The sequence below is a fragment of the Fervidobacterium sp. 2310opik-2 genome (genome assembly GCF_011057735.1).
Lineage (GTDB): Bacteria > Thermotogota > Thermotogae > Thermotogales > Fervidobacteriaceae > Fervidobacterium > Fervidobacterium nodosum.
This window is the reverse complement of the sequence record NZ_LNGG01000002.1, coordinates 1-83,739: the sequence shown is the minus strand read 5'-3', so window position 1 is coordinate 83,739 and position 83,739 is coordinate 1. Positions and strand designations below refer to the sequence as shown.

General features: G+C 34.3%; 75 protein-coding genes. 33 read left to right on the top strand and 42 right to left on the bottom strand.

The features are described from left to right. Positions 1–199: 199 nt before the first annotated feature. Positions 200–781 carry a lysine exporter LysO family protein gene (locus tag AS161_RS01210; protein ID WP_164541492.1) on the bottom strand — a complete coding sequence of 194 codons (582 nt, stop codon included), beginning with the start codon at positions 779–781 and terminating at the stop codon, positions 200–202. After that, the gene (locus tag AS161_RS01205; protein ID WP_241241300.1) at positions 778–1,053 is read right to left on the bottom strand and encodes a LysO family transporter; all 276 of its coding nucleotides are present in this window, start codon (positions 1,051–1,053) and stop codon (positions 778–780) included. Before AS161_RS01205 ends, AS161_RS01210 begins: the two co-directional genes overlap by 4 nt. A 184-nt stretch (positions 1,054–1,237) precedes the next feature. Between AS161_RS01205 and AS161_RS01200 the strand changes: the two genes are divergently transcribed. Next, positions 1,238–2,398 (top strand): putative DNA modification/repair radical SAM protein, encoded by a 1,161-nt coding sequence (locus AS161_RS01200; RefSeq protein ID WP_011994350.1) that lies wholly within the window; start codon positions 1,238–1,240, stop codon positions 2,396–2,398. Positions 2,399–2,481: 83 nt separating this feature from the next. Here AS161_RS01200 and asnS read toward each other — a convergent pair whose 3' ends face one another. Then, entirely contained in the window at positions 2,482–3,780 is a 1,299-nt protein-coding gene (asnS, locus tag AS161_RS01195) for an asparagine--tRNA ligase (RefSeq protein WP_164541490.1), read from the bottom strand. Positions 3,781–3,939: 159 nt separating this feature from the next. Between asnS and AS161_RS01190 the strand changes: the two genes are divergently transcribed. The 3 genes from AS161_RS01190 (at position 3,940) to glpX (ending at position 6,308) form a co-directional block, all read left to right on the top strand. After that, positions 3,940–4,470, top strand: a complete 531-nt coding sequence (locus tag AS161_RS01190; RefSeq protein WP_164541489.1) for an NlpC/P60 family protein — start codon at positions 3,940–3,942, stop codon at positions 4,468–4,470. Between the two features lie 31 nt (positions 4,471–4,501). Next, on the top strand, positions 4,502–5,095 hold the full coding sequence (locus tag AS161_RS01185; protein ID WP_011994353.1) for a hypothetical protein: 594 nt from the start codon (positions 4,502–4,504) through the stop codon (positions 5,093–5,095). Between the two features lie 199 nt (positions 5,096–5,294). Further along, a complete protein-coding gene (glpX, locus tag AS161_RS01180; RefSeq protein WP_206518741.1) occupies positions 5,295–6,308 on the top strand; it encodes a class II fructose-bisphosphatase in 1,014 nt (337 codons plus the stop codon). Positions 6,309–6,377: 69 nt separating this feature from the next. Here the strand turns inward: glpX and AS161_RS01175 are convergent, their stop codons facing one another. From AS161_RS01175 to AS161_RS01145, 7 genes are all read right to left on the bottom strand, one after another. After that, positions 6,378–8,654, bottom strand: a complete 2,277-nt coding sequence (locus AS161_RS01175; RefSeq protein WP_164541488.1) for a glycoside hydrolase family 65 protein — start codon at positions 8,652–8,654, stop codon at positions 6,378–6,380. Positions 8,655–8,703: 49 nt separating this feature from the next. Then, entirely contained in the window at positions 8,704–9,354 is a 651-nt protein-coding gene (pgmB, locus tag AS161_RS01170) for a beta-phosphoglucomutase (RefSeq protein WP_164541487.1), read from the bottom strand. Positions 9,355–9,388: 34 nt separating this feature from the next. Then, positions 9,389–10,279 (bottom strand): carbohydrate ABC transporter permease, encoded by an 891-nt coding sequence (locus tag AS161_RS01165; RefSeq protein WP_164541486.1) that lies wholly within the window; start codon positions 10,277–10,279, stop codon positions 9,389–9,391. Between the two features lie 24 nt (positions 10,280–10,303). Then, the gene (locus AS161_RS01160) at positions 10,304–11,482 is read right to left on the bottom strand and encodes a sugar ABC transporter permease (protein ID WP_241241299.1); all 1,179 of its coding nucleotides are present in this window, start codon (positions 11,480–11,482) and stop codon (positions 10,304–10,306) included. Positions 11,483–11,556: 74 nt separating this feature from the next. After that, positions 11,557–12,777, bottom strand: coding sequence for an extracellular solute-binding protein (locus AS161_RS01155; protein ID WP_164541485.1), 1,221 nt, complete (start codon positions 12,775–12,777; stop codon positions 11,557–11,559). A gap of 6 nt (positions 12,778–12,783) precedes the next feature. Continuing rightward, positions 12,784–13,764 (bottom strand): LacI family DNA-binding transcriptional regulator, encoded by a 981-nt coding sequence (locus AS161_RS01150; protein WP_164541484.1) that lies wholly within the window; start codon positions 13,762–13,764, stop codon positions 12,784–12,786. A 643-nt stretch (positions 13,765–14,407) separates the two neighbouring features. Then, complete coding sequence (locus tag AS161_RS01145) at positions 14,408–15,121, bottom strand: hypothetical protein (RefSeq protein WP_164541483.1); 714 nt, start codon at positions 15,119–15,121, stop codon at positions 14,408–14,410. A gap of 561 nt (positions 15,122–15,682) precedes the next feature. On the opposite strand from AS161_RS01145, the gene AS161_RS01140 reads away from it, so the two are divergent. The 10 genes from AS161_RS01140 (at position 15,683) to AS161_RS01095 (ending at position 23,179) form a co-directional block, all read left to right on the top strand. Then, positions 15,683–16,279 carry an N-acetyltransferase gene (locus AS161_RS01140; protein WP_011994354.1) on the top strand — a complete coding sequence of 199 codons (597 nt, stop codon included), beginning with the start codon at positions 15,683–15,685 and terminating at the stop codon, positions 16,277–16,279. A 34-nt stretch (positions 16,280–16,313) separates the two neighbouring features. Then, the gene (gene yqeH / locus AS161_RS01135; protein WP_164541482.1) at positions 16,314–17,444 is read left to right on the top strand and encodes a ribosome biogenesis GTPase YqeH; all 1,131 of its coding nucleotides are present in this window, start codon (positions 16,314–16,316) and stop codon (positions 17,442–17,444) included. Between the two features lie 40 nt (positions 17,445–17,484). After that, the gene (locus AS161_RS01130) at positions 17,485–18,072 is read left to right on the top strand and encodes a phosphate propanoyltransferase (RefSeq protein ID WP_164541481.1); all 588 of its coding nucleotides are present in this window, start codon (positions 17,485–17,487) and stop codon (positions 18,070–18,072) included. A 106-nt stretch (positions 18,073–18,178) separates the two neighbouring features. Next, positions 18,179–18,307 carry a hypothetical protein gene (locus AS161_RS09370; protein ID WP_277601794.1) on the top strand — a complete coding sequence of 43 codons (129 nt, stop codon included), beginning with the start codon at positions 18,179–18,181 and terminating at the stop codon, positions 18,305–18,307. Between the two features lie 49 nt (positions 18,308–18,356). Further along, complete coding sequence (locus AS161_RS09285) at positions 18,357–19,481, top strand: HD-GYP domain-containing protein (RefSeq protein WP_241241298.1); 1,125 nt, start codon at positions 18,357–18,359, stop codon at positions 19,479–19,481. A 38-nt stretch (positions 19,482–19,519) separates the two neighbouring features. Next, complete coding sequence (dnaN, locus tag AS161_RS01115) at positions 19,520–20,623, top strand: DNA polymerase III subunit beta (protein WP_164541479.1); 1,104 nt, start codon at positions 19,520–19,522, stop codon at positions 20,621–20,623. A gap of 26 nt (positions 20,624–20,649) precedes the next feature. Further along, entirely contained in the window at positions 20,650–21,051 is a 402-nt protein-coding gene (locus tag AS161_RS01110) for a type II secretion system protein (RefSeq protein WP_164541478.1), read from the top strand. A 29-nt stretch (positions 21,052–21,080) separates the two neighbouring features. Continuing rightward, the gene (locus AS161_RS01105) at positions 21,081–21,908 is read left to right on the top strand and encodes an ABC transporter ATP-binding protein (protein WP_164541477.1); all 828 of its coding nucleotides are present in this window, start codon (positions 21,081–21,083) and stop codon (positions 21,906–21,908) included. Between the two features lie 14 nt (positions 21,909–21,922). Continuing rightward, positions 21,923–22,459, top strand: a complete 537-nt coding sequence (locus AS161_RS01100; RefSeq protein ID WP_164541476.1) for a GNAT family protein — start codon at positions 21,923–21,925, stop codon at positions 22,457–22,459. 39 nt (positions 22,460–22,498) lie between these two features. Next, positions 22,499–23,179: a zinc metallopeptidase gene (locus AS161_RS01095; protein ID WP_164541475.1), complete on the top strand. Its 681-nt coding sequence runs from the start codon at positions 22,499–22,501 to the stop codon at positions 23,177–23,179. Positions 23,180–23,229: 50 nt separating this feature from the next. Here AS161_RS01095 and AS161_RS01090 read toward each other — a convergent pair whose 3' ends face one another. The 6 genes from AS161_RS01090 to AS161_RS01065 all read right to left on the bottom strand — a co-directional run bounded on the left by AS161_RS01090 (position 23,230) and on the right by AS161_RS01065 (position 31,161). Next, a complete protein-coding gene (locus tag AS161_RS01090; protein ID WP_164541474.1) occupies positions 23,230–23,763 on the bottom strand; it encodes an ATP synthase F0 subunit B in 534 nt (177 codons plus the stop codon). 85 nt (positions 23,764–23,848) lie between these two features. Further along, positions 23,849–25,864, bottom strand: coding sequence for a methyl-accepting chemotaxis protein (locus AS161_RS01085; RefSeq protein WP_164541473.1), 2,016 nt, complete (start codon positions 25,862–25,864; stop codon positions 23,849–23,851). Positions 25,865–25,999: 135 nt separating this feature from the next. Next, complete coding sequence (dnaK, locus tag AS161_RS01080; protein ID WP_164541472.1) at positions 26,000–27,790, bottom strand: molecular chaperone DnaK; 1,791 nt, start codon at positions 27,788–27,790, stop codon at positions 26,000–26,002. A 184-nt stretch (positions 27,791–27,974) separates the two neighbouring features. Continuing rightward, a complete protein-coding gene (locus tag AS161_RS01075) occupies positions 27,975–29,018 on the bottom strand; it encodes an aldose epimerase family protein (protein ID WP_164541471.1) in 1,044 nt (347 codons plus the stop codon). Between the two features lie 33 nt (positions 29,019–29,051). Further along, complete coding sequence (locus AS161_RS01070) at positions 29,052–29,363, bottom strand: ferritin family protein (protein WP_011994368.1); 312 nt, start codon at positions 29,361–29,363, stop codon at positions 29,052–29,054. 37 nt (positions 29,364–29,400) lie between these two features. Next, positions 29,401–31,161 (bottom strand): M3 family oligoendopeptidase, encoded by a 1,761-nt coding sequence (locus tag AS161_RS01065; RefSeq protein WP_164541470.1) that lies wholly within the window; start codon positions 31,159–31,161, stop codon positions 29,401–29,403. A gap of 122 nt (positions 31,162–31,283) precedes the next feature. On the opposite strand from AS161_RS01065, the gene panB reads away from it, so the two are divergent. Then, positions 31,284–32,066: a 3-methyl-2-oxobutanoate hydroxymethyltransferase gene (gene panB, locus AS161_RS01060; RefSeq protein WP_164541498.1), complete on the top strand. Its 783-nt coding sequence runs from the start codon at positions 31,284–31,286 to the stop codon at positions 32,064–32,066. 23 nt (positions 32,067–32,089) lie between these two features. On the opposite strand, the gene AS161_RS01055 is transcribed toward panB, so the two are convergent. From AS161_RS01055 to gatA, 14 genes are all read right to left on the bottom strand, one after another. Continuing rightward, on the bottom strand, positions 32,090–33,097 hold the full coding sequence (locus tag AS161_RS01055; RefSeq protein ID WP_164541469.1) for an AI-2E family transporter: 1,008 nt from the start codon (positions 33,095–33,097) through the stop codon (positions 32,090–32,092). Then, positions 33,081–34,097, bottom strand: a complete 1,017-nt coding sequence (locus tag AS161_RS01050; protein WP_164541468.1) for an asparaginase — start codon at positions 34,095–34,097, stop codon at positions 33,081–33,083. Before AS161_RS01050 ends, AS161_RS01055 begins: the two co-directional genes overlap by 17 nt. A gap of 39 nt (positions 34,098–34,136) precedes the next feature. Continuing rightward, positions 34,137–34,796, bottom strand: a complete 660-nt coding sequence (locus tag AS161_RS01045) for a rhomboid family intramembrane serine protease (protein WP_011994373.1) — start codon at positions 34,794–34,796, stop codon at positions 34,137–34,139. A gap of 30 nt (positions 34,797–34,826) precedes the next feature. Next, complete coding sequence (locus tag AS161_RS01040) at positions 34,827–35,486, bottom strand: YdcF family protein (protein WP_164541467.1); 660 nt, start codon at positions 35,484–35,486, stop codon at positions 34,827–34,829. A 65-nt stretch (positions 35,487–35,551) separates the two neighbouring features. Further along, positions 35,552–35,992 carry a flagellar export protein FliJ gene (gene fliJ, locus AS161_RS01035; protein ID WP_164541466.1) on the bottom strand — a complete coding sequence of 147 codons (441 nt, stop codon included), beginning with the start codon at positions 35,990–35,992 and terminating at the stop codon, positions 35,552–35,554. Positions 35,993–36,016: 24 nt separating this feature from the next. Then, positions 36,017–37,234 (bottom strand): PAS domain-containing protein, encoded by a 1,218-nt coding sequence (locus AS161_RS01030; protein ID WP_164541465.1) that lies wholly within the window; start codon positions 37,232–37,234, stop codon positions 36,017–36,019. Beyond that, on the bottom strand, positions 37,231–40,725 hold the full coding sequence (gene smc / locus AS161_RS01025; protein ID WP_164541464.1) for a chromosome segregation protein SMC: 3,495 nt from the start codon (positions 40,723–40,725) through the stop codon (positions 37,231–37,233). Before smc ends, AS161_RS01030 begins: the two co-directional genes overlap by 4 nt. Next, on the bottom strand, positions 40,715–42,079 hold the full coding sequence (gene murC / locus AS161_RS01020) for a UDP-N-acetylmuramate--L-alanine ligase (RefSeq protein WP_241241297.1): 1,365 nt from the start codon (positions 42,077–42,079) through the stop codon (positions 40,715–40,717). Before murC ends, smc begins: the two co-directional genes overlap by 11 nt. A gap of 38 nt (positions 42,080–42,117) precedes the next feature. Then, positions 42,118–43,146 (bottom strand): UDP-N-acetylglucosamine--N-acetylmuramyl-(pentapeptide) pyrophosphoryl-undecaprenol N-acetylglucosamine transferase, encoded by a 1,029-nt coding sequence (locus AS161_RS01015; protein ID WP_011994379.1) that lies wholly within the window; start codon positions 43,144–43,146, stop codon positions 42,118–42,120. Positions 43,147–43,165: 19 nt separating this feature from the next. Further along, positions 43,166–44,281, bottom strand: coding sequence for an FtsW/RodA/SpoVE family cell cycle protein (locus AS161_RS01010; RefSeq protein WP_011994380.1), 1,116 nt, complete (start codon positions 44,279–44,281; stop codon positions 43,166–43,168). Continuing rightward, positions 44,278–45,399, bottom strand: a complete 1,122-nt coding sequence (gene hemW / locus AS161_RS01005) for a radical SAM family heme chaperone HemW (RefSeq protein ID WP_241241296.1) — start codon at positions 45,397–45,399, stop codon at positions 44,278–44,280. Before hemW ends, AS161_RS01010 begins: the two co-directional genes overlap by 4 nt. Positions 45,400–45,423: 24 nt before the next feature. Beyond that, positions 45,424–46,296 (bottom strand): hypothetical protein, encoded by an 873-nt coding sequence (locus tag AS161_RS01000; RefSeq protein ID WP_241241295.1) that lies wholly within the window; start codon positions 46,294–46,296, stop codon positions 45,424–45,426. Positions 46,297–46,345: 49 nt separating this feature from the next. Further along, positions 46,346–47,785 carry an Asp-tRNA(Asn)/Glu-tRNA(Gln) amidotransferase subunit GatB gene (gene gatB / locus AS161_RS00995; RefSeq protein ID WP_164541462.1) on the bottom strand — a complete coding sequence of 480 codons (1,440 nt, stop codon included), beginning with the start codon at positions 47,783–47,785 and terminating at the stop codon, positions 46,346–46,348. Between the two features lie 50 nt (positions 47,786–47,835). Further along, positions 47,836–49,263: an Asp-tRNA(Asn)/Glu-tRNA(Gln) amidotransferase subunit GatA gene (gene gatA / locus AS161_RS00990; protein WP_164541461.1), complete on the bottom strand. Its 1,428-nt coding sequence runs from the start codon at positions 49,261–49,263 to the stop codon at positions 47,836–47,838. Between the two features lie 92 nt (positions 49,264–49,355). Here gatA and AS161_RS00985 point away from each other — a divergent pair, with 92 nt between their 5' ends. The 9 genes from AS161_RS00985 to AS161_RS00945 are packed head-to-tail and all read left to right on the top strand — an operon-like array spanning position 49,356 to position 59,361. Beyond that, on the top strand, positions 49,356–49,934 hold the full coding sequence (locus AS161_RS00985; protein WP_164541460.1) for a flavin reductase family protein: 579 nt from the start codon (positions 49,356–49,358) through the stop codon (positions 49,932–49,934). Positions 49,935–49,981: 47 nt separating this feature from the next. After that, on the top strand, positions 49,982–50,635 hold the full coding sequence (gene fsa / locus AS161_RS00980) for a fructose-6-phosphate aldolase (RefSeq protein WP_164541459.1): 654 nt from the start codon (positions 49,982–49,984) through the stop codon (positions 50,633–50,635). 32 nt (positions 50,636–50,667) lie between these two features. Continuing rightward, positions 50,668–52,398 carry an aspartate--tRNA ligase gene (aspS, locus tag AS161_RS00975; RefSeq protein WP_164541458.1) on the top strand — a complete coding sequence of 577 codons (1,731 nt, stop codon included), beginning with the start codon at positions 50,668–50,670 and terminating at the stop codon, positions 52,396–52,398. Between the two features lie 33 nt (positions 52,399–52,431). Continuing rightward, positions 52,432–52,761 carry an STAS domain-containing protein gene (locus AS161_RS00970; protein WP_011994388.1) on the top strand — a complete coding sequence of 110 codons (330 nt, stop codon included), beginning with the start codon at positions 52,432–52,434 and terminating at the stop codon, positions 52,759–52,761. Between the two features lie 6 nt (positions 52,762–52,767). Further along, positions 52,768–53,427, top strand: coding sequence for a (d)CMP kinase (gene cmk, locus AS161_RS00965; protein WP_011994389.1), 660 nt, complete (start codon positions 52,768–52,770; stop codon positions 53,425–53,427). Next, a complete protein-coding gene (locus AS161_RS00960) occupies positions 53,424–55,988 on the top strand; it encodes a bifunctional 4-hydroxy-3-methylbut-2-enyl diphosphate reductase/30S ribosomal protein S1 (RefSeq protein WP_164541457.1) in 2,565 nt (854 codons plus the stop codon). The genes cmk and AS161_RS00960 overlap by 4 nt, the downstream gene beginning before the upstream one ends. Next, positions 55,957–57,261 (top strand): ribosome biogenesis GTPase Der, encoded by a 1,305-nt coding sequence (gene der / locus AS161_RS00955; RefSeq protein WP_164541495.1) that lies wholly within the window; start codon positions 55,957–55,959, stop codon positions 57,259–57,261. Before AS161_RS00960 ends, der begins: the two co-directional genes overlap by 32 nt. Before the next feature lie 30 nt (positions 57,262–57,291). Beyond that, positions 57,292–57,615, top strand: coding sequence for a hypothetical protein (locus AS161_RS00950; RefSeq protein ID WP_164541456.1), 324 nt, complete (start codon positions 57,292–57,294; stop codon positions 57,613–57,615). Between the two features lie 21 nt (positions 57,616–57,636). After that, positions 57,637–59,361 carry an HD domain-containing phosphohydrolase gene (locus tag AS161_RS00945; RefSeq protein ID WP_164541455.1) on the top strand — a complete coding sequence of 575 codons (1,725 nt, stop codon included), beginning with the start codon at positions 57,637–57,639 and terminating at the stop codon, positions 59,359–59,361. Positions 59,362–59,410: 49 nt separating this feature from the next. Here the strand turns inward: AS161_RS00945 and AS161_RS00940 are convergent, their stop codons facing one another. After that, a complete protein-coding gene (locus AS161_RS00940) occupies positions 59,411–60,736 on the bottom strand; it encodes a transporter substrate-binding domain-containing protein (RefSeq protein WP_164541454.1) in 1,326 nt (441 codons plus the stop codon). 241 nt (positions 60,737–60,977) lie between these two features. Between AS161_RS00940 and rpsB the strand changes: the two genes are divergently transcribed. Then, positions 60,978–61,757 carry a 30S ribosomal protein S2 gene (gene rpsB, locus AS161_RS00935; RefSeq protein ID WP_011994395.1) on the top strand — a complete coding sequence of 260 codons (780 nt, stop codon included), beginning with the start codon at positions 60,978–60,980 and terminating at the stop codon, positions 61,755–61,757. 55 nt (positions 61,758–61,812) lie between these two features. Here the strand turns inward: rpsB and AS161_RS00930 are convergent, their stop codons facing one another. The 3 genes from AS161_RS00930 to AS161_RS00920 form a co-directional block, all read right to left on the bottom strand. Beyond that, the gene (locus AS161_RS00930; protein ID WP_164541453.1) at positions 61,813–62,700 is read right to left on the bottom strand and encodes a DMT family transporter; all 888 of its coding nucleotides are present in this window, start codon (positions 62,698–62,700) and stop codon (positions 61,813–61,815) included. Positions 62,701–62,850: 150 nt separating this feature from the next. After that, a complete protein-coding gene (locus tag AS161_RS00925) occupies positions 62,851–64,248 on the bottom strand; it encodes an extracellular solute-binding protein (protein ID WP_164541452.1) in 1,398 nt (465 codons plus the stop codon). 120 nt (positions 64,249–64,368) lie between these two features. Further along, positions 64,369–65,484: a carbohydrate binding domain-containing protein gene (locus AS161_RS00920; RefSeq protein ID WP_241241294.1), complete on the bottom strand. Its 1,116-nt coding sequence runs from the start codon at positions 65,482–65,484 to the stop codon at positions 64,369–64,371. Between the two features lie 399 nt (positions 65,485–65,883). Here AS161_RS00920 and hrcA point away from each other — a divergent pair, with 399 nt between their 5' ends. Genes hrcA through AS161_RS00900 form a run of 4 tightly spaced genes read left to right on the top strand, consistent with a single transcriptional unit; the run spans position 65,884 to position 70,001 of the window. Then, positions 65,884–66,906, top strand: a complete 1,023-nt coding sequence (hrcA, locus tag AS161_RS00915) for a heat-inducible transcriptional repressor HrcA (RefSeq protein ID WP_011994399.1) — start codon at positions 65,884–65,886, stop codon at positions 66,904–66,906. A 35-nt stretch (positions 66,907–66,941) separates the two neighbouring features. Further along, complete coding sequence (locus AS161_RS00910) at positions 66,942–67,535, top strand: nucleotide exchange factor GrpE (RefSeq protein WP_164541451.1); 594 nt, start codon at positions 66,942–66,944, stop codon at positions 67,533–67,535. A 52-nt stretch (positions 67,536–67,587) separates the two neighbouring features. Next, positions 67,588–68,715, top strand: a complete 1,128-nt coding sequence (dnaJ, locus tag AS161_RS00905; RefSeq protein WP_011994401.1) for a molecular chaperone DnaJ — start codon at positions 67,588–67,590, stop codon at positions 68,713–68,715. Further along, entirely contained in the window at positions 68,712–70,001 is a 1,290-nt protein-coding gene (locus tag AS161_RS00900) for a hypothetical protein (protein WP_164541450.1), read from the top strand. The genes dnaJ and AS161_RS00900 overlap by 4 nt, the downstream gene beginning before the upstream one ends. 10 nt (positions 70,002–70,011) lie before the next feature. On the opposite strand, the gene AS161_RS00895 is transcribed toward AS161_RS00900, so the two are convergent. Both AS161_RS00895 and AS161_RS00890 read right to left on the bottom strand, forming a co-directional pair. Further along, entirely contained in the window at positions 70,012–70,776 is a 765-nt protein-coding gene (locus AS161_RS00895; protein ID WP_164541449.1) for a LytTR family DNA-binding domain-containing protein, read from the bottom strand. A gap of 15 nt (positions 70,777–70,791) precedes the next feature. Continuing rightward, positions 70,792–71,781 (bottom strand): histidine kinase, encoded by a 990-nt coding sequence (locus tag AS161_RS00890; protein WP_164541448.1) that lies wholly within the window; start codon positions 71,779–71,781, stop codon positions 70,792–70,794. Between the two features lie 143 nt (positions 71,782–71,924). Here AS161_RS00890 and AS161_RS00885 point away from each other — a divergent pair, with 143 nt between their 5' ends. Beyond that, positions 71,925–72,515, top strand: a complete 591-nt coding sequence (locus AS161_RS00885; RefSeq protein WP_011994405.1) for a 4Fe-4S cluster-binding domain-containing protein — start codon at positions 71,925–71,927, stop codon at positions 72,513–72,515. After that, entirely contained in the window at positions 72,499–74,397 is a 1,899-nt protein-coding gene (locus tag AS161_RS00880) for an anaerobic ribonucleoside-triphosphate reductase (RefSeq protein WP_164541493.1), read from the top strand. Before AS161_RS00885 ends, AS161_RS00880 begins: the two co-directional genes overlap by 17 nt. A 75-nt stretch (positions 74,398–74,472) precedes the next feature. Here AS161_RS00880 and mutS read toward each other — a convergent pair whose 3' ends face one another. Next, on the bottom strand, positions 74,473–76,944 hold the full coding sequence (mutS, locus tag AS161_RS00875) for a DNA mismatch repair protein MutS (RefSeq protein WP_164541447.1): 2,472 nt from the start codon (positions 76,942–76,944) through the stop codon (positions 74,473–74,475). A gap of 17 nt (positions 76,945–76,961) precedes the next feature. Then, entirely contained in the window at positions 76,962–77,648 is a 687-nt protein-coding gene (tsaB, locus tag AS161_RS00870; RefSeq protein ID WP_164541446.1) for a tRNA (adenosine(37)-N6)-threonylcarbamoyltransferase complex dimerization subunit type 1 TsaB, read from the bottom strand. A gap of 123 nt (positions 77,649–77,771) precedes the next feature. On the opposite strand from tsaB, the gene AS161_RS00865 reads away from it, so the two are divergent. After that, a complete protein-coding gene (locus AS161_RS00865; protein WP_164541445.1) occupies positions 77,772–79,010 on the top strand; it encodes a glycerate kinase in 1,239 nt (412 codons plus the stop codon). A gap of 351 nt (positions 79,011–79,361) precedes the next feature. Continuing rightward, a complete protein-coding gene (locus AS161_RS00860; RefSeq protein ID WP_164541444.1) occupies positions 79,362–80,615 on the top strand; it encodes a TrpB-like pyridoxal phosphate-dependent enzyme in 1,254 nt (417 codons plus the stop codon). A gap of 50 nt (positions 80,616–80,665) precedes the next feature. Here the strand turns inward: AS161_RS00860 and AS161_RS00855 are convergent, their stop codons facing one another. Genes AS161_RS00855 through AS161_RS00840 form a run of 4 tightly spaced genes read right to left on the bottom strand, consistent with a single transcriptional unit; the run spans position 80,666 to position 83,619 of the window. Next, positions 80,666–81,418 carry an ABC transporter ATP-binding protein gene (locus AS161_RS00855; protein ID WP_164541443.1) on the bottom strand — a complete coding sequence of 251 codons (753 nt, stop codon included), beginning with the start codon at positions 81,416–81,418 and terminating at the stop codon, positions 80,666–80,668. Continuing rightward, a complete protein-coding gene (locus tag AS161_RS00850; RefSeq protein ID WP_164541442.1) occupies positions 81,406–82,272 on the bottom strand; it encodes an ABC transporter ATP-binding protein in 867 nt (288 codons plus the stop codon). Before AS161_RS00850 ends, AS161_RS00855 begins: the two co-directional genes overlap by 13 nt. Further along, positions 82,257–83,036 carry an energy-coupling factor transporter transmembrane component T gene (locus AS161_RS00845; RefSeq protein ID WP_164541441.1) on the bottom strand — a complete coding sequence of 260 codons (780 nt, stop codon included), beginning with the start codon at positions 83,034–83,036 and terminating at the stop codon, positions 82,257–82,259. The genes AS161_RS00850 and AS161_RS00845 overlap by 16 nt, the downstream gene beginning before the upstream one ends. A gap of 7 nt (positions 83,037–83,043) precedes the next feature. After that, positions 83,044–83,619 (bottom strand): ECF transporter S component, encoded by a 576-nt coding sequence (locus AS161_RS00840; RefSeq protein WP_164541440.1) that lies wholly within the window; start codon positions 83,617–83,619, stop codon positions 83,044–83,046. Positions 83,620–83,739 lie beyond the last annotated feature (120 nt).

Genomic DNA, 83,739 nt, shown 5'->3' with positions numbered 1-83,739 from the left:
TTTTTATTTTTTTGTTTTTCTTCCTCTTGCGCTTTGCTTTTTCGCAGCGCGAGTTTCATTCTACACCATCTTTTGTTAACTGTAAAGCCTTCTCGCGTAACAACTATCTACCTTTGTCTGTTACAAATTACATCATCCTTCCTATTACTCAGGCGTTTAATTGTGCTTTGAAGCTTATGAATAAACGAAAAATAAAATTTTACACACCTAAAAGTTTCAGAAAAAGATTAACGAATACGGGTACTAAAATTGAAACTACAAACCCATGGCCAAACGAAATAAGTGCTGTTTCTCTATCGCTATACATAGAAATAATTCCTAATAAGGTATCCATTGATGTAGCACCAGCAACGGATATAGTACCATATCTGCTTTTTTTCAAAGCAAACGGCGAAATGATTATAGCTATCAATTCCCTAAGTACATTCGCAAAGAAAGAAATGCTCCCAATATACGCACTGTATGTACTGGTAATTATAACCGCTGATAAGCTATACCAACCAAAGCCAGATGCCGCAAGAAGTGTTTCAAGCTTTTTCAGTGGTAAAAATAGCGAAAGTATAAATGCGAATATTAGAGTCCCCACTATTGTCGAAATTATTGTCATGAGTATACCTTTTAAAAATCTCTTCTCTATCTTTTCTTTACTTAAATCAAGACCAACTAAAAAAACAAGCGCATAAAGAATTATTTCAACCGCTTTACCGTGCAATTCGAAATGGGCCAGTCTTCCTATAAAAAGACCTGATATAACTGATAAAATTAGGAATAAAGCACTCATTTTTTCCAACCCGCCTTTTCAAAAAGTTTTTCGGAAATGTAACCAAATAAAAAGCTCCCGATACTTCCAAATAAAGCTATAAGTAACGCGTAAAGGAATATCTTATCAATCTTTTTGAAAAGCTCATCATTAGCACCTATCTCAAGACCTAATGAGAACAACAAAAGCATAGTCAAAATTATAACGACTTTGAATTTGCTTATCCATTCAGTTTTGATGAATTTCCCTATAAAGAAACCTGCAAAGAATACTATCAAAACATACCATATCATTTTTCTCACCTTTTTCAGTTATTTTTTGAGCGCTTGTAACTATTCTGGATAGTCAATTTTTTCCCAAATTTTGCCAGTTTCAGTTATTGTACAAAACTAATTAAATTTTATCATTTTTGAACTGTTTTGAAAATATATTTTTTCATGATATAATATATACAAAAGTATACTTGGAGGGGTTGGTATGACGCTTGAAGAAAAATTGAGTATTCTTTCTGCTGCTGCAAAATATGATGTTTCATGCTCTTTTGGGGAAAGAAGAAAAAATTTTGTATATTACAGCGCAGCAAACGGTAAATACATTCCCATACTAAAGATATTACTTTCAAATGCGTGCATATATGACTGTGCGTACTGTATAAACAGAAAATCAAATAACATAAGACGAGCAACGTTTACAGTCGATGAGGTGGTAAAATTAACTCTAGATCTTTACAAAAGGAATTATATAGAAGGTCTTTTTTTGAGTTCGGCAATAATAAGGGACCCAAATTACACTATGGAACAAATGATTAAAGTTGCAAAAAAACTCAAGGAAGAAGAAAAATTTCCTGGATATATCCACTTAAAGATAATTCCTGGCGCAGATGAAAAATTGATTGAAAAAGCAGGAATGTTTGCAGACAGGGTAAGTATAAATGTTGAATTTTTGAAAAAAGAGGCGTTTTTCAATCTCACACCTGAAAAAAAACCGGAAGAAATACAAAGGCCTTTACATATTTCCTCAATTAAATATCTTCAATACGTTGAAGAAAAAAAGAGGCACCCACATGTAAATCCATATTCTCCTCTCGGACAAACAACACAAATAATAGTTGGTGCAACTAACGAATCAGATAAAAAAATAATAGAGTTTTCAAATAAGCTCTATAAAGTGTATAAACTTAAGAGGGTATACTATTCAGGATATGTTGCTATAAATAACGATGAAAGACTTCCTCAAAAGAGCGAAAATCCCTTAAGAGAACATAGACTATACCAAGCAGACTTTCTCATAAGATTTTACAATTACTCTATAGAAGAAATTTTTGATAATTCGGAAAATCTAGACTTAAATATTGATCCGAAAACGCTTTGGGCATTAAAACATCCAGAGCTCTTTCCAATAGATATATCAAGAGCAAAATTTGATGAATTAATAAGGATTCCAGGGATTGGTTTGAAATCTGCCAGAAAAATAATTGAACTAAGAAAGTACGGAACACTTAACCTTGATGCTCTAGAAAAAATAGGAGTTTCGCTAAAAAGAGCTAAAGACTTTATAACTGTTAAAGGTAAAACATTTAAGGATTTAAAAACTTATATGCCTTTGTTTGAATTTTCTCAAAATGAGTACGATTCGTAATTGTTTAATATTTATATTAAAAAAACCCGTTTCTAGTTCGCTACTACTAGAAACGGGGTTAATAAAAATTTGGCTTATAGTTATTAAGGATGGACTCTGTACAACGTTCTTGCAAATGGTATGGCTTCTCTTATGTGTTCTAAACTAGCAATCCATGCAATTGTCCTCTCAACACCAAGACCAAATCCACTGTGAGGAACACTTCCGAACTTTCGTAAGTCTAAGTACCAGTCGTATTTTTCAACAGGCAAATTGTTTTCTTTCAGTCTTTCAACCATAAGATCGTAATCGTGTATACGTTGCGATGCGCCTATAATTTCTCCATAGCCTTCCGGTGCCAATAAGTCATCGCACAACACAACTTCTGGGTTGTTAGGATCAGGTTGCATATAAAATGCTTTTGCTTGCCTTGGATAATGAGTTACAAATAATGGGCTGTCAAATTGTTTTGCCAACACCGTTTCTTCATCTCCTCCAAAATCATCGCCCCATTTTATATCAAAACCTTGCTTCTGAAGGAATTTAACAGCTTCCGTGTAAGTCATCCTTGGGAATGGCTTTTGGACTTTTTCAAGCTTTGATACATCTCTTCCAATTGCGACCAAATCGTCGTATACATTATTTAGAACGTACTGGACTATATAGTAAACAAGATCTTCCTGGAGTTTGACATTATCTTCATGTTCATAGTAAGCGACTTCTGCTTCGTTCATCCAAAATTCGATAAGATGTCTTCGCGTTTTGGACTTTTCTGCCCTGAATGTTGGGCCAAGGTTGAATACTTTACCCAAAGCCATACAAGCAGCCTCAAGATAAAGTTGACCAGTTTGTGTAAGATAAACTTTTCCATAATCGAAGTAATCTACTTCAAACAAATTACCAGCTGTTTCACCTATCGCGCCTGTAAATATAGGCGTATCAACTTGGACAAAATCCCTTTCCCAATAGAATTTCCTTATAGCTTTTATAACCGCATCCCTTATTCTCAGTATGTGGAATTGTCTTTTGGCTCTAAGCCATAGGTGTCTGTGTTCCATCAAGTATTCTATACTGTGATCTGGTTTTTGAATTGGGAAATCCTCAGTCGGTATTTGAACAGGAACAACTTCATTAGCAAGAATCTCAACACCATTAGGTGCTCTTTCATCACTTCTTACCTTACCACGAACAATTAAAGATGATTCTAGTCTAAGTTTATCTGCTTTCTCAAAATTTTCGTCACCAACTGTTGATTTTTCAATTACTACTTGAACAAAGCCCGTTCCATCTCTCATTTCAACAAAAGTAATTTTTCCACTCGATCTTTTCCTTCTAACCCAACCTCTTAGCTCGATATCTTGACCTATATAATTCTTAAGATCCTTGATGTAAACCCATTTCATCTCATCAAACCTCCTTAACCAGCGCGGATTATAAATTAAAAACTAAATTGATTATACCATAATCAGATGACAAAATACACAGGGTTTTTAAAATTTTTGTGATATAATATTTTTTAGTTAAATGCTGAAATATCGAAAAATCAAGGAGGAACAATTTTTATGAGAAGATTTAATGTGATAGCGACTATTAGTCTATTAGTTATATTTACTATATCATCATTTTCTTTCACTACAAGAGAATTAACAAATTCTGAAATTGAGCAAATATTCAATATACTTTCAAAACTGAAAGGTACTCCATATGTCTGGGGTGGAACAAGCGAATCCGGAATAGACTGTAGCGGCCTCATCATATTTCTGCTTAATCAAATTGGTTTTAAAAAAATGATATACAAACAAACACTAGTATACGATGTGACAGCTGATAACTTTTACAAATATAACACCAAACCTATCCAAAACATAAAAGAGCTAAAAAAAGGGGATTTAATATTTTTTGATATGAACGAAGATAGTGTTTTCGACCACGTTGTTATATTCGAAATGATTGACCCATACGGCAACATATGGGTATGGGACGCAGCCGAGATGCCAGATGGTATCCATCAAAATAAAGTCGATAGGCGCCCACTTTCTTTAATTAATGCAAGGAAATATGCTTTTGGAAGAATTATCGTAGCAATTGAATAAAGGCTAATTTGGAATTAAAGGCGATAAAATTATGGAAAAATTATATTACTATGTCAGGCGTATATTTGACAAAGCTATCAATTTCCTTAATTTAATAATCAAAAAGAAGAATCATCGAAAAGTTATAACACTTGCAATTATACATTTCGATGGTATGGATTTGAAAAGGCTTATAAATGAGTTTAGAGCTGAGTTAAAATCGGCAGATATAATCATCGGTAAAAACTTGAAATCAGCCGAATTGAAGAAAAATAGTATCCAATTAAAGGGCAAAAATTTTATTTTTCTAAATAAAGATTCAAAAGAAATGGAAGTATCAGGTCAAATGGTAGATTTTATTGATAACTTTGATGTAAAAAAATTACGCTCGTTTGAAAGACGTGGTGTAAAGGTTGTGACCGTAAATGATAAAAAAACCGCATGGATGATAAGCCAAATGTTCGCTTTTTATTGCGTAGTTCCTTCCGAACCATTCCAAGAGTGTGTGATAACTTCCCCTATCCCTCTCACGCGTAACTCCGACGGATACTATTTTACTAAGATTGCATATAGAAACCAAGTAACTTTAGTAGATTTGAATATCGAAATTCTAAATGATTTTAGAAATCCTCAACAACAAGAGTAACGAGTTGAAAACATTTCCACAAAACCACATAAAAAATGTATAGAAAACTTTCTTATTTTTCAATCCTTTCCTAATACGCCTCTATCTTTTCATTTGCTTTTCATTTTTTCTATTTTATATAAGTATGCTCAACATTGTAACATTTTTATTAATCGTAAATGGGTGGTAAAATTCTTGTATGAACTTTTGCTGGGGGGTGATGAACTTGGAAAAGGAAATAACGTTAGAGCTTGTTAGAGTTACAGAAGCTGCTGCGTTAATGGCAAGTAAATACCTTGGAAGAGGCGATAAAGAGCTTGTAGACCAAGTAGCTTCAGACGCGATGAGAGGAATGCTCGACTATATTGAAATGAGAGGAACGGTTGTTTTAGGTGAAGGCGAGAAAGATAAAGCGCCTATGCTATACATAGGTGAGCAAGTTGGAAGATGGGAAGAAAGTGACCCTGAACTTGATATAGCAGTCGATCCTATAGACGGCACAAGACTTGTAGCATATGGTCTACCAAATGCGATAAGTGTCATTGCTGCAACTGAAAAGGGAGGTATTGAATACTTACCAACATACTACTCTTACAAACTTGCAGTTGGGCCAGAACTTGCTGGTAAACTCGATATTAACGCGTCGATAAGAGAAAACTTAAGAGTCGCCGCTGCGATACTTGGAATGGAGATATCTGAATTAACTTGCGTCGTTTTAAATAGGGACAGACACAGGGAAATTATTGATGAAATTCGAAGAGTCGGCGCAAGGATTAAATTAATAAGTGACGGTGATATTGCGGCGGCTATCGCGACGGCATTACCAGAAAGCAATGTGAATATCTATATTGGTATAGGCGGGTCACCAGAAGCTTTATTGGCTGCTGCCGCTTTGAAATCGCTTGGCGGAGAAATTCAAGTTAAACTTTGGCCCTTAGATGAAGATGAAAAAACAAAATTAATCGAAAAAGGTTATGATTTTGAGAAAGTCTACAAAACAGATGATTTAATAAAATCAGATAACGTTATCTTTGCCGCGACAGGCGTTACCGATGGAGACATGTTAAAAGGTGTAAAATTTTATAAAAATACAGCTATCACCGAATCTATTGTTATGAGATCTAAAACAAGAACTATCAGAAGGATTATCGCTCAGCACAACATGAATTACAAAACGATACCTCTCAAGAGCGCTGGTGAAATAAGATTTCTTAATGGCATGAGAAAACACTGATTGTACTAAACGCTTTAATTGTTATATTCAAAAATAAGGGACAGATTTTTAAATCTGTCCCTTTATTTTTTAAATATTAAATACATTCTTTCCAGCTGTTATTTTTTGCTTTTTCCCGTGTATAATTACTTCAAAATCCCCTGTCGAATTGATTTCCAATACCATGCCATTTCCTTCTTTTCTTATCTCAATATTAATAGCATTCTTTCTGTAATTAATATTGAATTTTAGTTTTTTCCAATGTTCTGGTAACCAAGGATTGAATTCAAGCATGCCTTCACTGTTAAGTGTCATTCCACCAAAACCGTTAACAACACACTGCCATGCCCCTCCGGCTGAAGCCGCATGAAAACCGTTGTTTGTGTTTCCTTGGTTGTCTTCAAGGTCTACCAATACCGTTTTCATAAAATATTTATACGCATTGTGCGTATCTCCAACTTTTAAACCCATTATGGAATACATAGATGGACTAAGTGATGATTTATGCATTGTGCGCTTTTCATAGTATTCATAGTTGATTTTCATCTCTTCTTGGGTAAATTCCTCAGGTAAAACAAGCATAAGCATCACAACATCAGGTTGCTTTATCAACTTTGTTTCACCAAGCTTTGTTAAATCAACCGTTTTTGGCCATTTTGGAAGCCCATTCTCATCCCATTCCGTTATCACGTGTTCTTCTAAATCGAAATATCCCTCAAATTGTTCTATAAGCTTTTCACCTTTTTTCCTTGGTATGTATATCTTTTCCGCTATACCTTTCCAACTTTCAACTTCCTCATCCGTCAAACCAAGGTGTGTTTTTAACCTTTCAAATTTTACAATATCTTTTTCTTTTAACCACTTGTAAAATTCCACAGCTTTTAACATATTCCACTTTGCTAAATAGTTCGTATAAACATTGTTGTTAACGTGTTCGTGAAACTCATCTGGGCCAATAACTCTATTTATTTCATATCTATCATATTTTTCGTTGTATTCTACCCTTGAAGCCCAAAATCTTCCGGTTTCAAGGAGTATCTCAACTCCGTAATCTTTCATGAATTCTTCATCACCGGTAACTACAAAATAATGAATCAAAGCAACCGCAATATCTGCATTTATATGGTATTCCTCATCACCAGTCCATATTCTCACCGGATTTCCTAAATAATCTTCTCCCCACTTTGGGGTTACTTCCGTTCCATCATCCGCAGATTCCCATGGAAATTGTGCACCTTTGTATCCATTCATCTGAGCGTTTCTACGTGCACCAGGCAGTGTGTTATACCTATAGAGTAACAAATTCTTTGCGTATTCTGGTAATGCGTATAGATAGAATGGGAACATAAATATTTCTGTATCCCAAAACACGTGACCTTTGTAACCTTCTCCGTGCAATCCGCGTGCACCTATGCTTACTTTTGGGTTATCCGGCGCGCAGGAATAAAGATGGAATAAATTAAATCGGATCCCTTGCTGAGCAAGCTCATCGTTCTCTATAACTATATCTATTCTGTTCCATACATCTTCCATTATATTAATATGCTTTGTGATTTCATTTTCAAGACCTTCGACTATGAACTTCTCAACTTCGCACCTTACTTCTTTAAATGCATCTTTCGTATCCATTGAAGTATATACACTACCGTACTTTTCTAAAGTAAAACTTTTACCTTCGGTAACAAAAATAGTATAAATCTCTGTGGGGTGAGTTGTGATTTGTCTGTATTTTCTGTATCTCAAAACATTCTCTCCATTCAAATCTTTACCTACAAGAATCGTAGCAAAAGCAATTTCATGTCCTTTGTCGTTTGTCTTAACAATTATTCCAACGCCCGGCTCGATATCTTTAATTTCCTTTACTTTGTAATGCTGAACTTTGTTTAATGGGTCAAGTAATCCATTAAATGTGTTTGTATCGATACAATTCTCAACGATTATCTTTCCAGAAAAATTAACAGGGGTTATAACATACTTTACACCGAATCTGTGAATATTTGCTCTACTAACAAACCTTTTGGACTCAATTGATATGATTTTTTCTGAAACTTTGAATGTATAATTCGAAATAAGAAGACCTCTTTTCATATCCAATTTTCTTTGGTAATCTAAAACATTTCCACTATCAAGGTTTAAAGGCACACCATCTACGTATATTCTAATCGCAAGCGGGTCTGGAAGATTAACAAGTTCTACAACTTGGGCTTCAGATTTATCAAATATTCCAGCAATGTATGTTCCCTTCATCTTATAGTTTGAAAATTCCTCTATTCCTCTTAAGCTCAAATAACCATTGGCAAGTGTAAAGAGAGTTTCATAAACATAATTGTCTGAATGAGAATAGGAATTCCTTACAACATCCCACACCTTCGTATGCCTCCTCTCTGAAAATTTTCTCTAAGTTTTTCTTCAAATCTCAAAAATCAATTAATTCGAGATTTTGACCTTCGAAAGTCTGGATAACTTTATCCGCTTCTTTTAGAATATTAGGGTCACCAACACCAATAACTTTCATCCCAGCCCTTTTCGCAGCTTCTATACCGGCTATGGCATCCTCAAAAACACAGCATTCTTCAGGTGGTATATTCAACTCTTGCGCAGCTTTAAGAAATACCTCAGGATCCGGTTTTGCTTTGGAGATTTTTGTACCATCAATTACAACGTCGAAGAAATCTTTTAAACCTATGCGTTCCAAAATAGTCAAAGTATTTTTACTCGCCGAACCAATAGCTATTTTTATACCATTGTCCTTAAGCAAATTCAAAAACTCTCTCACACCAGGTAGTATCTCTTCTTCTGTCATTTTGCTTATATACTCAACGTACCAATTATTTTTCTTTTCGGCAAGTTCTTCTTTCTTTTTTTCATCATCTATTTTTATATTACCAACAGAGAGTAATATCTCAAGGGAGCGCATACGGCTTACACCTTTGAGTTGTTCGTTATCCTTTTCAGTGAACTCAAACCCAAGCTCATGAGCTAATCTCCTCCAAGCAAGGTAGTGATACTTCGCTGTATCGACTATAACACCATCAAGATCAAAGATGCAAGCTTTTACTTTTGCCATTGCAGAACCTCCTTTTTTTCTCTTATTATTTACTTTACCCTTTAACTGCAACCGCTTTACCAGTTTCAATAAAATACCTTTGGAATGAAAGGAATATTATAAGCATTGGAATGGTCATAAATATAGAAGCTGCCATCATGTATTGCCAGTAAGTGTAATAAGATGTTTTAAAGAAATTCAAACCCAATGTAAGCGTGTACATCTCTTTTCTGCTCATGATTATCAAAGGCCATTGAAAATCATTCCAAGCTCCTAAGAAAGTGTATATGGCAAGCGCACTGATAGCTGGAAGCGCATTTGGAAGGACAATTTTAAAGTATGTTCTCAAAATTCCTGAGCCATCTATTCGTGCTGCTTCCTCAAGTTCTTTCGGAAAGTTTAGGAAAAATTGTCTCATCAAAAATAAACCAAATATATTTGTTAGCTTGGGCAAAAACAAGCCGGTGTATGTATTTATCAAACCATACCTAACAAGTAAATTGTACTGAGGTATCAGTGTTACCTGACCTGGTACCATCATCGTTGCAAGAAACATAGTGAACCAAAGGTTTTTTAGTGGGAAATTAAGCCTTGCAAATGCATAACCGCCAAGTGAATTAAGTAGAATATTCCCAACCGTTAAAAGACCAGCATAAATCAAAGTGTTTAATAACCATCTTTTGTAAAGAGGAACAACTTCGAATATCAATTTGTAATTTTGAAATGTTAAAGGCGCACCAAAAGCTGACGGTTTTGGAAACAGCTTAATCTTTGGTGGCCATTCAAAGACATTGACACCTTTCTCATTTCCATTTTCATCAACATGTGTGATAGGAACCATAGACACAAGCAATGCCCAGGTAAATGGAAATAGTGTAGCGATAGCATATGAAATTAAAATCAAATAAGATATTATCAAAGGTGTTTTACTCCTCTTTTTTTCCATCGCAAAATCACACCTTTCGTTGTATCAATATTCTTCTCTAATAACCTTTCTTTGTATCAAAGAAAGAACTAATATGACAAAGAAAAGAACAACAGCTAAAGCACTTGCATAACCCATTTTTCCGTACTCAAACGCGTTTTTGTATATATAGAAAGATATTGTTATGTTACGCAAGTTCCTAATAAGGAAGTATATCTGGTCAAATACCTGCATACATCCTATCGTTCCCATAATAGACACAAACACTATCTGAGGCCTAAGAAGAGGAACCGTTATCTTCCAAAACGTTTGCCACGCGTTAGCTCCATCGATTTTTGCAGCCTCGTATATACTCGATGGTATATCTTGTAAACCCGCTAAAAATGTAACCATAAAATATCCAGCTGTTGACCATATGTTCATAGCCATAATAGCAAAAAGAGCAATGCGCGGCTCGTTAAGATAATCTATAGGTTCAAACCCAGCCCAACCAAAGAGGCTAAGTAACATTTTATTCAATATCCCAGGTTTAGAGTAAATCAACCAAAAAATCATAGAAAGTGCTGCAGAGGAAGTAATCGCAGGCAAGAAAAATATCGATTTAAATATATTTACTCCACGTATCTTTGAATTCGCTGCAACAGCTAAAATAATTGCAAGCAATGTTTGGATAGGGACAACTATAAGAGAATACAATACCGCATTCCAAAAGGAGGTATAGAAATACATGTCTTTAAACATTTGCCTGAAATTTTCGAGTCCAACAAATTTAGGCACATACCTTGTAAACCTTTTCCCTTCGTTTCTGACATAATTTTTCAAGAACTCTGATATTTTTACTTCATTAGGTAATTTACCTTCTCTAAAATCGTTAATTAAATTAAGCGAATCAAAATTTTTCTTTATAACCTCTTTTTCTTCTTCGCTCAAGTTCACACCAACATCAAGTTCAACAAATGTAACAGGATCAAAAAAATTCATTATTTCATCAACTGAGTAATTCTTTGCTTCTTCTCTAAGAATACCCGTATGTATTTCTAAAGCTTCATAAGGATTGAAAGTATAAGTATATTTTCTTGCTTCGAGTGGTTGATAATCAGTCAAACTGTAGTAAAAGGCAGCAATTATAGGATATATTGTAAAAACTATGACAGTTAATATAACTGGAAGTGAAAATAAATAACCTACAATCTTCTCTTTTGTCTTATATTTCACAGGTCTCATAGTTATACCCCCATTGATTTTTAAATAAAAGGGAGGCGAGTGCCTCCCTCCGACTCAAAGACACTCAAATATTTTTATTTTCCAATCCACTTGTTGTAGTTTGTTTCGATTGTCTTTATAGCCTCATCTAAACTAATTTTTTCGTAGAAAAGGTCTTTAAGAAGTGAATTAATCTGGTCATTTGCAGTTGCAAAGAGACCTGTTGGTGTTAATACTTTCCAAGGAACTCCGTATTCTGCACCTTTATAGAAAACTTGTTTTATAGGATCTTTATCTTGTGCCGCTAAGGACTTTCTTGATGCCAATACTCCAGCACCTTCTACGAATATTTTCTGACCTTCTGTTACAAGGAATTTGAGAACTTCCCATGCTGCATCTTTGTTTGGAGTTGCTCTATTTATCGACCAAGCAACTGTGTAAATCATTGTTGATTTCTTTATACCTTTTGGCATTTCAACAACCGCAACTTTTTTGAATGTATTTGGGAAAGAATCTCTCATGAACCCGATTGTCCAAGGTCCTTCCATAACAACAGCACATTTCTCTGTCGATATGGCTTCTCCAAGCCAACCAGAACCAAGCGCAGAAGGTTCTTTTGCAACTTTGTATTTTGTTACAAGGTCGATGTAGAATTGCAAACCTTTTCTTGAATTTGGTTCACCAAGGGCTGTTGAAAGGTCTGGTTTTACAAGTCTTCCTCCAAAGCTAATTATAAATGGTATAACTCTATTGAAATCTGGTGCAAGCGCGAGTGGTGTTTCGTAACCTGCTTTTTTAAGTTGTAGTAATTTGTTGAGGAAAGTATCCCAAGTTTCATTATTTGTTAAATAAGGGACTTTGTACTTATCGAATATTTCTTTGTTAAACCAAACTGCGAGAGTTGAGAAGTCTTTTGCTATACCGTACAACCTATTTTGGTATTTAAATGCATCAATCAAAGATGAATAAAAGTCGTTGATATCAAAATTATCACGTTTTACATACGTATCAAGTGGAAGTAATACATTTGCCCTTGCGAGCTCTTCGAATACGTACACATCGACGTAGAATATATCAGGACCTGTTCCACCGGAAAGTCTTGTCATAAGTACTTGCTTGTAATCACCAGCGATTGGCTCCCAAACAACTTCGATTCCCTTTTGTTTTCCAATTGTGCTGTTGAATGTCTCTACAGCTTTCTTAATGGCTCCCTCTTCAACAGGGTTACCTGGCCATCCCGAAATAGTAATCTTCGTTGCAGCAAAAAGTCCAACTGTCAAAAGCACCGTTACCAAAACTACCATCAACTTTCTCATAAACCCTCAACCTCCTTTTTTTGAAATGAGGAACCTTTGTGTCCCTCTTATGACCAGTTTAGTTTTAACAATTTCAGAAGAAACGTTTTTCCCCAACGAAAGTTGGTGAAGTTTCCTAGCAACTTTTTCACCCACAAGCTCTATGTTTTGGTCAACAGTTGTTAAATCTGCTATCTCTGAAAGGAGGATATTATCGAATCCAACTATGGGAATATTGATATGATTTTTTTCACAAACTCTTAAAGCTGCATACGCCATAACATCCGATGTACAAAAAATCCCGTCGAAATTACCTATATGTTTTTCAACTATATCCTTTACTTTTTCGTCATCGTAGTAAGCATATTCTTTTATTATTCGAACATTTTCATTAGTGAAAGCTTCATAGAATCCCTTGTAACGCTCTTTTTCAAAGGGCAGTGTAGGATCACCGCCAACAAAAAGAACTTTTTTACATCCAATCTCCATCAGATGTTGGCCAGCTTGAAAACCACCTAAAAAATTGTCTGTATCGACAAATATGAAGTTATTTTTATTATTTCTACCAACGCAGACAAAAGGCACTTCCATGCTATTTAAAAGTTCCACTCTCGGGTCATCGTCTTTAAGATCCATTAAAATAAACCCATCAACCATTTTAGAAAACACCAAACTTTTATAATACTCAACAACATCACCTTTAGTAAAGACATCGACAATTAACTTCAATCCTTTTTCAGATAAATACTTAACCGCTCCTTTCAAAAACTTTGATGCGTAAGAATCCTCAAAGACCCTTTCAACACCGCTCATAACAGCAAGAGCAAAGACACCTGTTCTACGTGTTCGAAGCGATTTGGCAACCGCGTGAGGTGTGTAACCGTAAGCTTTTACAACTTCCAGTACCTTTTCTCTTGTTTCAGGTTTAACCTTCTCTGGATCGTTAAAAACCCTCGAAATAGTCGCTACAGAAACCCCACACAGTTCAGCAATTTTTTTAATCGTCACAAATTATTCCTCCTCACAAAAACTTTGTAAATAAATAGTTTTTAATTAATTTGATAAAATGTAATCGTTTACTGTAATCGATTACATAAGTAATATATCACACAAAATGTTAAAAAAAGAAATCTGAAAAAACATTTCTAGCACGAAAAAAATAATATAAAAAAAGCAAAAAGTAAATTTTCTTTCTTTTCTCTTCACTTTTTTTACTTTTTCCTATATTTTTTACTAATAACTATCTAGCACAAATCCAAAATTATTTTTTTAATAATAAATTATGCAATTAATAGAATTAAAGCAGTAATCATCACGTTATCAAACCTCATCTTCACAGATAGTTCGGATTAAATTCCCACCATACTCCACATAATTTTAATAATGAAGAAAGATGTTGTAGTCGAAATAAAAGAAAGCTTTAAGAATAATATAGATAGGAAAACAAAAGAATTTAAGAAATTAAACAAGTAAAAGAATAGACTGAGAGAAGTGAAAATAGATGGAAAAGAGAGGGATACGGAACAAGGTTATATAAATTATCGGGTAGAAAAGCAGAAAAATCTAATAGCCGAAAACCGGCCGTCTTAATATTTATTAAGCAATCAAGGGAGCTTAAAGCCCCCTTGATTGTATTATTATAAGTAATTTCTTATTTCTTTGGATTTTCTATCATTTTCTTTATAGTAATTGGAAGGGTGTACTTACCATCAGCTTTTTCGAAACCTTGGTTTGGAGCATAGTCTGGAATAATAGGTTCTTGCTCGCCACCAACCAAAATAACTACAGCTCTTGCTTTAAGTGTATTGGGGTCTGTTACACCTATCTTGTCTAAAGGTACTGAAATTTCAAACCTTGTTTTTCCATCATCTGTTGTTTTACTTTCAATTTTATATAATGGCTTTCCATCAATCTGACCATTATCCGTAAGTAATACAAATTCCCCTTCTTTATATACTGACAAAAAACCAAACAAAAAAACCAAATCAATATTACCATTTTCAATTTTTAGTGTTTCCTTTCCATTCTCATCTTTAAGTGCACTTGCGCCATTTGTTCCAGATAAGTCAACTAATATCGTAGGCAAAAACTTAGGAATAGGACCTAGTACTGTATCTTCAACTTCAGTTTTAATTTCTCCAGCAATGTAAAGATTTTTTTCATCAAAGATTATGCCTGCTTTGTATATTTCATTGCCTGAAGGTTTTGAATCATCACTTGGATCGGTATAAATATAATCTCCCCAATCAGATAGATCTCCGTCAACTGTTATGGTTTTCAATAGAGGTGGTTTTTCGAACAACGCACAGCTTGTCACAAATATCACTAACAATACTGATAGAGCTATAAAAAGCACTTTCCTCATAATTTACTCCTCCTCCTTTTTTATAGTGTAGGATCTAATCACAAAAATAATACCACAATTTTATTACAAAACATAATCTATTATGAGAACATTTCAAATAAAAAAATATTACAAATAGTTTTCATCGTTTTCAATCTTTATCATTTAACAAAAAAATAGAAACTTATCCTGGGCTATAAATCATTTTTCTTTTCTTTGTTTTAAACCTCTCTGATTCATTGAAAATCATGAAATAGTCGCTCTTAGAATATTTTCTACAGAAATCGCCGCACAACTCAGCGATATTTTAATACCCACAAGTTATTTTAATTAACAAAAAGTAATTTTTTTGTAATCAATTACATTAGTAGCATATCATAACTAAATGTGAAAAAAGAAATCTGAAAAAACATTTCTAGCACGAAAAAAATAATATAAAAAAAGCAAAAAGTAAATTTTCTTTCTTTTCTCTTCACTTTTTTATTTTTTCCTATATTTTTTGCTAATAACAATATAATGCTAATCCAAAGTTCTATATTTTATTGATATTTTATGTTATAATAATTTATGGGAGTGATTTTTATGGAAAATATCAGAAAAGCAAATGTTTCAGATTCTGATGTTGTCGCAACACTTATTTTGGAGACCGGGTTTCGATTTTTACCTCTGATTTTTGGACCACACGTTAAGTTAATACTTGGAAGATTAATTAAAACTCCAGGAACAGTGTATTACTTAGATAACATATACGTTCTTGAATTAGACGAAAGTAAAGTTGTTGGAGTTATAGTTTGTTATCCTGGAGGGGTTATAAGAAAAAGAGCACTAAAGACCGCGGCGGTTTTATTTCAGTTAATGGGGTTCGAACTTATAAAACGTTTAGGAATTTTCAGATTAGTTTGGACGAGAAACAAAGTAAGCAAAAATGAATTTTACATATCTAACGTAGCTGTAGATAAAAACCATCGCGGTATGGGTTATGGTAAGAAGTTGATGCTTTACGCCGAAAAACTTGCACATGAAAATGGGTTTTCAAAAATCACATTAGATGTGGAAAATACAAATACGGCAGCAATAGATTTATATAAGCGAATCGGTTACGTTGGAAAAAGTGTCAAAAGGATAAATATAAAAGGAAATAAATTTGTTTTTGTAAGAATGGAAAAGAAATTATCGTAAAAAATACCGAAGAAAATTATTGCGAGGTGCTGTAATGAGCAAAGCATTTCAAACGATTGAAAAATGTCCAGGATGTGGTTCAGAAATTCAACACGATAAACCAGGAAAGCCTGGTTTTATACCAGCTGATGTTTATGAAAGACGCTTAAAAGAAGGAAAAGAAATACTTTGCCAAAGATGCTTTAAATTAAAACATTACGGTATGCTTGTTGGAGAAGTTGATGAAGATGAAATAATAGATTTTTTAAGAAAAACTGTTACAAAATTCAATAGTTTTATGTATGTTTTAGACATATTTGATTTCGAGGGAACTTATAGACCAGAAATTAATGAGATGATTAAAGATAAGAATGTAATCTACGTTGTAAATAAATTCGACATATTACCAAAATCCGTTAGCGGTGCACAGCTCAAAAAATGGTTAGCAGATAGAATAAATAACGCAAATGGTGATAATATATTTATAACGAGCACAAAAAACGAATTCGGAATTAGTAAATTAAAAAAGTACCTTGAAAATCTTCGTGGTGAAATGTTAGTTTTAGGTGTGACAAACGTTGGAAAATCTTCTTTGCTTAAAAAATTAACAAATTCGAAGGTAACAGTTTCGCCATATCCTGGGACAACCATAGGAATAGTAAAACACAAGCTGAAAAATTTGAAAGTTTACGATACTCCAGGTATAATTGTTAATGATAGAATGATAGATTTATTTGACGCAGATTGCCAAGCAAAAGTTCTTGCAAAAGGTGAAGTTAACAGAAAAACATTTAAACCTTATCCAGGAGAGGTTATTTTTATCGGCGGTCTGTGCAAGATAAGTTCCAAAATGAAAAATGAAGAAAATCTGAGACCTATATTCCAAATATTTGCTCCAGAAAATGTATCATTCCACAAAACCAAGAACAAAAATTTCATAGATAACTTTCCAAAATATTTTGGAAAAGAACTTGTTCCACCATGCAAAAAGATGGATATAAGTGGTTTGAATTTTAAAAATTTAAGTATAGAAGTTAATGAAGGGTTTGAATTATCAATCCCCGGATTGTGCTGGATAAATATTAAGCGTGGGCCAGTTCAATTCGATGTGTACTTACCAGAAAACGTTTCAGTATACATACGTCCTTCATTAATACAACCGAAAAGAAAATTTAAAAATAGTTAACATTAATATCCCATTAGATTTCAGAGAGGAGGAGTATCATATGAAAAAGAAGGAGATGCCCATTGTTGCAGGGGTAAGCAACAGACATGTTCACCTTTCAAGAGAAGATGTTGAAATTCTCTTTGGGAAAGATTACCAACTCACACCAATAAAAGATTTAGGTCAACCAGGACAATTCGCATGTAAAGAAACAGTAATTATCGCCGGACCGAAAGGTACAATCGAAGGTGTAAGGGTCCTTGGACCAGAAAGAAAGGAAACACAGGTTGAAATTTCCCTTACTGACGCTTTTAAACTTGGTGTAATGCCGCCTGTCAGAGATAGTGGTGATTTAGAAGGCACCCCTGGAATAACAATTATTGGTCCAAAAGGTACCGTTGTTAAAAACAAGGGAGTTATAATCGCTAAAAGACACATACATATGCATACAAACGATGCGGAAAAGTTTGGAGTAAAAGATAAGGATATAGTTAAGGTTATAGTCGAAAAGGGCGATAGAAAATTAATATTCGACGATGTGCTTATAAGAGTTAGTGAAAAGTTTGCTCTCGAATTCCATGTTGATACGGATGAAGCGAATGCTGCTATGCTTAAAACAGGAGATTACGTTTATATCGTAGAAGAATAAATATATTTAAGTTTAATTATTTGCCTATGCCTTCGAGGTGATTTATCTGAAAGTGTATTATGAGTTTAAGGTTTATGAATTCGAGGAATCTCTTAGAGGATATGAATTGTTGAAACGTCTGAATTTAAATAAAGAAGAACACTTAATTGTTGTAGATGGAGAACTTTACACAGAAGATAGGGTTATAAAGAAGGATAAAGAAGTAAAACTCATTAAAGTAACAAGTAGTGGATAATTCCATTCTCATCTGTTTTAAAATAAAAATTCATCCAGGAGGTTTAACAGTGGACATTTTTCTAACAACTATTGCAATTAGTTCTGCGTCTTTAAACATATTTTTGCTTTTTTGGATGAGAAAGAATAATAAGAAAATAAAATACCTATCTTCTCAACTTCAAAAATTCAGAGATTTATCAACGAAGTTTAGAGATATAGTTGTACAGAGAGAAGAGTTGTTCTACAAAAACATACATGAAGTATCTCTAAGTTTTGTCAATGATGTAGAAAACAGTTGTTTAGTTACATTCCAAGGTGAAAATGGTAAGATCGTTTCATATAAAGGAAAAATTTTCAATCCATCTATAATTTCTTCTAAAAAAGTTAAAAAAACCGATTTCCCTTACTCTGCAGAAAGGGTTTATGTAACAGATAGAAAGAAATTTGCAGATATTTTCGATAATTCAATAAATTCAGATTCCAAAGTATTGGTATCAGATATACATATTGGTGGAGAATTAAAAGCAAAACTTCTTTTAGAAAAAGAAAAACCCTTCGTTTCAGAAGAAATAGAAATTCTTAAAAGTTTGAGTGGGTTTATGACATCGTTTATAGCAACGCATACTTATCTTTCAAACCAAGGAAGATTTCAAAAAGACATGATAATAACTATGATAAGAATCCTCGAGTACCACGATCCTTATACAAAAGGTCATTCAAAAAATGTTGCTAATTTAGCTTCTTTACTTGCGGAGAAATTAGGTTTAAGCGATGAGATGATAAAGAAAACATATTGGGCTGCACTGGTTCATGATATTGGAAAAATCGTTATACCATCTTCTATATTAAATAAAGAAGGAAAGCTCACAATCGAGGAATTTGAAGTAATAAAAAAACATCCAGTTTATGGTCATGACTTTTTATCAACTTCTGATGAATTAAAAGAACTTGGAAAATATGTTTTGCATCATCATGAAAGATGGGACGGAAAAGGATACCCCGCAGGTCTTTCGAAAGAAGATATACCATTGATATCCAGAATTATATCCGTTGTAGATGCTTGGGATGCTATGAGAAGTGATAGACCTTACAGAAAAGGTTTACCTGAAGAAATAGCAAAAAAAGAATTAATAGAACATTCTGGGGTTCAATTCGATCCAAATATTGTAAAAGCATTTTTGGAAATTGTATAACAATAAATTGTAAGTTTTAAATGAAAGGGGGACAAGTAATGTTGAAGTTCACTGTCAGTAAATCGGAAATTGAAAAGAAAATTTCAATTGCTTCCTCAGCAATCGGTTCGCGAACGGTTGATCCTATTCTCCAATGTTTACTTTTTAAACCATTAAATGGGCATATAAATATATACGCAACAGACTTACAAACTTCTGTTATTTCTCAGGTTCAAGTTGGAGAATATGAAGGCAATGATGCTTTTGCAGTAGACGCAGAATTAGTTGATGATATTGTCCGAAATCTGCCAGAAGATGAGGTTATATTCGAATATAGCAATGGGAAATTGTTGGTTAGAAGTGGAAAAGCAAAATATAATATTACAACGGTTTCAGATATAGAAAGATTTCCTATAGTTGACACAGATGAAAGTGGAGTAAAATTTTCTGTAGAAACTTCTATACTCGAGGAAATGCTAGATAAAGTCAGTTTTTGCGCTTCAAGTGAGAGTGCAATGAGAGCTTTGAATGGTGTGTATTGGGAAATCCATGGTGGATTTTTGAGGTTAGTTGCGAGTGATGGTTACAGATTAGGTTTAGCAGAGCAAAAATTAAACTTAGAAAACGAATTTGATTTTATCATCGCTCTCAAAAGTATAAAAGAACTGGAAAAACTTTTATCCAGTACAACAGAGCCTGTGGTAAATATAACTTACGATCATTCTCTTGTATCGTTTAACGCAGGTGATGTAACAATTATTGTTAGAACTGTTGAAGAAACATTCCCAGATTATAAACGCGTATTGCCAAAGGCATTTAAGACCAGAGTGATTTTAAATTTAGATGATTTTTCAGAAGCACTAAAACGTGTGATGGTAATATCAAAGAGAGGTAACGAAAAAGTTCAATTGAAAATAACGGATGATCTAATGGAGCTTACAAGTCAAAGTTCTGACTTTGGAGAAGCTGTCGAAAGTATTCCAATAACAAAAGACGGAGAAGATCTTATAGTTAACTTCAACCCTAAATTTCTCAACGAACCATTAAAACATATCGACGAAAAAGAAATCGAATTCAACTTTGTTGATAACCTCAGCCCACTTCAGATAAATCCAAGGAATGTAGGAGGTTATATATACATTGTTCTACCGGTAAGAGCATAGTCTATTGATTTAAGAAGGTGAGAGCATTGAAAAAAGGGTTTACACTCATCGAATTGCTAATAGTTCTTTCAATAATCGCTGCACTGATGTCGGTAGCAACACCTGTAGGCATTAATGCTCTTGCCCAAGCAAAAGCAACGAATGTTGCTGGAAATTTCAGAACACTCTATCAAGCTGTTGTTCAAATGTTAATGTTAGAACAAAGTCCACCCACAAGCGGTGACATATTAGATTATCTTGTAAAGAATAATTACATATCAACTAAACCAAATGGATTTGAAATAACTTATAAAGTTGAGAATGGTAAAGAATTTTATAGGATACGTTACATAAATTCAGACGTAGATGTGCTTAAGGTAAAATCCGTAAACACAATGATAAGCTTGGATGAATCCAATAAACTTATAATAGATATACCGAGAAAGTAAATAAAATTAAAGGGGATAAATAAAAACGTATGCTTAAATTAATAAACCTATCGAAAGAATTTCTGGATGAAAACGGACAAAAGAAAATAGCTTTAAAAAATATAAATGCCGAGTTTGATTATGGAAATGTTGTTGCTGTAATAGGCGAAAATGGTAGTGGTAAAAGTACACTATTAAATATTATTGCTACTTTTTTAAAACCATCAAATGGTTTGGTTCTTTTAAATGAAAAAAATATATTTGAAGATATTAAGAAGTACAGAGAAATGGTATCATACGTCTCTGAAAAAGGCACATTCATAACTGAACTTAGTGTTGAAGATAATCTCATTTATTTCAGTAAAATCTTTAAATCAAATGCAAATATTAAAGATATATTAGAAAGAGTTGGAATCACCCATATTTTGAAAAACAAACCAAGTAGTCTTTCAAAAGGACAGCAGCAAAGACTTTCTCTTGCAATTAGTATGTTGAAAAATCCAAAAATCGTTTTATTAGATGAACCGGCTGAAGGACTTGACGTAGAAACCAAAGAGGTTGTAAAATCTTTAGTTAGCGAGTATAAAAACACAGGTAAGTTGGTATTTTACGTCACACACGATGAAGATGAAATAGAAGATGTTTGTGACAAAATTCTTGTTTTAAAATCTGGTGAAAGCTTATTTTGCGGTAGCGTAGAAGATTTTTGGAGAGAATATGAAAAATTCTATAGAGTTACTTATATCTTTGGTGGAGAAAAGAGAACAAAGATAATGAACCTTCAAGAATTGAACAAAATTAGTGGTCAATTGAATATCGTTCATGTGCGCAATTTAGGCTTGAGAGAAATAATCAATTTGGATGAAAAAAATAATTAGAAGGGAGCTTCATAATGATTATTAAAGGAAAAATTTCAAAAATAAGGCCTCTTGAAATAGGTGATTCGAAAATACTCGTTGAATACCTAAATAATGAGGAAGTAAAAGAATACCTAAGTCTTGTCTTCCCAATTAACAACTTCTTGGAAGAAGAGTGGATAAAAAGAAACGCCATTTCACATAATAACTTGACATTCGCGATAGAAGCTGACAATAAAATTATTGGAACAGTTGGATTCAAGGATATAGATTGGATAGCCCGTAGTGCGGAATATGGCATAGCTATATATACACCGGAATATTGGAACAAAGGTATAGGCACCGAAGTTACACAATTGATGCTTAAATATGGTTTTGAATACCTAAATCTCAATAGAATTTGGCTGAGAGTCTTTGAAAACAATCCAAGAGCTCAAAGGGTCTATGAAAAATGTGGTTTTATCCAAGAAGGAAGGGAAAGACAAGGCAGATACTATAAAGGGCATTACTGGGATGTAATTCGTATGAGTATACTTGCTGAAGAGTATTGGAGGATAATGAGTGAGTATTAAGGAGTATAAAACATAAAGCTTACTAGGAGGTGAGGCTATATGCTCTTTTATGACCCAACGTTTATACTTTTAATTCCTGCTTTACTACTTGCATTGTGGGCACAAATTATGGTTCAGTCTAATTTTTCAAAATATTCTAACGTGCGTTCACGAATAGGTATGACTGGTTCTGAATTAGCAAGGTTTATATTAGACTCCGCGGGCCTTTACGATGTAAGAATTGAAAGCATACCGGGGACGTTAACCGATCACTACGATCCAAGAGCAAAAGTTGTAAGGTTATCACAAGCAACTTACAATAGTGATTCCGTTGCGGCTTTAGGTGTTGTAGCCCACGAAATCGGTCACGCTATTCAACATGCGAATCACTACGTACCACTGGTTGTAAGAAATGCTATAGCTCCTGTCGCAAGTTTTTCATCAAACCTTGCTTGGATATTCTTCATAATAGGTATATTTACTGGAGCAATGGGGCTCGCGCAATTTGGAATACTTCTTTTTTTGGCAGTTGTATTATTTTCCATAATAACACTACCTGTTGAATTTAATGCAAGTAGTAGAGCTTTAAAAATTCTCGAAAAAAACCTCCTCATGCCAAAAGATGAACTTAAAGGCGTAAAAGCAGTACTTTCCGCAGCAGCCATGACTTATGTAGCATCAACCCTTATGGCAATAATGCAACTTATTAGAATGATACTCATTACAAGAAGCAGAGACTAAAATATTAAAAAAGATTCTAACAAAATCAAAAAAAGCTACTGGGTTCAGCTCTACCCAGTAGCTTTTTTTATTATACTGATTATGATTCCAATAACAATCAAAACCAAACTGGCAAAGAGAAACAAAAATTTAAGAGTAATAAAAGAAGATATCGGCAAGAAAAAAACAGAAGGAATCTTGCTTTCAAAAAATTTTGCTAAAATCAAAGTAATATTTTCTAGCAAATCACAAATTCCACCAAAAAGTGGTATTAAAGTTAAAAAGGAATTAGCTAACTCAAGATTTTTCGAAAAAATTCGCACTACAAGACTCCAAAGAAATAAAGCATAAAACAAAGCAAAAAAAGAATCCACAACATGGAAATACACAAAAATTTGAACACTGCTACTTGGTATCTTTCTTATATACATTTCTATTTCCGAAGCTCTTACGAAAAACTTAGCTTCTATTAATTTTTCGCCTAATGATTTATCCAATAGTTTTCCAAATGGTCCAAAGACAAAATACCCAATAATTATAGCGAAAACCAGAAAAGTTATTATTGCTTTCCAACTTCCAAAAATATAAATATCGGGTCTATCCATAAAAATCACCAGCTTTTTTTATTTTATATTACTAACAACCCAAAAAATATAACCACCTCCTTTAATTATAAAATTTTCAGATTAACTAAAGAATTTTTTGAATATCTTCGGTCTTTTCTTCAATCTGAGCCATTGCGGCCAAAAGTTTTTTCTGATTATCAATGAAAATTTTGAAAGAATTCTCTATTTCTTCGGAAATTATAATTATATTACTTAAATTAGACTTTATGTTATTTATTTCTTCCTTTTGGTGTTCGTAAGTTTCTACCATGGTCTCAAAATTATTTGTCATATACCCAACATTGTCTATAAATTTATCAAGTGATTTTGAAACATCTCTGTTTCTCTCTATTATAAGATTCAAATTTTCTATCAACTCTGAAAGTTCCTTTCTGAAATTAACAAATTGATTTAATATCCCACTAATATCTTCTTCTATTGTTTGAGCAAATTTTGTGGTTTCATTGGAAAGACTTCTAACTTCTGAAGCAACAACAGCAAAACTTTTCCCAGCTTCTCCTGCCCGCGCTGCTTCTATTGAGGCGTTTAAAGATAACAAATTAGTCTGGACCGCTATGTCTTTTATCATCTTTGTTACATCTTTTATTTTCTCAAAATCATTGTTGAGTTTTTCAAAAGTATCTTTTAAGAACGAACTTTTACGCTCAAATTCAACTAATAGTTTTTCTGTTTCCATGTTTTTAACTTTATTCTCGTTTGATATATCTATTATTTCTCTATTTAATTTTCCAGAAACGTTTATTATCTCCTCAAATTTTGCACTTGTATCTAAAACATCATCAAGAAATTTCGTAAACAATTCAACACTTTCCATAAGATTTGAAATATCTTTCTTTGCAATATTAAATGTTTCTCTTATCTCTGCTTCTACCTTATTGAATTCTTCAATTTCTTTCACTGTTGCTTGGGATAATTCATTAACTTTATTCTTTGATTCCACAAGTTTTTGTATAAACTTTTCTTGTTCCGCCATTAAATTTGAAATAGCTTCGTTCATATTTTTTGCTTCAACAAAAGCATTAATTGCCCTTGATGTAATATAAGCAGCTACAGTCAAACCAAAAGCGAGCTGGCCGATGTTGAAAAACATAAAATCAAGAGAAATAATTTTAACAACGGAAAGTATAGAAAGAACTGTCGAACCGACAACACCGGCAAATCCAAAAGCTATTATTCTCTCATTCAGCTTCTTAGCGTTTTTAATAAGCATAATGGACATATATATAATTAGCAAAAGAGAAAATAAATAGAAATTAGCATAATTTTTTCTCAAAGAAGAAAGACTCGGTGAGATTAAAACTGGTATAAAAACAATCCAATAGAGAAATAAATAGATTTTTTCATATATTTTAATCGATTGCTTAAAAACTTCTTTCAAGAAGAAAAACGTTAAAAACATTGAAACGGCGGCACCGAATATGGCTAATTTTTTCCAAAAAAATATTGGAATTAAGAACAAATTCATTTCATCTATAGCAGTTAATGTTGGGAAGAAAACAGCCAAACTTCCAAGGATAAATGATTTTTCTCTTAATCCAAAAGAAAGTAGAACACCAATAAGTAAGAATGAAATCATAAAACCCGTACCCAAGTAGAACATACTAGACTCTATAACATTTGCGCGTTCTATAAATCTTAAAATTTCTTCTTTGTCACCTATATAAATTTTCTTCTCCACTCCACCATTGCTAATGAAAGATATTTCAATTTTTATCTTACCATCCATTATAACAGGAAAATACCTATGCCAGCTATTCAAATTCCCTTTAGAACTGTAAAGTTCATAAATAAGTTCATTATTTCTGTAAACTCTCACATATTCATTTGCAGTAAAGGCAACAGCCAATACCTTTCCTTTGTATTTATCTCCATCTGTTTCAAAAATCATATTATGCTTGGAATTATCATTGTAAGAGGCAAATATCGGAAATTCAACCTCTTTATTATCCAAGACAACTCGAAAATCTTTAAATTCTTGAATATCAAAGTTTAATCGATAAAAAGATATTAAAAAAACAGCCAAAAAAATTAGAAAAAAGCCGGCAAAATAAAACATTAGATTTTTAAAAATCATATTCATACAACCTTTTCACTCCCCAATTTTCGAGTTTTTATGTTGTTAAGTATATTATACTATAAAGGTTTTAAAAATTAAAGAGCCAGGAGCCATTAATTTTTCGGCTCCTGGCTTTTTATATTAGAATTTAATTATCAATTATTCGGAAGCAGAACTATTTCCACCTTGTGCTTGTTGTTTGTAGAGATATTCTCCAATTTTCATACTCTCTCTTTGTAAATCATCGTAAAGCATTTTAATCTTTGCAATATCGTCTTTGGTTATAGCATCCCTAAGGTCTCTAATTATTTCTTCAAGCCTTGACTTCGTATCAGCTGGTATCTTGTCTTCGTTTTCTTTTATGATTTTCTCAATATGGTAAGCTGTATCATCCGCTCTGTTCTTGAGTTCAACCTCTTCTCTCTTCCTCTTATCTTGCTCTTCGTACATCTGAGCTTCTTTAATCATTCTTTCGATATCTTCACTGTTGAGTTGATGTCTTCCCGTCACAACCATCGATTGCTCTTTTCCAGTACCGAGATCTCTTGCGGAAACGTGGACTATACCGTCTGAGTCTATATCAAAGGTAACTTCGATTTGTGGCACACCTCTTGGTGCAGGTGGAATACCTACAAGTTGGAAGCTTCCAAGGAATATGTTATCCCTTGCCATAGCACGTTCGCCTTGGTAAACCCTAACTTCAACACTTGTCTGACCATCTTCCGCAGTTGTGAATATCTTACTCTTCTTAACAGGAATAGTTGTATTTCTTGGAATAATCGGTTCAAGTAATCCACCCTTTACTTCCACACCAAGTGTTAAAGGTGTTACATCCACAAGTACAACATCCTTATCCTTTGCACCTTCTGTACCACCAAGAATAGCTGCTTGAATAGCTGCACCTATTGCAACCGCTTCGTCTGGGTTAACGTTCTTGTTTGGATCTTTTCCAAATATATCTTTTATGAATTTCTGTACCATTGGAACTCTTGTCATACCACCAACAAGTATTATCTCATCGATATCTTGTGGTTTAAGTTTGGCGTCGTTCAAAGCTCTTTCGATAGGTTCTCTTGTTTTTTCAACAAGATCCCTTGTTAACGATTCAAACATCGCTCTTGTTAATTTCATTTCTAAGTGAAGTGGTCCTTCGGCGGTTGCTGTAATGTACGGCAAGCTTATATCCGTTTCAAGCTTCGAAGAAAGTTCAATCTTTGCTTTTTCTGCAGCATCTCTCAATCTTTGAAGAGCTTGTTTGTCATTCCTTAAATCGATACCGTATTGTTTTTTAAACTCTTCCGCTAAGTAATCTATAATCCTCTGGTCAAAATCATCTCCACCAAGGTGGTTGTTACCGCTCGTTGCTATAACTTGTATTACGCCTCCACCTATTTCAAGAATAGAAACGTCGAATGTACCACCACCAAGGTCGTAAACAAGTACTTTTCTTTCACCTTCCATCTTATCCAAACCATACGCAAGAGCTGCGGCAGTTGGCTCGTTTATAATTCTTAAAACTTCAAGCCCAGCTATGATACCAGCTTCTTTTGTTGCTTGTCGTTGAGCGTCGTTGAAGTAAGCTGGACAAGTAATAACTGCCTTTTTAATTTCACCACCGAGATATTCTTCCGCGTCTTTTTTGAGCTTTTTGAGTATGTACGCACTGATTTCTTGGGGAGTGTACTCTTTGTCATCGATCCTCACCTTATAATCTGATCCCATCTTTCTTTTGATAGATTTTATAGTTCTATCTGAGTTAAGAATAAGTTGTCTCTTGGCTGGTTCACCAACAAGAATTTCACCGGATTTTGTGAACGAAACAATGGAAGGGGTTGTTCTACTACCTTCTGCATTTGGAATAACCTCCACACTTCCATCTGGCTTCATCCATGCTATAACCGAGTTTGTCGTACCAAGGTCAATACCAACTACAAATTCTTTCTTTGACATATATCTTCACCTCCAAAAAATTTTTATTTTTTTAGTCCAGTTATATTTTACAAGATTAGCAATCATTTGTCAAGAGTGATAATTAAAAAATCAAAAAATTTTTCGGAGATGAAAAAGTCAGCCTAAATGATTAAATGGCTGACTTGATATGATTTATTAAATTTAATAAATCAATTTAAATAATTTAAATGATACCAAACTTAAAAACAGAACGATGCTTATAAATTTCTCCCGGTCTTAGCACCGTGTTTGGGAAGTTTTCATGGTTTGGTGAATCTGGAAAATGTTGTGTTTCAAGACAAAATCCCGTATGTGCATCGTAATTCTGTCCTCTTTTTCCATTTAATCCCGGCAAATAATTACCTGTATAGAATTGAAGACCTGGCTGAGTCGTGTAGAGTTCCATTGATATACCAGTTGATGGTTCATATACTTTCGCGGCAAATTCAGAATTCAATACGAAGTTGTTGTCGTAACCTTTAGCATTTGAATTTTTCAATTTTTCTATTGCGTCTCCAAGCCTTGTTTCCTTCCTCAAATCGTATAAAGTATCTTCAACAGGCATAATATCACCAGTTGGAATTAGATTTTCATTAACAGGCGTGTATTTATCGGCATTCAAAACAACAATATGATCGTATATTTTTCCACCACCAGCTAAGTTAAAATAGGTATGTTGGGTGAGATTAACTATCGTAGGTCTATTTGTTGTGGCAGTGTAATCAATTTTAAGCTCGTTCTCGTTTGTTAGTGTGTAAGTAACAGAAACATCTAAATCCCCTGGGAAGCCTTCGTCGCCATCATGGCTAAAATATTTCAAAGTTAGGATTGGGCCGTTTGGTGTTATCTCACCAAAAGCTTTCCAAACTTTTTTATTAAATCCCTTATATCCGCCGTGAAGTGTGTTTGGCCTTTCTTTATCGTTCAAAGCCAATTGATAAGTTACGCCATCTATTTCAAATTTTCCGTAAGCTATTCTGTTTGCAAATCTTCCTACTAAAGTTCCAAGATAACCTGGATTTCTTTCGTATTCTTCTAAAGAGTTAAAGCCAAGAACTATATCTACAAAATTTCCATTTTTATCTGGAACCCATAGTTCCCTTATAATTCCTCCATATGTTAAGACCTTCATCATAACTCCGTTTTTATTCACTAATGTATATTCCTGCACGGCTATACCTTCGGTAGTTGCACCGAATTCTCTTTTGTCTATTGAGCCAAAGAACATTTCAACTCACTCCTTCGCTTGAAGCGTTATATGTTATTTTTTATTTTTAAATTTTTCTATCTCTTCTTCTACCTCTTTAGCACCTTCTTCGTAAAATTTTTCTTCTTCTGGGTCTAACTCTTTCAGAAGTCTTAGGAATTCCCCAGCGTGAACCCTCTCTTCGTTTGCGATATCGATCAGAACTTCTTTAGCTAACTCATTATCTGTAGATTCAGCTAATTGCATGTAAAGTTGAATTGCCTCATACTCAGCCGCAATCATAAAGCGAATTGCCCTTATTAATTCTTCATGAGTTAATTTTCTTTCAGATTTTAATCCAGAAAACGCATTAGAAAATTCTGGCATTTTTTCACCTCCGCATTTTTGCATATATTTTTATATTTCACTCAAATCTTACAAATTCGTCTACAGCTTTTTCTATTACCGAGAGTGAGTTTTTCCAAAACTCCTCTTTTTGAATATCTATTCCAACACTCATGGCAACTTCTTCCGCTGTTCCCTTACCAGTTGAAGAAAGAAGTTTCTTATACATTTCAAAGAAGTTAGGATTATCTTTCATACTGTACACACCCAATCCAAAGAGCATTCCGAATGTATACGGGAAGTTGTAAAAATGGAATGTCGGAGAGTAATAATGAGGTTTAACAAGCCACATGTATGGATGCATGTAATTTTCGTCTAACCCTTCACCGTATGCTTCTTTTTGTGCTTTAAGCATTATTTCTTTAAATTCTTCAACACTTATAGGTCCAGATTTCCTTCTTTCGAATACTTCACTCTCAAATAAAAATCTGCTGTATATGTCTATAATTATCTGTACGGCATCCGAAAGTTCTTTGTCGAGGAGTGCTAATTTTTCATCCTTTAAGGTTGCTTCATTTTTTATTTGGTTCATCAGCAAAGTCTCGTTGAATATAGATGCTGTCTCCGCTAGTGTAGCTGGAGTTGTACTGTTCAAAGGCGTTTCATCCTTTAAGCAGTAGTTATGGAATGCATGACCTAGTTCGTGAGCCAATGTTAAGACATTATCTAACGTCCCATCAAAGCTCATTAGTATTCTCGACTCTTTGAGCGCTTTCACCGATGAGCAGAAAGCCCCTCCGCGTTTCCCAGGACGTGTTTCAGCATCAATCCAATGATTTTCAAAAGCATTGTCTATAAATTTCCCAAGCTCATCCGAAAAGTTCGAAAGTTTTTCCACAATGAATTTCCTTGCCTCATCAAATGACCATTTCTTATTGTATCCTCCTATAGGAGCGAAAAGGTCGTACCATGGAAGGCCGTTCTTGTGGCCAAGTAACTCGGCTTTTTTTCTAAGATACTTCCTAAGTATAGGCATACTTCCTTTAACTGCACTCATCATCGCATCAAAAGTTTCTTTGGATATCCTATTTTCCATGAGCATTGGTTCAAGAGGTGATGAATATCCTCTAAGGTTCACTTCCGTTAAAAACTCTCCTTTTATGCTATTTAAACATTGTGCAACAACTTGCGAAGCATTTTCACAAGCTTTTAACTCTGCCTCGTAGGCTTTCTTTCTAATTTCAGCTGATTCGTCATAAGCCATGTTTCTAACGCGCATCAATGGCAGTTTTTTCAATTCGCCGTTTATTTCAACTTCACAAAGAAGATTTGATGTCGTCTTTTCATATAGATTGTTCCAAGCGTTGCCTCCGGTAAGTCTCATAAGGCTGATTATTTTTTCTTCATTTTCTGAAAGAAGGTATTTAGAGAGCATTTTCTGTTCTTTAATAAAAAACTTATGAGATTTAAGCTCTTCCGATTTTAAATTTGAAAAGTCTATCTCTACGTTCTTCAAAAATTTTCTTAATTTTGTCCTTGCCAATGAGAGATTTACAAATTTGCTTCTGATAACATCAAGAAATTTTGCAGCGATTTCGTCGTTTGCATTAGCACTTAAAGTTAAGCTTGCATAATTATATAACTTCCCAGCGAGCAAGGACAATTCATTGAGTTTGTTTATAACATATTCCAATTTGGCTTCCAACCCATTGCCTTCGTTTATTAAGTTTTCATCCATCCAATTAAGAAAACCAGAAAGTTCTTTATCGATTCTTTGCAAATCATTTTTGAAACTCTCAGAATCAAAAGAAGGATAAATATTGCTCAAATTCCACCTCATTCTATAATCCCCCCAATCTGTAAGTAGTGCTAACATTCAATAACATTATACCACAATTGTGGTATAATTATAAAATAATGAAATCATTTGGAATTGAAGCACTATTGGAGGTGAAATTTATGATTAATACAAAAAAGATAATAGATATGAAAGGAAAAGAACCAATAACTATGATAACTGCATACGACTATCCAACCGCAAGAATCGCTAGTGAAGCAGGAATAGATATAATCCTTGTTGGCGATTCGTTGGGTAACGTTATACTTGGTTACGATAGTACTATCCCAGTAACGATGGAAGATATGTTAATGCACATAAAAGCTGTGAGAAGAGGCGCGCCAGATGCGTTTATAGTTGGTGATATGCCGTTTTTATCCTACGAAATTAGTCCAGAAAAAGCTGTTGAAAATGCTGGCTTAATGTTAAAAGCTGGTGCAAATGCTATAAAGTTGGAAGGCGGAGAGCCATATGCTGAAACGATAAGGCGTATAATCAATGCTGGAATACCCGTAATGGGGCATTTAGGCTTCACGCCCCAATCTGTAAATTTATTAGGTGGACATAAAGTTCAAGGAAAGACTCCCGAGAGCCGTGAAAAACTCTTAAAAGATGCAAAAATACTCGAAGAAGTGGGGTGTTTTTCGATAGTACTCGAGCTTGTTGTAGAGCAAGTAGCAAAAGAGATTACGGAAAACATAAAAATACCTACCATAGGAATAGGGGCTGGTAGGTATTGTGATGGACAAGTATTGGTATTCCACGATGTTGTTGGATTAACTACTATGGATTTAAAATTTGTAAAAAGATACGCAAATACATACGAGATAATGCTAAACGCGGTTAAATCTTACAAAACCGAAGTCAAAAACAAGGTTTTCCCGAGTAAAGATAATATATTTGAATGATTAACGAAAAGACGTTGAATTTTCTAAATTTCCAGTTCATTTTTTACAAATTCATTCCACAGTGTAACAAAGAATATAGCAACCGGTACCGCAAAAAATGTCCCAACAAGACCGTATAAAATTCCAACTAAGAAAATAAATATAAGCATCAAAACCGGATTTATATCCGCGCGTTTTTTCATTATAAAGATAAAGAACAAAAATGCGCCTAAGTGTATGAGCATAACAACAATGTTTACAATTATGAAATTTTTCAATCCAAGTCCAAGACTAACAATCAATATTGGAATCCATTCGATAACAACACCAACAATGGGTATAAAGTTTGTAACAAACCCCCAAAAAGCGAGTAAGATTTTGTATTCAGGCAAATAGAAACTAAAAAGTACGTAGAACGATATAGAAACTATAAACGCACCAAGTAGCAAAACATCAACGTAACTTGACAAAGCGATACCAAGTTTCTTTAAAAAGTCCTCGACAAGTCCCCTGACTTTTTTTGGAAATAATCCAGGTAACGATTTTGTAGTCCAATTAGTATATATAGTTATGTAAACGGTAAAAAGTATGCTATAAAATATTACCACTAAGAAATTAGGAACACTTTTAGCAAGATTTACAGCCAACGTAGTGATTAGTTCGTTTATTTTTGGACTAGCCCATTCGGCAATTTTTCCAATTATCTCAGATAGCTCTGGATTATCAACTAAATAATTCTCCCAGTATTTCGAATCTAATATATTTTTCATAAACTCATAAAAAGAATTCACCTGCTTAAAAACAGGAGGAATAATGTTTACAAATGCATATATCAGCACGCCAAAATATATCAACAATGAAAGCGTTACAGCAATTGGATAAGGAACTTTTATTCTCATTAAAACTCTAAGCAAGAAATTGACCACTAATACAGAAACAAGAGAAAATACAAAAACATGAAGCAGAGTTTTAAATGTCGCAAAAGCAATAAACATTATGAGAGCGTATATTAGTATAATTAACAAAGCTTTTTGTCTAATGCTCAATTTCATTCACGGGGCCTCCTATATGTTTTTCAAAATATTTTCTTATCTCTTCTAAATCGTTCGTTTTCCCAAGTACAACCATCAGTTTTATCCTTGCTTTCTGAGCTAATGGATGCTCACTTAATATAGCACCTCTTTTTCTTAAATCCGCTCCTCCTCCGGTATAACCATATATAGGGTAAACTCTTCCTTTAAAACATCTTGATGTAACAATGATTGGCACACCATTCTTAGTAATTTCTTCAACCACATCGGAAAGTTGAGGAGGTACGTTTCCTCTTCCAAACCCCTCAAGAACAATGCCTTTGTAACCCATATTATAAACCGCTCTTAGAATTGAGCCATCATCACCGGTAAATGTCTTAACAATCGCAACTTTTTCTTCTATTTTATCCGTTATTATCTTTTCTCTTGTGAGTGATTTTCTAATGTAGATAACGTTATTTTCGTCAACTATTCCCAGTGGTCCGTAACCTGGAGAGTCAAATGTCGCAACGTTGCTCGTATAAGTTTTTGTTACTTCCCTTGCTGCATGTATCTCATCGTTAAGGCATACAACAACACCCATACCGTACGATTCGTCACAAGCCGCAACCATCACTGATGAGAGAACGTTCCTGGGCCCATCTGTGCTAAGTTCACCTATATTTCTCATCGATGCTGTTAAAACAACCGGTTTTTCAGTTTTTAATACTAAGTCAAGAAAATAAGCTGTTTCTTCTAATGTATCCGTACCGTGAGTTACAACCACTCCATCGTAACCTTTTTCTTCAAGAAATTCGTCTATTTTTTTTGCAAGTTCCCACATGGTATTTGGAGTCATATAAGGACTCGGTACATTAGAAAATTCGTAAACTTCTATATCTGCTATATCATAAAGTTCTGGTATATCTGTCACAAGTGCGTTCCCTTTATCAAAAGGTACAACTGTCCTCCCCTTTTTTATCATCGCAATTGTTCCACCGGTGCTAACAATAACGATTTTCTTCCTCTTTGCGTTTCCCATAATTTTTGCTCCCTTCCATATTTATTTTTGCAATCCATTTTAGTACCAATATCTTTTCTTTCTAACTCTCATACCTACTATCACACCGTATATAAAACCTCCTGCATGTGCCCAATAAGCAACCCCTGTACCTGTCACGTCAGCTAGCAAACCATTCAACACTTGTATTATAAACCAATATGGAAGGTAAATAAAAGCTGGAATTTCAACGATAAACGGCAAAATCAAAAAGACAAGAGAAACTATTCTTGAATAATAAAATAATACAAAATAAGCCCCCATTACAGCTGAGATTGCACCAGATGCACCAACAAGTGGATATGGTGAGAATGGGTTAAAAATTACATGGAAGAAGAGAGCAAAAAGCCCACCGGTGATGTAAAAAATAAAAAACTTGAAATGACCCATTGCGTCTTCAACATTGTCACCAAATATCTTCAAAAACCACATATTACCAATTATGTGAGACCAACCACCATGAACAAACATGTGTGTAAACATCGCAACAATTGGAAAAGCGTAAAACATCTTTTCTGGGACAAAACCAAATGTGCGAAAAAATCCTTCTAATACTTCCCCAGACCAATCCATACTCGAAATCATGAGTTCATAAGCAAAAACGATTACGTTCACAATTATTATCATTATGTTCACAAAAGGCTTACGTATACTAGGGATAGTATCGTACAGCGGAAACATCTAATTCCCTCCCTTCATTTTAAAACTTAATTATTTAGCATATAACAACTTGTACTGTATCATCCCAAATAATTCATGGGAAAAATTGCAAAGTGAATAAAACGCATTAGCAGATGGTATATAATCGAGATAAGAATTTCTAAAATCAACCGGCACATCTGCGCTTACAAAACTTACATCTTTAAAAAACTTTCTAAAAACAAAAAGGCTTCTTTTCATATGTATTGTACTTGTCACTAAAGTTATCGGCACATCACCGATAAGTTCGAATGTACACTTACCGTTTTCGAATGTATTCCTTGCTTTTGATTCTAAAATTATATCCTCTTCGGGTACTCCAAAATTTAAAAGTACATTTTTCATAATAAGAGCTTCGGGAACCCCTTTATCGATTATTCCGCCAGTAACGATTATTTTTCTTGGTCTATTTTTGTATAACTCCAAAGCTTTGTACAGTCGTCTTAAAGTATGCTTACCTATCTCAACATTATTTGAAAATTCGTCAACACCGCCTCCTAAAACAACTATAAATATACCTTTATCTTCGGTGTCTTTTAAAACAAAAGTTTTTGAAATTAAATAGGCAAACAAATTAGATGTTAGAAAATAAAAAACCAAAGCAAATGATAAAAATAAAAAAGCCAATTTTTTTCTCTTTTTAAAGTAAAGTGCAAACAATAATAAAAACACAGTTACGAATAACCCCGGAAGAGTAATAAAAGAGCTAATTATTTTAAATAGGTGAATCAAAGCATTTACCCCCTTGTATTATCGATATTTCTGAAGTATTTTTGCAACGCAACTTCGTCTATAGTTGCTCTTTCTTTCCTATCGTTTTCAAAGCTTTGCTTTTCGATATAGCGCTCTTTCAACTTTTCAAAACTTTTCCTTTCAGTTCGCTTTTCTAAAAACTTTCTAAGTATCTCTTCTTCTTCAAGTCTTAGATTTTCAAGCTTTTTTTTAAGAGTAAGAATGTAATCATTGTACATCCTTAATAAGTATAGTAAAAAACCAAGCTGCGCACCGGTTTGCGTACCAGTACGCAACTGATTTTCTACATCGTTTTTGGATTTTTTAACCTTATCAATTTCATCTTCAACTTCTCTTATCAATAACCTTATCCTATTTAATTCTTCCTTTATACTTTCTTCCTCTTTTTTTCTTAACGTTAAAATTTTTTCGAGTCGAAAAGGCATAAAATCCTCTATACTCTTTATTTTTTACTTTCTCAAAAACGCTGAGAGAATCTCAACAAAAACTTGGAGCAACTTTTTGCTTGCTTCTGAAAATCTTTTCCCTTCAAAGTTGTCCAAAGAAATAATCACAAGTCTCTTATCACCTATTTTTACACTCCCAACAAGAGGTATAAATTTTGGATCTGTAACTCCCGCCTTAATCCACAAATCCCTTTGCGGACTTTCCAAATTGAGCTTGTAAGCCTCTTCAAGTTCAACAACTTTGTTTTCTCCAATCGCAGGTCCATAATTGTCTTCATCAGCTCTAAAGACAGCGTTTTTTATTTCACTATCGTAGTTATAAACAGCCACACATTTGTATATATCACCATCAAGCATCCAAATGGAGGCTTTTTGTGCTTCGGGTACTAATTTCACAAGTTCATTAAGCATTGATTGGAGATACTCTTCCAAAGATGTTGATTTTTCCCAAAGAGATACAAGTTTTGACAGACTTTCAAAGCTTGTTACCATTTCTTTGTAGATTTTCTGTGTTTGCAAAAATCTAATAGCCGCAAGAGCCTGAGAAGACAAAAAAGAAGATATCGCTTTTGATATGTCAGTGTATTCTTCCGGAACGTGAATGATAAATTTATAATTTTCCACAGGTATCACCATGTAATGCTTTTTCTCGACAGTAAAACTCTTTAATTCGTTTAACCCTTTTGCTTTTTCTAAAACTTTTTCATCCTCCTTACCAACAACATAATCATTATCTTTAAGTAAAGCATAAGCTATTTCCGGATATTCTGCGTGGAACTTCATCCCGAGTTCGACTGCAAATTTTGTTGGATCACCTTCGGAATTACTTAAAGCTTCAATGATTATCTTTTCAACAAACGATTGAAGCTTATAAAGTGATTGCTCTAAAACCTTTTCGGTCATATCAAACATTACTCCTGCGACACCATAAGAACCATCACCAAGCCTAATCGGCATCCTATGGATACTAAAATACCTTCCGTTTATAACTTTTTCATGAATCTGATTTCTTCTTGTTCTCATAACTTTTCTATCAATATTGTTTATCTCTTCATCTCCCAGTATTTCTGATTCGAGCTTGCCAATTAGTTTTCCTTCAGGTAATTGGAGTACGTTTTCTAGCTCTTTATTTATCCAGATAAATCTAAATCTATTATCTTTGATAAAAGCCGGTGCCGGGAGCCTTTCAAAGAATTGTTGTAAAAAGTATAGATATCTCACGCTGTTACCTCCTCCATCTTAACTTGTAATATCTTAGAAATACCATCTACCATGGTTACTCCATGAACTATGTCTCCAGCCTCCATTATGAGTTTATTGTGTGTGATAACTATAAATTGTGAATGCTCTTGTTCCAATAAACGTCTAAATTTCTCAGAATTGTAATCATCAAGCGGAGCGTCAACTTCGTCAAGCACGTAAAAAACTCCTTTATTAGCTTCAAGCATTGCCATTATTAATGCTATACCAACAAGCGCTTTTTCTCCGCCAGATAATAATTGAAGTCTTTGAACCCTTTTACCAGCTTTAGAAATCGTTATTTCTATACCCGATTCCAATATATCACCATCGTCTAAAATTCTCATTCCGCCAGTTCCTCCGTAAAATAGGTTTTCTATATACGTTCTAAAAGCACTATTTATTTGATTAAATACCCTTAAAAATTGTTCACGTGCTTGTGCGTTTGTTTGCTCAATAAGTTCTTCCAGTTTCTTTTTTGCATCTTCTAAGTCTTGTTTCTGCTTTAATAGCTCGTTGTATTCTTGCTCAATGGCTTTGTATTCATCTATCGCTGTTAAGTCTACTGCACCTAACATTTTGAGTTTGTTTTCTAGATCCTTAATTTCATTAGCAAGTTCGTCTAATTTTTCTGGTTCCACATCGATAGGTGTTCTATATTCTTCAGGAATATTTGATATTCTAAACGATATTTCTTGAAGTCTCATTTCTGTTTCGTGAATGCGTTCTTTTATAGATTCTATTTCTGTCTTCTGGTCTCGTAACTCTTTCTCAAGTTGTTCAAGCTTTTGAAGCTTCTCTTCTTTCCCTGCTTTCTTTTCGCGTATGCCAGAAAATAACTCTTGAGAGGTATTTCTCAACGTTTCTAACTCTTTTTCATTTTCCAAGAGAAACTTTTTCGTTTCATCAATATCTTCTTCAAGTTTTGATATAACAGACTTTGCATTTATAAGCTCATCCTTAATCTCTTCTATCCTTGAATTTATCCTATCACTTTCTGCGTTGTATTGTAATTTTCTCTCAAACAAATTCTTTACTTCCGCACGGTAAGTAGCTATAGATTCATTGAGTTGCTCTAATTTTTTCCTATGTTCATCAAGTCCCTTTGAAAATTCATTAACACTATTTTGAAGATTTTTCCTCTTTTCATCGAGTTCTTTTGATTGATTTTCCAAAACTTCTATTCTTGCTATGTTCCCCTCGTATTTTGCGTTGTACTCTGCTTCAAGTTTAACAAGGTCAGAAATTTCATTTGTGATTTCCTTGTAGGCTTTTTGTAGTTCCTCTAATACTCTTTTCGAAGATAAAGATCGGCTTGAAACGGTTGCAAGTTCTTCCCTAACTATATTCATATTGTTTTGCAACTCGTTGATTTCCTTATTTATAACCGAAATTTCATTTTCTGTATTTTCCTTTTCATGTTCGATTTGCTCTATATTTTCTTCCAAAGTTTTCAACCTAACTCTTCTGGCAATTATCGAATTGGCGTAATCTTCTTTTGACCTTCCACCACTCATTGCTCCTCTTCCGGAGATGAGTTCTCCATCTAGCGTAACTATCCTTGAACGGATGTTATACTTTCTCTTTATCTCTATCGCATTGTCGATGTCTTTAACTATTATATCGTTCCCGAAAAGAAAGTACGGAAGCGCTTCGTACTCTTTTGAGACGTTCACAAGTTTGGCTGCATAGCCAATGAATCCTTCTTCTTTTTCTAAACCCTTTATCTCCGAAAATGATGAATCGATTAAATCTAAAGGAATAAACGTTGCCCTACCATATTCTCCGGCTTTTAGAAATTCTATTATTTTCTTTCCATCTTCTGCTGTTTTCACAACAACATTTTGAACAGCTCCGCCGAGAAGAACTTCATACGCGGTCGATAAAGACTTGTCAAAATCGATAAGATTAGCGACAACGTCTATCAACCCATCAAAAATATCTTTGTTCTCAAATATTTTTCTTATAGAGTGACCAAATCCCTGGTACTCTGAAATTTGCCTCTTTATTACGTCTATCTCTGCTTTGACTTCTTTCTCGCGTTTCACTAACTTCTCTAGTAATAAACTTTTTTCCTCTTTTTTCTTTCTATACTCTTCTATTGACGATTTTATACTTTCGAGTTCTTTAACAAGCTCGTTTTCTTTTTCAACTATGTCAAGTAGATGTTTCTCTAAATCTGATATTTCGTCTTCTAATTCTTGCTTTCGATCTTCCTTATTTACCCTTTGACTTTGTATCATCTCAAGGCGGTGTTTTATATCTTGATTGTTCTCATTTAATCTTATAATTTCATTATGAATTTTTGAAAGATTTTTTTCTATTTCTTCGTATTCCTGCTTTTTCTTTAATATTTCCTTTTCTTGTTCGGTGTATTGGGTAAAAATTTTGGATTTCTCATCTTCAAGTTCCGAGAGAACTTTTTCTTTTTCGTTAAGCTCTTCCAAAATTTTCGCCAAAATTAATTTTATTTCTTCATTCCTATTTTTTAGAGTGTTCGTTTCTTCATTGAGCATATCAACACGGGTTGTTATTTCTATATATTTATTTTCAAGTTCGCTCAGTTTCTTTGAAAATTTTTCTTTTATTTCAAGTAGTTGATTTTCTCTTGTCTTAAATTCTTCTAATGTCTTTGTATAGCTTTCCATTTCAACATCTATCTGATTGAACTCGTCTTTTAAATTTGACCATTCCATTTCTAGTTGAGCCAAATGTCTTAATTTTTCTTTAAGGCTTACATTAAGTTCACTATGGTAATTTTCCATATCGGATAATCTTTGCTTTTCTATTTTGTAAACTCCACCAAAATATTCTTTTTTGAGTGTTTCAAGCTTCTCAGAATATTCAATATACCTTTCTGCACGCTTGACCTTTAAATACAATGATTTTCTGTTTTTATCCATTTCAAACAATATGTCACTAATTCTGTTAAGATTTATTTGCGTAGTTTCAAGCTTTGAGAGAGCTTCTTTCTTCTTTTCCCTGTATATTCCTATTCCTGCTATCTCTTCTATCATCGTCCTAAGATTTTCTGGTGTAGATGACACTATTCTATCTATTTGACCTTGGCCAATAATAGAATAGGGGTTTTTCCCATAACCATGCTGCATCAAGAAATCTCTTATATCTTTTAACCTTGCAACATCGCCATTCAACAAATACCTACCCGTACCATCACGTGACAATTCACGTGCAATTGAAACACGTTCGTTCCCATTTTCAAAAACCAATTCAACGTACGCAAATTGAGCAGGTGGTTTCTTTTCGTTCCCCCAAAATACAACATCTTCTCTTTCCTGAGCCCTTATCTCTTTCATCGACTGTTCACCGAGAACCCATCTTATAGCGTCAACAACGTTGGACTTCCCTGAACCGTTTGGTCCAACGATAGCGGTGACTCTATTTGAAATTTCAAGTCTAACAGGCTCAGCAAAAGATTTGAAGCCTTTTATAAATATTTCCTTAAGTATCACTACTTTCCCCCCGATTCCCGCTTGCAGTATTTAGCCCTGCAACTATTTCGCGCGAAATGTTGTATATATTACCAGCACCAACAAACATGTAAACAGCGTTATCTTGTAGTTCGATGTTCTTTAAATCTTCTATTTTTTCTACAAATATTGCTTTGGCTATTTCGCTGACTATATTCTTTGCCGTAACACCATTTTTAGTTTCAAACGCGCCATATATTTCCGTTATGTATATTTCATCAGCACTTTGGAGAATTCTTTTAAATCTTTCCGCTTCCCTTTTGAATCGTGTGTACCTGTGCGGTTGGAAGATTAAAACGATTTTCCTCTCCGGGTAGACTTCTCTTGAGGTTTTTAAAAGAACTTCTATTTCATCAGCAGTATGTGCGTAATCATCGACAATTGTTATTTTTCTTGAAGGATTGTCGTAACTTACATTGAATCTCCTACCTGGCAGTCTAAAATCTTCGAAAGAATCTAGTACTTTATCTATGTTGTATCCTATACTCGAAAGAAGTGAAATAACAGCCAATGCGTTGAGTGCGTTATGATAACCTGGAACTGGTAAGAAAAATTTTCTTTCGCCATACGGAGTAAAAATTGTCACCGTTTGATAAAATCCTTCTTGTTTTCTTTCCACAAGCTTAAAATCTCCAGAATAAACTCCGAAAGTTACATTACCTTTGAATTTTTTCTCATCAGCAAATGTAACTACAAATTTGGAATTTTTAATCAAAGTTTCAAAACTGCTATAGTAATGTTCCAGACTCTGGTAATTTTCTACATGATCCTCTCTAATATTTGTAATTATCAGAAATTCAGGTCTAAAAAGTTCGTACCCAGGTTGACTCTCATCCAATTCGTAAACAGCTATATCGCTCTTACCATGTCGATAATTACCGTGCTCAAGCTTATTGTGGAGTGCGCCAAGAAAAACGTAAGGGTCTGCCCCAAGATTTATAAGACTGTTTGCCAGCATCGAAGTTGTTGTAGATTTTCCATCGGTACCAGTTACAGCAAAACCGCGAAATGGTTCTAATATCCTCCTAAAATGATCAATACGCATTGTTATGGGTATTCCCAGTTCTTGAGCCTTTACATATTCCGGGTTAGTCTTTGAAATCGCGGGTGTAACTATTACTTCATCAACATTTTCCACATTTTTTTCTTCATGTGAATGAAAAACCTTAACTCCAATACTTTCAAGGTGCTTTGTTGTATCTGAACTATATGGGTCGCTGCCAGAGACGATATTTCCGTTAAAATGCTCATGCATTGCTTGAGCGCTCATTCCAATGCCACCGACACCAACAAAGTGTATCTTTTTCTTTATCTGAATATTTTCCATCTTTTCCATACACTCCTTCTTTACTTTTCTTGTTTTAAATTTTAAACTTATAAGCCTAAAACAGAACTTATCGATTCAACAATTTTAATAGCGGGATTTGTTCGTTCTTCGAATTTTCTACCTTTATTTATTATACCTCTAAGTGCTTGAACAAATTTTTCTTTATTGTACTCATTCTCCCTTATCATAACACCAAGTTGTTCTTTTTCAATTATCTTTGCGTTAAGAATTTGATGAGATTCTGTCGAACCTTCCCATGGAACAACAATTGCCGGAACGTTGAAGTATATCAATTCTGATATTGTTGTTGCCCCACCTCTTGTAATTGCAGCATCAACACTTCTCCAATACGCGTACATGTTGTCTATATAATCTTTTACTTGAACGTTATTAGGAACCGTACCATCCAATTTTTTTCCACCAGAAGAGAGAATAAAATTGACATCCGGCATTTCTAAAGCAATTTCAAGTGTTATTTTATTCAAAAACTCGCTTCCCCCACTCCCGCCAATTACTATAACTGTTGGATGCGGGAGTTCTACTTTCCCATCTCTTGCCCATATTGGATTTCCAACAACTTCTATTTTATTATGAATTTTTTTTGGAAATCTTTGGATCGATTCTTCAAAAGATAAAAAAACGCGCTTTGCAAATTTTGAAATGGCTATATTTGCCTTACCAGGTAATGTGTTTTGCTCTTGAACGAAAACAGGTATACCAAGCCTTTTCGCAGCTTTTGCAACGGGATAACTAACGTATCCTCCAGATACATAAACAAAATCCGGTGAAAATTTCTTCAATTCTTCTTGAATCTTTTTCGAATTTGAAATTAACTTGGAAAATCTAATAATATTTTCCGGATGGAAAACAGGTCTCCTCAAACCTTTTACATTAATCGTGTACCTTTTAAACTCCGGATGAACAACCGGAAGCAATCTTTCCTCAATTTTCCCACTTACACAAAAGTAAAGTATCTCAATATCGTATCTTTTTTGAAATTCTTCCAATACAGCGATGTTTGGATAAAGGTGTCCACCGGTCACACCACCTGCTGCGGCTATTTTCAATTTCTTCAATCTAATTCACTCCTTGTATTTATCTTTGTATATAATATTCTTTTATGTTTGTTTTTTCGCCAGTATCTTCACCTTGTTTTTGAGTCAACCCAGACATTATTATTCCAAATCCAATTAGTAATGAAATTATAGAACTTCCGCCTGTACTGATGAATGGTAATGGTACACCTGTTACTGGGAAAAATCCAGAAAAAACTCCGAAATTAATTACTACATGCAACATAATTACCGTTGCGTAAGACCATGTGAAAACCCTTACCGCTACATCTTTTATATAACTTGCAGCCCTCATAAGAGCATAAGTTAAAAAGAAATACATTACACCAACAATTAAAATTCCAAAAAATCCAAGATCCTCACCTATCACTGAAAGCACAAAGTCACTTTCCGCTTCAGGAACATAAACTTTCAACCATCCATTACCAATGCCAAGTCCTGTAGCATTGGAGTTTTTCAAAGTTTTTAATGCTATATCAACTTGTGGGGCCATTGTTCCACTGAAAAAGTATCTTAACCTTCCCAATTGATATGGATGCAGCAATCCGGCCGAGGAAGCAATTACTATGAATGTTACAGCAGCCACAAAAGAAAATATAAAATATGACAACTTGGTACCACCATAGTACATTGCAACAATTGCTATGATGAAAGTCAATAAAGATGTACTCAGATTAGGTTCTATAATAATTAGAGCGACGTATACTATAGAATAAAGTAATGGAACAACAAAGCCTTTTGTGAATTTCTCCATTTCTTTATAATTATTCTTCGCATAAATAGATAAGAAAAGTATCAAAATAATCTTTGCAAACTCTGATGATTGTAGTGTAAAACCACGAATATTTATCCATCTGTGTGCTCCGTTAACAGGTGGAAAAACAAAAACAATAAGCAAAAGCAAAATACCTAAAAAGTAAAAAAGTTTTACATGTTTTTCGTAAAAGGAGAAAGGTATGTTCATAGCAACATAAAAAGCAATAAGACCAACAAATATGTTGAACAAATGTTTAACAAAAAAATTACTTGAAGTCCCAAGGACTCTTTCTCGTGCGATATCAAGGCTATACATAGCCAGTGCGCCAATTATGAATAATATCAAATAAGAAACAACAATTATAGTTATCTCTTGTCTCATCTAAAGTATTCCTCCCAAAAACTAAGTAGAGTAACGAAGAAAAGATTGCTGAAATCCATGCCTTTTTCTGAAAGTTTTTTTCCATCAAAGAAATCAAACTTGTTTTTCAACGCATCCATAACGGGGGAAATGTCTATATTTGTTTTTTCTTTAATATATTCTTTATCTACTCCCAACATTGTACGTAAGTTCATAAAAGTTGTTTCTAGAGCCTCGCGTTCGGGAGTATTTAAAGATTCGTAAGCCCTTGGGAATTTCCCTTCGGATATAGAAATAAAATAATCTGAAAAACTCTCATGGTTGTTGTACCTCAAAAAACCAATATGCCCACCAGCTGAGATACCTAAACCAACGTAATCTGTATTTGCCCAATATTTCAAATTATGTTTGCAATATTTGCCGTTCAAAGCAAAGTTAGATATTTCATACCTTTCGTAACCAAAACCACTAATTGCGTTCAAAAAATCATCGTATCTCTGGAAAGTTTGGTCATCTGGTTTTTTTAAAACGCTGTTGTTTTTATCATTATGAACTTCAAGCATATAAACTGAAATATGATCTGGTAAAAAATCACTAATGAACTGAACATTTTTTCCAATTGTACTCCAACTCTCACCAGGAAGGCCTATTATAAAATCAACATTTATATTATCAAAATATCTTTTGGCAATATCAAATTTCCTTATAAAGGTCTCGAAATCATAGAGCCGCCCAGACTTTTTCAAAACAACATCATCGGCACTTTGAAGACCCATACTTATTCTATTTACACCTATTTTTTTGTAAAATTGCGCGTTCTCTTTTGTGAAGCTTTCTGGATTTACTTCTATCGTTATTTCTGCGTTATTTGAAATATAAGGTTCTAATTTTTCAAAAATTTTACTGATGTTTTTTATGGGGAAAATACTTGGAGTCCCACCACCAATGTAAAGTGTGTCAATTCCAGAATTTAAATACTCTTTGTACAAATCAATTTCCTTTAAGAGATATTCTGTATATTCGTCAAAATTATTCTCAACATAGCTTACAAAATCACAATAAATACATCTTTTCTTACAAAACGGTATATGAACGTACAAGCCTAATTTAAAATTTTTTATGTCGTCCAACTTGTTCATCCCCGCTATCAAATTTTATTTTTCTTAAAAAATATCGGCCATCTTAATCTTGAAGTATCCAACGTTATTTTGGATAATCAGATCTCCCTGGATAGGAGAAAGGAATCTGAACCAAATGCCGAATTTTACATTCTCCGATGACGGAATGTACGTCCCATAAGCTGAGAAAAAGAATCTAAAATCCCACAAGTCTATAAATATCCTTCCGCCAAGCACACCCACTATCCTTCCTTCGTCAAAATCCCAACCAAGGTTCACCGTAGCTCCTTGTTCAAGAGACTTATCAGAAAATACATAAAATCCAAGTGAGTATATATTGCCAATTTGAACAAAACTTAGCTGAAGTGGGTCAATATTTGCAAATCCCCTTTTCATACTAATCGATATACGTGGATCACTTACACTAAGTTTAGATAAAGAAAATCCTTCGTAATTAAGCGCAAATGGGCCTATAGTTGTTTCACCAAATGGTAAAGCAGGTATTGAAAACCATGTTTTTGAGTATTCCGCTAAAATAGATTGTGTAGATGATATATAATAAGTCCTCTCGTAACCTGTTGTTGGTATAGAATAATTCTCATATCCAATTGTCAAAACTACACCGTATGATTGACCTACAAATGCTAACAAATTAAAATAGCTCTTATCAATTTGCCTTTTCATTGTAACAAAACCGAGTTTGTAGGATTCACTTCTTACTGCTTCATCAAAAATCCTTAATCCTGCGGCATAGTGATAGTTTTCCACAACCAAAGCTAAGTTCCATACGTTAAGAGAGAAAGAATTGTATATTCCCTGAATTTCTGGGATAATGTCATAGCTAAAAGCATTGGAAAAAACAACGATAAGAATCATTAAAACTACGAACTTTAAAACTTTAAAAGATTTTATTTTCATAAAACCCCCTCCTAGATTTACAAAAAAGTATAAATGCTTTGTCAATATCCTATCCACGGAGTAATTTGTTGAGTATATCATTGACAGTTTTTGGATTTGCCTTACCTTTTGTTTCTTTCATGACCTGACCAACGAAAAATCCAAAAAGTCCTTCTTTGCCTTTTTTAAATGCTTCTACCTGCTGCGGATTACTTTCAATGACTTTTTTTGCTATTTCTTCAATCAAAGCTACGTCATCAACTTGCTTTAAACCCTTCTGTTCAACTAATTCACTTGGCAATTTACCACTTAAAGCGCACTCTGAAAACACTTCTTTAGCGATGTTTCTTGAAATGGTTCCATTCTTTATTAAATCAAAGAGTTCAACAAAATGTTCCGGTTGAACTTTTACTTTTTCTTTCCCATGTTCGGAGTACAAACGGAATAGTTCTGTTAAAAACCAATTAGCAGTCTCTTTCGGCTCTTTTGTTTTAGCAACAACTACTTCATAAAAATCAGCAATTTCCTTATCCTCAACAAAAACCCAAGCATCTTTCTCAGATAGTTGATATTCTCTAACAAATCTTTTCAAGCGTTCATCTGGTAATTCTGATAATGTGCCTCTTATTTTCTCAATATACTCCTTGGTTAAAACGATGGGAGGTATATCTGGTTCAGGGAAATACCTATAATCGTGAGCTTCTTCTTTACTTCTCATACTGACAGTAGATTTTGTACTTAAATTCCATCCACGTGTTTCTCTTTCCACTTCTTTTCCTTCTTCCATTAAAGATTTAATTCTTTCGAATTCATACTCAAGAGCCTTTTCAACAAACTTGAAAGAGTTCATATTCTTCACTTCAACCTTGTTGCTTTGCTTCCCTGTATGAAGGTCAATAACCGAGATATTGGCATCACATCTCAATGCGCCTTTTTCCATATCGCCACTGCTAACTTCCAGATATCTAAGTAACGTCCTCAGTTTTTCCATAAACATCTTTGCCTCTTCTGGAGACTCAATGTCTGGTTCTGTAACAATTTCAGCAAGAGGTATTCCACAGCGGTTCATATCAACTAAAGAATAGTCAGCTTCGGTAATACTGTCTCCAGAATGGAGTAGTTTACCAGCATCCTCTTCGAGATGAATCCTTCTTATCCTGATTTTTTTACCTTTAACTTCAAGATAACCATATTCTGCCAGCGGGTAAAAAAACTGTGTTATTTGATAACCCTTTGGAAGATCTGGATAAAAGTAATTCTTTCTGTCAAACCTTGTATATTCGTTTATCTTACAATTTAACGCTAATGCAAGCTTCGTACCTAAATCATACATTTCTTGAGAAGGGACAGGTAATGCACCTGGTTGACCCGTACAGACCGGACAAATAGCTGTATTCGGTTCTAAATCAAAAACGTCCGCGCTACAATTACAAAAAGCTTTTGTCTTCGTGTTTAATTGAACATGTATTTCAAGACCTATTACAGGACGGTATCTATCAAATTGGGACATTAAAACACCTCCTAATTATTTTCATATCTTTTTCGTACCTTTCAGAATTTTCATGATTTCCCCAGATTTCTCTCTACCCAATCAGCAAAACCAAGTAATTTTGCATCTGAGAACCTCGGTCCCATGATTTGTATACCAACGGGAAGATTTTCGCTCTTTCCATATGGAATACTTATCGCAGGTATACCAGCCAAATTAGCAGGGATGGTAAATATATCCATCATATAGTAAACCAGCGGGTCATTCACCGAATTCACCTTAAATGCAACTATCGGCGAAGTTGGGGTTACTATAAAATCATACTTTTCGAATATGCTATACAGTTTATTCGCTATAACCCTTCTAACCTTTTGGGCTTTTTCAAAGTAGGCATCGTAATACGCTGCACTTAAATTAAACGTTCCTATAAGTATCCTCCTTCTTACCTCTTCCCCAAAGCCTAAACCTCTTGTTTTTTCATACATTTCACGAAGAGAATCAGAGGATATCCTAAGACCATATTTTACACCATCAAACCTTGAAAGGTTTGAGCTTACTTCAGATGGGGCAATTATATAGTACGTAGCAACAGAATATTTAATTTCATCTATATCAACGACATCAACATCATGACCATGCCTTGATAGTTCTTGTACAAATTCATTTACTCTATTTTTTATACCTTCTTCAACACCTTCACCAAAAGATTGTTTTGCAACAGCAATTTTCATTTTTGGTATCTGCTTACCTACAAATTGCGTAAAATCAATATTTCTATCAACAGTTGTGGCATCGTTTTCATCTTTTCCCGCTATTATATTCATAAGAATTGCACTATCTTCCACTGTCTTCGTTATTGGTCCAATCTGATCTAAAGATGAAGCAAAAGCAACCAATCCGTATCTTGAGACAAGACCATAAGTTGGTTTAAAACCTACCACTCCACAAAAGGCAGCTGGTTGTCTTATAGAACCTCCCGTATCACTACCAAGTGCGGCAATTACCTCACCAGATGCAACGGCAGCTGCAGACCCTCCGCTACTTCCACCAGCTACTCTTTCAACATCATGTGGGTTTCTCGTCGGGCCAAATGCGGAATACTCTGTACTTGCACCCATCGCAAATTCATCAAGATTAGTTTTACCAACGAAAGCATATCCACATACTCTTAATTTTTTAATAACAGTTGCATCATAAGGGGCAACGTATCCTTCCAATATCTTCGAAGCACATGTAGTTTTCATACCCTTAACATTTATATTGTCCTTTATACCAATCGGTATACCCTTTTCAATCTCATTTTTGACAGTTATAAACGCGTTAAGCCTTTCTTCCTCGCTACTTATTACTTCAAATGACCTTTCAAAAAGTTCTGTTGATTCAGGATAATTATTTAGATATTCGATGGCATCTTTAAGAGTCATTCCCTTGAATTTGTTTTTATCTATAAACTTATCCAACTCAAACACCTCCTCTACTTCAGAAAAATTATACCACATTGTTGGTAAAATTGACAGTTTATGTTAGAATATATTTGATAATTTTTTAAATAATTAGCAAAGCTTACGATGTGAATACGAGGTGAAGCAGTATGATATTTGTTGAGAAAAGTGAAAAATATTACTTTCATTACCCTTTTCCGGTCGCAATAGTGGGTTCAAAGTGCGATAATTCGATAAACTTTATGTCGGCAGCATGGCACACACAAATATCGTTTGCCCCCCCATTATACGGAGTAGCAATTTCTCCAAAAAGGTTCACAAAAGAATTTATCGAAAAATCCGGAATGTTCTCACTGAACTTCATTAAATACGATGATTACAAGCTATCTGGATTTCTTGGAAGAACTTCGGGAAAAGATTTGGATAAAATTAATTTTTTTGGTATAAAATATATAAAAGGCAAAAAATTAGATGTTCCTATTTTAGAAAATGCAATCGCTTGCTATGAATGTAAATTAATAGATAGTAAAACTTATGGTGACCACATACTCTATGTTGGCGAGATTGTTGGTATTCATTACAATGAAAATGAGTACAAAGATGGTATCTCTGATGGTTTGCTTTTATACGCTGGTAACGATATGTACACAAAATCTGAAAATACATATCTAGTAAAATTCGGTAAAGAAGAAGTAAAAAAAGAAATTGATAAGAGAAAAAAATTATAAAATTCCATTGAAAATAAAATTAAAACGGTTATGTTGGAGGTGCGATTATGAAAATATTTCTTGATACTGCAAATATTGACGAGATAAGGCAAGGAGTTGAATGGGGCATCGTTGATGGGGTTACAACCAACCCAACGCTTATATCAAAAGAAGGTGCAGATTTTGAAAAAAGAATAAAAGAAATCTGCGAACTTGTTCAAGGTCCAGTTTCCGCTGAAGTTATATCTTTAAAATGGGATGAAATGGTAGAGGAAGCCAGAAAACTCGCTTCCCTAGACGATCATGTTGTTGTTAAAATTCCAATGACCCCAGATGGCATTAAGGCCGTTAAAATACTATCAACCGAAGGAATTAAAACAAACGTTACACTTGTATTTAGTGCCAATCAGGCTTTGCTTGCCGCAAAAGCTGGCGCAACGTATGTTAGCCCATTTATAGGAAGGATTGACGATAATGGCAATGATGGTTTAAGGTTACTAGAGGAAATTATGCAAATATACACAAACTATGGTTTTGAGACAGAAGTAATCGCCGCAAGTGTAAGACATCCAATGCATGTAGTAGAAGCTGCGATGATAGGTGTTGATATAGCAACTATTCCTTTTGATGTACTTAAAAAGATGTTCTTACATCCTCTTACAGATGTTGGAATAAAAAGATTCTTACAAGATTGGGAAGAATACAAGAAAAATAAAAAATGAAATATTTAGCAAAAGCTAAAGGAGGCTAGTAAATGTATAGAACACATACGTGCGGAGAACTAAGGGGAACAGATGAAGGTAAAAATGTAATATTGTCAGGTTGGATTGAACGCATAAGAGACCTCGGTGGTGTAAAATTCATAGTTTTGAGAGATAGATATGGAAAAACTCAAGTTGTCGTTAACCCGGGTTCATCAGTGTATTCAATTGTTAACAATATCTCCAGGGAAGATGTCGTTCAAGTTGAAGGTATTGTCAGAAAAAGACCTGCAGAGGCAATTACACCTGAACCAACAGGTGAAATAGAAATCGTTGCATCTGAGCTAAAAATATTATCAAAATCCGAACTTCCACCATTCTATCCCGGTGATGATGTTTCGGAAGAAATGAGATTAAAGTACAGATATTTGGATATACGAAATCCAAAAATGATGAACAACCTTATTTTAAGACACAAACTTGCCTTTGCAACAAGAGAATACCTCTCAAATAATAATTTTCTTGAGGTAGAAACTCCATACCTTACAAAAAGTACCCCGGAAGGTGCAAGAGACTTTTTAGTACCGTCAAGGCTTAAAAAAGGAAATTTCTATGCTCTTCCTCAAAGTCCCCAGCTTTTCAAACAAATACTCATGATATCTGGTATAGATAGGTATTTCCAAATCGTTAGATGCTTTAGAGACGAAGACTTAAGAGCTGACAGACAACCCGAGTTTACACAAATAGACATAGAAATGTCTTTTGTACATATGGAAGATGTCATAAACCTTGCGGAAAACCTCATAAGATACATTTACAAAGCTATAGGTATAGAACTTCCAGAAAAATTTGACAGAATAACATACAACGAAGCCATGGAAAAATATGGCTCAGATAAACCTGATAGACGTTATGGAATGGAAATGGTTGATTTAACCGAATTTTTCAAAAACTCAGATTTTAAGATTATCAAAGAGGTTTTAGAAAGAGGCGGTTCAGTAAAAGGCTTTAAAGCTAATATTCCAATGAGTAGGAAAATCGCAGATGAATATTCAGAATTTGTAAAAGGATTCGGCCTTGGCGGAGTTTTGTGGTTTAAGCTTGAAAATGGCCAAATTACATCAACTACAGCAAAATACCTTGAAAATGAATACAAAGCTATAGCCGAAAAATACAACATGAACGAAGGAGAAGTTTTTATTATAGCTGCTCACGACAACAGAGAAAGAATGAACGAAGCCTTAGGAGCTTTAAGACTGAAAGTCGGTAAGCAATATGTAAAGGTCAGTGGTTTTGATGCACTCTGGGTTGTTGACTTTCCATTCTTAGAATGGAGCGAAGAAGAAGGAAGATTTGTTGCAAGGCACCATCCATTTACAATGCCGTATATAGAAGATCTCGAAGGTGGAGTTGAATTATCCAAGGTTAGAGCACACGCATATGATATGGTAATCAATGGTTTCGAAGTAGGAGGAGGAAGTATAAGAATACACAGAAGAGACATACAAGAAAAAGTATTTGATATAATCGGTTTAACAAAAGAGGAAGCAAAAGAAAAATTTGGTTTCTTCCTCGATGCTTTACAATATGGCGTTCCACCACATGGAGGTATCGCATTTGGTCTTGATAGACTCGCTGCAATTGCTGCAGGAGTTGATAATATAAGAGAAGTAATTGCATTCCCAAAAACATCGAGTGGAACTTGCTTGCTCACGAACGCTCCATCTGCGGTTACCCAATTCCAACTTGACGAATTAGGAATCGCATTAAGACAAAATCAATAATTTTCCTCATAGAAAAATTGGGAGGTGTTGTGGATGTCTATAAAATTTGAAAAGAAAGAACTTGCGGACAAACTCGTTGTTTCTATACATGGTGAAATCGATGCATATCATTCTGGAGAAGTAAAAAAGTTCCTCAAAGATGTTATTTCTGAAACAAAATTGAGCAAAATTGTGCTTGATATGTCTGAAGTAAACTATATTGATAGTGCTGGTCTTGGCAGTCTTGTAGCACTTTACAAAGATGCAAGGATGTCAGAAAAAGAACTTATCCTTGCTTCTCTTAAGCAAACAGTTATGAGAATATTTGAAATGACAAGATTGGACAGAGTTTTTAAGATTGTTCAGACAGTTGAGGAGGCATGATCCAAATTGCATTGTAAAATAGCAATAGACGGCCCCGCTGGATCTGGAAAGACCACTGTTGCCAAGCTAATTGCTCAAAAGCTTGGAATTGACTATTTAGACACTGGAGCTATGTACCGTATTGTCGGGTTGTATTTGCATAGCATTGGCGTAGAGCCGAAATCTACAAGTATTAAAGACATTCTGGAAAAAGTTAACATAGAATACATTGGTAAAGATTATTATTTGAATGGAAAAAAAGTGGGCGATGAAATAAGAACACCGGAAGCAGGAATGTTTGCTTCACAGTACGCAGCTAATCCAGAAGTTAGAGAATTCCTTACAAAAATACAAAAGCAAATATGCAGTAACAGAAGTATCGTTGCAGAAGGCAGAGATATAGGGACCGTAGTCATGCCTGATGCAACAGTAAAGATTTTTCTCGTAGCTTCGCCTGAAGTTCGCGCGAGACGAAGGTACGAGGAACTAAAATCCAAGAACATGGAAGTTAGCTACGAAGAACTATTAAGACAAATTGAAGAAAGAGATAAGAACGATTCTAACCGTGATGTGGCACCGCTTGTAAAAGCTCCAGATGCTATAGAAATAGATACATCAAATTTGAGCATAGAAGAAGTTGTTGAAAAAATTTTAGATATTGTAAAAGAAAGGTGCAGAATAAAATGAGTAATGAAACAAATAAAGTGAATTTAGAAATTATAGTTGGCCAATATGGCTTTTGTTTTGGTGTTGATAATGCTGTTAGAGAGATAATAGACCACTTAAATAAAGGCGAAAACCTCTTTACTGATGGCGAAGTTGTACACAATAAAAATGTTCTTGAAGAATTGAAAAGACTTGGTTTGAAGTACTCACCTCAAGAAAATGGTACTTTTGTTGTAAGGGCACATGGTCTGCCACCTGAAAAGTTGAATGAAATATCAAAAAATTACAAAGTTATCGATTTGACATGTCCAATTGTTCAGAATCTTTTTGCTCTTGGAAAGAAATTATCAAAAGAAGGATACAAAGTTGTAGCTTTTGGAAAGAAAGATCATGCAGAAATGGTAGCTTTTGCCGGACATGTAAAAAATTCTTTAGTTACTACTGAACCATTACCCTTGCCAGACAATAAAATAGCAATAATTAGTCAAACAACAAGCTCTAGCGAAAAATTTGCTTTGTTTATTGAAGAAATGAAAAAATTAAACAAAGGTAAAGAGATAAAAGTCATAAACACAATTTGTAAAGTCACCATTGAAAGAGAAGAACAAGCAAAAAAGCTTGCCCAAATTTGTAATTTCGTTGTTGTCGTTGGAGGTAAAAATAGCTCAAATACCAAAAAACTATTTGAGATAGCATATAACTATGGCAAAGCTGTACATATAGAAAGCATCAATGAAATTAACGAAATAGAAGAAATGTTGTTTAGAGAAAAATCAAAAGATATCCAAACCATCAAAATAGGTTTAATAAGTGGTACATCTACATATTCTAAAGATGTCGAACACATCTTAAAGTATCTTGTAAAAAACTACGGTGGGAGGGAACTTTACATGGAAGATTTAAACAACTTAAAACAAGAAGTCTTGGAGGAATCTTTTGAACAGCTATTAAAAGAACATGAAAACATGAATCAAGTGGGAAGGGGAAAGATTGTTGAAGGTATCGTAACAGAAATTACACCCACGGGACTAACAATTGACCTTGGTGGAAAGGTAACAGGAGTTGTTCCTTTAGAAGAACTTTTCAAAGAACTTAATGAATATAAAGTTGGTGAACAAATCAAAGTTAGAGTTGAAAAAATTAACGAAGAAGATGGAACCGCTATCCTTTCCGCAAAGAAACCTATGGAAAAGATAATATTTGATGAAATACAAAAAGCAAAAGAAAATGGAAAACCAGTAAGTGGAAAGATAATCGAAAGAATAAAAGGTGGATACAGGGTCATCCTCGAAAATGTTGTTGAAGCGTTCTTGCCCGGTAGTGAATCAAATATAAGAGAAGATGAAGAAATACCAAGAGAAAAAATGCAATTTGCCGTAATTTCTTACGAAACACGTGGTAGAAAAACAAATATCGTTGTTTCAAGAAAAAAACTTTTCCAAAAACTTATAGACGAATTCTTCTCAAATAGAAAACCGGGCGATGTAGTCGAAGGAATAGTCGAATCTATTTCTGATAATGGCGCATTTGTAAAAATCGCGGGTATAACAACGGGCTTCATACCAAATAGCGAAATATCTTACAACACATCAATTAAAGCCAAAGATGCTTTGACCGTTGGGGAAATTATGAAGTTCTTAATCAAGGAAATAAATCCTGAAAGAAAAAGAATACTTTTAAGTCTTAAAGCACTATTACCTGATCCTTGGGAAAACGTTGCTAAAAAATACCAGATTGGTCAAACTGTTACCGGAGTTGTAACATCAGTAAAACCTTTCGGCTTTTTCGTGAAAATTGAAGATGGTGTTGAAGGCTTCGTACCTATTGAAGAAGTTTTCTGGGGAAGAAAAGGGAATATAAACGAAGTCGTTAGCATCAACGATTTTGTTAAAGTTCAAATTTTAGAAATTAACCCAGAGAAACGTCAAATGAAACTTAGCTACAAAAGTGTTATCGGAGATCCTTGGGAAAAAATAGCTAAGAAATTATCCGAAGGAGATATAAGCGAAGGCAAAGTAGCAAAAGTACTTCCGAATGGTGTAATTATAGAAATCGAACCTGAAGTAACCGCATTTTGCAATATTTCTGAAGTTTCTTGGAATTTTGTCGATAACATCGAAGATGTAATAAAAGAAGGAGAAAGTGTAAAATTCCAAGTACTCAAAATCGATCCAGAAAATAAAAAAATCCGCGTTAGCATACGTAAAGCCAAGCCAAACCCTTGGAAAGCATTTGCCAATGCTCATAAAGAAGGAGACATTATTAAAGTAAAAGTAATAAAAGCTGTAGAAAAAGGTTACATAGGTCTTTGTGAAGAAATAGAAGTGTACATTCCGAAATCACAAGTTTACGAAAATTTAAATTTGGGCGATGAAATAGATGGTAAAATAATTAAGCTTGAAGAGCAAAAAGATATTTACAAAATTATCGTTAGCCCAAAAGCATACGAAAACTCACTGGCAACTAATAAAAATGAATCGAAAGACTTTGAAGGAGTAACGTTGGAGGGAAAAATTTCTGATGCAAACGCCGTCAGTGAAGAAAAACAAAATACCAACAGTTATTTTAGTAGGGAAGAGTAACGTTGGTAAATCAACCCTTTTTAATAAACTCGTTGGAAAAAGAAAATCAATAGTAGCAGATGAAAATGGTACAACCAGAGACGCGGTCGTAGACCGCGTCGTTTGGTATGATAAGACATTCCAATTAGTTGATACTTGCGGTATTTTTGAAGGAAAAAACGATGAAATTTATGAAAAAAGCAAGGAAATAACTATAAAATCACTTTCAGAAGCAGATTTAGTCATCTTTGTGGTCGATGGAAGGAAAGGGCTTTCTTCAGAAGATTACACAATAGCTGACTTGATTAGAAAATCAGGGGCGGAGGTTATTTTGGCCGCCAATAAAGTTGAAAATGAAAAAATTTATCAGAAAAATCTTCCGGATTTTTTTTCATTAGGTCTTGGCGAACCGTTTCCAGTTTCAGCTGAGCAAAGTAGGAATCTTGATGAACTTATAGAAACAATCATTAATAAACTTACATCAAAAGGTCTTGAATTAACTGCCAGTGAATACGACGAAAATATAATAAGAGTAACGTTAGTTGGAAAACCAAATGCAGGTAAATCTTCTCTTTTCAATATGATTGTAAAAGAAGAGCGGGCTTTGGTAACACCTATCGCTGGTACTACGCGGGATATAATAGATGAAATAGTTCAAATAAATAACAAAAATTATTTGTTCGTTGATACTGCGGGATTAAGGAAGAAAAGTAGAATAGAGGATTTTATTGAACGTGTAAGTACAATGAGAACAATTGATTCAATAGAACGATCCGATGTTGTTGTACTTGTTATAGACGCTACAGAAGGTATAACTCGACAAGACCAAAGAATAGCAGGACTTGCCGAAAAAAACGGAAAAGCCACCGTTATTGTTTTCAACAAATGGGACTTAGTGAAACACGCAGACAAAAGAGTTAAGGAATACATAGATCAAGTAAATGAAAAATTGTATTTTATAGACTATAGTCCCGTTGTATTTACAAGTACCGTCAGCAAAGTTGGTTACAAAGAGCTTATAAACGCTATAAACAAATCATACGAGTCGCTGCACAAAAGAGTTCCAACAAGTGCCATAAATTCTGCAATTCAGAGAATGATTATAAAACCACCACATGGTTTAAAATTGTACTACGGATTACAAGTTGATATAAGACCTCCTACATTTCTTTTCTTCGTAAACAAAACTGAAGTACCAGAGAGTTTTCAAAATGCAATTAGAAGAACAATCAGAGAAAATATAGAGCCATTCGTTGGCGCACCGATATTTTTAAAATTCAAAGAAAGAGAATAAGTAAAAAAACAGTGAATTTGAGGAGCAAAAATGGAAGAGTTTGAAAGTTTAAACAACGAATTCCTTCAAGAACTTGGCAAACTTTTAAAAGAAACTAATTGCCCAGAATGTGTAAAATGCGGATGGTGTTGTAAACATACCATCTGTTATTATGGTGAATGGGATTACGAGAAAAATCAATGTAAATTTCTAACAGAAGATAACTTATGCAGTAAATACGATGAAATCGTAGCGTTAGAAGAAGATATGAGATTAGAAATTAAACTTTTCGGTAGTGGATGTTGCTTAAATTACTCAAATCCAGACAGGTTGAAAATAATAAAACAAAGAAATAAAAAATTAGAAGATTTTTAAATAAAGAGGTGTAAACGTGGTATGCTAAGCAGTCAGAAAATAACAAAAGTTATTATGAAAAGAAATGTAACAATAGCTTTAATTGTATCAATAGCTTTTGCTGTTGTCTTTCTTGTGTGGCTTGGAAATTACATTTCAAAAGAGTCGTTTAAAACACACGAAACAATAAGTAAATCCTTCCAAAGTGTAGTTGATACAATTTCAAATACCATTTTAATGAACGAAGAAGAAATAGATATGCACATAAATTCCGGTTTATCGCTCGCAAAACAACTACTGGAAAACGGTAATTACAATAATTTAAATGATGTAAAGAAAATTTATCAATTTTCACTCTCAAAAAAATTTGTTGATATAGACGTCGTAATATCTAACAAAGAAGGCTCTATAATTGCAGCTACGGGCTATTATTCAAACTTTAGCTTTCTGAACTTCAAACCCATTGAAACTAAAATTAGCAACGCAGATATCACTGAACAATATCCGAAACTTCTTTCATTTGTTGGTTCAACAAGACGATTGGCGCTCCATACATGGGTAAAATTCAAAGATAACTTTATAGTATTTGCATTTTATTTAAATCCTGAGTTTTACGAAAAACCTATTGAGGCATTTACAACTAACAAAATAGGAAACATAAAAGATATAGCCATATATGTAAATGACAAAACCCGATTGGATACTTCTCAAACATCATTAGACAACAAAATATCCGAGGTACAATCCGAAAAGGAAATTCATCAATTTTTGAAAGTGACATTCTACAAAAAATTCATACTTTCCAAATATGATACAATTACTACACCATTGTATTTAAGAATTACAATGGAATATTTTAATTATCTATACATAAGCTTATTGTTTATTTTGGTTTTTGTTGGTACAATGCTCATTTTTACATACACATCTTCAAAATCATCTGTTGATCCGTTCATTAAAGACTTAGAAAAATTGGACACCGCTGTCCGAGAAATAGGCAATACCGGTATACTACCACCAGCTGGAAACTTTGTTTTAGCCGAAAGTCAAGAATTCTACGAAACACTCTCTGCAATACTTCAAGAACTAAGTGCAACAATGGAAGAATTGGAGGCAACAAATGAAGAACTTGAACGAGCGTACAATGATATCACCAAAAAAAGTGAAGAATTTAAAAAACTATTGCTTAACATATCGGAAAGATTAGCAATTATAGCCGAAGGATACGATGAAAATACTGGTCAGCATGTATTCAGGGTTAAATTGCTTAGTGGGTTTCTTGCAGAAAAGATTGGTTTAGACGAAGAAACAATTGAAAAAGTCAAGATGTTTGCAAGTTTACATGATATAGGAAAAATCTTTGTCCCGAAAGAGATTCTCCAAAAACCTGGAAAATTAACAGCTGAAGAATGGGAAATTATGCGTCAACATACAATATATGCCAAAAGAATCTTAGATGTACCTGGTTTTGAAAGCGCGCTAAACATCGCGCTTTATCACCATGAAAATTACGATGGAACAGGTTATCCGTTCGGTCTCAAGGAAAAAGAAATACCTATGGATGCCCATATAGTAAAACTTGTTGATGTCTACGATGCCCTAAGGTCTTCAAGACCATACAAGAAAGGATTTACTCATGAAGAAGCAATGAATATAATATTAAACGGCGATGGAAGAACTTCACCTGAACATTTTGATCCAAAACTACTCGAAGTTTTCAAAGAATATGAAGCTGATATAAATAGACTTTGGGAAAGTATAAAATAAGAAAACATCCACCTAAAAAGGTGGATGTTTTTCTAACGCTTAGTGCGTTTTAAAAAGCACTATTTTTACTTGCTTCAAATAAAGCGTCTAATATAACTTTCTCGATATTTCTATTCTCTTCTGAATTGTAAACCTTGAAACCTAACGAAAATTGAATATCAAAACCAGAATTTAAAAGTTTCTCCCTCAAAATCCTCCTAAAACTTTCCAAAACAAATGCAGCATATGAGAATAATATAATAACATACTCATTTTCACTATATTTAAATGCAAAATCCCCTTCTCTTATAACATTATTCAAAACATTCTCAAATATATTTCTATTCTTCTCTTCAAGATTTTCTACCTTAACGACTAGGACTGAAAGTAATCGATTCTCTCTTTTCGCCAACTCTGAGTACTTTTCCGATAAAATTATTCCAAAGGTTTTGCTGTATATTTTATCATTTAATACAACATTTTCGTTACTACTTTTTACTATACCCTCTCTAAATCCCTCAATTTTTCTTTCATATTCCCTCTTTAATTTTTTCATGCTGATTTTGTGTGACAAATACACAACTCCTAACGAAGCTATAAGAAATACTATAATTATAATCCAAAGATATCCAGGTACCTCAAATTTTTTATTTTCTTTCATTAAAAAGTAGCTATTAAAAAGCTTTTCAAACTCACCATTGGATTTTAGGTTCCTGATAGTTCTATCTATTTCCTGGACAAAAATATAATCTATGTCCTTCTTAAAAGCAAATTTCAGCAAGACAGGTGAAAGAACATAACTTGTTTGCCGAACATTTGGTACTTTTTCACTATTTACTAAATATGAAAGCCTACTAACAACTCCAAAGTTATACTTACCATCGTTGACATTTGAAAGAACATCATAGTAAGTATCAAACTCATCAAAGTAAATTTCTATTCCAAAACTATTCATCAACTTCTTAAATTCGTTGTAATATATATCTCCTCGGTTAACCGCTACTTTCTTCCCATTCAGTTCTTGAATATCTTTAAATGGAACATTAGTTACAAGAACCCCCCAGTTTGTTAAAACCGGTTCTTCGTTGAATTTATAAATATTTCTACGCTCTTGAGTATCGGTAACAACCGTAAGTATGTCTATTTTTCCCATTCTTAACTCTTCTAGTAAACCATTGAATTCTCCAAAAACAAACTCAATTTTTTCAGACTTAACATCAAACGTTTTTTTCAATATATCTATAAACAAACCCTTGGGTTCTCCGTTTTCTTCGTAGCATAGTGGAAAATTATCATAGTAACCTATTTTTAAACCAAAGGTTTGAATACAAAAAATAAACGAAACCAGAGTCGCTAATATTACTGATTTTAAGGCGTTATTTTCAACATTTTTCATATTATCACCTCTCATTTTTAACGCTTACAGTGTTCATTAAATTTCTAATTTACGAATATATTTTACCACAATTCCTCTTGACTTATGAATTTAATATGATAAAATTCCATAGGTCAATGCCAAGTCATCACTTGGCAAAATTCTCACGCTAACCGTTTCCTACCCCGGTGCTTTGCTTAAAAAGCAAAGTCGGTAGGTGAAAGGTGGCGGAGGAAAAAACCAAATTCATGGAGGTGTAGGTATGCCAGTAGTAACTATGAAACAACTTTTGGAAGCAGGTGTACACTTTGGCCATAGGACACAAAGATGGAACCCAAAGATGAAACCTTACATTTACGGTGCAAGAAAAGGTATTTACATCATCGACCTTCAAAAGACAGTTAAACTCATCGATGAAGCTTACGATTTTGTCAGAGATGTCGCAAGCAAAGGTGGAACAATCCTTTTTGTTGGAACAAAGAAACAAGCACAGCAAGTTGTCAAAAACGAAGCGGAAAGATGCGGCGGATTCTACGTTAACAACAGATGGCTCGGTGGACTTTTGACAAACTTCCAAACAATTCAATCAAGAATCCAACGCCTTATCGAACTTGAAGAAATGGAAGCAAACGGTGAACTTGACAAACTTCCAAAGAAAGAACAAAGCAAACTCAGAAAAACACTTGAAAAGCTTAGAAAGAACCTTGGTGGTTTGAAAAACATGAGAGGGCTTCCTGATGTAATATTTGTTGTTGACCCAAGGAAAGAAAAAATAGCAGTAGAAGAAGCAAATTATCTTGGAATACCAATTGTCGCGATGGTTGATACAAACTGCGACCCAGATCCAATTGATTACGTTATCCCCTCAAACGATGACGCGATAAGAGCAATAGCTTTGATTGCTTCAAAGATTGCGGACGCATATCTTGAAGGAAGAGAAGGAGTACCATATTCATCTGAAGAAGCAGCGGCTCAACCTGAAGAGAAAATCGAAGAAATTGAAATAAACATACCCGAGGGTATCGGTGAAGAAGAAATATAAAAATTCATAGTAAAAACAGCCTTTCCAAATGGAAAGGCTGTTTTTTCTCAAATAACTATCTCACAAGTTTGGATTCTTGAACCTTCATCTTAGTGCTTAAAAAAGAATTTCCAAATAGTGCAACTAAAATCATTACCATCCCCAATATCTGCAAAGGCCGAATCACTTCGTTTCTAATAATGCTCCCTGCTAATACAGAAACGATAGTCGTCAAATTTGAGAAAAGGGAAGAAATCGTCGGCGAGACCTTACTAACCATGAAATTTACCAAGAAAAAAGCAACCGTTGAAGACAAAATGCCAAGGTAAAGAGCACTTATTATAACCGGTTTTGCGAAATTCAATGTAAATTGTCTAGTAAAAATACTTAAAGACGTAAAAAACAAAAATCCGGTTACCATCATAAAAAATGTTATCTCTTCAGGCTTGAATTGTTTTGAAAGTTTCCTTGAAAAAATATTATAAAACGCGGCTGAAAAAACAGCACCAAGAATTAATAATTTACCAAATAAAGAGCCAGACATTTTCTCACCATAGCCTATTATTAAAACAACCCCGATAAAGCTCATAAACGCAAAAACAATTTGAAACCATTTAATTTTTTCTTTCAATAAGAAAGGCGAAAGAACAACTATAACAATTGGAATCATAGCTATTAGCATTCCTGCTTCGGAAGAAGCCGCAAATTTTAAGCCATTTGTCTCAAAAATAAAGTAAAGAACAGGCTGGAATATAGCTACTTTCCATAATTTCCAATACGGTTTTTTTTCGAGTTTTACAATTCGAGATGAGATTAATACCAACATGGCAACAGTCGCAACGAAAAAACGGTACGAAAGAAAGGTATAAACAGGAACGTAATCAAGAGCGTTTTTTGTAAAAAGGAAAGAAAGACCAAATATAAAAGACATAGCTAAACCTGATAAGATAACTCTGATGTCCAACCTAAACACCTCCGAAGAAATACATATAAATACACAAAAGTTCGTATAGCGAATATATTTTTTAATATATTATACTATCATTAATTAAAAAAGAGAACTCCCAATCTTAAAAGATTGGGAGTCTCTTTGAAATTTTTCTTTCACTTTATATTACTTTCCTTCAATTTGTTTTCTTATTTGTGGAAATTTCTTTTCGGCTTCCGCTAATTTTTTCTGGAAAATAGTCCATGATTCTTTTATAACCTTATTAGCTTTTTCTTGAGTCTCTGCTGCAACAGCTTCAGGTTGAGTTGCACCTGCTCTGATTTTCTCGTTGACTGGGAATATAATATCCCAAATAACTTCAACCCATCCCGGTACTACCTTCCACATATCAACTCTAACGGTCTTATCAAGATTCTTAAGCATATACTTAATCCCATTTGGTATCTTCATTTTTTCGAAATAATTTATAACATCTGGGTGCATTGTGGCAGGTATGAACCAATCGATAAGTCTTCCTTTTTCTTCACCTTCAGACTCAAAGAGTTTTAATCTTGCTACAACTCCTCTTGGATCGTATGTGAGAAATCTTGCGAATAAGAACGCTTCTTTCGGATATTTTGTTGTTGAGGTAACGAATGTATAATTAACATGTACAGGGAACTTCTGACCAATCTTTTGATCGTAAGGAAGTGGGTAATAATCAAAATTCCAAGGTACTGTTCTTAGCCAGCTCCAATCGTACGTTGCTTCAAATCCCATAAGAACTTTTGACTCTCTGAAAGCATCCGCGTCTTTACCAAACTTCTTTTGGTAATCGTCAAGCTCTCCTTTGTTTCTTGCTTCTTGATTAATCATATAGTCTGAAACAAGACCTGGTATAGATTTAAGCTCTTTTTGAAGCTTTATAGCAGGTATCCATCCACCTTTTACAAGATCAAATTCCCATTTCTCTGGATCAAAACTCCAAAATGTAGTGTGGTCACTAAGTACAGCAGCCATAAAAGTATCAAATTCCCAAAGTTGGTTTATTCCTGAATATTCTCTCGTTGTGGCTCTTCTAGCATAATTTTTGAAAAGATCAACTGTCCACTCTTCATACTTTGGAACTTGTAAGTTGAGTTTTTTAAGCAAATCAAGATTCAAAACAATACATTCAAAATGCAATCTTTCGCCTAAAGCATACGTTTTACCATTGTACTTAAATGCGTTTCGCACACTATTTGGAACATACTTTATATATGGGTCATCTTTAAAAAATTCATCTAATGGATAAACCCAACCTTGTGAGACAGGATATGATAATGGTTCCCAAGATTCGGCTATAACATCTGGTAAAACCTGCTTAGCAGAGGCTCTTGCTGTAAGAAAACTGTTTACTTCCGGCTCGTTTACAACCAATTTAACTTCTATATCCGGATAGTACTTATTAAACTCCGCGATAAGCTTCTTGTACCTGTCAACATTCCAACTCCACACAGAAACTGTTATCGTTGCCTTCGCAAAGATGCTGATGGAAAATAAAAGCAGAAACATCATTAAAAATACTCTTGAGTACCTTTTCATCCTCTCAACCTCCAGTATTCTTCTGAGAAAGTTCCAAATCTAGATATGTCAGCTATAAAACATAATAGAAGTCTTTTATATAAGCAAATAAAAAATACTTTTATGCCAAAGCTTAGTATTTTACTTAACTGGCGAAACTGAAACATCATCAAAGTAAAACGTTGTCGGCTCACCTTTTCCAAGCTCAAGACTTAGAGTCACTACTGGGTCACCATTTTCTGGATGGGTATATTCGAATGTAAATGTCTGCCATTCTTTTGTCAAGTCAAGTTGCTTTTCAAAATATGTACCATACGGTGCGCCAGTTTGAACCAGTTTCAAGTTTATAGAACGCGGAACATCCGTCTTTGCCTTAAGAGAAATTATGTATTTTCCACCTTTTCTAAGTTTTATCCACTGGTTAAATTGTATGTGCCATGTTTCAGTACCAGTATCTCCAACAACGATGTACCCATATCCATCTTTAACACCGTATTCTGATACCTTAGCTGAACTAATACCATACTGGGCTGCTTGCCATATCCACCATTCAGATGGCATGCTTCCTTGATCGTTGACTATTTTGTAACTAAAATCTCCATCGTTGACTAAATTATCCGGTTCTTCTTCATCGAACTCGTATTCAACAGTCTCAACAGGTTCTTCTTCAGTTCTGTACTCTGGTGGAATTTCCGACTTATCAATTGGTTTAATTACAACATCTGAAAAATAAATAGTTGTTACTTCCTGTCTTCCAAGTTCAAAGCCAAACGTTACAGTTTCATCCGCTCTGTCAGGGTGAGTGTAGTAAAATTCATAAGTCTTCCATTCTTGTGTTAGTTCTATTGTTTGCGAGAAATAATTTGTCCATGGATCGTGAGTTTGGAGTATTTTCACATTAACTTTTCTTGGTTTATCCGCCTTGGCTCTGAAATAAATATAATAGCTCTGTTTTGGTGTTAAATTAACCCATTGATTGAATTGTATGTGCCATGTATCAGAACCAACATCCGCAAGTTTTATGTGCACATAACCATCTTTAACACCATAGCTCTCAACCTTTCCACTGCTGACACCGTACTTTGCAGCTTCCCAAAGCCACCAATCATATGGATTCTTTTGTTGATCGTTTGTTATGGGAACTAAAAACCTTCCGTTATTTACAACACTTGTACTTGAAACATTTCCACCAAACACGAAAGACGAAATCAAAAAAAGAGCACTTGTTAATAGCAAAAACTCCGCAACTCTTCTCATATTTTCACACCTCCAAATTCCTAAATAGTTAAATTAACTTTTATCACAGTTAAAGATTTTAGAATTATTCAGAAAAGTTTTTCCACCGAACGTTTAGTATTATACTAATGTAACCTGTTACACACAAAACTTTGAAAAATTAAACATTTAATAACAATTAAATGAAAAAATGCGAACTATAGTTTTTAATTCTCGATTTATCTTTATTTTTTATACACCCCTAGCATTTGAGCAACTGTAAAAATCGAGAGTTATTACTCTAAAAGATTGACAAAAAGAGCATTTGTGGTATAATTTTGGCAGATGGATAATAAGTTTGCTAACATAAGTGATAATTTTCAAAGCAACGAAAATCTAACAAATAAAAAAGTAAAATTCAAGCACTGAGGAGGTGCTTTTATGGATATTACAGAACGCCAAAAAAAGATACTTTACTGCATTGTTCAGGATTACATAAACACAAAAACTCCGGTAAGTTCTAAACGTGTGCTTGAGAGCGCTATTATAGGGCGTTCTGGCGCAACTATACGAAATGATATGAATAGGCTTATGAGGGCTGGTTACATTTATCAACCACACACATCCGCTGGAAGAGTTCCTACCGACAAAGGGTTACGTTTTTACGTTAGTGAATTGAAAAAAATACGTGATGAAATAAAGTCGAAAAGCACACATGTTGACACAGCGGCTAATTTTCCAATAGGTGATATGGAAAAAGTTCTCACCGGCGCGGCAAAATTGCTAAGCTCTTCAACTAAAGGCATGGTAATTATAGAAAAACCAAATCCTCTAAACCTAAGAGTAAAGAGAGTTGTAATTACACCTGTTAGTAAGAATTTTTCAATAGTGAATATAGTTACCTCGCTTGGTTTAAGCTCTTCAATACCACTTCAACATGGCGAAATTGAAAATGTAGCACACGTTGAGGAAATACTTAACAAGGTTATCTCTGGACTTACTTTGAATGAGTTTAAAACAAGAATTAAAGAAATAATATCCAAGATAAATAATTTCAAAGAATTCGATTTTTCAGAAATGGGGAAAGGGTTTTTGGAAATAACTGAGAGATTGTCTATGGAGAGATACGAAGATTACATTTCAGAAGGACTGTATAATTTGTTGTCTAATGACAGAATAAACCTTAAGAAGTTGCAAAATATACTTGGCTATGTTTCCAGTGAAGATTTTTACAAAGACGTTTTTGAATTGGAAAGCGATATATACATAGGTAAAGAACATAGCTTAAGATTTTTAGATGATTTCTCAGTAATTTTAGGTGATTTTTACGCAGAATCAACACCAATTGGACGTATCGCTGTTATATTTGACAAGTATGGAAAGTACGATCAAATAATAGATAGCTTTGAATTCATGCTTAACAGATTGACAGAATACTTCACAGTTGTATCAAGAAATGTGTAAACAGACAAGAATAAGAATATAAAGGAGGGATTTAGATGGAATTCGAAAAAGAAGAAAAAAAACAACAAAATACTGAAAACAATGAAATTAAAGAAATTAAAGAAATTCAAGAAAATACCAGTGAAGAGAATAGCGTACAAAATATAGAAGATGAGAATAAGCAACTAAAAGAAAAAGTTGCCGAGCTTGAAGCTCAGCTCAAAGAGATTCAAAATGCTGCAAGATTTATAAAAGCATCTTTCGAAAATTACAAACTAGACGTTGAACGTCAATTAAAGGAAAATACACGTAGTACCGCTCTTAGAATTTTCAGAAATCTTATACCAATTGTGGATGATTTCAAGAGGGCGCTTAATTATTACAACCAAACTCAAGATTTGGAAGAATTTTACAAAGGAACTCAGAAAATTATCGAAAAGTTTTTCAAAACATTAGAAAACGAAGGACTAAAACCAATAGATACTTCTGGAAGATTTGATCCTTTCTTACATGAAGCTGTGGAAAGGGAAGAACGCGAAGATGTAGAAGAATATACAATAATCGAGACGATTGAAGAAGGTTACACATACAACGGGCAGGTTATAAAGCCAGCGAAAGTGAAAGTAGCAATTAAACCAAGAAAAAGTTAAAAATCGTAGAATACCAGAATTAGAATTTCAGAAAATTTGAGAGGTGATTTTTATGCCAGTCAAAAAAGACTACTATGAAATATTAGGTGTTTCAAAAAATGCTAGTGATGATGAAATAAAAGCTGCGTATAAAAAGCTTGTTAAAGAGTGGCATCCTGATAGACACACTGGCGATAAGAAAAAAATTGCAGAGCAAAAATTTAAGGATATTCAGGAAGCATACGAGGTACTTTCTGACCCTCAAAAGCGTGCGATGTACGACAAATTTGGTTACGTAGGGGAAGGTATACCTTACAATTATGAATACACCACATCTTCTGGTGGAGGCTTTGGCTTTGAAGACATATTTAAAGATTTCTTCAATGATGATATCTTCAACATATTCTTTGGCAATCAGCGCACACAATCATCGCAAAGAGTATCTGGTAAAAGGGTACCAAAACGTGGCGAAGATATAAATATAGAAGTAACATTAAATGAAGCAGACGTATTCACGGGAAAGGATGTAACTGTTGAATACGATAGATATGAAGAATGTGCGCACTGTCATGGTGAAGGAGTTGAACCTGGTAGTAAGTGGGTTACATGTTCAAAGTGTCACGGGACAGGTGTTGTTCGTGAAGAAAGGAGAACACCTTTTGGTGTATTTATAAACCAATACACCTGTGATGTTTGCGGTGGACGTGGTAGTGTTCCGGGAGAAGTATGCCATGAATGTAGAGGTGCTGGAAGGATTAGAAAGAGAGTGTCCACAGTTGTAAATATTCCAGCCGGTGTTGAAAACGGCTCTGTTATAAGAGTTCCAAGAAAAGGAAACGCAGGAATTAACGGTGGAGAATACGGAGATTTATATGTCCATGTTAATATTAGGAAAACAAGCGAATACAAACGTGAAGGCGATGATATAATAATAGATGTCCCTGTTGATTACGTAACTGCAATTCTTGGTGGAAGTGTAACTGTAAACCTGCCGAGTGGTGAGTTTGTCGAAGTTGAAATTCCTTCAGGAACACAACCAAATGAAAAAATAATTGTCAAAGGCAAAGGATTTCCAAATCTAAGAAGTGGTAAGCGTGGGAATTTAGTAGCTAATATTGTAGTAAAGATACCAAAAAGGGTATCTCATAAGGAAAAAGAATTGCTAAAAGAAATAGCAAAAGAAAGAGGGGTTAGAATTTGAAGTTTGAATCCAAAAAAGTTTCAGCGATAAAAAAAAGAAAGAAAAACACGCTCAAAAAAATCTTCTTTTCACTGTTTTTTGTTGTTTTAATTTTTGGCATTTTGTTTGCTATTTACAATTTAGCAAAGTTTGTACCACTCTTTGCAAACTCGACTCCTGAAAAAAGTAAAGATAAAAAGGTCGAATCAAAAGTTATATCTTACAATGATTCTTATGAAGTTAGATTCCATAAAGTGATAAAAGATGGCAAAAACATAATAGCCATTGGTACTGTTATGAAAGACCCTTCTTTAAAATATCAACTATTAGTTGTCTCTTTTGACGAAAATGGAAATGTAAAGTGGAAAACAGAGTTTGGAAAAGAAGGCGATGAATGGGGATACGATATACTTAAATCAAATAACGGTTACATTGCCCTTGGAGTCGTCTCTTCAAAATCATTAAATGTAAACGGCAGATACGATGCCTTGGTTCTTAATATAAGTAACTCGGGAGATGTAATTTCGTACAAAGTTTACGGTGGACCAGATTGGGACAGAGCTTACAAATTGCTTAAAGTTAAAGATGGATATGTCTTTGCTGGAGACAATTTTATGAAAGGTGGAGATATTTTAGAAAACTTTGGTGAGCACGATTACTGGATAGCTAAAATAGATAGTAAAGGAACCTTATTGTGGAGCAAAAGTTTCGGTGGAATTAGGTGGGATAGAGCTTATAGCGCAGATTATGATGCAGAAACTGATACCATAATAGTTGTTGGTTCTTCAAATTCATTTACAGACGGAACAAGATACGAAGGTTATGTACTGGCTTACGATTCAAATGGCACATTAAAATGGAAAACGTTCTTATCAAATTTAGGAACAATATGGCCAACAAGTGCCTCTATTGCTAACTCCAAAATTTACGTTGGTGGATACGCTTACGAAAATGGAAATGAAAAATCTTTTATTGCTATGTTGAACCCATCTGGAAAAGTTGAGTATATTAAAACATTTGCTAATAAAACAAGAATAAATGCTATAAAAGTTAAAAAAACAGAAAAACAAGACATAGTATACTTTGCTGGTTATAAAGATAATGGTACAAAGCAACCTTGGTATGGGCAATTTATCTTTTCATCTGAAATGACAGAACCTGTTTTGGTAGAGTACTCTATAGATTCTGAGTATGGAATGTTATTCGATATTCTTATTGAAGATGGTTACGTAATTACTTCAGGTTCAACAATGGAAAAAGGAAAAGTAATTGGATTAATCAAAGCGGTACCGGAAAAAGGATTATAAACTCGAATCACTAAGTATCTATAATTTTCTTTATATTTTCTTTATACATTCTTCCAACCGGTATTATATTCCCATTTATGAGCTCTATCGCTAAACCTCCAATATAGTTTTTCAAAATTTTTTTAACTGCGTTTATCGAAATAATATAAGACTTATGCACACGTATAAATTTGTCTTTCGACAATTTCACTTCAAACTCTTTCAAAGGAGTCTTTGTTTTAAGAATGCCTTGTTTTAAGTTAACTACCGTCAATCCTTCACTTGCTTGAAATAAAATTATATCATCGCAATTTACAAGTACTATCTCATTTTCAGTTTCGATAGGTATTTTTTTCTGTAAGTTCGATAAATCGTAAGACAATCTTTCAAGCATGCTTCTAATTTTTTCCTCTATGAAATCTTGATAGTTCTCATTTAATTTTTTCGATTCTATTGCCTTACTAACCTTATCGATTGCGTTTTTCAATCTCTCCCTACTAACTGGTTTTAAAATATAATCAATAGCATTCCTTTCAAATGCTTTAACTGCATATTCCGAATAGGCTGTTACGAAAACTACGTATGGTTTATGATTAATCTTGCTAAGCAGATAGAACCCATCCTTATCACCTAAGTTTATATCCAAGAAAAGCACGTCTGGCTTAAGTTCGTCAATCAATCTAATTCCTTCATCTACATTATCAGCCCATCCAAGAACTTCTATCCCTTCTTCTTTCAGCATTTTTTCGAGCACCATCGCAAGTAATTTTTCATCTTCGACAATTACACATTTCATATTACATCACTCCGTTTAGTCCTTTATAATCATTTTGACAGTTGTTCCTTCGTTTTGTTTTGAAACTATCTCCATAGTTGAGTTTTTCGAGAACAGTTTTAGTCTTTCTTCCACAAGATTTATTCCAGTGCCTTTAACTATTTTATCCGCTCCTATTCCTGTGTCTTTTACTGTTATAACAATTTGTCCATTAATGGTTGTGCATGAAATATAAATTTTACCACCTTTTTTCGACTTTGAGATTCCGTGTACGACAGCGTTTTCCACTACAGGTTGAAGAATTAACGCAGGAATTTTTTTATACAAGCATTCATCCGCAACAAATATTTCGAAATCGAGCTTTTCCCCCAACCTTGTTTTATTAATTGAAAGATAACTTTTTGTTAATTCGATTTCTTCATTAATAGTCCAAGTTTCCGGCGCGTCAACACTTTTTCTAAGCAAATTTCCAACTTCTAAGAGGTAATTTTTTATCTTGTCTTTATCTTCATCAATTTCAATCATAGATAATGCCGTTGCGATTGTATTAAAAAGAAAATGTGGATTTACCTTTGATTTAAGAGACTCAAGTTGAAATTTAAGTTTGAGTTCCTCAAGTCTTTTGTTTTCTGAAATTTGTCTTTCCAGTTCTCTTTTTAAAGTTAAATACGATATTCCAAATGAAACAAGTAAAAGAGTTAAAACTATTAGAAGTGTATTTAAAAAATCTAAAATAGCACTCTCTGGATAATTTTTCAGCCATATTTTAAATATATTAGAAAGCAAGTATGAAAAAGTTACTAATGAAATAACTACCATAATAGTAAAGTACAACCATCTTAATTTAATACCTTTTTCTTTCATATTTTCTGTAAGTATTCTAAGAACATAGTACGATAGCCCTATAGTGTTAACAATTACAAATATAGAAAGAATAGAAATAAAATATAAATTCGACGGAAGAAGGTACATTGAAAACACAAAGATAACAAGTACAAGCAATTGAAGAAATAATACTACCTTCAAATCTGACACCTCTTTCATTTCAACTTCAACTTGACTTTCAGTGATAAATATGATACTATATATAGTGTACTTTTTACAGAACATTCAATATATTGTTTATTTATTGGTTAATTAGTTGTGAAAGTATTGAAAGGGGGGACTATATGAATTTTACCACAGGAGTATTTACTTTCCAAACTACACAAAGCCAACAAGATCTGAATAATCCACTTGTTCACACTGTGAAGGTTCTATACGGTGACCATCCTTATCTACCTTCGGTTAGTATTTACTTTCAAGGTTGTGATGCTTTTCCAAAATGCGCAGGTTGCCATAACCCTGAAACTTGGGATTTCGACGAGTCTTTCCAAATAAATTTTGACCATCTATTAGCAACAGTTGTTCAAAAAATAGAATTGCTTTTAAACAAATACCCACAAGTTGCCCTTGCTTTTCTGGGTGGGGAACCACTATCGGTTAGAAATAGAAGAAGTGCTTACCTTATTGCGAAATTTGTTAAAGAAAAATTTGAAGATAGAGTTCTAACAATTGTGTATACTTGGAGGATGCCGGAAGATTTAACAAAAATAGATATTCCTTTGGATTACTTTGATGAATTTGTTATGGGAAGATATATAAAAGAACTTCACCAAAACGGATTCCCAGCTTCTTCAAATCAAATTTATTTCTCAAGGAGGGTGAACTCAAATGTCAGATATTCTAGAAATTCTAAATTACATGAACTTTTCAGATGATTTCGTTGAGGAATTGAAAAATGTGCCAAAAAAATTTTTAGAGCTTGAAGGTATATATTGGCAATTGGATATAGCCAGCTTTACAGAACATTTTTTCAATAATGGAATACTGAATTCTTCGATAGATTCCAACGCGAACGTTAGAAGCACAAACGTTTATACTTACTTCAACGAAATAGTAAAACCTTGGTCTAAACTTTACTCGTTGTATTACATATACAACCGTATGAAAAGTTTGTTTGGTGAAGATGATGCGAAAAAGTTTTTGAGGTACGAAATACTTGGTGATATATATTTACATGACGCGCACCACGCGGCATTCGAACCATATTGTTATGCTTATTCACTCCGCCCAATTGCTGAAAAAGGGCTGTTCTTTATCGATAGCATCAAATCAACACCTGCAAAACACCTATCTTCTTACATACAACATGTGATTCAATTCGTCATGTTCGCCTCCAATCAGCAATCGGGCGCCGTTGGTCTACCTGATTTCTTCGTATGGCTTGCTTACTATTACAATAAAGACTTAAAAGAAGGAATTATCCCCAAGGGATTAGAAAAGCAATACTTACATCAACACTTCCAAATTTTTACTTACTCTATCAACCAACCAATCAGAGGCACACAATCACCATATACAAACTTCACATATCTTGATAGAAATTACATAAAGACCATATTCGAAGGAGAGACATATCCAGATGGCTCACAAATTACAGATTATGTTGAAGATATTATCAACCTTCAAAAGGAATATTGGATGTGGATCGCCAGTGAAAGAGAAAAACAAATGTTCACATTCCCAGTTTTGACAGCATCACTTCTTTACAAAGACGGCAAATTCGTTGATGAAGATAGTGCAAGGTTTATTAATAAAGTCAATATGAAATGGCAAGATACAAACTGGTATATTTCAGATTCGATCGACGCAGTCGCATCGTGTTGTAGACTCACAAGTTCTACAAAAGAGTTGAAATCAAAACAATTTAGCTTGGGTAAAGAAAAATTGGCCGGTATGTCCAATTCTATAGGAGGTTCTGATTTAAACATCGGTTCATTTAAAGTTGTTACAATCAATCTCCCTAGGATAGCACTTGAAACAAAAGATAAGGTGTTATTCAAAGAAAAACTTAGAGAAAAAGTTGGATTGACGCATAAAGTACTTGCGAGTATAAGAAATATTATTCAAGAGCGTATCCAACAAGGAGTATTGCCTCTTTACAACCTTGGGTTAATGGATTTGAACAGGCAATATGGAACAGTTGGAATAAATGGACTATATGAGGCAATGGAAATTCTTGGTTTAACAACAATGGATATAGATGGTATAAAGTACACAAAAGAAGGAGAAGAATTTATCAGCGAGATACTTGACGAGATTCGCAAACTCAACGACGAAGCGTTTGAAATGTACGATTTTACATTCAATATCGAACAGATACCCGCAGAAAAAGCTGCTGTAACTTTGGCAGAGAAAGATAAAATTTTGTACAACACAAATTATGCTCTCTATTCAAATCAGTGGTTACCTTTAACCACAAACACAGACATGCTTAATAGAATAAAATACTCTGGGATGTTCGATAAAAAAGTCTCAGGTGGTGCGATACTGCATATAAATATAGATTCACCATTCAGAAGTGAGGAAGAATCGTGGAATATGGTTAATTTAGTTGCACAAATGGGTGTTGTATATTTTGCATTCAATCAAAAGATTAGTGTCTGTGAAGAAGGACACGCTTTCTATGGTGAAAAATGTCCAATGTGCGGAAAAGTAAAATCTGACGAGTACCTTAGAATTGTCGGTTACCTTGTACCTGTAAAATCATTCAACAAAGTAAGGCAGAAAGAAGAGTATCCAAAGAGGGTATTTTACTAAAAATATATGAAACAAAAAACAGGATGACACTTAACGTCATCCTGTTTTTTTATTTTAGCTTACTTTATCTCATCGTTAAAACAATTTCATTTGACCTTCTGGTACACTTTTTTTCGTAGCTTTTATTTTTTTCATTTGACCTTCCTTAAGCACACCAACTTTTTTCTCCAAATCACTCTTCTCAACTATGATATTTAATATTTCCTTAGCCCTCTCTATTATACTCTCTGGCAGCCCTGCAATCGCCGCAACCTCTATTCCATAGCTTCTATCCGCCACACCTTCCACAACTTTATGCAAGAATACAACTCCATCCGGTGTCTCCTTAACATCAACAGTTAAATTTTTTATACCACTGTACCCTTCGGAAAGCTCTGTTAATTCAGTGAAATGTGTGGCAAATATCGTTTTGCATTTTATTTCGTTGTAAATATACTCACTCATAGCCCACGCGATACTTATGCCATCGAACGTGCTTGTACCTCTCCCAACCTCATCAAGCAAAACCAAGCTTTTTTGGGTAGCTTTAGATAATATAAGTGCTACCTCGTTCATTTCGGTTAGAAACGTACTTTTCCCTGTTGAGATATCATCTCTTGCACCCATTCTGGTGAATATCCTATCGAAAACAGGTACTTTTGCGTATTGCGCCGGAACAAAACAACCAATTTGAGTCATCAAAGCAATTAAACCGACTTGGCGAATGTACGTACTCTTACCACTCATATTTGGACCTGTTAAAATGTACATCCTCAGTTCATCGGACATATAAATATCGTTTGGAACAAATTCATCAACGAAGTGCTCAACAACAGGATGTCTGCCATTCAAAACCTTGAATTCTGAGTCTGAAATTTCCGGTTTGGAATAAGAGTAAAGTCTTGAAACGTACGCAAAGTTCGAATACACATCAATCCAACTAAGCATTTCTGCCAATTTTCTTAGGTCTTGGGTGTATCCTTTCAATTCATCGCATATTTGTTTAAATATAGTCTTTTCTAATATCTCAACCTTTTCTTTAGCCGCTAAGATTTTCTGCTCAAACTCTTTTAACTCTGTGGTTGTATACCTTTCTGCGTTAACTAATGTCTGTATCCTTGTATATTCCTGTGGTGCGAATTTAACTTGACCTTTTGGAATTTCTATGTAATATCCAAAAACATTGTTGAAACTTACCTTTAACTTTTGAATACCTGTCTTCGCCCGCTCACGTTCCTCGAATTCTTTCAATTTTTCATTAGAGTGATACAGAAGTTCTCTGTATTCATCAAGTTCTTTTGAAACTCCTTCTTTAATTATCTTACCCTCACCTAGTTCACCTTCAAATTCCTCCAAAAGTGTATTTTCTATCTTTACTTTTATTTGTGATAAGTCAGGCAACATTTGAGCTAGTTGTATTAGCTTTTCGTTCGTTGATAAAGCCTCTTTAATGGGTTCTACAACTTCCAACGTTGTTTTTAAACTTATCAAATCTTTTGGTTTTGCACTATCGTACTCAAGTCTGTTGATTATCCTTTCTAAATCGTAAACACCATTCAAATATTCTCTAATTTCGTTTGTCAAAAGTGGATCTTCGTAAAAGGCTTCAACATACCATAAACGCTTTTCTATTTCATTTCTATCTTTGAGTGGGTGGAGTATTACCCACTTAAGAAGTCTTCCTCCCATTGGTGTATTTGTCTTATTGAGCACATCGTATAAATTTTTTCCTTTATCGCCTGGTATGAGAGAAAGATTTTCGACTGTTGTTGAATCAAGTGTCATATATTTTGATTCATCCAAAGTTTTTGGCACTTTTAGTTTTGCTTGTCTGTTGAGTGTGTAATTGATATACTTTATCGTCGCACACAAAGGTTTTGAAGCTTCACCAAGTTCGAAGTGCTCAATTGAAACTAACCCGTAGGTTTCTTTTATGGTCTGAATATCATTTTCATAGTACCAATCATCCAATTTATCGACAAAAATTCCAAGAATCCTTGCGATATTAACTACTTTATCGTAAAAACCCTCTGGGCAAATTATTTGAGATACTCTATGTGTTTGCAAAAAATCACTTATTTCATCAATGCTTTCCATTTGTTTTATTATAACCTCTCCGGTAGAACTGTCCGTGAGTATACAAGAAATCTTTCCATCTTTGGTTTCGTAAAGTGACATCATGTAATTATTTTCAGTAGTCAAAAGTTCATCTTCTATTATCGTGCCTGGTGTAATAACTCTCGTTACTTCCCTTTTTACTATACCTTTTGCTAGCGCAGGATCTTCCATCTGCTCACATATCGCGACTTTATAACCCGCATCAACAAGTTTTTTTAGGTAATTGTCAAGCGCATGATAGGGAATACCTGCCATCGGAGCATCCTGACGCTTGGTAAGGACGATATTCAAAATCTTAGAAACGGTAAGTGCATCATCAAAAAATGCTTCGTAAAAATCACCCAATCTGAAGAGTAATATGGAATCTTTATATTTATCTTTAATATCCAAATATTGCTTCATCATAGGCGTAATTTTCAAATTTTTAGTATCGAAAAGACTCTTTTCCATATACTTTCACCTCAAAATTACTTGTTTTCATTTTGCATATTCTCTAGATTTTGCTTTTCTCGGAGTCTTTTCTCAAAATTCAATTCAGCGATACTCTTTTGTAAATACATAGGTTCTACGTATTCAACAAAATTTCCCAATTTAATCTCCTCTGAAACTAGTTTAAATAAATTTCTTGACGAAGGGAAGTTAATATCGTCATCTTCGAACCTTTCATCGAAAAATTGAGCACCATCACCTATAAAAACTTTATCGTTGTATTTCTTTGCTTTCTCTCTTATAGAATCTATACTATCGATAAATGGTGCCTCAATTTCTATTAAATTTCCATCTTTCTGCCCTTTGTAAATAGCACCATATAGATATCCTTCCCTTGCTTTTCTAACTACAACGATATAACCATCGTAAAATTTCAAATTAGAGGCGATTAGCTTTAAAGAATTTACCTGAACAATCTTTTTCCCTATCCCAAGACCTGTAGCGAAGGAAATTCCAACACGAAGTCCAGTAAGACTCCCTGGTCCAATCCCAATACCAACAACATCTATATCACCAAAATTCACTTCTTTCATTTTTTCAACAATTTGATTTATCTGCAATCCATGTTTCTCGCGTGTCTCAAGGTCTATGAATATCTTCTTTTCATCATCTACGTAACATGCTGCAACCCTCGATGTTGATGTGTCTATAGCAAAAATCTTCAATTAGATGACCTCCTTGACTTAAAATCTTATATTTTCTTTTAATTATTATATCACAATTATTTTGGTTAGTTTTGTGAATTAGCATAGTATAATATTAGTTACAGACATTTCAGAGGTGGTTTTATGAGAGAAAAATTAAAAGCGATAATTAACGAAGTAATTAACGAAGTCTTACCAGATAAAGCCGTTAAAAACAAATTGAAAGAATTAAATGTTCAAAGTGAAGTCAGATTAGTTTCCATCGGAAAAGCTGCATGGCGCATGGCGAATGCCGCAAAAGAAGTTTTGGGAGATAGAATTAAAAAAGGCATAGTAATAACAAAATACAAACACTCCGAAGGTCCTATCGAAGGGATTGAAATATACGAAGCTGGACATCCCACACCCGATGAAAATACCATCAAAGCCACGAAAAGAGCATTAGAGATAACTTCAAACCTTTCGGAAAATGATACCGTTCTTTTCCTTGTTTCCGGTGGTGGATCTGCATTGTTTGAAATGCCAAAAGATGGGATTTCATTGAGTGAAATGCAAGATCTTACTAACCAGCTTCTTAAAAGTGGGGCTAATATAATTGAGATAAACACTATAAGAAAACATCTTTCAAAGGTTAAGGGTGGACGTTTTGCTCAACATGTTTATCCCGCAAAGGTTCTCTCACTTGTATTATCAGATGTACTGGGTGATAGGTTAGATACAATCGCATCTGGTCCAGCTTATCCAGACAGTTCAACATCACAACAAGCAATTGATATAATTGAAAAATATAAATTGAAAGTTTCAAACGATATTTTAAATGCTCTCAAAGAAGAAACACCAAAAGAATTACCAAACATTGAAACCTATATCATCGGTAGTGTGAAAGTCAGCTGTGATAAGGCTATGGAAAAAGCTCGTGAATTGGGATTTAATACAATAATTCTAACAACCCAACTTAACTGCGAAGCAAAAGAAGCTGGGAGATTTCTTGCAGCAATTGGTAAAGAGATATTGGAAAATAACAGGCCCATTCCAAAACCAGCGGCTGTTATTTTAGGTGGCGAAGCGGTAGTACATGTAAAGGGCAATGGTAAAGGTGGTCGAAATCAAGAACTTGCGTTGTCGTTTGCTATAGAGATCGAAGGTTTAGAAAAAATAGCTCTTTGTTCTTTCGGAACTGATGGAACCGATGGACCAACTGATGCCGCAGGAGGTATTGTAGATGGTCAAACTTGCGAAAAAATAAGAAAAGCCGGTTATTCGCCTGAAAAACTTTTGGAAAACAACGATTCATATAACGCGCTTAAAATAGCTAACGACTTACTGATAACAGGTCCTACAGGAACAAACGTAAATGATTTAATTGTAATGCTAGTTGAATAACCAAAAATGTGTATTGACTTTGAAAAATTATTTTTGTATAATATGCAAAAATACAACAAGGAGAATCAAGCTTAATGAGAGATATTCAAAATGTTAGTTTGAACGTATCTTTGAGTTTGTGTGGCAATTCAAACAATTCAAATAATCCCGCATTAGTTATGTTCTGGTGGTGGTGGACAACCGGTGGTTGTCCACCTTCTTGTTGCTGTTTTGATTAGTTGAGGAAATCGAAAAATCAAACAGCACAAGTTGAGAAAAAACTAAGGACAACCGCCGGATATGAAAAATTTCATATCCGGCGGTTTTTTATTTACCCTAAATATCCATTATATCAAAGAGGAGGAAGAGAGTATGAGAGAAAAAGTAGAACTAAAGTTTGAAGAGATGCCAAAGGTGTATTACAACGTTTTAGCGGATTTGCCATTTGAACTTGACCCACCACTTGACCCAGAAACAAATAAGCCTATTTCTCCAGAGAAACTTTTAGCAATATTCCCAGAGCCATTACTTGAGCAAGAAGTTAGCAAAGAAAGATTTATTCCAATACCTGAGCCCGTGCTTAAAGAGTATGCGGTATACCGTCCAACGCCACTTGTCAGAGCAACATTCTTGGAAGAATATCTCGGAACAAGAACAAAAATATACTATAAGTACGAAGGAGTAAGCCCTACTGGTAGCCACAAAGTCAATACAGCCCTTGCTCAAGCTTATTACAATAAAATCGCCGGAACTAAAACACTCGTAACGGAAACAGGCGCAGGACAGTGGGGAAGCGCACTCTCGTATGCAGGGCAAAAATTCGGACTGAATGTGCGTGTTTTCATGGTTAAGGTTAGTTACCAACAAAAACCATTTCGAAAGATACTTATGAATTTATTTGGTGGAGATGTTCAACCAAGTCCAAGTAACTTAACCCAAATAGGGAGGCGATTTAGCGAAGATCATCCAGGAACATTGGGTATAGCCATATCTGAAGCAATTCATACAGTTTTAAACGAAAAAGATGCAAAATACTCTCTTGGAAGTGTTTTAAACCATGTGCTTTTGCACCAAACTATCATCGGACTTGAGATGAAAAAACAGCTTGAGATAATAGGAGTAAAACCTGATATAATTGTTGCCTGTCACGGTGGTGGCTCAAACTTCGGTGGTAGTGCCCTTCCTTTCATACCAGATGTGCTATCAGGAAAAAACATAAAGATTGTGGCTGTGGAACCGGAAAGTTGTCCATCGCTTACAAAAGGTGAGTACAGATACGATTTCGGTGACACTGCAGGATTAACACCTTTAATGAAAATGTACACATTAGGCAAAGACTTCGTACCACCAGCAATCCATGCCGGTGGGTTAAGATACCACGGCGCTTCACCCATAGTTTCAAAACTTTACCATGAAAGACTTATCGACGCGGCTAGCGTAACCCAAGAAGAAGTCTTCGAAGCTGGAAAATTATTTGCAAAACTCGAGGGAATAGTTCCTGCCCCTGAATCTGCCCACGCAATTGCGTATGTTATAAAAGAAGCTAAAAAAGGTGATAAAGAGAGTATCGTATTCACATTATCAGGACATGGATACTTTGATTTAAACGCTTATATAAATCAATGACTTAAAAACATTAAAAATCTTAAAAATAAGCCAAGTGAGAGTCACTTGGCTTATTTTTTGTCGATAGCTTTATGTAACTTATACAAAGTAGGCAATTCAAGGTGGGTTTGTATAATTTTACTTTCATCTTTTAAAACTTCCTTTGTTGGTCCGTCAGAAATCACCTTTCCTTTGCAAAAAACTATGGTCCTTTCAAAATTCTCCAAAACAAAATCCATATCGTGAGTTATAGTTAAAATAATCTTACCGCTCTGAACAAGATTTTTAACTATCTCAGCTATACGACTTATCGAATATCTATCTTGGGCTATCGTTGGCTCGTCTAAGATTATTATCTCCGGCTCCATAGCCAATACGGAAGCAAGACAAAGCAATTTTCTCTCAGATAAAGTCAAATCGTAAGGATGTATTTCTTTTTTATCTTCCAGACCAACTAATTCTAAAGCTTTCAGTGATTTTTCATAAGATAAATGTTTATCTTTGAATATATTAAGTGGACCGAACATAACTTCATCTATAACTTTGCTCTTAAATATCTGATCTGAAGGATTTTGAAATACTAACCCTATAACTTTCGCAAGTTGAGCCACCGTTGCTTCTTTTGTATTTTGACCTTTGATAAAAACATCTCCTTTAACAGGTTTCAAAAGCCCTTTTAAAAGTTTTACAAACGTTGTCTTTCCTGCGCCATTTTCCCCAACTATTGCTGTTGGTCTAACATCAAAAGAAAGCGTAATATCTTCAAGTACATATTTTTCCGGTTTGTATGCATACCACAGATTTTTAACTTCTATAATTCCCATTCTATTTGTGCTCCTCTCAGTACTTCAACAGCTTCTAGGAATCTTACAGGATGCAAACCTTCCTTGTTTTTTAAACCGTACTTTTTACATATCATCGTTTGATAAGGTTCTCCAATTTTGTATTCTTCGATTTCTGGCAGAGAAAAAATCTTTTCTGGTTTATCGTAAGCAACTATTTTTCCATCGTGCAAGAATATTATCTTATCAACATACTCAACAAGCTTCTCGTATTTGTGGTCGACTATAACTATCGTCATTCCATCTTCCCTGAGTTTTGATATCGTCTCGTAGACCTCATTTGTACCTTGTGGATCGAGTTGAGACGTTGGTTCGTCAAGTATTAAAATTTCAGGTTTAAGAGCTAGCATGCTCGCTATCGCAAGTCTTTGAAGTTGACCACCGGAAAGTTCAAAAGGATTTTCATCTTTCTTATCCCAAAGATTAAATTTTTTCAATACTTCCTCTATTCTTTTAACCATTTCTTCTTTTTCAATCCCTATATTTTCGAGCCCAAAAGCAACTTCTTCGTAAACGCTCATCTTCGCACCACTAATTTGAGAGAAAGGGTTCTGGAATATTATTCCCACTTTTTTAACTCGTTCTTCAGGAGGTATATGCCTTATATCAATTCCATCTATGTAAACAGTTCCACTGTATTTTCCTTTAAAAAAACTTGGCACGAGTCCACTTAGTGCATAGCACAATGTGGACTTCCCTGAACCATTTCTGCCAATTATTCCAACACACTCACCTTGGTTTATAGTGAATGTTATATCTTCCAATACGTTCCTTTCCGTAAAAGGATACCTGTAAGTTAAATGCTCAACTTTAATTTTCTCTAATGTATTACCCATAAAACAATCCTCCAAACAATCGCAAAGACAAGCAAAATCCTAAGAATGTTTAGAATAAATTTATCTATATTTGTCTCTCTGATTTCATTTAGCATTGTTCTTTTTCCTTGTATACCAAATCCCCTAACTTCAATCGCCATAGCCCTTTCACGTGCTTCGACAAGTGAAGAAAGAACAAGAGGACCTAACAAAGCAACGAACGCTCTCATTTTTCTGAAAAAACTTCCTTCCGTTTCAAGTCCCCTGGAACGCTGTGCATCTATAATTGTTGAAGTTGTAGAAAGCATTTGTGGAATTATCTGCAGCACTGATGATAGAACGTAGCCAAATTTTGGTGATAACCCTCTTTGGACAAGGTTATCGACAAGGTCTGATGGTTTTGTCGTAAGTATTAGTATACCAAAAGAAATTATCATGTTATACAATCTCAAAATTAAAACGAAAGCATGAACAAGACCTTCTTTGTAAAATTTTATATTACCAATCTCAAAAATCACAGTTTGATTTGAAGGATTAAATAAAACTTGTATGACAAGTATGGAAATTGAAAGCACCAATACTACGGCTAAAAGCGTTAACATATGTTTCATTATACGAGCATTTAAAGACAATATAAACGATAATACTACAAACAAACTTCCCACCAATAGTGATGGGAATAATAATGTAATAATAACAGAAGTAACAGCGTAAGCCAATTTTGTTACTGGCGCAAGTTTATGAACTAAAGAATCACCTTCGACGTATAAACTTAAAACCTTCACTTGACTATTATTCCTCTCCTCTGAAAGTATAAATTAAAGTTTTTGGCAATGCTTTAAATATACCAAAAGCCACAAAAACGGAAAGTACTTTGTCAACAAGATCCACTACCAACTCATCAAAAAACGAAGCAATCCAAACACCGACATTTCTTGACCTTAAGAATCCAAAGAGTGCATCTCCCCAAACATTACCCGTTTGACCTTCCCAAAAGATAACGTTAAGAGGCACAGAAATAGCGGTTGCAACAATGGCAATGATAAGACCACTCAGTAAAGCTCTAAAAGCATTTTTAAACATCTTGGCTTTGTAAAGTAACCCAGCAGCAAAACCTATACCTATGCTTGTGAGCGCGTATACAAAAGAAATTGGTCCAGCAGTCAAGCCATATATGATATTGTTAATCGCGCCACTAAAACCACCTACGACAGGACCTGCAAGCATGGCTGCAAGTATTGTACCAATTGAATCAAGCCAAAGAGGTAACTTTAAAGCTTCGGCAAAGAACTTACCAGCATAATTGATACCAACCGCTACAGGAATTAGTACAATGATAGCCGTTGTTAACTTTGAAGATTTAGCCATAGTCTCTCCCCTCCTCGTATAATAAGTTCGGTAAAAATTAAAATTGGTCTTTGAAAATTGAATGCATATTTTTTAACACCTCTGGTAAAATAGTTTCAGGTTGCCCCTCCTTGAATCGGA

Excerpts from the sequence above, each read along its gene's own strand:
- AS161_RS01160 (WP_241241299.1), bottom strand. The coding sequence starts at position 11,482 with ATGAGACCTGTGAAATATAAGACAAAAGAGAAGATTGTAGGTTATTTA.
- AS161_RS01075 (WP_164541471.1), bottom strand. The coding sequence starts at position 29,018 with ATGTTCTTTGGCTCAATAGACAAAAGAGAATTCGGTGCAACTACCGAA.
- rpsB (WP_011994395.1), top strand. The coding sequence starts at position 60,978 with ATGCCAGTAGTAACTATGAAACAACTTTTGGAAGCAGGTGTACACTTT.
- AS161_RS01130 (WP_164541481.1), top strand. The coding sequence starts at position 17,485 with ATGAAAAAGAAGGAGATGCCCATTGTTGCAGGGGTAAGCAACAGACAT.
- AS161_RS00910 (WP_164541451.1), top strand. The coding sequence starts at position 66,942 with ATGGAATTCGAAAAAGAAGAAAAAAAACAACAAAATACTGAAAACAAT.
- dnaN (WP_164541479.1), top strand. The coding sequence starts at position 19,520 with ATGTTGAAGTTCACTGTCAGTAAATCGGAAATTGAAAAGAAAATTTCA.
- AS161_RS01140 (WP_011994354.1), top strand. The coding sequence starts at position 15,683 with ATGGAAAATATCAGAAAAGCAAATGTTTCAGATTCTGATGTTGTCGCA.
- fliJ (WP_164541466.1), bottom strand. The coding sequence starts at position 35,992 with ATGCCTTTTCGACTCGAAAAAATTTTAACGTTAAGAAAAAAAGAGGAA.
- AS161_RS01165 (WP_164541486.1), bottom strand. The coding sequence starts at position 10,279 with ATGGAAAAAAAGAGGAGTAAAACACCTTTGATAATATCTTATTTGATT.
- AS161_RS01045 (WP_011994373.1), bottom strand. The coding sequence starts at position 34,796 with ATGTTTCCGCTGTACGATACTATCCCTAGTATACGTAAGCCTTTTGTG.
- AS161_RS00840 (WP_164541440.1), bottom strand. The coding sequence starts at position 83,619 with ATGGCTAAATCTTCAAAGTTAACAACGGCTATCATTGTACTAATTCCT.
- AS161_RS01190 (WP_164541489.1), top strand. The coding sequence starts at position 3,940 with ATGAGAAGATTTAATGTGATAGCGACTATTAGTCTATTAGTTATATTT.
- AS161_RS00880 (WP_164541493.1), top strand. The coding sequence starts at position 72,499 with ATGAACTTTTCAGATGATTTCGTTGAGGAATTGAAAAATGTGCCAAAA.
- AS161_RS01085 (WP_164541473.1), bottom strand. The coding sequence starts at position 25,864 with ATGAATATGATTTTTAAAAATCTAATGTTTTATTTTGCCGGCTTTTTT.
- AS161_RS00925 (WP_164541452.1), bottom strand. The coding sequence starts at position 64,248 with ATGAAAAGGTACTCAAGAGTATTTTTAATGATGTTTCTGCTTTTATTT.
- dnaK (WP_164541472.1), bottom strand. The coding sequence starts at position 27,790 with ATGTCAAAGAAAGAATTTGTAGTTGGTATTGACCTTGGTACGACAAAC.
- AS161_RS01145 (WP_164541483.1), bottom strand. The coding sequence starts at position 15,121 with ATGAGGAAAGTGCTTTTTATAGCTCTATCAGTATTGTTAGTGATATTT.
- AS161_RS00865 (WP_164541445.1), top strand. The coding sequence starts at position 77,772 with ATGAGAGAAAAATTAAAAGCGATAATTAACGAAGTAATTAACGAAGTC.
- pgmB (WP_164541487.1), bottom strand. The coding sequence starts at position 9,354 with ATGGCAAAAGTAAAAGCTTGCATCTTTGATCTTGATGGTGTTATAGTC.
- dnaJ (WP_011994401.1), top strand. The coding sequence starts at position 67,588 with ATGCCAGTCAAAAAAGACTACTATGAAATATTAGGTGTTTCAAAAAAT.
- AS161_RS00850 (WP_164541442.1), bottom strand. The coding sequence starts at position 82,272 with ATGGGTAATACATTAGAGAAAATTAAAGTTGAGCATTTAACTTACAGG.
- AS161_RS01095 (WP_164541475.1), top strand. The coding sequence starts at position 22,499 with ATGCTCTTTTATGACCCAACGTTTATACTTTTAATTCCTGCTTTACTA.
- AS161_RS01065 (WP_164541470.1), bottom strand. The coding sequence starts at position 31,161 with ATGAGGTGGAATTTGAGCAATATTTATCCTTCTTTTGATTCTGAGAGT.
- AS161_RS01210 (WP_164541492.1), bottom strand. The coding sequence starts at position 781 with ATGAGTGCTTTATTCCTAATTTTATCAGTTATATCAGGTCTTTTTATA.
- AS161_RS00940 (WP_164541454.1), bottom strand. The coding sequence starts at position 60,736 with ATGAAAAATGTTGAAAATAACGCCTTAAAATCAGTAATATTAGCGACT.
- AS161_RS01200 (WP_011994350.1), top strand. The coding sequence starts at position 1,238 with ATGACGCTTGAAGAAAAATTGAGTATTCTTTCTGCTGCTGCAAAATAT.
- AS161_RS00945 (WP_164541455.1), top strand. The coding sequence starts at position 57,637 with ATGCTAAGCAGTCAGAAAATAACAAAAGTTATTATGAAAAGAAATGTA.
- AS161_RS01155 (WP_164541485.1), bottom strand. The coding sequence starts at position 12,777 with ATGAGAAAGTTGATGGTAGTTTTGGTAACGGTGCTTTTGACAGTTGGA.
- AS161_RS00960 (WP_164541457.1), top strand. The coding sequence starts at position 53,424 with ATGAGTAATGAAACAAATAAAGTGAATTTAGAAATTATAGTTGGCCAA.
- AS161_RS01205 (WP_241241300.1), bottom strand. The coding sequence starts at position 1,053 with ATGATATGGTATGTTTTGATAGTATTCTTTGCAGGTTTCTTTATAGGG.
- AS161_RS01055 (WP_164541469.1), bottom strand. The coding sequence starts at position 33,097 with ATGAAATTGAGCATTAGACAAAAAGCTTTGTTAATTATACTAATATAC.
- AS161_RS00860 (WP_164541444.1), top strand. The coding sequence starts at position 79,362 with ATGAGAGAAAAAGTAGAACTAAAGTTTGAAGAGATGCCAAAGGTGTAT.
- AS161_RS00920 (WP_241241294.1), bottom strand. The coding sequence starts at position 65,484 with ATGAGAAGAGTTGCGGAGTTTTTGCTATTAACAAGTGCTCTTTTTTTG.
- murC (WP_241241297.1), bottom strand. The coding sequence starts at position 42,079 with ATGGAAAAGATGGAAAATATTCAGATAAAGAAAAAGATACACTTTGTT.
- AS161_RS00950 (WP_164541456.1), top strand. The coding sequence starts at position 57,292 with ATGGAAGAGTTTGAAAGTTTAAACAACGAATTCCTTCAAGAACTTGGC.
- hemW (WP_241241296.1), bottom strand. The coding sequence starts at position 45,399 with ATGAACAAGTTGGACGACATAAAAAATTTTAAATTAGGCTTGTACGTT.
- gatA (WP_164541461.1), bottom strand. The coding sequence starts at position 49,263 with ATGTGGTATAATTTTTCTGAAGTAGAGGAGGTGTTTGAGTTGGATAAG.
- AS161_RS01070 (WP_011994368.1), bottom strand. The coding sequence starts at position 29,363 with ATGCCAGAATTTTCTAATGCGTTTTCTGGATTAAAATCTGAAAGAAAA.
- AS161_RS00895 (WP_164541449.1), bottom strand. The coding sequence starts at position 70,776 with ATGAAATGTGTAATTGTCGAAGATGAAAAATTACTTGCGATGGTGCTC.
- gatB (WP_164541462.1), bottom strand. The coding sequence starts at position 47,785 with ATGTCCCAATTTGATAGATACCGTCCTGTAATAGGTCTTGAAATACAT.
- AS161_RS00855 (WP_164541443.1), bottom strand. The coding sequence starts at position 81,418 with ATGGGAATTATAGAAGTTAAAAATCTGTGGTATGCATACAAACCGGAA.
- fsa (WP_164541459.1), top strand. The coding sequence starts at position 49,982 with ATGAAAATATTTCTTGATACTGCAAATATTGACGAGATAAGGCAAGGA.
- AS161_RS01010 (WP_011994380.1), bottom strand. The coding sequence starts at position 44,281 with ATGAGACAAGAGATAACTATAATTGTTGTTTCTTATTTGATATTATTC.
- hrcA (WP_011994399.1), top strand. The coding sequence starts at position 65,884 with ATGGATATTACAGAACGCCAAAAAAAGATACTTTACTGCATTGTTCAG.
- AS161_RS01050 (WP_164541468.1), bottom strand. The coding sequence starts at position 34,097 with ATGGGAAACGCAAAGAGGAAGAAAATCGTTATTGTTAGCACCGGTGGA.
- glpX (WP_206518741.1), top strand. The coding sequence starts at position 5,295 with ATGAACTTGGAAAAGGAAATAACGTTAGAGCTTGTTAGAGTTACAGAA.
- AS161_RS01000 (WP_241241295.1), bottom strand. The coding sequence starts at position 46,296 with ATGAAAATAAAATCTTTTAAAGTTTTAAAGTTCGTAGTTTTAATGATT.
- AS161_RS01105 (WP_164541477.1), top strand. The coding sequence starts at position 21,081 with ATGCTTAAATTAATAAACCTATCGAAAGAATTTCTGGATGAAAACGGA.
- AS161_RS01100 (WP_164541476.1), top strand. The coding sequence starts at position 21,923 with ATGATTATTAAAGGAAAAATTTCAAAAATAAGGCCTCTTGAAATAGGT.
- AS161_RS00985 (WP_164541460.1), top strand. The coding sequence starts at position 49,356 with ATGATATTTGTTGAGAAAAGTGAAAAATATTACTTTCATTACCCTTTT.
- yqeH (WP_164541482.1), top strand. The coding sequence starts at position 16,314 with ATGAGCAAAGCATTTCAAACGATTGAAAAATGTCCAGGATGTGGTTCA.
- AS161_RS00885 (WP_011994405.1), top strand. The coding sequence starts at position 71,925 with ATGAATTTTACCACAGGAGTATTTACTTTCCAAACTACACAAAGCCAA.
- AS161_RS01185 (WP_011994353.1), top strand. The coding sequence starts at position 4,502 with ATGGAAAAATTATATTACTATGTCAGGCGTATATTTGACAAAGCTATC.
- mutS (WP_164541447.1), bottom strand. The coding sequence starts at position 76,944 with ATGGAAAAGAGTCTTTTCGATACTAAAAATTTGAAAATTACGCCTATG.
- aspS (WP_164541458.1), top strand. The coding sequence starts at position 50,668 with ATGTATAGAACACATACGTGCGGAGAACTAAGGGGAACAGATGAAGGT.
- AS161_RS01090 (WP_164541474.1), bottom strand. The coding sequence starts at position 23,763 with ATGGATAGACCCGATATTTATATTTTTGGAAGTTGGAAAGCAATAATA.
- asnS (WP_164541490.1), bottom strand. The coding sequence starts at position 3,780 with ATGAAATGGGTTTACATCAAGGATCTTAAGAATTATATAGGTCAAGAT.
- AS161_RS00970 (WP_011994388.1), top strand. The coding sequence starts at position 52,432 with ATGTCTATAAAATTTGAAAAGAAAGAACTTGCGGACAAACTCGTTGTT.